We start from the raw sequence: 115,343 nt of genomic DNA, 5'->3' as shown, positions 1-115,343 counted from the left end.
TTTCTTTTGGGAATACCGATACCAAACAGGTAATGTGTCCGCGTATTGATGTTTTCGCACTCAACGAAGAAATGAAATTTCCTGATGTCATCCGCGAAATTGTCAAGAACGGATATTCGAGAATTCCTGTTTTCAGGGATAATGTAGATAATGTCACCGGCGTATTGTACGTAAAGGACCTTTTACCTCATATCGACAAAAAAACCCTTAACTGGTCCAAACTGAAAAGGGAAGCTTATTTCGTTCCCGAAAACAAAAAGCTGGACGACCTGCTTAAGGAATTCCAGGAAATGAAAATGCACCTGGCTATCGTAGTCGATGAATACGGAGGGACCTCCGGACTGGTTACCCTGGAAGATATTATCGAAGAAATTGTCGGAGATATAAGTGACGAGTTTGACGACGAAGACCTCATTTTCTCCAAACTGGACGAAAACAACTATGTCTTCGAAGGGAAAACTACCCTGAAAGACTTTTACCGGGTCCTACGACTGAACAATGAGGAAATTTTTGAAGAAAACAAGGGGGAATCCGAAACTGTTGCCGGATTTGTACTGGAAATCGCCGGAAAATTTCCCCGTATCCGGGAAAAAATAAACTTCCATAACTTTACGTTTATCATAGAGGCCCTGGACGAAAAACGTATCAAGCAAATTAAGGTTACCATTGAACCCAGTCCGCAAGGTGCCACAACCTAACGCAGCCGAAAAAACACAAAGTGAAGAAACCCTGTTTTATATATTGCATTTTACTGTTAATATTTCTTACTGCATGTGGTAGGGACCCACTACCCAAACCCAAAGCCGTTTTACGATTGGAATATCCGGAAGCCTCTTACCGGGCTGCCAAAACCGATAACTGTCCTTTTCAATTTGAACAGAATACTCTGGCCACCATAAAAAATAAAGGCAATTGCCGCCTTAATATCGAATATTCCGGTATGAAAGCCACCATATTTCTTACCTACATGCCCGTTCGGGACAACCTTAAATCCCTGCTCCGGGATGCGGAAAAGCTCACTTTCGATCATGTTATCAAAGCAGATGAAATAGGCGTTGGCGGACAATTTGAAAACAAAACGGAGAACGTGTACGGCAGATTGTATGAAATTGCCGGAAACGCGGCATCCCAATCCCAGTTTTATGTAACGGACAGCACCTCACACTTTCTTACCGGATCTCTTTACTTCTACACCAAACCAAATTACGACTCTATCCTACCCGCCGCAGAATACCTTAACAAAGACATACGGAGGCTCATGGAATCCCTGAAATGGGAATAAAAAATGAATACAATCGATTGTTTTTTAAGGAAAATACATATATTTGTTGTGTTCGAGAACACTTAATGTTGCTGTAAGGCCAACTAAGTATCAACTAACCAAAAAGACTATATTTTATGAGATGCACTTTCTTTCTGCTGCTACTGTCAGTAATTGTAGCCGGGTGTTCCGAAAAACCCGTTCAGAAAACATCAGAATCCGTTCTTGACCTTGCCCGGGACCAATACGATTCCCTATGTAAATCCATCGCCCCCTTAAAGGAAAACCAAAAAATGATGCCCCGTACCACAAAAGACGGGAAGTTGATCTCCGTCGGCATATACGACTGGACCAGTGGTTTTTTCCCCGGGTCGCTGTGGTATCTCTACGGTCTTACGAAAGACGACAAATGGAAGGACCGTGGCATAGCGTATACCGAAAAACTGGACACTATACAATACTGGGAAGGGAACCACGATGTAGGTTTCATTATGGAATGTTCTTATGGCAATGCCCTCAAATACATAGACTCTCCGGCTTATGACTCAGTTATAGTACAAACAGCCAGGTCCCTTTCAACAAGATTTCGTCCCAAGGCAGGAGTTATTCAGTCCTGGGACTGGTCCAAAAAATGGGAATGTCCGGTTATCATCGACAATATGATGAACCTGGAACTTCTTTTTCACGCCACGAGCATATCCGGTGACTCCACCTATTACAATATTGCAGTATCCCACGCTGACCAGACTATGAAAAACCATTACAGGGAAGATTACAGTTCGTATCATGTGCTGGATTATGATACTATAACCGGGCAGGTGATACAAAAAAACACACATCAGGGCTTCCGGGACGATTCGGCATGGGCAAGGGGACAGGCCTGGGGATTGTACGGCTTTACCATGTGCTACCGGCAGACGGGGGATCTCAAATATCTCGAACAGGCACAGAAAATTGCCGCCTTTATCCAGAATAACCCTAATCTTCCCGAAGATAAAGTCCCCTACTGGGATTACGACGCCCCGGCTTCCGAAAATACTCCGAAGGACGCATCGGCAGCGGCAATAGCAGCCTCTGCACTTTATGAACTAAGTACATTTACCGAAAATAAAAATGCGGAAAATCATCTTGTTTTTGCAGACAAGATCATGGAAAGCCTGGGCTCATCCGTCTATTTCGCCAAACCCGGGAGCAACGGAGACTTTCTACTCATGCATTCCGTAGGCAGTAAACCTCATGAGGTGGAGGTCAATGTTCCTTTAAATTATGCCGACTATTATTTCCTTGAAGCCATGCTCCGGAAAAAAGAAATACAGGACAAATAATCATATATATGTTAAACGGCAAATTCCCTGAAAAAGAAGAACAATTAAAAATAGTTCCTCCTCCAATTCGTAGATGATAGTATATTTACATTACCGATTTCAGAAAATTCACATCTATGAAAAAAGGGAAGCCAACCATTCATGAAATTGCCAGGGTCCTGAATATTAACAGTTCAACCGTATCCAGGGCCCTCAATGACAGTAATAGGGTAACGCAGAAAACAAAGGAAAAAGTCTGGGCCAAAGCCAAGGAGCTCGGTTACCAGCGTAACCTTTTGGCTTCCAACCTTCGTCGTAACCAGACCAATACCATAGGTGTGATTATCCCCAGAATTTCCAGGCACTTTTTCTCCTCGGCTATCGCCGGGATAGAAGAAGCAGCCTTTATCTCCGGATTCAACGTCATTATATGTCAATCCCTTGAGAAACTGGATCGCGAACAACGGATTGTCAAAAACCTTGTTGCCAACCGCGTTGACGGCATTCTTATCTCTGTGTCCATGGAAACCACCGAAAGCAGCCACCTGCAATATTTACAGGACAATGGTACGCCCCTGGTTTTCTTCGACCGCCATTGCAAAAACATGCCCAATGCAAGCAAAGTCCTCATAAACGATTTCCAGGCTGCTTATGATGCCGTAGCGCACCTCATCTCCAAAGGATGCAAAAAAATTGCGCACTTTAGCGGACCCCAGGAACTGGAAATCTACAAAAATCGCCTTAAAGGTTATGAAAAAGCTCTGAAAGATCACCACATTTCCTACAATCCGAAAATCGTTTTGACCTCCACCCTGATGGAGGCTGATGGGAGTGCATCCATAAAAAAACTCCTGCAGGATCAACCGGATCTTGACGGTATTTTCTCCGCCAATGACGTAGCTGCCATAGGAGCCGTAAAATATCTCAAGAAAATAGGAAAAAAGATCCCGGAAGATATTGCTATAGTGGGTTTTAGCAATGAGCCCAGTTCCGAAGTCATAGAGCCTTCCCTGACTACGATAGACCAGTCTGCCTTCGAGATAGGAAAAATTGCCTGCGATCTGCTCGTAAGCAACATACAAAACAGCGAAGCAGGCTTGTCCAATAAGACTATAATACTCAATCCCTCCCTTTTGGAACGAGGGTCTTCAGATAAAAAATAACCGGTTTTTTCCGGGAAATTGTCCTTAAAAACCTGTTGCGAAAGAATTTTCTGCCCAACAGGAATTCATGATATTTACTTTTTTAAGCAAAACTTTGTTTAATTTATGTTAAAATATTATTTTCGGGGACATCTTGCTATCCGGAGAAAACAGGATTTTGTAAAACAGCCGATTTTCGGAGTAGTATCCCAATAAGTGTTATCGATAACACTTATGTTTATGTTATACAACATCGCCCTAGTAAAGTACAATTATGCTCAACCCATATTCTTATCTAACAATAATTATTAACCTTAAACTTATGTTCTATGAAACAAATTTTACTTTTGCTACTGGCATCCCTATTGTCAGTTTCCCTTTATCCACAGGTTAATCCGTCCTCAAAAAAGGATTACCGGATACTTCATGTCAACAAAAAGTTCACTCCGGAAAAGGGCTTTGCCACGGATGCAAAAAGCATTCACCGGTCAAACACCGACCCCTCTGCAGTAATTTACGATGAGGACAGGTATTTCATTATTCAATTCGAGGAACTACCTACCCGTGAACAGAAGGATCATTTACAGCAGCTGGGCATAAACTTGCTGGACTACATTCCCAATATGGCTTATTACGCCCGTTTCGATAAAGAGGTCCACACCGGTAATCTTACCGGTTTCAAGTTAAGAACCATTCTTCCGATAGATGAAGACTTTAAACTGTCCGGAGAACTTCATGCCGATAGATTACCATCCCATCTACGCAAGGGAACTAATCTCGAAGTAGAAATCACCCTCTTTGAAGGTATAAACACTCCGGCTATACAAAGAGAGATCGGCAGATACGCTTCTGTAATTTCCAAAAGATCCGATCGGCACTGGCAGGTACTGGTTAGTCCGGATAAACTCCGGGGCCTGGCAACTGTCAACGGGATTCTCTTCATAGAACCTGCCAGCGGCGAACCCCGGGCAGAAGACGACCGGCCTGCTCCGGAAGATAAATTCAGCAATGGGCACAGTCGCAGTAACTTTCTGAATACCGGCTTCGGAGGTATATTATACAACGGGGAAGGCGTAAACGTCATGGTACGGGAAAACAGCATATACCCTTCCATAGACACACACGGACGGCTAATGGATGGTTCTAATCTCGGCGACAGCCCCTCCTCGCATTCCACAGGAGTAGCCTCCTATCTTGCCGGCGCAGGTAACGGCAATCCCCGTGACCGATCCAATGCATGGGGTGCGGATATTCTCTCTGTTTCCGGACAGAACACTTATGAACTGTACGATGACCCGGAAAGAAAAATACGCGTTACCAATATGTCTTATGGCTGGTGGAATACGGATAACCAGACCGTACAGGCCGGTTATAATTCGCTGAGCCAGGAACACGATAATTTCATTCGTACCAGGCCGGAAGCCATGCTAGTGTACTCCTCCGGAAATGTAGGAGGATATACTCCCATCGGAGGACTCTACGACGGCGTAACGGGTTGGGCCAATATCTCCGGACATGCCAAACACGCCAAAAACCTGCTTACCATAAGCGGAACGGACTACGAAGACACCTTCCTGGAATGGACCTGCAAGGGACCGGCATACGATGGCCGTATCAAACCCGACCTTTCCATAGAAGGACAGGGCGGGACTTCATTTGCCGCACCCAAGATATCCGGAATATTTACTATTCTGCATCAGGCGTACAAGGAAGAAACATCCGGTAGCATGGCACCAAGTGCCCTTATCAAAGCCATTCTGTTGAATACGGCAGACGACATACATAATAAAGGTATTGATTTCAAAACCGGTTTCGGGCGTCCCAACGTACGCAGAGCTTATGAGGTTATAAAGGACGGTCAGCATTTTGCAGGATCTGTGGCAAACGAACAGGAACAGACTTTTTCAATCCAGGTCCCTTCCGGCACCACACAGTTACGTGTAATGGTATACTGGCACGATTATGAAGCCACCCCCGGTGCAGCAAGAGCACTGGTAAATGACCTCGATCTTGTGGTAAAAGATCCCGGCAATGCCGAAACATTGCCCTGGGTCCTGGACACTATTCCCAATCCGGCCAATCTCGATGCCTTGCCTGCCAGGAATGAAGATCATATAAACAATGTGGAACAGGTTACTATAGATAATCCGTCAACCGGATCGTATACCGTCTCCGTAAAAGGCTATAACATCCCGGAAGGGCCCCAGGAGTTCTTTGTCGTATATGAATTCCTCCGCGAAGAAGTTATCCTGACCCATCCCATAGGAAATACCCCTATGGTTCCCGGAGATGAAGAGTATATCCGGTGGGATGCTTACGGCGAGACAGGAACATTCGACCTGGATTATTCCACAGATAACGGCACTACCTGGAATTCCATTGCTGTCAATCTCCCCGAAGACCAACGTCAATACCGCTGGACGGTCCCCGAATTGGAAACCGACATTATTGTAAGAGTGAAAAGGGGAGAGCAAATATCCGTATCCGAGCCTTTCAGCATTTTCCCGGTACCTACAGATTTTAAAGTGGACTGGGCTTGTGAAGATGCCGTTCAGCTTTCCTGGGATAAAGTTCCCGAAGCTTCCGAATATGAATTGTTCAGGCTCGGAGAAAAATATATGGAAACCCTAGGGACTACCACAGATTCCCTCTTTATATTTCCGGTTACCGATGCGGAATCAGAGGAGTGGTTTTCCATAAGGGCTATCGGACCGAAAGGCCAGGTAAGCCTTAGAGCAAATGCCGTACGGAAAAGTGAGGGGCAGTTCAAATGCAGTCCCGTCATTACCTCCGCGGCTTTTGAAGTAAGAAAAGATTCCGTTCTCCTTACCGGGGAAATAAATGCGATGGGCAAAACCCTGGCAGATATAAAGTTCGAATACGGCCCCACAGCTTCCTATGGCTCCGAACTTACTGTTCCCGGAACATACACGGGAACCCGGTTTACACAAATTCAACGAACGGCAATGCTCAACCTACAGTCCGGAGAAACCTGGCATTATCGCCTTAAAGGGAAACTGGATGGAAAGGATGTATATGGGGAAAGCCATACTTTTCAGCCGTCACCCGGAAATTCCATGGTATTCAACGGGGAAGAAACCATAATCGTCGGCCCTAATGATGCCGTAAATGGCAATAAGGCCCGAACCATCGAATGCTGGGTTCGTACGGACACCTATAATTCCGATGGCGGCGTGATAAACCTTCCCGGTGGTGCGGGTACTACCAGGGGCGACTTTACCCTGTCTACCAACGGAGGTGAAGGCCGGTGGAAACTATCCCTCTGGAATGTCACCCGAAGCTATACCCTGCCCGAAAACAAAGGAAAGTGGCATCACATGGCCATTACCTACGATCCGGAAAATACCACGGCAGAACTATATTACGACGGTATTTTATGGGATACCTGGGATACCGGCGGGGAATTGAACACCATACCCGGTAATATCCGTCTCGGTGCACGAAATAACGGAGGAGATAAATTCTATAAGGGTGAAATGGATGAAATACGCATATGGAACACTGTGCGCACCGCCTCCCAGATCAGGGAAAACATGCACCATCCGCTTTCCGGTGTAGAAGAAGGGCTCGAATACTATATAAATTTCGATCATATGGGCCCGGAAACGTATGAGGTAAGGAGCAGAGATGGGTTGTCCTATACCGGAAATCCCCTGAAAGCAAAGGCCGAATATCCTTTCGGAGAAGGAAATACATCAGTAAAACCGGAACTTCCGGGCAGTGTAATATTTAGCGAAAATATAGGTGTTACAGCACATTATAATGCGCCGATAGAAACAGAAGCCTCCTTTTCCAGGATAACACTGACTTCCGTAAAATTCGACGGGTTTTCCCCGTCGGCCTCTATTCTCGGCAACGAATTCTGGATAGGTCATCGCTACACGCAAAGTACGGATACTCTTAATATGGATATTTCTTTTAAAAGTTCTGCCGATATTACGGAAAACGACGAACAAAATCCCGGTTATATCCATCTCTTCAGCAGAGCCCCCTATACTTCCGAAGCCTGGATATACGACAGTGCGGCAGATTCTGCACATGCACAACAAAACTCCGTGAACCTGAACAACAGGACATCTTATACCCAATATCTTTTTCTGCGGGATGAAAACCCGTTCGTCTATGCTACCAGGGATTCGCTTTTTCTTTCCGATACCAGGGTAGATGCGGTTACACAAGCTGTGGATTTTGATATTTCGGGAGCTAACCTTGCGGGGAATATTTCCGTAATTCCACCGGAAGGGTTTGAAATATCCGTCAACGACAGTATTTACATTGACAACAGTACTTCACTGGATATAAGTCCGGAAAACAATGAAATAAAAAGCACTAAATTATATGCCAGGTTCGCGCCGAAAGCCGCGGGCACTTACGAGGGACATATTAAAATTCTCTCCGGTACCGCGGTGCTGGACAGTATCCGGGTGATGCAGGAAGCAGTAGAACCCGAAATAACGGCGGGTAAAGCCCTTACTTTTAATGGCAATTCGGATTATCTGGAAATACAGGACTTAAACTGGCAGCCTACCGAATTTACCATAGAATGGTGGCATAAAGCAAATTCATACAGTAATTACAACCAGCAGATAGGCAATGGCTGGGGGTCCTTCCTGATTCATGCCGGAAGTTCCGGAGATCTCAGCATAGGAGTGGCCAACAATGACAATTCCCGGATGACCGTACCCGGAGCGTTTAGTGACACCGGTAACTGGCATCACTTCGCATATACATTTCAGAACGGGGAAGCCAGAATTTATATGGACGGAGAGTTAATGGACAGTAAAACATCATCCGATGCTCCTCCCGTGTGGTCCGCTTTCCGGATCGGAAATCCGGACTCCAATACCATTGACGGTGAAATAGACGAATTCCGTATGTGGGAAACAGCCCGAACGCCGCAGGAGATCCGGGAAAACATGTATCACACACTCCAAGGGGCCGAACCGGGATTAAAACTATACCTGCAATTTCAGGAAACCGGAAAAACGGATCTTATCGCCGATTTGTCCGATAACGGCCTTCCCGTGCGGATCTTTAACACTCCTTCCAGAGTAATATCTTCGGCACCCGTCGCAAAAGGAATAAGTAAAACACTTGTGATAGACAGGGCAGGCACTTATGATTTCGGGGAAACCGGTATAGCACTGATATACGATGACAATGATGTTGATCCGAACGGAGAAACCGTAATAAGCCGATTGGATTCTTCACCTAATCAGGCTCCGGAAATACCTCTTTATAATTCTTCTTACTGGATCGCAAAAAACTATGCTAATGACGAAGAATATACTATACAAACCGTTATCCTGAAAGGAGTGGCAGATTGCACACAACAACTCCAACTCCATAAACGGGCTTCCCAGGCTACAGATGAATGGATAAAAGCCGAATCCGGTATTAACCAGGGAGAAGACCTCTACTTTACTTCTCAGGAATCGGGCATGCAGGACAGTCAGTTGATATTTGCCCGGCATCCGGTAGCCAGCCCGCTATCTGTTACGGTAGAAGATGTGTTTGCCATAAACCCGGGCGGACTTCCCAATACCATTTACCTAGGTTACGGACCGGAAGAGCTTCTTTTCCATGCGGAAGTAAATGGCGGAGTTGCCCCTTATCAGTATGAATGGAGTAACGGAACTACCGGAAACACCCTTCCGGCAGCCCCGGAAGAACCCGGAAAACACCAATACAACCTGATAGTTACCGATGCTATTGGCTGCACAGAATCCGTATCTGTTACCGTTAACGTGGAAGATGTGAGTTGCAAAGGCAAAAAAATCGCCATATGTCATCGCGGAAAACAACTTTGTATAAGTCCGCGCGCCATAGGTGCACTTCTTGGCATAGGCGCCACATTGGGAGACTGTTCAGATCGCAGTGCGTATCCTGGAATGCCATGGAAAGATGCAACGGAAGAAAATAACATCTCCGGAGGAATAATGGCATATCCTAATCCGGCCAGTTCTGAGGTAAGTATAGAAGGAAAACTTTTACACGATGGTCCGGCTGTAATACATCTCTACAACATGTCCGGCAATCCTGTATTAAGACAAAAAATCCAGGTGAAAAACGGATCCTATAACACCAGGCTCAACATTTCCGGTTTATCACCAGGTGTATATATCATAAGCGAAACGGACAATTCCGGTAAAGAACGAAGTGCCAAAATCGTCATTCGCTGATAAATTTATAATCATATCTCCTGCCCGAAAGCGACCAGGCTATAGGCATTGGTCGCTTTCTTATTATTCCGGTTCTCCTGTTTTTGTATAATACAGTACATCAGGTATAAAAGTCCTGTTTTTACACGGAGTAACATCTGCTGTGGGTGATTGGCGTGGTTAAAAAGCAAGAAAGCGGACAAAAATTAGCTAAAAACAATGCATCTTTGTCAACCGGATCTCAACATGCAACATCATGAACCAAAACATAAACAACAAATGGTTACTCCTCTCCGTGTTGGCCCTTATATGGGGAAGTTCCTTCATCCTGATAAAAAGGGGGCTTTCCGGACTTTCCCCCATTGAACTGGGATCCTTCCGTATTTTATTTGCCGCATTGTTTTTATTTATAACAGGATATAAGAGCCTTAAACGTATTCAAAAACCCCAATGGAAGTATATTGTTATCACCTCTATTCTGGGTACTTTTATTCCGGCCTATTTCTTTGCGATTGCACAAACACAAATAGACAGCTCCGTAACTTCCATATTAAACTCGCTGGTTCCGTTAAATGCCCTTATTATAGGGATACTGTTTTTCAGGGCTCCTTTTCAGAGGAAACAGGCCATGGGTGTTTTATTCGGGCTTTCCGGAAGTATTCTGCTCATTATCAACGGGGCGTCCATGAACCCGCAACAAAACTATTTTTTTGCCATATTTATCATTATTGCCACCATATGTTATGCGCTTAATGTAAATATCCTTAAGAAGTATTTGCAGGAACTTCCCCCGCTGAGTATTGTCACCGGGAATTTCCTTGTATTATCGGTTCCGGCACTCATTATCCTGTTATTTTCCGGAATACTCAAACATGTAAATACCCCGGAAACCCTGACTTCCATCGGTTTTATTTTTATTTTGGGTATCGTGGGGACAGGGATTGCCAATATTATTTTCTTCCGGTTGATACAGATCTCTTCCCCGGTATTTTCTACCTCGGTTACTTATCTTATTCCAATAATTGCCTCTATCTGGGGATTTCTGGACAGTGAAAAAATGAATTCCCGGCAATTGCTGGGTGCTGCCATTATATTACTAGGGGTTTACCTTTCCGGAAGGGCAGGTATGAAAACGAATAAAGCTGTTCTCCGAAAGAAGTGCTCCTGATCTCAATATTATATGAGTTTCGCACTACACTTCCGGGAAAACAGCTTTATTTAGATTCGTAAAAAACCTGATCTATTTATTCAAAATCCGCATCGCTAACTCCTTCGTTGAATTTCACTTCGGTAGTGGTAAGGTCCATCTGCATGCCCATTCCCGTGTCCAGGGTGGTTTTAAACGGAATTTTCACACCTTCCACATCGCGGTAATCTTCAAATTTGAAGGTTTGTGTTAACGGCTGTCCCTTAATTTCGGTAGTATTGACCTGGGAAACCTTTAACCCGGAATCAACATCAAAATAGAAGGTTGTTTTTCCATTCTTAACCACGTATGTATCTTCGCCATCCACTTCTTCTATTCCTTCGAGTGTTACCCCTTCTTTGTCACGCAGCCTCAGCTCGGGAAAAGGGTATGCGTTTTCTTTTGCCGAAGTTAACATCTCTCCCTCCATTTCCTGGCGCTGTCCCTGTTGTACCATATATCCCGTTTCTCCATTGAAAACCTGCTTGCTGAGGGTAGTTCCCATCATAAAAGTTTCCGAAACTACTTTTCCATCCGACGTGTTCTTCGCAACAATTTCAAGGTTCATTCCCTGCACTGCTCCCGTGATTTTACTAAACATACTTTTCACCGATTGCAGTTTTTCTTCACCTCCTATGGCTTGTATATACTTGTCCAGCACACTTTTTACAGTTACACCGGCGGCTATGGTTTTTTCTTCCGGTTTTTCAATGGAATTGGCATATTTATCAAAATAAAACACGGGGATCTTTTTCCCTTTAAACTCCAGTTTTTCCAGGTTTTTGGCTATGTCTCCGGCTTTCCCGGTCACTACTATCCTGGCATTATTACCTTTAAAGTATTTCTTTGCCACAGCGAGAACCTGGTCTTCGGTAACGGCATTTATTTTTTCCAGATATGTCTGGTAAAAATCTTCCGGCAATTGCTGGGTTTCGGTCAGCAATGCATATCGGGCTATGGTTTCGGGTTTTTCGAGGGCCATGACAAAGTTGCCCACATAATCCGCTTTGGCAACCACCAATTCCTGTACGGATACTTTTTCGGTAGTTATGCGGTCTATTTCACTCAGGAAAGCGACAACCGCGCTATCGGTCACTTCATTCCTCACGCTGGCCGAAGCTCGGAACCTCGAAGTCGTCTTTAGATCAGCTCCGATCCCGGAATACGCACCATAGGTATACCCTTTATCTTCACGGAGATTCAGGAATAACCTGGCTTCCGCTCCGCCTCCGAGTATTTTATTAGCCAATAAAGAAGGGAAATAATCCGGATCGGACATTTTCAAATCCATCAGGTTTTCCACCGCTATCTCGGACTGCACGGCATTGGGCATATTTACCAGGTTTATCTGGGTATACTGAGCATCGGAAGGTGCCGGGAAATCTACAACCGGAGGGGCGCTTTTTTTCCATGGGCTGAAATACTTCTCAACCTGTTTACGAATATCGCGGAACTTCACATCGCCCACTATAACGAGATAGGCATTTTTCGGAACAAAATAATTTCCGTAGAAATTTTTGACATCCTGTAAGGATACATTATTTACGGTCTCTTCTGTGACAAATTCTCCCTGGGGGCTGTCTTTTCCATAAGCCAGTGCCGATTCCACCCTCTGCGCTGTAGAGGAAACGCTTTTCTCATCGGCTTTCAGGCCTTCGAGCAGCAGGTCTTTTTCCTTCTGAAACTCTTCTTCCTTAAAATCGGGATACAGGGCGGCGTCTGCCATAAGCTCCAGTATTCTTTCCGCATATTTGGACAATCCCCTTGCATAGGCACTGCCCGCCCCAAAATTCATACTGGCTCCCATATAGTCCACTTCCTCATTAAACGTATCCTTGTCCATATGAACCGATCCTTTGCCGAGCATGTTTCCGGTAAGGGAGGAAACCCCTGCCTTTACACCTTCCGTAAAAGGAGGGTTATCAATGGTAAGAGTGTAGGAAACCCTTGGCAGTTTGTGATTTTCAACTACAATAACCTTCAGTCCGTTTTTCAGTTCGAACGTATTGGGCGTACCGAGGTGAATTTCCGGCGCTGGTCCGGGCTGGGGCTGTTTGCTCCGGTCTATCTGGGCCTGTACGGCTATTGCACTTATAAATAATATGGTAAATACTAACTTTTTCATCAGACTTGTCTTTTTATAAAACGCTAAAATTTATTTTTTAGAATACTTCCTCTTATCATTGTATCAGTTTTCTCCTCCTTCTTTGGGAACATATTCCAAAAGCAGTCTCTGGTCGGGGTTCAGGTATTTTTTAGCAACGGCCTTTATTTCTTCACGGGTAATGGAACGGTAAATATCTATTTCCTCATTGATCAGTTTGGTATTACCGTACAACATGTAGTACCTGGCAAGGGAATTGGCTATACCTTCTATGCTGGAGTTTGCATTTACAAACTTGTTCTCGAACTGGTTTTGCAGTTTTTCATAATCCCTTTCGGAGATAAGTTCGTTTTGCAGTTTTGCCACTTCCTCATCGATCTCTGCAACCAGGTCATCCAGTGAAGTCCCTCCGAGTGGCAGCGCATATATAATGTAAGCCCCGTAATCTTCGAGAGAATAGTTAAAAGCTCCTACCTGCATGGCTTTTTTCTTTTCGTCCACCAGTTTTTTATATAACCGGGACGATTTACCGTCACTCAGTATGGAAGAGATCATATCCAGCGCATAAGCTTCCCTGTCTTTCATAGAGGGTGTACGATATGCGGTAAGGATAGCGGGAATCTGAATATTCGGGTCTTCGAAACGTGCCTTTTTTGTTTCTGTTATGGGAGATTCCGTAAAGGATTCCCTGTTTATGTCTTTTCCTCTCGGAATAGCTCCGAAATAATCCTCAATCATTTTTTTGGTCTTGCCAGTATCTAAATCACCCGCAACAACAAGAACCGCGTTGTTAGGCACATAGAACTTGTCGTTAAAAGCGAGAAACTCGTTGAGCGTAGCGGCATCGAGGTGCTCCATAGAACCTATTACCGGCCAGCGGTAGGGATGTTTTTCAAACAAATTGGCAAAAAGGGCCGTGGCAAACTGCCCGTAAGGCTGGTTGTCCATCCGCATACGTTTTTCTTCCTTTACCACTTCATTTTGTGTGTCTACACCTATCTGGTTGATTACAGGGTGCAACATTCTTTCGGATTCCATCCACAATCCGAGTTCCAGGTTATTGGAAGGAAATACTTCGTAATAATAAGTCCTGTCCTGGGTGGTGTTCGCGTTGTTTTGTCCGCCGTTGGCCGTAACAATTGTAAACCATTGTCCGCGGTCAATATTCTCCGTCCCTTCAAAAAGCAAATGCTCAAAGAAATGGGCAAACCCCGTACGTTCCGGATTCTCATCCTTCGAACCGACGTGGTACATTACCGCCGTAGTCACCACCGGAGCCGTATTGTCCCGATGGAGGATAACGTGCAGGCCATTGTCCAGGTCATACTCTTCGAAAGGTACCTGCTGGGCTGTAGCTGTAAAAAGTGAAGTTACCAGTAAAGCAATGGGTAAAAATCTTTTTTTCATAGGTGTTGTGTTTGTGTTATTTTTCTTCTGTGATACTCAAAAAGCCAAAAAACCTTTCAGAATCGCAATATACATCTGTATTACAATATTAGTATACTATAGGCATCAAATGTTACGGAAATCCTCTTTTTTCAGAAAACTACGGTTAAAAATAACAAAGATTTTGGCTTGATCATATATTTTTTTGTAACTTAATACCTCTAATCCAATAATTTAAAAAGATTATGGGAGCAAAACACATTCATCTCAGATATGGTATCGTAACGGCAATAGTTTTAATTGCCTACTTTCTGATCGTAAGGCTGTTCAACCTTCACGAAAATATATGGCTTCGCTTGCTCAACGGGGTTATCGTAGCCTATGGTATATATGCTTCCATCCGCTTCAAACGCCTTGTGCTACGCGAGAAATTCGATTATTATGCCGGAGCGACTACAGGAATATTCACCGGCTTTATTGCCACACTTATCTTCGTTGGGTTTATGGGCATATACATGTTTCACCTGGACCCTACTTTCCCGGAAAAGATAATGAATACCTGGATCAAAAGCTATAACCAGCGTCCGGGCATACTGCTCTTTATCCTTGCTGTGGAGGGCTTCGCTTCGTCCGTAGTACTTACCCTTGCTTTTATGCAAAAATTCAAACCCAGTTGGAACCTCTCCCGAAAGGTGCCTGAAAAAGTATAAAAAATTGTCGTAACCCATTTGCCTTTTAAGTATTTAGGCGTATATTTGCACCCGCCTTTGCCATAGGCATGGGCTTTTTTGGATAATTAAATTATATTTAAACGCTATGTACGCAATTGTAGAGATAGCAGGGCAGCAATTTAAAGTTGCGAAAGACCAGAAGGTATTCGTACACCGCCTGGCAGAAGATGAAGGAGCAAAAGTTTCTTTTGACAATGTTCTTCTGTTGGACAATTCAGGTGACATTACCATCGGCGCCCCGGCTATAGATGGTGCTTCCGTAGAAGCCAAAGTAGTAAAGCACCTTAAAGGTGACAAAGTAATCGTTTTCAAGAAAAAAAGACGTAAGGGTTACAAAGTGAAAAACGGTCACAGACAAGCCCTGACTGAAATCGTTGTTGAAAGCATCGTTGCTTCCGGAGCAAAAAAACAGGCTTCTAAAGCCAGTGCGGAAAAACCCGCAAAAAAAGCACCTGCAAAAAAAGCAGCCAAAAAAGGAGATGACCTGAAAAAAGTTGAAGGAATCGGTCCTAAAATAGCCGAGTTGTTCAACAGTGCAGGAATCCTTACTTATGCAGACCTCGCTGCCACTTCCGTAGATAAGTTGAAAGACATTCTTACCGAAGCCGGTCCGAACTATGCAAACAAAATTCCCGATACATGGCCGCAACAAGCTCAGCTTGCTGCCGATGGTAAATGGGATGAACTAAAAGAATTACAGGAAAAACTGGACGGCGGTATTGAAAAATAACCCCCGGAAGTAATAACTAAAGTATAACCCACCCTTGTTTTCCACAGGGTAACAAGGCAAAAAACCGAACAAAATGGCTCACAAGAAAGGTGTAGGTAGTTCCAAGAACGGTAGGGAATCAGAATCTAAACGTCTTGGTGTAAAGATATACGGCGGGCAGGCTGCCATTGCCGGAAATATCATTATTCGTCAGCGCGGCACAGCCCACAATCCGGGTGAAAATGTGTACATGGGTAAAGATCATACCCTTCACGCGAAAATTGACGGTATCGTAAAATTCGAAAAGAAAAAGAACAATAAATCTTATGTTTCTATTGTGCCTTTTGAGGCATAAGCAAAACATGTCTTTTCGTAAAGAATAAAAAAGCCTTCGTTCTGTGAACGAAGGCTTTTTCTTTTCCTAATCTTTAAACCTGCGAAGTTCGTAAGATTTTGTTTTATCCGAATATCCTCCTAAGATGAAATAATCCTTGTAGCGGAATAACGTTTCTCCCTTTATATTGGCGTCCTCGTTTTCTTCTTTATATTGTTTTATCATATCAAAGACATTTAAGTCCATCACCCCATTGATATGTTCGAAAGCATTATCGAAAAGACCGTTAATATACACAGATTTAGTACTGTTGTATTGATGAAAGGCAAAAAATCCGGGATTATAAAACACATTGGCCGTTGCAAAATTCGCTACACCCCCTACAGCCCCGAACATAGGAAACATACCCATACCTCCCGCGGCTACTTTCTGCTTGCCTCCTAAGGCTATATGGTAACGATCTCCCCGCTCGTACACGGCAATTCCTATGGTAGAAGACGTAGCTTTACGCAGAAACTTTTTTGTCTTCTCCATCTCCCGGTACGAATCATATATTCCGCCTTCCTGTACGATAGGGGTATTTTTAAAATAGATCGTATCGTCTTCCTTTGCCGTAAACTCTTTGATCAATTCCCCGGTTTTATAGTCATTAACGGTAAATATCATTCTATCGGAAGTCGTAACAAAAGCGAACAGCTTATCCCGGAACTTAAACGTATTCGTTTTTTTACGGTTAAAAAGGGTATAGTTGCTCAACGGTTTATAAAATGATCTCAAATCATACTCCAGGGATAGGAGGTTGAGGGTTAGTATCTGCGTGTAATCGTCATATTCATCAAAAGTGACTATAATATTGTCACCTTCCCGGTATATCTTAGTCAGCGCGGAAACGGATTCAATGGAATGAGGCGTATTTTCGTCTATCTTTTCAATATCCACATTGTTGGCCAGTCCCTGGGCCGTAGTTAACATGGAATACAGGTTCGATTTTTTTCCCGTATTGCTTAAAAAATTGAGTTTTTCCATATCAACTTTTTTAACGGTAAACTGAAAACCGTCAAAATAATACAGATTCAGTACAGAAGAGAATTTAGTAACTGTCAATACAATAAGATGATTATCTATCTTAAAGGTCTGTACAAATTTTTCGTCCTTTAATTTCAAATCCAGTTCTTTGGTTTCAAAACCACCATCGCCGAAAGAAAAATTAATGATTCCGAACTTCTTCTTTCTGTTGTTGGTAAGGTATAAGTAATAATTTTTATCCTCTTCCACAGAACTCCCGATTATCGTATTATACTTTGCGGGGAGGTTGAACGAACTCATAGAAGCCTTAACCCGGAACAAACTATCCAAAAGATAACCCAACACATTTTGTTTACTCTTGAGAAACATGGCTATATCGTCATTTTCGGAGTTAATCACCTGAAAAGACTCGGCAATGTGCACATCCGGACCGGCCTTAGCCAAACTCTTCCTCCAGAGTATCTCCTGTCCGAATCCCCAACAGCAACAAAATATCAAAGCTAAAAAAGTAGTAGTTTTTTGTCTCATATATTTCCTGTTTTGATTTATGCTATAAAAATATCTGTTTTCAACAATGTAACCGGGTTTTGTACGGTTTTTTTAAACATATTCCGTGTGTCCATAATGAAACTCCACATATCCTTTCAACCAGAGAGAGAAAATGTACACAAAAACATTTTACGAATTGATATACAACATATTAAAGAAGTAGAAATAAAACATAAAAAACTTTGTTCTTAAAAGTCCGTTAAATACTTTTGCACTGTTTAAAATAAATCTAAATAAAAACAAGTCCTATGAGAAGGTTACTATTTTTTATTGCCTTTCTGAGTTTTTCCGCCACAACGCTGGCACAAACCGGAACCATAAAAGGTACCATTGTTTCCCTAAATAACTCCCCTATAGAATACGTAACCATTACCGTAGGCAAAAACGGTACTGCAAAAGGTACGCTTACCGATAATAAGGGAAATTATGAGATTTCCGGTGTGCAAGCCGGAGCATATATCCTTAAAGCTTCCTCGGTTGGTTTTAAAACCAGCGAAACCAGGATCGTAGTCCGAAGTAATGAAGTAACCACAATTCCGGAAATCATCCTAAAGGAACAACAGGAAGAACTGGAAGAAGTGATCGTGGAAGGTAATAAAACCAACAAATATGCCCAGAAGGAGAGTGCATATGTTTCCAAAATGCCTTTAAAGGATATTGAGAACCCTCAAGTGTCTAACAGCATCGGAAGCCAACTCCTGGAAGACCAGGTTGTCACTAACTTTAACGATGCCTTACGAAACGCTCCGGGGGTAACCATGCTATGGGAACCCACCGGAAGGGGGACCGACGGGGCCGGGTACTTTGCCGTACGTGGATTTGCCGTACAGCCCACCATGCTCAACGGACTTCCCGCCCTTACCAACGGTAGCCCGGATCTAGCAAATACCGAACGCATAGAAGTTATAAAAGGCCCTTCTGCAACACTTTACGGCAGCAGCCTTATATCTTACGGCGGACTGATTAATATCGTCACCAAAAAACCGTTCAACGCTTTCAGAGGTAATATTTCCTATACTGCGGGCAGCTATGGACAAAACCGTGTTACCGTAGATGTAAATACTCCGCTGAGTACTGAAAAAAACATTTACCTGAGGGTAAACAGTGCATACCACACGCAGAACAGCTTCCAGGATGCCGGATTCCGCAGGTCTTTTTACGTCGCTCCTTCCCTCTCTTATGAAGTAAATGACAAATTATCTTTCTTTGTTAATACGGAAATATATAACGGAAGAACGACTAACCAGACCATGCTGTTCCTGGACCGGGCAAACCCGTTACGGGTTCATAATATGGACGAACTGGGCTACGATCATAAAAGATCATACACCAGCAACGACCTGTATATGGACAACCCTACTTTCAGCTTACAGGCCCAGATGAATTATAAAATTAACGATCAATGGACTTCCCAGACTTCCATCTCCTCCTCATCGGCTAAATCGGACGGGTACTATTCCTATCTCTATGAAGGGACAACAACGGCAGAAGCCGCTGCTTCCGTGACTTTAGATAATGGAATCATACTCTCCAGGTATCTAAGCAAACAAAACTCGGAAACAATAGGAACGGATATACAGCAAAACTTTATCGGCGACTTCAAAATTGGGTCTATGCGAAACAGGCTGGTCGTAGGGCTGGATTACCTGAAAACCAACACTACCGATAACAGCAGCCCTTATGTAGTGAACGGGCTTGTATACATAGGTTCTGACCTGGAAACATTCAACCGGGGAATATTACAGATTTCTGACCCTGCACAGTACACCGATGACAGCGGAGTACTTACCCAGGCCGGGACTGATGCCTTGCTTTCCGGCTCCAAAATAAACCCTTCGAGAGCAGTTCAGGAAATATTCAGTGCATATGCTTCTGATGTGATTAACTTTTTTCCCCAACTATCTGCCATGGCCAGTTTGCGTGTAGACCGTTTCTGGAACAATACGTACAACCAAACTGCATTCTCTCCCAAATTCGGATTGGTTTATCAGCCCATTCTGGACCAGGTTTCCCTATTTGCCAATTATATGGATGGTTTTACCAATGTGGCCCCGCAGACGGAAGTCAGGGACGGATTGCAAACCGTACGCTCCTTTAACCCGGAACATGCCACTCAACTGGAATTCGGGACCAAGTTAAACCTGTTTAATGACAAGCTACAGGCTACCCTGAGCTATTATGACATAAAAGTCTCTGACAAGACTCTTCGAATTGACGAAGATGCCCAAAATTATTACTATACCCAGGACGGAGAACAACGAAACAAAGGTTTCGAGGCTTCTGTAAATGCCAATCCCGTACACGGGTTAACCCTTATCGCAGGGTATAGCTACATAGACAGTGAACTGGAAGAAGGAGATGCCGATTTCAAAGGGAAAAGACCTGAATCCGCCGGCCCAGTAAACACGGCTAACCTATGGGCGGATTATCAGTTTACTTCTGGTAAACTAAAAGGTTTCGGGCTAGGCTTCGGCGGTAATTATGCCGGTGAGAACAAGATCATGAACAGGAACGTTGCAGGAACTTTTACTCTTCCGGAATATACCGTTCTCAATGCTTCTGTATTTTATGGCGGCAAGGATTTCCGTGTGACCCTGAAACTCAATAACATTACGGACGAAGAATACTATACGGGATGGTCTACGATAAATCCACAGTGGACAAGGAATATATCGGCTAATTTCTCCTATACGTTCTAAAACCAATAATTTTATCCGAAAAAGACAAACCCTGTCGATGTTTTCCACAAAAGGAAGACCGGCAGGGTTTTACACACCAACTAACTAATTCAATCTGTTAACTCACTACTATTTTCTTCTGAAAATACCTGCTGAATACTAAAAACAACACCCCGCAACAGATCCATGTGGGAAGGGTTACAAAAGACAGGAATATATCAAATTGCAGAGAAATAAAGTAAAACACCGCAAAACTGACGATCCATGCCAGAAACACCGCAGTATTAAACCGGCTCCCGGTCTTTTCTGCATAGAACTTCCGCACACCGCAACGGTCGGCAAAAAAATGTTCGAAAACAATAATTGCCCCGAAAGGTGCCAGGATAAATCCGTACAACGCTACAAAATCCAGTAACTTCATGGCTATTGCAGGGAAAAGTCCTGCCAGAGTAGCTATTCCCCCTGCCAGCAGGGTGACCTTAAATGTAGATGCTTTGGGCATCACGGCCTGAAATGCCAGCCCTGCCCTGTAAATAGTAGGATTGGCCGTAGTCCATCCGGCAAGGATTACCGCTATGATACCGAATATCCCTATAGTATTATATGCAAGTGGTCCCGGAGCTACAGAAGGTGCCTGCCCTTCAGCCAGAATAGATTGTACCTCGGGAGAGCGCAGGTATACCGCATAGATCAATGCCGCTGCAATCCATGCCATGTAATGCCCTACATACATTCCTGCCGCACTGGTCCATCCTACCGAAGCTTTTTTGGCATATCGGAATACGCTTAGGTCTGACATTCCTATATGCATGGCCGCGTTGGCAAACCAGGACCATAACATTACATGCCAGAAGGTATATTTTACCTGCCCGGGAAAAGGCTCGGAACCTTCACCCCATACATTCCAGAAATCCGAAAAACTCGAAACACCAAGCTGATTTAATGCTACGATTCCGCACAAAAGAAATGCTAGCACGATAATCGGCGACATCCAGTTTGCCGCTTTGGATACCATGTCATAGCCCCGTGCTGCAATGACGGAGATCACCAGGCCTATGGCTATAACTATAACAATCCAGGTTATACCGTTTGGCATCGTATCCGTTAGCCGGGGCATTTCCATATTAAATGGAATCCCTACTGCAGTCGCAGATATGGTAATCATAGATCCGGCGAGGAAGCAGAACAATATACCATTGGCAAGGTTATATCCGGTAACCAGGCGTTTTCCGCAAATTTTTTCCAGTTGATAGTATAGCGTCCATCGGTATTTAACTGCAATTTCCGCCGTGAGGAACCGCCAGCTCAGCACAGCCAGGAAATTTCCCAACAACAATCCGATAATCAGATCAAAGGCACTTACCCCCGTGGTGAGGAACAGGGGGCCGATAACAAATTCGGTCCCTGCTGCGTGTTCGCCGGCATACATACCAAGAAAACTCTTCCAGCCTTTCCACCGCGATTCCGGGACCGCTTCCCTTTCGTATTCTCCCCCGGTGGAAGAGGTCAGTTCGAGTATTTGTTCTTCTGTATGCGTTTGTTCCATATTGTAAAAATTAAGGGTTGGTTGGAGCACCGTTTTAAACTACATCTCTTTTGGAAGAAAGAAGCAGGGGCGCTAGTTTTTCCATTTTATAGGTTTTCTTTAAAAATTTGGGGCCTGGCTTTTCTTCGGAGATCACCATAGCCGCACCCAGGGCAGACCCAAGTGAATTCCGTGTTGTCCTCACCTTGAATTCCCGGAAATGATGGGACATTAACTTCACGAAGACATCGTTATCCGTAAAGCCACCATCTATAAATATTTTATTTATTTCAGTGTTCCCTATAGCCCTCCGAGAAGTTTCCACCTGCAATTCCATAAGTTCAATCATCAGCTGATGAAAAGCTTCTTCGAAAGTGGAAAAGGGAGCCAGGTCGGTTTCATTCAGTTTTTTCCTTCGGAGTCTTATCCCTTCAAACTTAAAATGCATGGACGGGTTGGAAATAAGTTTAAGATATAATCTCTTGTTGAACTTCACTTTCCGGTGGTATCCATAAGCTTTGCCGTAATATTCTCCCAGTTTTTTTACCTGTATACGATATTCGTTTCCCATAAAAAAACGGGTGGCTTTGACTCTTTTCCCATTGGTACGCATGTAGTTCAGACAATTGTTCTCCACATCTTCCCCGGAGAGCCCTTCTTCATTAAACGGGTTCAGGGAAATACTCCAGGTTCCGGTGGACACCAGCAAAAACGGTTTCTTTTCACTCAGAATATAGGGTAAAAGCGCAGCCGAACTGTCGTGTATCCCCACCCCGATCTTGATTTTCTTCCGCTTATAAGTCATGCTCAAACTGGTCCCGGAAGGTACAATGGGAGGAAGTTTTTTATCTATTTCTTCTTTGTATACCCAACGGTGATAATCGTTGGCCTCATAATTCCACAGCCCGGTATGGCAGCCTATACTGGTATAATCACTAAGCGGAATACCGGTGAACAAATAAGACAGGTATTGCGGAAAATGAAGAGCGTATTTAATCTTTTCGAATATTTCCGGCTTGGTCTTCTTTATCCAATACAATTGCATTCCGGAATTCAGCATTCCCGCCTGTGGAGAAGCGGTTTCAGTCGCAAAGGACAGTTCGTCGCCATAGGTCTCATAAAATTCCTTTGTAATTTCTTCCGGTACAGGTTTGGTGTAATTGTACAGTGGTGTGAGTACATTTCCCTTTTCATCCACATGTACAAAGCTGGCCCCGTAACTGGAAAAATTGATGGCTGTTACTTTGTATTCTTCCGCATGAAGGATACGATCGAGAAGTCCTTTCAGCCATTGTTGCAACTGTTCCAGGTTTTCCGCGGCATAGCCGTCTTCATCTTCTGTTTCATCCAGCATGGTATATTCCCTGTACACTTCTTTGAAATTAGTGTCGAACAGGAAAAACTTCTTATTTGTCTTTCCGATATCAAAAACAGCGGTTACCTCGGTTTTGGCGGTCATCGGTCCAGGTTGTTTAATTTGGTTGGCATGGGGAGATCTCCCCATTATCTGTTTATTTATAGTCCTGTTGCTCTTACTCTCATTCCTCTTTCTTCAATCAGTCGTTTTCTCACTTTCAGTTCGCGGTAGGCCTGTATGGGACACATAGCACCTCCCGAGCGAAGCCGGGCTTCCCGGAGTAAAGGCCTTACATCCGTACGGTAGGCATCCTGTAAAATTTCCTGGCATTGCACCACATCACTGTCCTGTTGTGCATTCGTAATAGCTTTTCGGTCTACCAACAGAGCCTGGGCATAGGCAATTAATATGGCTTCAAGTGATTGTATGAGGTCTTCCAGCGGATCCTTTATGTTATGACTGGCATCGATCATCCAGGCCAGGGAAGGATTCTGCGGATTATTCTCCATACCATAAACCAGTTCGTTAAAAATAAGGAAAAGGTTATATGGCTTTACGGAACCTACAGTAAGATCGTCATCTCCGTATTTGCTGTCATTAAAATGGAATCCTCCGAGTTTGCCCTGCATCATCAATGTAGCAACAATCTGTTCTATATTGGTGTTGGGAAGGTGATGCCCCAGATCTACAAGAGTAAACGCCTTTTCTCCACAAGCGTTTGCCAGCATGAACGACGTACCCCAGTCCTGGATTACAGTACTGTAGAAATTAGGCTCGTAAGGCTTGTATTCGATTAATAATTTCCAGTCTTCCGGTAACTCCCTGTAAATAGTCTTTAAACTGTCTTCAGTATGTCTAAGTGTAGTCTGAAAATTGTATTGCCCCGGAAAATTAGCTCCGTCTGCCAACCATACGGTCAGGCTTTTGGACCCGAGCTGTTCCCCGATGCGTATCACTTCAATATTATGCTCAACGGCCTGTTCCCTGGCTGCCTGGTGCACACTGCTCAGAGAACCGTGCCTGTAACTTTGGGCCGCGCCTTCCTGGTCCTGGAAGGTGTTAGAATTCATGGCATCAAAAGTAATTCCCAGGGAATCCGCCAGTTCTTTTACGGCCTGTACGTCCTTCGGAATATCCCAGGGAATATGCAAAGACACCGCACCTGCGGTTTTAGTAAGCTGATGTATTATACCGATATCTTCTATCTTTTGTTCCAGGGAACCGGGTTCTCCACCATAGGAGAAACGCCCGAATCGCGTTCCACCGGCCCCCAATGCCCAACTCGGTAGTGCTACCTGGAAGTCCGAAAGCTTATTTACTACCGTCTCTATAAGAGATTCGGAATAGGCTGCTTTCAATCCTTCCAGGTTACGTTTATGTGTGTCCGTACCGGTTTTGTTCAAATCGGTTATTTCCTGCTGGTCAATTCTCATACTCTATTGTATTCCAGGTATATCTTGTCAAATTTAATGTCATCTTTTTTTATCGTACAAAAGCGTTGGCCATACCACCATCCACATTAATGGTATTCCCGGTGCTTTTATCCAGTATTCCCAACAGGGCATACACGCCTCCGGCAATATCTTCCGGACGGATGATCTCATTCAGGAGATTCCTTTTGGCATAGTGAGCGGGAAGTTCCTCTACAGTTATACCGTAAGCCCTGGCTCTTCCTTCGGCCCATTCGCCTTCCCATATTTTACTCCCTACGATTACACCGTCCGGATTTACGGTATTCACCCGTATCTTGTCCGCTCCCAGTTCGGCTGCGAGAAGACGCGACATATGTTGCTGGGCTGCTTTGGCCGTACCATAGCCCACGTTGTTTGGCCCGGCTACAAGGCCATTCTTGCTGGCTATACTTATAATATCTCCTCCAAGATTTTGTTTTTTCATAACATCTACCCCGGCCTTTGCCAACAGAAACTGTCCTTTTACCAGTACGTTTTGCAACAGCTCCCAGTCCTCTTCCGAAGTATCCGGAAGGGATTTGGAAATGGCCAGTCCCGCAGAATGAACTATGATATCCACACCTCCGAAATCCATACATGCTTTCCGGAATGCCGCTTCAACAGACACTGCTTTGGTAACATCACAGACCGTTGAGGAAACTTCATCTTTTTTATAGGTCTCTTCGGCTTCCTTCAAAAGATTTTCGTCCAGGTCCGTAAGTACTACATTAGCTCCCTCCGCTACCAGCTTATCTGCTATGGCCTTACCTATACCTCCGGTGGCCCCTGTAACAACAGCAACTTTTCTGGAAAGGGTCTTTTCTGCGGGCATACGTTGTAATTTTGCCTCCTCCAGTAACCAATATTCTATATCAAAAGCCTCCTGCCGTGGCAGGGACGTATATTCGCTTATGGCCTCAGCCCCGCGCATGACGTTAATGGCATTAATATAAAATTCCGATGCCACACGTGCGGTTTGTTTGTTTTTGGCAAAAGTGAACATGCCCACCCCGGGCCATAGGATCACTACCGGATTGGCATCGCGAATGGCCGGGCTGTTTTCCCGCTTACAACTTTCGTAATATTCCTCGTATTCTTCACGGTACTGCTCAAATGCCGGTTTCAGTTTTTCAAGTATCTCTGCCGGATTGGCCAGGTCCGTATCCGCATCCAGGCGCAACAACAGGGGTTGTATCTTTGTGCGCAGAAAATGATCAGGACAGGAAGTTCCCAAAGGAGCCAGTCTTTCCAGGTCGTTACTGTTTATAAACTGCAAAACCCTGTCAGCATCTGTAAAGTGTCCTATCATTCTTTTTTCGGAAGAACAAAGACCTCTTAACAACGGTGCTATTGTCGCCGCCTGATCTTTCCTTTTCTGCGGATCGAGGCTTTTTATCTTTTCCCCGCCAAAAACACTGCCATTGGATTTTACACGATCTTCTATATATGCGGATGCCTGTTCAATTACCTCAAGGCTGTTTATATAACACTCATAAGCAGTATCTCCCCAGGTGAACAATCCGTGGCTACCCAGTATAATTCCCCGTATTCCCGGATTATCCGCAAGGCACTTTTCTATCTGCAGCCCCAGGTCGAATCCCGGACGCTGCCACGGTACCCAGCCCATAGTGCCTCCCCAGATCTCCCGAGTTATTTGCTCACTGTCCTTTGCCGCTGCAACTGCTATCAGGGCATCGGGGTGCAGGTGATCTATATGTTTAAAAGGCAAAAGCCCGTGCAGTGGTGTATCTATAGAAGGTGCCTTACTGTTCAGATCATATATACAATGATTGAATAAGGCCACCATCTCATCTTCATGTTCCAGCCCCCGGTATACCTTTTTCAGGGACCGTAGTTTATCCACGTACAGTCCGGCCAGTCCGTTTCTGGTCAGGCTGCCTATATCTCCCCCGGAACCTTTGATCCACATGATCTCCGTATCCTCACCGGTGAGAGGATCTTTTTCTATGGTACGGCAACTCGTATTTCCTCCTCCGTAATTCGTTATCCGGAGGTCCGATCCAAGTAGGTTGGACCGGTAAAGCAGCAGATCCACTTCATTGCCCTCCATAGCGGCGGCCTTTTCCTCCTCCCATAGGTAGTCCACATATTTGAAATTTTTCTTTTCCAGTATTTTCATCGATTTACATTTTTAGTTCCCAAGAACATCCCCTGGCCTGTCTCTGAGGCCGGCCGGTTATGTCTCGTTTCATGGATTAAGATTCTCTATTCAAGCATGGACGAAAATATAAGTTATACGCAAAACAACTATCCTGTGGTGTGCTGCTCACAAGTAGTTAATTATTAGATATTCAAGATATAGTGTAGAATATACACCAAAATTATTTAATTTTACCTTTTAGAAAAAATTTATGCACTAATTTACCAAAACCTCCATATATTAACACTAAAAATACCAACTATGAATATTGCACCAGCTATTGCAGACATAAGGATAAACGAAGATTCGAGAGTACCGAAGTACAAACAGATCGTAGATTCTATTATAGAGGGCATTGCAAGGGGGAATCTTAAAATAGGAGAGAAGATACCTTCTATTAACGAACTGAGTGAAGAATGCTACCTTTCCAGGGATACCGTAGAAAAAGCCTACCGGTTGTTAAAAGAAAAAAAGATTATTGTTTCCGTTAAAGGCAAGGGATATTATACGGCACGTACGGACCTTATTTCCAAGATCAACATTTTCTTTATGGTAAACAAACTGAGCTCCTATAAAATGCGGATATACAATTCCTTTGTAGACCGTGTGGGGGTTAACGGCCATGTCAATCTTTTTATTTATCACTGCGAAGAGTCCCTCTTTGTAAAAACCCTGGAAAAGAATATAGGGGCCTATGATTATTATGTCATCATGCCGCATTTTAAAAATGAAAAAATGATGCATATCAGCAATACGGACGAAGTGTTGAAAGCCATAGAAAAGATCCCAAAAGACAAATTACTGCTGATGGACAACTGCAAACCATCCGTGTCCGGAAAATATGCTTCCATCTACCAGGATTTTGAGAACGACATCTACCAGGCATTAACCGAAGGACTGGAAAAACTGAGTCGTTACGATAAACTCATTCTGGTATATCCCCAAAAATCCATCTATCCCTATCCGCTTCGCATACTACACGGCTTCCGTAAATTCTGTGTGGAACACTCTTTTGATTTTGAGATACTGAATGAAATTTACGACGATATGGGATTACAATCGCGTGACGCCTATGTTATCATTGAAGAAAACGACCTGGTCAATCTGGTAAAACAGGTACGGGAACAACACCTCGTATTGGGAGAGGACGTCGGCATTATTTCCTATAACGATACTCCTCTTAAAGAACTTTTGGGCATCACCGTGATCAGCACCGATTTCAAAGTAATGGGAGAAACCGCTGCAGATATGCTACTCAATAATAGCAAAGACCAGGTAAAAAATGTGTTTCGTTTTCTCGACAGAAATTCGGTATAATACAATATCGGCGTATCTTTAAGGAATCGAAACCATTGCCCATGTCAAATTCAAAAAGCGTCTGTGCGTATTTCCTGCTTTTCCTTTTTTGTTTAGGCAGCTACGCACAGCAACTGCATTTTAAAGAAGAAAGCGATAAAATAACCCTTTATGAGGGAGATTCTCCATGTTTTTCGTATCAAAAGGAAACCAGATCGGAAAACGGAAAATTCCCCAGGGCCAATTATATTCACCCGCTCTATGGCCCCGAAGGAGATATTATCACCGAAGATTTCCCGGAGGATCACCTGCATCACCGTGGCATTTTCTGGACCTGGCACCAACTATTTGTCCGGGGAAAAAGAGTAAGTGACCCCTGGTTATGTGAAGGGATCCGGTGGAAAGTAGATTCGACCCGAACCGACGTTCGTAAAAATTCCGGAATATTAAATACTGTTGTTTACTGGGTTACCGATTCAGAAGAATCCGTTATCCGCGAAGAGGCCAGTATTTCCTATACACGGAAAGAAGGTTATTATCTTATGGATTTTGACATTTCCCTGACCGCCCTGACGGATGGTGTAGAAATAGGAGGTTCGGAAGACGATAAGGGATACGGAGGATTTTCGGCCAGGATCAAATCGTCTGACGGAATAACATTTTTCTCCGGGCAAGGCGAGGTTGTTCCCCAAAACACCCCGGTAAAGACCGGTGGATGGGTACAGGCTATTCCGGATTATAACACAGGTAAAAAAGAACAAACCGGGATCGTTCTTTTCTGCGATCCCGGTAACTTGCCTTCATTTCAGGGCTGGATACTCAGAAAAAACAAAAGCATGCAGAATGCCGCTTTTCCGGGAAGAAAACCGATTCCCATACCCAAAGAAAAACCCTTGAAATTCCGGAACCGGCTTATTGTTCATCCGGGAAACCTGACCACTGCGGAAATTCAGGATATTTATCGCGACTTTATCCGGTAGTTCTTCGGAATAACGCTTTTTGCTATGGCATTTTTGCCAGGCCCTCCCAGTGAACATTCCATGCCCCATTTTTCGGAAAACCGGGATTTTCACCTTCGCTACCATCCCAACCGGCACACATCATAGCCACCGCGATTAGTATTCCTCCGTTACCGGGAAGATACAACCGCAGGCGTTTATCCTGGTAATTATGTCCGTTAGGCAGGTAAGTATTGGTAGGTATATCCATAAACAAGGCATCCACCGCCTTTTCCGGCAGGCCAAGTCTTGCTGCTGTCATGGCTGTCATCGGAAAATCCCAGCCCCAGGTATCTTCCCACACCCAGTCTTTCCAGATAAGATCAAATGTATTACGCATGATTTCTTTATCCAGCCCGGATGTTTCAGGCAACATACCATAAGTTCCGAATACGGACGGATGATCCGTTTTATATTTCGGATTGGTATAAGAATCCGTGGCGCTTTCGGTGGCAAGATAAACACCGTCCTGCACCGGAAGCGGGGAAAGTCCGTTAAGCACATCATCCCATTTGGTGCTTTGTTCTTCACCGAGGCGTTCTTTCCATTGTTGCGCCGTTTCCAGCCCCCAACGCCAGTACGCCAGTTCGTAGGTGGGATTAAATGTTTCTTCCGCTTTAAAACGTTCCTGCGCCGGAATCACCACGGGCCCCAGCATATATCGCTTTTTGTCCTTATCATAATGTGCGAACGACGCCATAAAATCTGCCGTAGCATAAACCAGTTCCTTATATTTCTCCAGCGTTTTCTTGTCCGGGTCAGCGCGGTAGAGCAATTCGGCAAAGGTAATATAATGTGGTTGCTGCCAAATAAGTACCGATCCTATGGAAGACGGGCATTCATTACCGTATATATCGGTCATTTTCTGCCATCGGACTCCTTCAAATCCTTGTCTTTCGGCAATTTTCCCTGCTTTCCGGGATACTTTGGCATACCAGTCCATACTCTTCTCCAGCAATTCCGGCCGACCCCATAACGGGAAATGTACACCGTGCCACCAGTGCATTTCCAGATGCGGCTTCCCGAACCAACTGTTATGGGTAAGCCCGGTTTCCTGTGGCGGGGCGTTTCCTGCACATTGTATCCTGGTAAGGTACTGGGAAAGTACTACCCGCCTTTCCAATTCCGCCGCCCTCGGGTCCGTACATTCCGAAAAATCTATTGCTCCCCCGGAATTCCAGAAAGACTCCCATCCATCGGTACTCGCGGATTGTACCTCTGCGAAAGAAGGCAGGGAAACTTCTTTATTCCCTTGGGAAGCAAACAAACAGGTCATACTGAAAGTGTCTGAGCCTTTATCGGGAATCACCACAAAATAGTGCGGTTCTTTCTGCTCTGCCATTCCCTTTTCCTTCCATTGCATCTTAACGGCATAGGACATCGTATCCAGCGTATGGATAATTTCCGCCTTGTCCGCTTCCGAAACAGTCAGTTCCGTTTTGTGCTTCCCGGCATTTTCCCGGTTTACACCAACATCTGTCCATTCTCCCGTAGGATAGGGAAAACGAAGCCTGATTTTGAGGCGGCCTTCTTTTATAAGCGCGGATTTTACTTTTAACCCTATAATATCTTCTTCCGGGTGTGCATCGGTCCGGACTTCAACCTTTTCTCCTTCCACAGTAAATGAACTTCGTATTTCCCCGGCCCATAAATCGAGCTCCTGGCGGATGTCTTTTACATCTTCCACGGCGATCATGCTTCCGTCCTCTTTGTATATCTCAAAGCCCAGGTTGCCGAGTTGCAGACGGTGCGGGTTTTTGCGGAACCAGTCGGCAGCATCCCTGTTTCTCCCTGGTTCGGAGGACCTTTGTACGGCATATGTGATTTTACGCCCATACTGGTCATAAGATTTAAGGCTTTCCTCAAAATTGTATCCTATCGTGTCTTTAAAACTGTCCCATCCCCATTCGGATTGTGTTCCGAGCGGAATGCCTTTCTGATAAGTTTCCGGAAAGGTTTGTAAGCCCGTAATATCTGTGGTAAAGGCGAATTTTCCATTTCCAACAGAGAGCGAAGCCAGTGTATCCGCCTCTTCTACTACTACATTATGTCTTTGTACCAGTGCTTTCCTGTCTATATGTTCCCCTGTCTCCTGTTTTTCTTTCTTGACGCCGGAACAACTTATCCCTGCCAGTATCCATAGGCCAAGAACGATCTTTTTAGATATGCCTTCCGGGTTTAATATTCTATATTTCATGTCTTATTATGATTGGGTTTTGCGGTTATTTTTAGTACTCATTTGTGCAGTATTTGGTTGGGCATATCCCCCTGGACAATTATGACTACGAAAATCTCTTTTTCTACACTATTTTAAACACAAAAGATGTTGAAGTTCCGTATTTTCCTCCTTGTCCCGCCGTAAAAAGATAGGAAGGTTTACCATCTGTAAACAATACCTGCGGCCTTTCCAGACGTCCATACCGTTTTAGATAGCCGGGAGGCGGGGGTTCGTTTGCGTAATCTTTGAGAGGATGATATCCGATGGAAGGTTCTCCCCAATGTATTCCATCCGTCGATTCCAGATAAAGCCCTACATCATCACTAAAAACTCCCATATCCCTGGCCAGCATCCGGAACCGGTCTTTTTCGAGCCAGATAAAAGCATCCTCGAACTGGGCGTTTCTTCCCCTGCCGGAAAAATCCACTATCGGGTTTCCTTCGTATTTCACATAAGGCCCCTGCAGATCTTTTGCTACGGCCAACCCATATTTCCGGTTACCCCTCACGCTTTTCCCGGCTGCCTGCTCATACTCCAGGGTATTCCACGATTTATAAAACAGCCAGTATTCCCCGTTGGGGTGTTTTACAAAAGAGGGGTTCGTTGTACAATGATCGTCCCACGCTCCCTCTTTACCTGTTTCCAACAAGGGGCTGTCCGGGCGTTGCCAGAGGCCGTACAATGAAGAAGAGGTAGCAAGGCCTATACGTTTGGTATTGGTTTTCCCATTGGAATTTCCCATGAAAAACAGGCAGTATTTCCCATCTACATACCGGATATGCGGATTGTGACAGGTAGTCGCATCCCAATAGTCTCCGTCACGCGGAGCCAGTACCACACTAACAAAACGGAACGGCGCTTCCGGATGATCGGCTACGGCATGACATATTTCCGATCCCCTTATCCATCCGCTCATCGATTTTTCTGCGGCCCACCTGGAGAAAAACACGTGAATTTTACCATCCGGTCCCTCTATAGGACTATTACACCAAACATAATATCCTTCCATCTGCAGTCTCCTGCCTACAGGTACCAGTCTTTCCGCAAATCCGAAGTTTTCCTCTTTTTCCGGATTACCTGTGGAAAATCCCGTTCCCGGGATCAGGAGGCCGGCAGAAAAAAGGGATATACTTTGTAAAAAATCTTTTCGGTCCACACTTTAAAGTTTTATGTGAATGTATAAAGGCTTTATTGCCAATAAACATTCCCGGTATTCATAATTTATCATTTCAGATCACGGAGAAGTGTTACGCTCATCAGGCCGATAACCACATCATTGGCTACAGATCTCAACTTTATGGTTTTTAACTCCTTTTCCGGGTTAAGCGGTAAATCCAGAATAGTAGCCGCCCCTCCTTCCACACCAAACTCAGTAAATCCTTTTATCGGAGTATATGCCTTGAATTCCTGGGAAATATTCCCGCTTTTCAGATAAACACGGGGTGGTTTTGTTTCTCCCGTAGTAAAGGCATATCCATCGATAAAATAGTCCTGTTCTATCGGCCACCAGTTTTCCGGATTTTTAAGCGCCAGTTCTTCTTTGGTCCCGTCTTCATATTCCACGGTGACCATTCCGTTAATAATCCTGCTCTGCATGGGATTGGTAGACCCGGCCATGACCAGGTACAAATGTGAAGCTTTACCATGCAAAGGAATTGCTGTTTCCTCCGGATAATTGTCCCACATAGAGGTAAAGATTATATTATCTTTTTCCTTCTCCCCGGGAGTCATGAAAGGAATTCCCTGTGGTGTCTCCACATGGTTGTCTTTCCCTGCTTTTTTACGCCAGCCGGAATCGTCAATATCTGTTTCCACTTTCGGATAGCACCAGTTCCCTATACCGTGAACGGGCAATTGCAAGGTAGGTGACACCGGCCGGGGAGACAGGTATTCATTTCTGAAAATGTCAGTGACACTGCTGTTAAAAAAAGACGAGAGGTCCAGGGTTTCCCATTGTGAACCGGTCGGGGCCTGTACATCCCAATCCCGGAAATTCGTATTTAAAACCTCTTCTTCATCCGACCTCAACACCAATACATTGCTCCCCGGAATAAGATTTCCGGCAGGGACCTCTACGGACGTTTCGGAGTTAGCGGCTAAAGTAATATCTGTTACGTATTCTTTTACCCCGGGATTAACTACCAGTTTACCCGTGAGCTCTCCCGGGGTATTATTGCGCAAGACAATCTCTTTTCTTTCTTTTTTTACAGTATCCTTCTTAACCAAACGGACAACCTCTACTTTAGGCCGTATCGAAAGATCCAAAGGCTCCCACCAACTGAATTGACCTTGTTTCAATTGTAAAAAAACCGATTTTTCTCCCGGGGTATCCTTTACCTGTGCAATTAATTTGCCCCCCGGGAATGACGGGTTTTTCAATATCTTTTGAGGATCGTGAATTTTTTGTATTTCGGCAGGACGGAAATCCATCTGGATTTGCTCTCCTATGGAGACGTACGGCCGTACGTCTCTATCCGGGTAGGTTTTTTTCAGGTCATTGCCTTGCCATTCCACTACAACATCGTATCCGGATTGTTCCGGAGCGGTTATTTCCAGGACCGGGCTGTCTACGGCCTGTTTATCTGCCTTCCATCCGACTTCTTTTCCGTTCACGGTTACGGACTTTATTGCGTCTTTGGCTGCCCTTAATATTAACTTCAGGTGCATTTCCGTCTTAAACCTTGGAATAATGGTATATTCTTCCCTGTTTCCGTTTTCTTTATAGTTAAAGACAATATCCGGAACTTCAAGGGATGCATGGTCCCAATCCGCCGGGAACCCCGGGGTAATGGTCAATGTATCGTTTATGGCATCGGGCTGTATTCCGAAAAGTCCTTGTACCAGGGTTCGTCCGGCCATTCCGACAGGGTCAGCAAAATCGCGATACAGCTCCCCTCTCATGGCATCATAAAAAGACAATTGGTGAAATCCGCCGGGACTGGCCCCGAGGTACATGCTTTCTACGAGTGCACTCTGCCACAGACGAAAAGCTTCTTCCTGCCTGTTTCCCTGCCAATAGGCCAGGGCGGTATGTAATACTTCCGCCAGGGCCACATTGTTTACCGACCATGTATAAGGCTGCCAATTGGTAGTGGACAACGTATACAATCCCTGTTTGCCCAGTCCTTTTGCCTGTACGGGAATGTGTGGTATTTCCGTATCTGCATACCGCAGCAGCTGCCAGGCCCGGAAGGGATCGGGTATGCCGGCCTCCATAGCGTGGTAAACCGTCCATAATCCCGGATAAGGATGCAGCAATTTATTGCCCATCCGGTCTTTATATTCTGCATATCGTCCGTTTTCCGGCATCCATAATTGTCCATTGACCGCATGATAGATATGCTGCGCTTCCCTTTTGTATGGAGCAGTATCTTCCCCGATCTTTTCGGCCAGTTGTGCCATTATCTTATTGGCACGGTAGTTATATGCGGAAGAATGGGTAACCCCTCCGCTGTTATACTGAAGGGCATCACTGGCCCATATAGAGGCATAGGCATCGTAAATTCCGTCCCCGTCCGGATCGAAATTGCGTTTTTCCCAGGCGAGATGCCTCTCCAGGACCGGCCACATTTTCCGGAGGAAATCCATATCACCCGTCCACCGGAAATGGTCGAGCAACTGATCGATAAAAACCAGGTTCATATCGTAATGATGTGCTTTGGTATTATTATCGGGATTCCGGCTTATATATCCGCTGCTGAACAGGGACGTACCTATTTCTTCTTTTTGTCTTGCCAGGTTGAGCAGCGTATCTGCCACCACCGGCCCTGTGGCCGGTTCGGTAACCTGGGAATTCGCATAACTGCCGAAATGTAATCCGGCCCTGTCATGCCAGCCCAGTGGGTCGGCCACATATGCTCCCCGCCAGCCGTTGAGCGGCATCCGCCATGCTACTGCTCCATGGCGATAGGCGGGAGCCTCCCAGATAGCATCGGCGGCAAAGGCCAGGGCCCCTCCCAACGTATTGATATAAGGATCGGGAGTACGGACCTTAACCCGGTTTGCGAGTTGTTTCCGTGCTTCTTCAGCATACAGAAATTGTTCCGAAGGGTCGTCCTGAAGTGAAAAATCATCTTTTCCCCCTCTTTTGAGCAGCCAGAACAGACTTTCCGAAGTTTGTGCCTCCAGTTTTCCTGTAATTACGGGAAGGGAGTCCCCTTCGGAGGCATTTATGGACAGGGGAGAGGATTGTTGTCCGGCATCTGCAATATGCACCACGGATTTTTCCGGAAAAACCCCGAACACAGACTTATCGTTTTCCCGTTTTTTCTTATTATGGACAGAACCGTAACGGAGCATAAACGATTTTTCCCTGATGTCATAGGTGTTTCCTGTACAATATTCCGGTTTCAGATAAAATACCGATTCCGGATCGGCTCCTATGTCACCGTTACGGGAAAATTTCTTTCCGCTCGCTCCGCCATATACCCAAAGAAGTTCGGTCCCTTCCGGGATCGCTTCCATATCTGCCTTGAGAACAAAACCTTCTTCATCTGCAAGCGCCAATATCCGGAGATGCAGGGCTCCTTTACCCAATAGTTTATCCTTTATCGTATATAACATACTTCCGGGACGATAACGGGTGGCAACAGAATCGCAGTCAATGATCCACTTGCTATCTTCTCCCCGGATAATTCCAAGCTTAAAATTTCCTCCCATGCCCGGCATATACATGGCAAATTCCGGAAGGTCCCCGGCCTCTACCCGGAAGCCGGTATTGGTGCCGTACAGGGCCCTGTTGAACCTTCGCCTTCCCTTATGTAAAACAAAATCATTTCCCTCGGGCAGATAGTGGACTTCCCGCTCCTTATCGTGCCACCATGCAGCACTCTGTGCTTCCTCTGCCTGCGGTTCGGGACCGCCACAGGAGAGAAGGCTTAAAGCAAAAAGCATAACCAATAACCGGAAGGTATACATAAGGGCCTGTTTTTTGTTCGTTACGCAATTTCTTTCTTTTATTTAAATACCGTATCCTGTACAGTCCTGTCCGGCAGGCAAAAAAGTATCAAACAGGGTAGAGGACAGTGCTTTTTTATCCTGGTTTACAAAGAGAACCCATTAAAACTATTCCCATTTAGTTGAAAAATATCCTTTTTCAACATGTCCAACAGACTTTCCTTCTGCAGCTATTGGCTACGCAACTCAAAAATTTGATCGGGCAAAAAATGCCTGATTATTAGTTGCAATCGATATTTATTCCAGGTCAAACGTTAAATAAATTGTGTTTCAGCATAGTACAGGATGGTTTTCTATATCGTTGAAAATAGTTTTGATGTGTTAATAAAACCAAAACTATTTATGAAAAACCATATTCTAAAGCTCTTCTTTTCAGCTTTATTTCTGGCAGGTATATCTTTTGTCAGTGCCCAGGAGGTAAAGCATATAGAGGGTAATGTTATCGATGAAAACGGTGTGCCCTTACCTGGCGTAAACGTGCTGATAAAAGGAACTACAACAGGAACACAAACTGACTTTGACGGACATTACAGTCTTGAAGTTTCAGAAAACAACGTCATTGTTTTTTCTTATATAGGAACGAAAACGATTGAGTTGGTCGTTGGAGAAGCAGCAGATTTTAATATCCGGATGCAAGCAGACCATTCCGAACTCGATGAGGTAGTGGTCGTGGGCTATGGAGCGGTAAAAAAGTCTGATTTGACCGGGGCAATATCTTCTGTCTCCGCCGATGAATTAGCTTCTGTTCCGGCAATGAATGCCGTACAGGCACTTCAGGGGAGAGCAGCAGGATTAAATATTGTAACCTCAGGTGGTGCTCCCGGGGCCGAAGCGAATATTACCATCCGGGGAGGGGCATCGATTACTCAGGATACCGAACCGCTTTATATCGTAGACGGTTTTCAGATGAGTAACGCACTTAATGTAATTAATCCGAATGATATTGAAAGTATCGAAATATTAAAGGACGCCTCATCCACAGCCATTTACGGAGCCCGGGGGTCTAACGGTATTATTGTGATTACCACTAAATCCGGAGAAACAGGAAAAACAAAGGTTTCTTTTAATTCCTTTGCTTCGTTCGACAGGCTTTCCAAAGAGCTGGACATGATATCCGATACCGAAAATTTTGTAAGGTATCAGTATGAAATGGCCCAGCTGCAAGGTAAAACGACCCAATGGAGTAATGTTTTTGATAACAGTCTGGGGACAGATACTCCCGAATTTTATACAGGTACCTTTGGTCGTATTAACAATAGATATGCTTCTGCCAATGCCATAGACTGGCAGGACAGGATGCTGGGTGGATCGGCCTTAACTCAAAATCATAACGTTACTGTTACCACCGGTACTGAGAAAACGCAGGCTTTTCTGAGTTATAATTACAACGGGCAGGACGGTCTCCTGGCAAATCACAACGAGAAGAGAAATTCTTTTCGTGCCAAAATCAATTCGGAACTTTATAAGGGGATCCGACTGGATGTTAATACCATGTTTTCAAACATATCAACCGATGGAGGTGGTGCCTATTCCGGTATGAAAAAAATACTTCTCCAACCGATAAACGGAGGTACTTTATTTACAGAAGATCAATTGCTAAATACGCAGACTTATCCGGACTTTTCGGCACTGGATTCTACTTACGATACGGAAAACCCGCTTATAGAGAATAATGCTTCTACCTCGAACAAGCGTTCCCGTACCTTTATAGTAAATGCAGGTGTAGAGTTTGATTTTCTCAAACATTTCACATGGCGTACATCCGGCCAATATACCTGGTCAAACAGTAAATCCACTTCCTTTTCGGATGAGAATTCCAGAGCATACCTAACAGACCCTGTAAATACGGGGATTAACGGAAGTATTGGTAATTCCGAATCGTACCGGTACCAGATAACCAATACATTGAACTACAATCAAACCTTTGCTCAAAAGCATTATGTGAATGTGTTGTTAGGGCATGAGGTAAACTACAGTGAATCGGAAAATAACGAGATCGAGCTCAGGCAATTTCCGTATCCCAATTTCGGATTGGATGACATATCCAATGCAACGGTATCCGATAAAGAAACAGGGCATTCACGCAACGGCCTGCTTTCTGTTTTCGGACGTGTAAACTACACGTATGACAATCGTTACCTGTTAACCGCAACCATAAGAGGAGATGGCTCTTCCAAATTTGCCAGAGGCAACAGATGGGGAATATTCCCTTCCGTATCGGGAGCATGGCGTATTTCGGAAGAAAATTTCTGGAAAAACGGCAATATAATGAACACGGTAAACAACTTAAAGTTACGTGTGGGATACGGTATTACCGGTAATAACGGAATAGATGATAATCTATACCTTACCAATGTGTCTCAAACAGATTACCCTATAAATAACACCATTGGTAATCCGGCTTACGTTACCAGCAATACCTTAGGCAATGAAAACCTGAAATGGGAAACACTAAAAGCTACTAACATCGGTATGGACATAAGTATGTTCAGGAGTCGTATAAAATTAACAACCGAGTGGTATAACAACAATGTCAGTGATATGCTTATGTCCAGCTTGGTTCCCGTTTCCACAGGGTATACCAGACAATATCAGAATGTAGGGACCATGCGTAACCGCGGATGGGAATTTACACTGGGTACCGTAAATATAGAATCTAAAGATTTTCGGTGGACAACCGATATGAACTTGTCATTAAACAGGTCCAGGGTAATTTCCCTGGAGAAGGGCCTGGATCAACGCACATTCAGTGTCGGTGGTAACAGAACAGGTTCTGTCACCTATTATGCAGTAATTGACGAACAACTGGGAAATATGTATGGTTATGCGTATGACGGACTGTACACCACAGATGATTTCTCAGAGAATGCCGACGGTACACTCACCTTAAGGGAAGGCGTCGTTAAACCCTATGGCGACGCTACCCCGAGCCCCGGTGATATTAAATTCGCTGCGGATAATGAAGAAGGGGATCAATTTACCCGCGAATTGGTTAAAATAGGGAACGGTACTCCTGACTATACAGGGGGTATCAGCAATACATTTACATACAAAGGCTTCGACCTGAGCGTATTTATGAAATTCAGCGTAGGTAATGATATTTATAATGCAACCAAACATAGTTTGAGCCCGTATGCGCTTTACCAGAATGTCCCCGAAGAATTCGGGAATAATTATTACCGGGTTATAGACCCTTTAACAGGCAGGCAGGCATCGAGTCTGTCAAGATTGAGAGAGTTAAACCCCGATGAAGCTTCGCGTACCTGGAGTTTAAATACGACCAACTCAAGCTATATTACCTATCCATCATCGTATTATGTAGAAGATGGGTCTTATCTGCGTATTGCACAGTTAACACTGGGGTACACCCTACCTGCAAAGTGGGCGGAGAAAGCCTATATGTCTAACGCCCGTTTCTATGTTACGGTCAATAACCTGGCTACAATAACGGGTTATTCCGGTTATGACCCGGAAGTTGCGGCCGCAGAGGGTGTTACTGTTACCCCCGGATATGACAGTTCTACGTATCCGCGTTCCAGAAGTTTTGTTCTCGGTATTAATCTAACATTTTAATGTAAACTATTACAGACGATGAAAAAGATATTCAACATAAAAAAGAGGTTACCCGTATTATCGCTAATAATAGTTGCCTTCGGCATCAGTTCTTGCGAAAAGGATTTTCTGGATATGCCTCCCTATAACTCTTCCGATACCGAATCGGTATTTTCTGACATAGAAACAGCAGATATGTTTGTACAAGGTTGCTATCGGGGTCTGGTGCCTACCGAAATGTTTTATCAGCTGGGAGCAGGAGAAACGGTCATGCATTCCTGCGAGGACGGATCTACCAATAATTCCAAGTACAACATCTGTAATTATTATTATGACGCCACTTCTCCTTTTACCGTGACCACTATTTATGCGGAAATGTACTCCGCCATAGAATCTGCCAACATCGCCATCAGCAGGCTAAATGCCATGGAAGAGAGTGATAAACGCAACGCTTTGCTGGGAGAAGCAAAAGCGATCCGTGCTTTCTGTTATTACAACCTCATCCGCGTGTATGGTGATGTCCCCGCAGTGTGGATTCCGCTGGAGGAGATGAACCCTGATGATGAAAATACCTTTTACCCTTCACGCTCACCGCGGGATGAAATATACGATCATATTATCACCGATATACAGGAATCCATAGACGATATCCCCTGGTTATCGGAAAGTGGGTTTCCTACAAACGAACGTCTGACTAAACAAGGAGTCTATGCCCTGCTGGCCCGTATAGCACTTTATGCCGGGGGCTATTCCCTGCGTTGGGACCTCAATAACCCCTCCGCAGCTTCAATGGCACGTCGCAATGATAATGACCGCGTCCGGGAACTATACCAGATCGCCAGTGATGCCTGTGAAGAGATAATAGGCCGGGGCGCCAATCATTTGATACAGGACCAGGGCGGAATGAGCGGTTTTCAGTATTTATGGTATAACTTCTGTCAGCGCAATTTTACGAGTGTTGATACCGAAATACTCTGGCACACGGCACAATATGGGCCAAATACCAACTCGAGTTTCGGGGTATACGCCCACCCCGGTTCCAGAGGTGGTACATTTGGTTCGCGTAAGGCCATGCAATTTATGCTCCCTACCTACTACTTGTCTTTTGATGAAAACGATACCCGACGGGATGTCTCTTGTACTGCCTACAGTATTTATTTTTTAGATAACGGAAGTTCAAGTGATACCTGGGTAGACGTGGGGACCACGTATTCCTCTATAATGCCCGGTAAATTCCGCATTTCGTGGTGTGTAGAGCCACAAGCGGCGAGCAGCCGGAATCTCAACATTCCCGTTTTACGTTATTCCGATGTGTTGCTGATGTACGCAGAAGCACAGAATTACCTGAATGGAGGCCCCACAGGAGCTGCTATGGATGCCCTGAGAGCAGTAAGAGATCGTGCCGGTATAGGTGCCATGCCCATACCTTCCGGGCAACAGGAGTTTGAAAAGGCTATAGTACAGGAACGCAAATGGGAATTTGCAGGCGAATTTAATCTACGTACCGACTTAATCCGGATGAATCGTTTGACCGAAGAATTGACCGAGGCCCAGCAGGCCATAAAGAACCTTTCTGACCGTACCGGTGAATATGCTGATGTTCCTGCATATCGTTTGTATAAATATCATGAGGACGCACAAAGCTATGGCGATGAATTTCTGGCGGTAGATTATATAGATTTAACTAATACAACTGAAATTGCAGCAGTTCAGGACTTACCTGCCGATGCGTCCGGTTATGATGATTTTCAGCAGACCCTGGCCGATATAGCAGCTGCTCACGGCATTTCTGTCGAAAGCGGGGATAAATGGTATCCTGTAAATATGTTCGAAGCCTATACCAGTACTTTTAACGGTAATGCCCGTAAAGCAGTAGGGTTCCGAGGCGGCTTTAATACATTGCAAATCGGGGCCATTATTTACACGCAACCTACAGGTTCCGATGAAAACGGAGGTCAGTACCCCAACTGGATCGAGGCCCCGGGAGGTGGTGATGGCCTCTATTACGGTTTCCGGGAAAATCGCACCGAATTGCTCCCTTTTGCCGCCCAGTCTGCCGGTCACCCCATGATCGATAACCCTAATCTGACACAGCTCCCGGGTTATTAATAAAAAATATAATGTTTAAATTTATCCATGTGAAATATTATATCTTCTTAGTTGCATTAATAATTAGCCTTAATACCAGGGCTCAGGAATTATTTCCGGACGGAACACCCATTCCCGAATGGTTTTATGAAAATGAACCAACCGATATCCAAACTTTAGGCAGGCTATTCCGTATAACCGATTACGACATAAAAAATGACAGTACGATTTTGCAGACGGAGAAAATTCAAGCCGTGATTAATAAGGCGTATCATGCAGGTGGTGGTGTAATAATTATCCCTGAAGGAACTTTTCTCAGCGGCTCTCTTTTTTTTAAACAGGGAACCCATTTGCATATTGAGCCCGGGGGAGTATTGAAAGGAAGCGATGATATCAGTAATTTCCCTTTACTAATGACACGTATGGAAGGGCAAAGCTTAAAATATTTTGCCGCCCTGGTAAATGCCGATGGCCTGGACGGGTTTACTATTTCAGGGGAGGGGACTATTGACGGGAACGGTTTGCGTTACTGGAAAGCCTTTTGGTTGAGGCGGGAGTTCAATCCGCAATGTACCAATATGGACGAAATGCGACCACGCCTGGTTTATATTTCAAACAGCAAAAATATCCGGTTATCCGATGTAACACTTAAAAATTCACCTTTCTGGACTTCTCATTTCTATAAATGTGAAAAAATTAAGCTATTGAACTTAACCATTTTATCTCCTAAAGAACCGGTAAAGGCCCCCAGTACCGATGCCGTGGATATCGATGCCTGTTCCGAAGTTCTCATCAAAGGATGTTATATGTCTGTAAATGACGATGCCGTAGCTCTGAAAGGGGGGAAAGGCCCTACGGCAGATAAAGATGAAAATAACGGAGAAAACAGGAACATAATCATAGAAGATTGTACCTATGGGTTTTGCCACAGTGCCCTTACCTGTGGAAGCGAATCTATCCATAACCGCAATATTATATTCCGGCGAAGTACCGTGAACGACGCCAAACGGCTCTTATGGTTGAAAATGCGGCCGGACACTCCTCAGAATTACGAATACATACGGGTAGAAGAAATTTCGGGAAAGGTAGATAATTTCATTTATATCAAACCCTGGACACAATTTTTTGACCTGAAAGGGCAACAGGATATGCTGATGTCTTATGCCGGGCATATAACCATGAGGGATATAAAGGTGGATTGCAATACGTTTTTCAATGTCCGAAAATCCGACCAGTATAAACTTTCGGACTTTACATTTGAAAACTTAGATATTAAAGTTGCCGAGCACCCGGCGTTTAATAAGAATCATGTGAATAATTTTACCATCAGGAATGTAAAAATTAACACCGGAGAATAAATTCGTCCAAACGAGTCCGGAATTATAATAAATCACTCCGTAAAACCCGAACTATGAAATCGCCTATACTTTCTCTTGTCTTCTTTTTATCACTGAGTTTTCCTGCCAACGCAAAAATCAGGCTTCCTGCACTGGTGGGAGATCATATGGTATTGCAACAACAGGCAGAAATAAACATCTGGGGGTGGGCAAACCCCGGCGAGGAAGTTACTATTGCCCCGGGATGGCAAAAAGAATTAATACGCACTACGGCCGATGCGCAGGGGAACTGGAAAATACCGGTTTCCACTCCAAAAGCCGGAGGGCCCTATACTATTCTTTTACAGGGAGAAAATAAAATAACACTATCCGATGTACTTATCGGAGAAGTCTGGATATGCTCCGGGCAATCCAACATGCATATGCCTGTCGGGAAATACGAAAAAACATGGAAAACCGGGGTGTTAAACTATCAAAAAGAGGTAAAAGAAGCCAATTATCCCCTGATCCGGCTTTTTACTGTGGCCCTCAAAACATCCGATTCCCTCCGGACCGATGTGGAAGGAAAGTGGCAGGCATGCAGTCCGGAAAGTATTTACGATTTTTCCGCAGTCGGATACTTTTTCGGCAGGGAAATCTACAAAACCCAAAATGTCCCTGTAGGACTGATCACATCCGCATGGGGAGGGACACCGGCAGAAGCCTGGACAAAAAGGGAAGTCCTGGAAAAAGATCCCGATTTTGTCCCCATACTGGACCGTTATCGAGAAACTTATAACAACTACAAAGCGGCATTAAAGGAATACGAGTCACAAAAACACAAGGCCGGTAACGATGTGTCGGAAACACTGAAAAAACCAAAAAGTCCACAATACAGCAAATCTCCTTCACTGATCTATAACGCCATGGTGTATCCGTTACTGAACTATACCATACAAGGCGTTATCTGGTACCAGGGAGAAAGTAATGCCGAAAGGGCATACCAATACCGCAAACTGTTTCCTGCCATGATAAAAAACTGGCGAAACGATTGGAAACAGAATGATTTTCCCTTCTATTTTGTACAGATAGCTCCGCACCGCGGACAAAACCCGGAAATAAGGGAAGCCCAGCTGCTGAGCATGAAATCCGTACCTAATACCGGAATGGTAGTCCTTACCGATGCAGGAAATGCAACGAATATCCATCCACTTAACAAACAGGTAGTGGGCGAAAGATTAGGACTTTGGGCCAGGTCCAAAACCTATGGGGAAAAGGGACTTGTATACTCCGGTCCCATCTATACTCATATGGAAAAGGAGCCGGGGAAAATTCGACTGCATCTTGACCACACGGGTTCCGGGCTGATATGTAAGGGGGATTCTCTTACATATTTCACCATTGCCGGAAAAAACAAAGAATTTTTGACTGCCGAAGCAAAAATAGAGGGCTCTACCATTGTAGTTTCAAATCCGAAAATAAAAGATCCAGTAGCCGTACGCTTCGGTTGGGAAAATATCCCCGAGCACAACTTATTCAACGAAGAGGGTTTACCCGCTTCCCCTTTCCGAACAGACGACTGGCCGGAAAGCACTTACGGTAAAAACTGATATTACAGCCACCCGTTCATCCGCAACCAGTGTTTTAGGGCTTCAGGCCATGCGGACTCAGTATTTTCCGTTCTTCCCATACCATAGCCATGCCCCCCTTGTGTATAAATGTGCATTTCTGCGGGTACCCCGTGCCCCTTCAGTCCGAGATAATAACGAATACTGTTTTCCACCGGAACGGTTCTGTCATCTGAAGAATGCACGAGAAACGCAGGCGGAGTATCTTTGTTTATCTGAAGTTCGTTAGAGAACCGTTCCGTGAGACCGGCATCCGGGTTCTCTCCGATGAGATTGTCACGCGAACCTTTATGGGTAATTTCCGTGTCCATGGAAATCACCGGGTAAATAAGCATGGAAAAATCGGGTCTTGCACTGGTTTCGTCATCTATCGTATACACTTCATCCGTAAAATGAGTAGACACAGTAGATGCCAGGTGTCCCCCGGCCGAAAACCCCATAATACCAATCCTGTCCGGCTTAATATTCCATTTTTCCGCATTTCTGCGCAGTATACGAATCGCTTCCTGCCCATCCTGCAAGGGGCCTATACTTTTATCTTTCATTATAACATCACTGGGCAGGCGGTATTGCAGGACGAAAGCTGCAATTCCCATCTCGTTAAACCAGGCAGCGACGTCCCTGCCTTCGTGATCTATGGCGAGACGGGCATACCCTCCACCGGGACAGATCAGTACGGCAGTCCCGTTAGCTTTTTCCTTCCCGGGAAGGAAGACTTCCATAACCGGATCTGTTACTTTACTTATCCGGGGCGATTTTCCGTTGTTATCATATAGGGTCTCTGTTTTGTAGTCCGGGTTGTCAACGGCCCCGGGAATGGTTTCGGGCCATATCCTGACCGTAGTGTTCTGGCCGTAGGATATGAGAACAGAAAATAAGGTAAAAACTGTAAGTATGAACTGTATCTTCATGTTTTTGGTTTTTCCATATAAATATACATGAAACTATATAATGTACTCACTTATTTTTCCAGTTTATAAACCTCACTCCCCGCCAGCAAAAAGCTTCCCAGTCCGTAATCTTCAAAATCGGGAACTTTAGTATAGCTGAGCGGCTGTCCTTCTTTAGGTTCTTTCCCGGTAGATTGTACATACCCCAGGAAACCATTGTCGTGCAGGCTCTCATTTACCATCGCATTCCATCCTTTGAGAATTGCCGGCAGATAGGTATCCTTGTCCAGAATACCTTTATTAACACCGTATGCCATGCCATAGACGAACATAGCGGTACCTGTTAATTCCTTTCCTCCGTAATTGGTAGGGTCATGCAGACTTACATTCCAGAAACCGTCTTTGCTTTGTATGGGTAAAAGGGCTTTGGCCATCTGTTTCAGATCTTTGACATACTGCTCCCGGTGCGGGGCGTTTTCCGGAATAATATCCAATACTCTGGCGAGGGCAACAATAACCCACCCGTTACCCCGGCTCCAGTAACAATCTTCTCCGTTCGGTTCTTTATAAGGAGGTGTAAAATCGGCATCGCGCCACCATAGACCGTCTTTTTCATTAAAAAGCCCGTTTTTACCATGTTTGTTCCTGGTGAACATATACATGCTGTACATTTTCTCAAAATACCTGTCATCATTTTCCAATACTCCCATTTTTGCCAGGACGGGCATCCCCATTTGTATGGCATCTATCCAGGACCAATCATCATTTTGTGGCGTATGCAGCAGCATTGCTGTTTGTGCCCTGGTGTTCTTCAGTTTTTCCGGTGAGGGAGAAAGGTTGTAAAGGTCTATATAGGTCTGTGCCGCACAATAATTATCGGCATTCCGGGTGGTGTTTCCTCCCCGGAAGCCCCATTGGTGAAAATCGGCCCAGTCTTTTGCATAGTTATAGTATTCTTCCCTCGGATATATTTCATGCAGAGCCATAAGCCCTTCGTAATACACTGCCCTTGTCCAGATGTGGCTCGGGCGCTCTTTATTGGTAATAATGGTTTTCCCCACATCGGGCCACTTCTCCATAAAATACTTGTTGGCCAGCTCCATTTTTCCCAGGACTTCAGCCCTGTCCGGCAACGTTTGTGCTTGTGTAATACCGGATATTCCTACGAGTAAAACAAATAAGGTTTTTTTCATTATCAATGTTTTTCGGATATGTGTTATGCTTAATTTTTCACTATTTTTTGTGTTATTTCACAGCTATAGTTCTTCACTTTCAGCACGTAAACTCCCTGCGGGAATGACTTTACAGGTATCTGATGGTTTTCTCCTTTGAAGTTCTGTCTGTAAAGCAACCTTCCCCAAAAAGGATACAGAAATACTTCGCTACAGGCCTTGGGCACTTCAGAAAAATGTGTCGCCTTTATACAGGATCAGTATTCCTGTTCCTCTTTTTATCCACTGCATCGAGCCGGACAATGAGCCCGTTCCTGTAAACCGATAATCCTCAGGAGTATTTACGGTAACCCCGGAAGGAAATATTTTTCCTGCGATCTCAACACTACTGTCATTATTTCCGGAAACATCAAACAATACGTCATCTCCCCGGCTAAATATAGATGTCGTATTCCGCCATGCCCAGCTGGCAGTAGTTCCTGCATCCCATATGTCTCCTCCGTTCCGGCGGAGCACGTTATTAGCTATGGGGGAAGGAGGCGGGGTTTCCATACCTGTACCTATATAAAAAGAAGGATGCGGTGGCTGGTTATATCCTGTATTCTGCCAGGCAATGGCTACGCGGTATTGCGGATCGTGCATCAGGGTATACATCTTCCGGTACGATTCTTCGGTATTCATATAAATACGCAAAGCGGTATTGTCGGAGGTACGAAAAATCACTTCTTCCCTCCAGTCTCCGAACAGGTCGGCCTGCAGGCCGGGATTTGCTTTTGTACCATTATTTGAACTACAGCCTTCTGCCGTAAAAACTGTCCCTACTCCGTATTTGGAAATACTTGTTCCGTCGAGCAGTTCTCTCTGGAGGTCATCATCCCACCAAATCGCGTGATTGATGGACGGGATACCGGTATGTACCTGTTCTCCCCTGGTGTTATACACGCCCAAACCACTGGAAGCCCAGAATTCGGCGCCGATACGGGTGGAATCTATATCAGCCGCAAGGCCCCTGCCTACATCGGTATCTTTTTTATGTTGCCAGATAATTTCTCCGGTACGGGCATCGCGAAACGTGATACCGTCCTTTTTGTTTTCGTGGGGCATAAAGACTTCCAGCCCGGGCCGCAGCGGATCCAGATCGGAAACATGCAGGGCATCTCCGTGCCCCAGTCCCGTCGTATAAAGCCCTGTTCCGTCATCGTCTACAGTCATCGCCCCATACACGATCTCATCCTTTCCGTCACCATCCACATCGGCAATACTTAGGCTATGGGCTCCCTGACCTGCGTATCCTTCATTCCCCGGATCATCGGAATCAAATACCCAACGCTGTGTGAGCTGTCCGTTTCTCCAGTCCCAGGCCGCCAGTACAGAACGTGTGTAATATCCCCGGCACATGACCAGGCTGGGCCGTTGCCCGTCGAGATAGGCCACTCCGGCCAGGAAACGGTCTACGCGGTTACCATTGGTATCGCCCCAGTCGCCTACATTTCCCCTTGCCGGTACGTAATCCGTGGTAGCCATTGCCGCTCCCGTCTCCCCGTTAAACACGGTGAGGAATTCGGGGCCGTCCAGGATATACCCGGAGCTGTTCCTGTAATCCGCGTTCGGATCTCCGATTACGGTACCCTGACCGTCCACAGTCGCATCTGCCGTTTTACAGGCAACTTCGGCCTTACCGTCGCTGTCCAGATCATATACCATAAACTGGGTGTAATGCGCTCCCGCCCTGATATTGCGTCCAAGATCTATTCTCCATAGCTGCTCTCCGTCCATCGTATAGGCATCCAGGAATACATTCCCGGTATAACCACTGTGTGAATTATCCTTGGAATTGGTGGGGTCCCATTTGATTATTACTTCATAACGGCCATCCCCGTTAAGATCTCCGACGCTGCAATCATTAGCAGTATAAGTATATGCCACGCCATCCGGGGTAGTACCTCCGGGGGGCTGTTGCAGGGGGATCTGCAGATAGTTTTGCTGCCAGATCCCTATGGTTTTCGAAGGGTCTTGTTCTTCTCCACCGACAACGGGGCGAATGTAGTACGCTCCGTCTACAGCAGTGCTGTCTATATAGTTGGTACTTTGTGTTATGGGATCGCCATTTTGTAAGACCCCGTCACGATATACGTTAAAAGCCAGTGAATCCGGATCATTTCCCAGCAAACGCCAGGCTACATATACTGCATCCGGACCTGTCCTGACGGCAACGAGCCCCCGATCGAGATCTTCCATCCGGTGCTGGGCATACACACTGAAGGCTCCGGCAAAAAGCAGGATAACAGGTAAAAAGTAATTGTTTTTCATGGTCTTTAAGATTTTGGCTGTGCTATGGTCACTCCGATATTTATTTCCGTATAATTTTATGTGTTGTTGTTTTCCCGTCGTTTTTCACCTGAAGAATATAAACTCCTACGGGAAAATGTCTGATATCCATCTTCGATATATCTTGTTTTATCTCCCGGTTCAGAAGTCGTTGCCCGGTCGCGTCAAATAATGTCATGCTCCCGTTACGGAGATCGTCTACCTGTACATTTACATGATCCCGGGTGGGATTGGGATATGTATAGACCCCTACATCTTTCTGCGGACCATCTTCTTCCGTTACGGATAAACCGCGTAAGATTGCCGTATCACGGGGTTCTGTTCCGTAAACCAGTTCTCCTTTATGGTAAATGGTGATATGCATATTTTCCGAATAGGGCCCTGCCGGCAGAAAAGAATGATCGTCGGTTTCGTCAAAAGCACTCCAGTCGGTTTTGGCTATACGGTATTGTATATCTCCGGAACCACTGAGCGGATATAACTGTCCGGCCGACGGATTAAAAGTCAGTTTAAAAAAGATGTCGGCACCAGCAAAAGCGGTAGCTGATTTAACGAAAGCGCCTTGTATCCCACCATTGTCAATCTCCGCATAGTCTATCCAGTAATTCAGGCCCGGATTTCCTTCGGTAGTAAACCAGTATCGCACCTCCAGATCATTATATTCCAACGGTACGTTGCCATCATTTCGGATATCTACATAAGTGCGTATGGTATTGGTTCCCGTATTTACATTCAGGTTCCGGTAATTTACTTTTAATGCCGTAACCGGGGCCTGCCGAGTCGGTTCTACGCCCCATATCAATTGCCCGTTGCGGTAAAGCGTTATCTGTTTATTTTCTCCATAGGCTTCTCCGGATTGATAGGAATAGTCATCAGATTCGTCGAAATCCGTCCAGTTTTCCTTGGCTATCCTCGATTCTATAACCCCGGTTTCTTCCCCGGCTTTAAGTTTCTCCGCGCCTTTAAAATCGTATTCTATATAGCCGTAAGCCCCTTCATGCGGTATTTCCAGGGGATGATAAGCTGCAGAAATATTATTTGTCCCGGATGCGGCGTAATCTATATAGGCATTTATTTCCGAAAAATCTTCAGCAGTAAACCAATAACGAGCAGACAATTCTCCGTACGGAATATCTATATCGTCATTATTGACAATGCGCAGGAACGGACCGATTGTATTATTTCCGGGTTTGCCTCTTTCACCATCCTGATAAAGCACCTTTACCGGGTGACCATCCGCAAGCTGTACTATTTCTTCTTCCGTAAGGGCATAATTGTATAGTTTTACCTCATCCATAAGATCCCGGAAAGGTTTATTCTCTTCGGAATTCCCCAGTTTCAAAGGGTCTGTTTTCCCTATGGAAGCGGTGGCGTCTGTCTTTTCGGCTATTTTTATACCATCCATATACAAGCGTATCTGATCTGCTCCCCTGTCTCTTACAGCTACTATATTTTTCCATTCGCCGGTAAATAACGGGGAAGATGAGGAATTGCTAACGGAAGCGGATACATCGGTCTTTGTTCTTCCGTCATCTATCGCAAAGGTTAACCGGCCGTCGCGTAATTGTATCCCGTGCCATTTTCCGGTTCCGGGCTCAAAAGTTCCTTTATGTATGAGGTAGCAGTCTGTTCCGTAAGCATAAGTATCTTCGGGAATTTTAACCCAAAGAGAGATGGTGAATGAGGTTTCGTCAAAAATAAGATGATCGGCATGTGGTACATGAATAGCTGCCGTATCGGAAGGCTGTTCAAACCGGAAGGCATTGCCTGACATGCCATTTTCCCGGACCACTCCGGGAAATCCGGCGATCATGCCCGTGTGCCCATAAAACGAATAATCGGCTACCTGTATACCTTCGGTTTCGTCCATCTTCCAATACCCGACAAGGCCTTTCGGGGCGGTTGTCCGGAACGTCCAGGTCTTTCCGGTGGTGACACCTTCAGGCCCCACAGCATCCACACGCCAGAAATAATCGGTATCTCTTTGGAGGTCCTTAAATGAGAAACCGGGACTCTCTACATCCGTTTCTCCTGCCAGGGACATATTCTCCGCATCGGTGCCGATATAGATTTTATAAGATGAGGTATTAATTCCTCCTGTCCAGTTAGCTTCCGTATTTTCTCCGAACCCTTCGAGCACAGCCGCATCGGAAGGGTGAGGAGCACGTGTTTGCAGCGGGGTGGGTTCCGTTTGGTACAGTTCCAGTATTTCCTGCTGGCTCAACCCGTAATTAAACATCCTGAATTCATCGAGATCGCCCCGGAAGGGAGTATTCAGGTCACTGCTGTTTCCTATGATAACCGGATCTGTCTGCCCGATGGTTTCCAGGGTATTATCTGTTACTTCATTTAAGAGTTCTCCATCCCTGTAAAGTTTCAGCTTTTGCCCATCCGTATCTCTCACTACTACGAGGTGTACCCATTCGCCCGTAAAAAAAGGCGCTGCATCTGCAGATACCTGGGTTTTGGTAATATCGTCATCAACGGCAAAGCGTATATCTCCCTCCTTTATTTCTATACCATACCATTTTCCGGTGGCTCCTGTAGTTTCGTCTTTCGCAAAAGTTCCTTTATGGACCAGATAGGCCGATTCGGTCGGTGCCGTAGCTTTCATCCAAAGCGATATACTGAAGGACTGCCGCGCGGGATAGAGGTGATCTTCGTGAGGTATGCGGATATGCGAAGTGGTTTCCCCTGAGACAAGGTTTACTGCTTTGTTCACTTTACCTTCCACGCGTATATAATTGTCCGTATTCCTGATCTCCCCTTGATTTCCGTAGTCTGAACTATCTATAATTGCCGGGCCGTCCTGTTCATCCATCAGCCAGGTACCGACAGGCCCTTCGGGAAAATGAGAAATCGTGTTAAAAGACCATACTTCACCGATAGTAGTGCCAAGTTCGTTCACGGCATCCACCCTCCAGTAATAGGTTGTACCAGCCTCCAGGGTATCCGCTTCATAAAAAGCATCTGTTGTTGTCGCAACCTCGGCAAGACTGTCCGGGTCGGCGGAAAAATACAGTGTATATTCTTCGGTATTCTCACTGCCCGCCCAACGCATTTGTAAGCCCGAAGTTTCTATGTACCCGGACCCGTCTTCCGGTGACGGGGAAGCGGGAATATCCGGAGCAGAGGGTACCGGAAGGGTTTCAACCGGTAAATGAGCAGTGTGAACGGAGGAAAAATTATCATTGTACCCCTTAAGGCGATAAAAGTATTCCGTATCGGGTTCGAGGTCCTCATCCGTAAAAGTGATCATGTCACCTGCCAGTGTATCCAGCACCTCGAAGTTTGTGCTGTCTGCGGAGCGTTCTATTACGATCCCCGTAGTCCTGTTATCATTATTTTTCCATTTCAGGTTTATGGTTGAGGTGGAAACCGAGTCTGTCTCTAACCGGGAAGGCGGGCGCAGAAAATCAGGGGCCGGCGTATCGATCAGGTTGTTGATGTAGACTTCTATATTGGCATACCCGGATGCTTGTATCTGCATGGCATCCGAGGGATTGGCCGGGTCAAGGCCGTTGGCTGTTTCCCAATCATCCGGAATACCATCGCGATCGGTATCCGGGAGTGGGGGCGCTCCGAAAATCTCTCCGGGACCTTCGGTAGGCAAATTCATTTCATCTGCGATCAGCGCCCCGGAAATTCCGAGCGAGGTCAGTTCTTCGGCAAGAAATTCATCTACAGGGTCGCGTCGCGGGTAATTTGCGCCGGCATTGTCCATGACGTGACTAAATGTCTCCGCTGCCGATAATAATTGTTCCGGCATGGGATAATCATAAGGAGTTTCCCGAAAAACGGTAATCCCTTCGTATGCCGAAAGCGGTACTTCATCACCATCCAGCGTACCGTTGAGATTATCGTCGTAATAATTACCTTCCACATAGGGAATAAAGGTGGGCGTTCCCCGTGTAAAAGGTTCTATGGTCGTACTGGGCCCTTTAATCATATAATTGTTGATGATATTTACAAAGGATTCCCCGGCGGAACCGCCCATAATATACCCTCCGCCGCGTCCCCAGTTATAAACGATATTGTTTACAAACTGGTTCAGTCCTTTTACTTTAGGGTTGCGGGTATTGTTATCGATGTAAAGGTTCCTGTAAAGGCTTATTTTACCGGAAGGTTCTATCAAACCCCCTGCGGAATGGGTTTCCAGGCCCTGGGCTATAATACTGTTCTGGATAGTAATACTATCGGCATAACGGGTAACGGAAAAAGTTTCGTCCCTTCCCCATGAGGCGGATATATGGTCGAAAATAAGGTGTTTGGCATCATCTGTTATTCCCACCGCATCAGCCCCGCTCGTTCCTACTTTTCCCATCCGCATGCGCAGGTAACGGATAATGGAATTGCTTGCCTGTGTATAGGAAAATCCGTCACCGTAAATCACGATGCCGTCACCCGGCGCCGTTTGGCCGGCTATGGTAATATTACCGGACACGACAACCCTGCTTTTCAAGCGGATAATACCACCCACTTCAAAAACCACAATACGGTTTGGCTGGCTCACCGCATCCCGGAATGACCCGGGGCCGGAGTCGTTCAGGTTCGTGACAATATACACTTCTCCATGCCTTCCTCCGGAGGCATATCTTCCGAAACCTTCCGCTCCGGGAAAAGCCGGTATCTGCGAAAAAACATTTCCGGAAAGAAAAAAGAATAAAATCCATACAGGCCATCTGCCGATCCTTGTTACGGCAATACAAAAGTTTTCAAGAGTAATCATTGGGTCATGGTTTGGTTGATTTGATTCTGCAATTTTTACCGGCATTGTTTTTATGCCGGGAAATTATTATATGGAACACCGGTATTTTCAACCGGGTGTAATATATACGGTTTAGCAAATTAATATTCTACTTCTGTACGGCAAAGAGGGGTACGAGAGATACCGGCCCCAACAGTCCGGAAGGCATGGGCTCCCAGCGGGAAGCATCGAACTTTTTATAGTTCCGGTTTACAATATTGGCATCATAAAAGATCTTCCATTCCTTCTCTTTCAATTCCATATCGCGGATACGATTGGCTGCGAGATTCGTGACTTCTATTTCCAGGATGTTTTTCTTTTTCTTCAATTCTCCTGTTTCGAGAATAAACGGAACAGACCACGCGCAACCTATGTACTTCCCGTTGAGCCACACCCGGGCGCTTTCCCTGACATCGCCAAGGTCCAGTTTCCAGTTTTCTGCCTTCTCCCCGGGGCTGTCAAATTCCAGTACATATTTTGCCGTACCGGAAAAGGCCTCATATTCGGGCCCGTATGTTGTCCACGACCCGGGATCGCCCGCAGATATGTCTCCCGGAAGTCCAGGGCCTCCGTTCAGAAAAGAGAGCTTCCAATTCCCCTTCAGCGCATATCCCTTTCCCTCTTTGTAATACATCCAGGGTTCTCCACCCTCATCTGTTTCCGAAGTATGCAGGAAAAGGCTTTCTCCGGGTTTTATCCGTACTCTCACCCCGGTATAATCTCCCTGTCCGGATATCTCTGCCACCCCGGACCTGCCGGAAAGCGGGTCCATGATCCGAACCTGTTTTGCCTTTACCCCTAAGGGGATCATTTCATTTACTTCTTTGCTACTGTGATTGGCAAGAAAATAAAATTTCCCGCCCTTATATTCTCTTCTGATAAACTTAAGGCCGAAATCAGACAATTTTTCCGGATTGATCCCTATGCCCTTTAGTGAAGAAATCACATGATTTCCTGTTTCTTCACCGATGCGGTTTTCGGACAGAAGCTGTTGCAATTCCGTATTTTGTTGACTGTAATTATACAATCCCGGAACCGATTCGGGGGTTCCCAGAAAAACGACCTTAACCCCCTGTTTTTTAAGTTGTAAAAGCTTTTTTAATGTCGTGAGCGGCATTTTTTCACAATCAGGGATTATAATAGCCTTATAGTTGCCTCCCGGTAGTTGCAAATGCCCTGCTGCCGCTTCTGTCTGTGCAATAAACCGATCGGAGATAAAATCTACAGCATATCCGCTATCCATGAGTTTGTTCGCTGTTTCATAAAAAGAAGTGCCGTGCAACCATTCACCGAGAGCATGGATCTTAAACTGAAAGAAACGTGATCCCCCCAGGTTTTTTCCCCAGGTATCGTATACCGGCCAGTAAAGCAATACGTCCCGGCCGGGTTCTCCTCCCTGTAGGATGGCCTGGCAACGAGCTACGTATGAGAAAAGGCCCGGGGCATCTTCCCATATGGTATTGTTCGGGTGAAAGTTTACGGACGCGTAAAACTTCCACCCCGGCCATGCTGCTCTGTCCGGGGCGTAGGTAGTGCCGTGCAGAAACACATGGTTGATCCCGGAGAGAAAAAGTTCTTCCACTTCCGGTTTAGATTGGGACAACGCTGTCTTGAAATGCTCGCGAAGCCAGGTAAATGTTTCGGATGAAACGAGGGGTTTCCCGGCAATATGGGCTGCGGACGAAGCAAACTTCAGCATTATCCTGTCGGCATCTCCTTCGCGTATGTCGGATGTTTCCCTCCGAAAACCCGGTATATCAAAAGGCATGGAGCCAAAAGTTTCGCATTCGGGAATATCGGCGGCGGCATAGAGGTCTATCAGGTTACCCGGGGAACCATGTGCCTGGAGCTTACTTTTAAATCCTTTGGTATGCGCCCATTCCGTCCAGTTATCGACAAAGTTTGCAAGCAGAAGATCGGATATGGTTTCCCGGTAGTCACTTTTCACCCGGTTAGCTGTTTCTCCCGGCATGGTATCGAGTAAAAAAGGAAAATAAGGCGCCAGATCATAACCACGTCGTTTTTCGAACTCCTCGAAAAAACGGGGGGTATAATCTGTACCATACACTTCATAGCTATCGTTAAATACGGCCCGCAGTTTGCTTTTTATGCCTTTAAGGACCGTATCATAAGGCCTGGCATAATCTTCGAATGCTTCTTTGGAGTAATGATCCAGGGTAAACCCTTCTCCTCCCGGAGCAGCCCGTTTTACCTTTTGTCCCGTATTGTCATCAAAAACGGCATATAGCATATGGTTATTATTATTTGCTTTCCAACGCAGATGGTTTCCGTTTAGATGTCCGGTAAGGTCCAGGAAATCTCCATGCTCATCATAGGCAAATACGTATTGCAGCCTGGCATAAGGATGATGTTCGGGGTTTTCGGGTTCTATTTCACTATCAAAGGTTTTCCCGGCTTTTACTTCATACTTGCGGGATGTCAGTTTACCTGCGGCATATTCCGGCTCTACCTGGGGTCCGCCATAGGGCCACCCGGTGCCCATAACCATATCCACTTTCATTCCCAGGCTGTCCGCCACTTGAATGGTATGCTGCAACATCTCCGTCCACCGGGGAGACAAATGGCTGATGAAGTTTTCTTCTTCTCCTTTAACCCCGTAAATAGGTGTGATCTCCACGCCTCCGATCCCTGCTTTATGTAAAGCCGAAAGATTTCCGGTAATATTTTTTTTATCTACGGCGCTTCCCATCCACCACCATCGTGTCCATGGTTTTGCATACGTTTTTCCTGCCGGCCATTCTTCGTTCTCGCGGGGTTCCTCCTGGGCCCGGGACATATGGCATATACATAAAAGGAAGATCAGGAAGTAATGTTTTATCATGGCCGTTTGAACAATTTGATTCCGGTTGGTCAGAAATAAAAGACCTGTTGTTAGATTCTTTTCACCAAAAAAGCAAAAATAAAAACCTTCCGCTTTTTCGGATAATGAAGTTAAAATTAGGACGAAATGGAAAAAGTGGCATCCTGTACTATCCTGTGAAAAAACACACATTTAAGCACCAGTAAAACAGCACAGTACAGGATGCTCACACACATAGTTCTAAATACATTTGACTTAATTCCTCTCTCTTTCTCCCGGGAGCAATAAGAGGGAAATATGGTTTTACCAAGCCATTTCAATCAATAAAACACCAAACCAGATGAAAAACCAATGCAAAACTTTATGGGGCTTTCTTTTGTGCATTTTTACCTGCACCTTAGGCTTTGCCCAACAGACATTTGTAACAGGTACGGTTACCGATGCCCAGGACAATCCTTTACCTGGAGTGAATGTTATTATAAAAGGAACGAGGACCGGTACGGTCACCGATTTTGACGGAAACTACGAAATAGAGGCCGCTGAGGGCGACGTGCTAACTTTTTCTTATGTAGGAATGGAACCGGTAGAGAGAAGCGTAGGCGCATCTTCCTCTATAAACGTCTCCCTCCGGGAAAGTAATTCGGAACTGGAAGAAGTTGTGGTTATCGGTTATGGAACCCAGAAAAAGGTGGCTACCACCGGGTCTATCGCCACCCTGAAAACCGACAATTTTGTGGAACGCCCCATCTCGCGGGTTGACCAGGGCCTTATAGGACAGATCGCCGGGGTACGGGTAAAACAGACCACCGGTCTTCCGGGAAGGCCTTTCAGCATAAATATAAGAGGCACGGGCTCTATTTCTGCAGGAAATGAACCCTTATATGTTATAGACGGGTTTCCCCTTCATACGGAAGGTGTGAATCAGAACGGGAGCTTTTCCAACGGAAGCCCGCTGGACAATATCAATCCCAACGATATAGAATCTATCGAGATCCTTAAAGATGCGGCGGCAGCGGCAATATACGGATCACGAGCATCCAACGGGGTGGTCCTGATAACCACCAAAAAGGGAAAAACAGGGAAAGCCAAATTTACTTTTAACGCATACACCGGGATTTCCAAGGAATCCAAAAGGGTAGACATGCTAAGTCCGGACGAATGGATCGAAAGGTCCAAGGTTATGATTGATAATCAATGGATAAACTCCGGGGTTCCGGGAGCCTCTGCAGATCAGTCCGTAGACCGGCGCAGAAGTATTTATAATCAGTTCCTCATAGATAATGACCGCGAATCCGAGGTGTTGGCTGCCGACCAGTTTAACGTTTCCTACATGTATGACCCCAGGTGGGATATGGAAGGTCATCCGGGTCTGGACTACATCGACTGGCAGGACCGCATCTTCCGGACCGGGATTTTCAATAACTTCCAGCTCTCTGCATCCGGTGCTACGGAAGCCATTAATTATTACATTTCCGGAAACTATCAAAAGAACGAAGGATATATTATAGGGACGGACTACGAAGCCTTCAGTGCAAGGGCTAATATAGATATCAAATTTTCGGACAGGCTTAAAATGGGCATCAACCTGGCCCCGACGTATTCCGTACGAAATGATCCCGGGGTAGAAGGTAAAGACAATACGCTCCACAAAGCCATATCCACTGCCCCGATACAGGAAAGCACAACCAACGACAGCGGGGAAAAATACACCATCCGCTACGATTGGGGAAGCAGTAATACCGACCCTCTTCCGAGATTGTCCCGGAAAGGAAAATACGCCATGTTCCGTAACCTCATCTCTTCATATGTGAGTTATGATATTATGGATGGGCTCACCATAAGAAGTTCCGTTAATTTTGACAACGCGGACAATACTTCGGAAACCTATCTGCCCAACGACGTTCTGGAAAGTATCCGCGGGGGTTACGGGACCTACCGGAGACAGAATATTGTGAATGAAAATACGCTGACCTATACCAATACTTTTAAGAACGACCACAACCTTTCCGTAATACTGGGGCACTCTTATAACAGGTATCAGATCACATCTTCGGGGCTTTCTTCCGGAAACCGGTATAACAATTCTACCATAGAAACACTTCCTTCGGGATCTACGGGAAGTACCAGTTCTTCAAGGAATGTTCTTATCTCCTATTTCGGAAGGGCACAATATGATTTTAAAGAAAAATACATGCTTTCTGCCAGTATTCGCTGGGATGGTTCTTCAAAATTCGGACCGGATTCCCGCTGGGGTGTATTCCCTTCCGTATCCGGAGGATGGAGGATCTCACAGGAAGAATTTATGCAGAATCTCTCCTGGCTCAGTGAACTGAAATTACGTGCCAGTTATGGTATAAACGGCAGTAATAATATTGGTAACTATGCCTGGTATTCTACCCTGGGTGCCTACAATTATCTCCTCGGACAAAACACGGCACTGGGACAGGGGGTAGCGTCCATTCCCAACCCGTCACTTCACTGGGAAGAGTCAAGAAGCAGCAACTTCGGACTGGATTATAGTGTATTGAACAACAGGATTTCCGGTTCATTTGATGTTTATCGCAAAGAGAACAGCGACCTCTTATTACAGGTTCCGGCTCCGGCAGCATCCGGATTCACCAGTTACCTGGAAAATGTAGGGAAAGTGCTGAACAAAGGATGGGAAGCGGAAATAACCAGTTACAACCTGACGGGGGATTTCAGCTGGAATACCTCTTTCAATATAAGCCATAATGCCAACGAAGTACTGGCCCTCGGTCCCGATCAGGATCGTATAGAGATCTCATCCGGCTACAGTCCCATTCCCTTTATCATCCTTGAGGTAGGTAAACCCATGTATACTATTCATACCATCGTTCAGGACGGGGTGCTGAGCGAACAGGATGTGACCGAAGGGGCAGCCGTGTACGGCGGGGGTACGCCCGTGGCCGGAGATCCCAAATACGTGGACCAGAACGATGACGGCGTAATAGATGAAAAAGATCGTGTGGATGCAGGCAACCCTTTCCCGAAGTATATCTGGGGGATCACCAACAACTTCCGGTATAAGAATTTTGACCTGAATGTCCTGTTACAAGGGCAAAACGGCGGATACGTTTACGGGCTGCTCGGAAGAGCTATCAATCGTACGGGAATGTCCTCCGGGGAAAATAACCTGGATGTAGACCCGGCAAAGCGGGGTAACTGGAAAACCAACTTCGGATATGTAACCAATACGGACTGGCTCTACAAATCGGACTACCTGAGTATACGTAACATCACACTCGGATACAATCTTACCAACGCCTTGAAAAGTGAAAAAATAGACAATGCCCGTGTCTACGTAACCGCAGAAAACTGGTTCTACTGGGATAAATACGACGGTGGTTATAATCCGGAAGCTACCAATGCCCCGGCAAGCAGTGATTCCAGGTATCCTGTTCCGGCTGATTACGGTGGAGCGCCGCTGGCCAAATCACTTATCCTGGGCCTTAACGTAACTTTTAATTAAAAAATCCTGACAACATGAAACGATATATATTTATTGCCATCCTGTTCTTTGTTCTCGCCCTTTTCACCTCCTGTGAAAAGGACCTGGACCAGGTACCTCTGTCTTCGGGGACCACGGAGAACTTCTACGCTACCGAAAATGATTTTCTGCAGGCGCGAAACGCCACCTATTCGATGACCTTCCACGGATCGAATGCTTATGGTTATGCCAACAGGATACTAAATCTAAGTGAAACACGATCGGACAACCTTTATGCCACGACCATAGCTTCCCGTACCTGGGAAGGTATCAACAATTTTTTTACCTCCATAACTTCCAATTCTTATGTTCAGGAAGCCTACACCACCAATTACAACGCTATTTACAAGGCTAACCAATTACTGGAAAAACTGGATGAAAACGGCACGGTGATAACAGACGAAGCGGAAAGGAACACCATGCGTGCGGAAGCCCGGTTTCTACGGGCCTTCTGTTATTTTGACCTCATTCGCTGGTTCGGTAAAGTACCCCTGTTGGACCGGACGCTGACCCCCCAGGAAGTTGCCCAGGTAGAGAGATCACCGGTAAGTGACATCTATGATCTTATACTTTCCGACCTGGAATTTGCAGTGGAAAACCTACCTCCTTCCTATGACGGTTCTGACTATGGCAGGGTGACACGTTTCGGTGCCAAGGGGATTCTGGCACTGGCATATATGACGCGTTCCAGCCCGGATTACGGTATAGAAGGTCCCGGAATGGGCCTCGACGAATGGACCCAGGCTTACCAACAACTAAGCGATATCAAAGACAGCGGACTCTATGCCTTCGGATCCTCCTACGACAGTATTTTTAAAGTAGAAGGAAGTGTAAACAAGGAAAACGTACTGGTTATTCCCTACGGAAGCAATACCGGAGACGGCGTGGGAGGAAACTTTCCCATAGAAGTTTCCAGCGACGAATATTTTGCCTTCCTCGGTTTGTCAGACCAGGGCGCCCTGGAGCGCAGGCCCGTTTCCCCGGAATTCCGGCAAAAATTCGCCCCGGAAGACGAAAGAGCACAATTCGGTATCATCGATACATTCACCGTAGATTCCGGACGATATGCCGGCTTTTACAACGAGCCCCTGTTCATCAAATATGCCGATGACTCCCGCTATGGCGATGGTCGTACCGACTGGGGCGTAGACTTTATAGTATTGCGGTACACGGATGTATTGTTCCTTATGGCCGAATGTACCCTGCACGGTGGTGGTGGCTCCCAGGCGGATGTAGACAATATTGTAAATGACGTAAGGGAAAGAGCCGGTCTTGACAGAGATGCCTCCGGTGTGTCTCTTCAGGAGCTTTTCGAGGAGCGAAGAAAAGAGTTCTTTTCCGAAGGCTCCCGCTGGTTCGATCTCTTCCGCTCGGGTAATGCCGTGGATATAATGAACGACTGGAAGGCCCGGGTAGATAATTCCGATAACATCAATGCCATAGATGAAAATTCGTTGTTATATCCCATTCCGTTACAGGAATTATTGTCTGTTCCGGGACTGTACGAACAAAATCCAGGGTATTAAAATTACCTTTGTTAAGAGCGGTCGCAAAGAGAAAGCACGGGATATGGACCTTTGTCATAAGCAATATATGCTCTTCGCGGCCGCCTTTTATTCGAAAACCGAAATTATTTAAGTTATAACCCCAGAAAATACACAACAACTACAATGAACAAAGCAATAACATTTTCTTTTTGTTTTCTCTTTTGTACTGTAATACAAACCTTTTGTTCCGCTCAGACCGGCATAGGGAAGGTGCGCTCCGTAAGGCAGGAAGACAATAAAATATTTTTCTCCGGAGCTAATGCCGACGTACAACTGGAATTTTGCACAGAAGGCATTATAAGAATTCGCACCAGCTGGGAGGGAGAGTTCGAAGAAAACGAACCCTGGATGGTTTCGAGATATGAATGGCCCGGGACAATAACAGAAACCCGGGAACAAAATGATGAATATGTGATAAAGACACCTCTTCTTAGCATACATATACAAAAAAATCCTTTTCAACTCGACATCTATGATAAAGAAGGGAATATACTGTCTTCTGAAAACATACCTTCCGGCGGAGGTTTTGCCGAAGGAAAATCCGTGGGTTCTGCCAAAAAGCTATTTCCCGGAGAAAGTTTTTTCGGTTTTGGCGAACGCATGGACTTCCTGGACCGGAGAGGTAAAAAAGTAAGGCTTAACGTAGGCCGTGGGCTTGGGAGACCCCATATTATAGGTGCATACAACGTACTTGAGGCCAATTATTCGCCGGTGCCCTTTTTTATGAGTACCAGGGGATACGGAATTTTCTTCCACAATGCCTGGCCGACAACATGGGATATGGGGTCCGGGTCTGATGAGATGTACAGTTTTCAGGCAGAAGGCGGGGAACTGGATTATTATTTTATGTACGGACCGGACTTTCCTTCCATACTGGACAGCTATACTTCCATTACGGGGAAATCTCCTTTACTGCCTTATTTCGGACTGGGATTACAGGTAGGCACCTACAGCGGCGGGACCTGGGGGCATGAAGAACAGACATCCGACCAATATCCGGTAGAACTGGTAAAAAAATTCCGCGATATGGGAATTCCCATTGATGTACTCCACCTGGACTCTACCTGGAGAATTTTCGGAAAAAACGGCGGTAGCGGCGCTACCACTTTCGAATGGCGTGAAACCTTTAAAAATCCCGAAGCCATGTTTGACAGCCTGTATGCCCAAAACCTGCATATGGTAGGGCTGCACGTCAGGCCACGGTTCGATAACGGGAACGAGCTTGACCTTCTGGACCAGGCCCGTAAAAAAGGTTTTACCTATCCGGAAAACGGTAAGCCCGGAGAGTTTGTAAATTTCTTCGACAAGAAATCAGTAGACTGGTGGTGGGAGAACGGAGCCATGCGGGTTGCCGGTATCGGCGCCATGTTTTTTAAAACCGACGAAGGAAGCGCTTTTGGCCGTAAAGCTAACGAAAGCAATAAAACAGGGCCGCAGGGAGAAAGCGTTAAAATGCTTCACAATATATTTCCTGTTGCTTATGCAAAAGCCCCTTACAAAAAATTTGCAGAACAGAACAACATGCGGGGTATGGACCATACCCGCGAAGGTTATGCGGGAATACAACGCTATCCTTTTATCTTCGCAGGTGACTGGCCAAGCGAATGGCAATACTTTGAACCCGTTATAAAAGCCGGCCTTAACATCGGGCTTTCCGGTGTGGGATACTGGGCACACTGCTCGGGAGGTTTCGAACATGAGGCAGACCCGGAACTCTATATCCGATGGACCCAGTTCGGCCTGCTCAGCCCGGTAGCTCACCTGTTTGGCATGGATCATCCTACCTATAAAGAACCCTGGAGTTATGGTGAAGAGGCGCTGGAAATCTTCCGCAAATACACGAAGCTCCGCTATAGCCTGCTCCCCTACCTGTACAGCTATTCTTATGAAATGTACACCAGGGGCACTCCGCTTATGCGTGCATTGGTCCTTCATTACCAGGACGATACTAATGTGTATAATATCACGGACCAGTACCTGTTGGGCCGGGACCTGATGATATGCCCTGTGACGACCAAAGGTGCCCGGACCCGTGTTGTTTACCTTCCCGAAGGCAACTGGACCAACTATTGGACAGGAGAAACTCACAATGGGAAACAATACCTGAACGTAGTATGCCCGCTGGACCAGATGCCTGTATTTGTTAGGGAAGGAGCCATTATTCCTTCTCAAAAACCGGTAAATTATGTCGGTGAGGAAACCATAGATACGATAACGCTGGATATCTATCCGGGTGAAAAATCCTCATTCGATCTGTATGACGATGACGGCATAAGTACGGACTATCAAAAAGGGAACTATGCCATTACACGTATTTCCGCCGAAAAAAACCCGGAAGGATTTGCTATAGACATCAAAACACCGGAAGGCAAATACAAAGTTGCTGACCGATCTTATCGAATAAAAGTGCCTACGGACAAAAAACCGGCCTCTGTTGCAATAAACGGAAAAAAGGCTGCCGTAGAGTATAGTGAAAAGGAAAAAACGCTTACCATTTCACCCGAGACAAAGAGTAAAAAGGATATCCGGATCATCATTAAATAACAGGCAACCCGTGAAAACCATAGCGTTTAAAATGTACCTGAAAAAAGGTCAACAACACGAATACAGGAAAAGACACGATGAAATATGGCCGGAATTGCAGTCTCTGCTTACGGATTCCGGTATACGGGAATACCACATTTTTCTCGATGAAGAGAATGATATTTTATTTGCATTGATGAAAATTGCGGATAACCATACCGTGGATTCCCTTCCCGATCATCCTGTAATGCGGAAATGGTGGAAATTCATGGCAGATATTATGAAAACCCATGAAGATAACGCTCCGGTTACCAAAGACCTGAAACTGATGTTCGTAATGCCATAGGGAAGACGTCGTCCAGTATGATAGCAAAGAGAATGTTTACCAGGGCAAACGCATCATAAAATTATAAATAGTTCAAGGTTGCAGGTTGTACTAATAACAGCCGAAGGGCAATCTTCATCAATAACAACAAATCACTATAAATCACCAACGCCCCTCGTCTCCTTGTCACTTTGTCTCCCGCTGTTTCATCCCCCTCATCTGTCTTCCCTTATATGATCCGTTTGCCCTGGAATGTTTACGGCTCAACCCTGCGCCATTATTTTATGGGTATTTTGTTCGGGAAAATTTCCGGGATCTTACCGGTAGCAGGGATTTAGGTTAAGAAATACCCTATCGCTATGAAAGGGGATATACTACAATATGTCCAGCAACACTACCCTTCAATAGCATTTAAACGTTTTAATTCGCTTTTTGTCGAAATAATTATACCCGGAGAAATGTTTGCTTTACATTTGATTCACCATAGCATAAGTAGGTTAAGTTCATGGTAAGATTTGGGGCAAAAAGGTGGAGTGAAACTCCACCTTTTTTTATGCTTTTTGTTTGCGGAAAACACCCTGCTTTCCGTTACCTGCCTTTTATTGATTAAGATGCATTTTTCTTCTCATGCAATGCTGTAGGAGCATGACCAAAATGTTTTTTAAAAGCATAAGAGAAATGCGACAAATCTTCAAAGCCCAGATCGAGATAAATATCGGTAGATCTTTTACGTTGGTCCCTGAGAAGAAAATAGGCCTCTTCCAATCGCTTCTTTCGTATCCATTTTCCAGGAGCTTCACCAAAAGTTTTCTGAAAATCTCTCTTAAAGGAAGATAGGCTCCTCCCGGTAAGATAGGCAAAACGTTCCAGGCTGATATTAAACCTGAAATTGCGGTTCATGAATTGCAGCAGATCTATTTTCTGCGGCATCCCGAACTGGAAAAATATACCGGCAAGATCAGGCCTGATTTTAAGGAGAACGAGTAATAACTCTTCTCTTTTTACATCGGCAAAAGTTTCCTCGATTTCCTGTCCCCCGGTATAGTAAGGTTCCAGTGATCGTATAAAACTCTCTATTAACCCGGTATTTTTCAAAAACAGAAAGGAATCCGTATTGGATGTCATTTGTGCCTCCACGGAATGCCTTTCCTGAAAATTTTTCAGAAAAGGTTCATCCATGGCAATGATCACTTTTTCAAACATTCCGTCTACTTTTTTCTTTGTGTATCTCACGAGGTGATTTTTCCGGGCAATGCAATAGTCCCCTTCTTTCATCTCATAATGTTTATGGCCGTCATATGCTATCATTGACCCTTTGAGCAGATAAAGAAAAAAATGTTCGGGAATAAACTGTTCCGGAGAAATTTCCGGTCCCAGGTGGCAGGATTGTATATTGTTGAATTTCATAGTATGTACGTACTATCAAATATACTGATTTTTTTACACTATGCTGTCCACACTGGCCATTATAGCCTCTTCTTTACTCCTGGGGTCCCAGTTGAGAATATCCTTTGCTTTTGCATTGGACAGGCGGATGTAAAAGGCTTTATCCGTAGGTTTCATAGCTGCCATCTCCGAAGATCGTCCGGGACGTTCTTTACGGATCAGTTCCGCCACATCATAAAAGCTCATAACACCTTCCGATGTTGCAAGAAAGCGTTGCCCTGCCGCCCCTGGATGAAGCATTGCCCTGATGTGAATATCCGCCACATCGCGCACATCCACAACTCCCATCGTAAAAGACGGGCTTTCTTTGGTAGCTCCATCAAGAATTCCCCTTATCACGACATCCAGGGAAGCCGATGAAATACCTCCGAGGACAGGCCCGAAAATCGCAACGGGGTTAATGACCGTAAGTTCCATATTACCTCCTTCTTTTTCCATAAAATCCCAAGCGGCCCTTTCGGCTATGGCCTTCGATTTGATATAAGGTGCCAGGGGAATATCCGGATCCGTCCAGTCTTCCTCGGTAAAAACGTGATTTTCAATATTTGTGCTATAGCCGATGGCAGCAAAAGAAGAGGTCAGCACTACCCGGTTTACCCCTGCATTCCGAGCTGCACGAAGTACGCGCAAAGCCCCGTCCCGTGCCGGGATGATCAGCTCGTTCTCATCTTCCGGGTCCGATACCGGAAACGGTGATGCCACATGCAATACATAATCGCATCCTTCCACGGCTTCGTCCCAACCTTCATCGTGCTCCAGATCGGCTTTTGTAAACGACAGTCGTTCCGCAGAAACTGCCCCGCCTTTCTCCAGGGCATTTATGAGCACATTTTTTTTGTCCGGTGTTCTTAAGGTGGTTTTTACCTCATACCCGTCCTGTAGCAGTCTGAGAATGGTATGCATTCCTACAAATCCGGTACCTCCGGTAACCAATACTGTTTTGTTCCTGTTATCCATTTTTTATATCAATTTTAATTTGGGTATTGAACTCCGATAGCCTTTTGGGCATATTCCCAGAGTTTTCCTGCGAGGGCTTTGTCCTGCATTGCCGGGGTACTATACCGGGAAAGTGCAGGATAGCCGCTGTATTCGTTTTCTCCGTCAGGCCCGTAAAATTCGCCTCCTTTTACCGACGGGTCCGTAGTAGCGAATAATGTGGGTAATGCTCCCTGCCCGGGCTCCATTACATTCTCGAACTGCAGTAAAAGTGTATCCAGTTCTTCGGAAGGTATGTGCCTTTGTAAATCGGTACGGGTAACACCCGGATGAGAAGCTGCGGAGATCATTGTACGCTCTAAAGCTTTGAGCCGTCTGTCCAGTTCGTATGCAAACAGTACATCTGCCAGTTTACTGGTATCGTACTCCCGCCAGGCGCTATAGGGTTTTTCCAGTTTAAGATTTTCAAAATCAATCCCTTCCGATCTGGTTGCTGCTCCGCTACTCAGCGTAACCACCCGGGCTCCGGGTGTTTGTTTCAATAGGGGAAACAGGAACCCGGTAAGGGCAAAATGTCCTATAAAATTCACGCCGAACTGTAACTCAAAACCATCATCGGTCTTGGATGGTGGCGGTATCATAACACCGGCATTATTCACGAGAATATCCAGTTTTCCGTGACCGGTCTTAAAACTGTCGGCAAATTTCTTCACTTCAACGAGATTGGCAAGGTTAAGTAATCCCGTTTTTACCGTTCCGTATCCCCCGAATGCCTGTATCTTCTCCCGGGCCTCCTCCGCCCTCGAAAGATTCCGGCATGCCAGGGTTACATCGGCCCCTTTTTCATACAATGCCAGGGCCGTTTCAAAGCCTATCCCGGTATTTGCTCCGGTAACTATTACTGTTTTTCCTTTCTGATCGGGAATATTATCTTTTGTCCACATCGCTGATATTTTTAAATGAACTACAGGGCAAATTTCGGGGAAAAGCAACCGGTCTACTTTGTAAAAAAGTCCATATTTACTTTGTTATCAGGTTCAGGAAGGTAAATAAGAAGCACAGCAATCCCTTTACAGCTAAAACAGACATTTATTGTGGAAACTTTTCTAAATTTGGGTTCACATAAACATCATGCGATGAAAACCAAGCACATTACGCTTTTGTCCGTTCTTTTAATTGCGCTCTTCAGCTGTAAGGAGAAAAATGAGGCAACTGTGTCAGAAAAAATTACTGCTGAAAATATGAAGAACAATCCACTTGTACAGGAAAGCAGCCTGCCATATGCTGCTCCTGATTTTTCAAAGATTAAAAATGAAGATTTTAAACCGGCCTTGGAGTATGCCTTACAAGTAGAAACGGAAGCCATCCGGAAAATTGCCGATAACGAAGAGGCCCCGACTTTTGAGAATACCCTGGTGGCCATGGAGAGAGCACACCAATTGCTCGATCGCGTCAGCAACGTATTTCATTCACTGACCGGTGCGCATACCAACGATGTCCTGAAAAAACTGGATGCCGAAATGTCCCCGAAATTTGCAGAACACAGGGATAATATATTATTAAACACTAAGCTTTTTCAGCGTATAAAAGCCTTATACGATCAGCGTAATAACCTGGAATTAAAAGAAGAAGACGTCAAATTAATAGAAGTAAGATACCAGAAATTCATAAAAGCAGGGGCAAATCTGTCCGATGCCGATAAAACAAAACTAAAGGAAATCAACACAAAACTGGCCTCCCTCGAAAACAAATTCAGCCAGATTCTCCAGGAAGCCAACAATAAAGCGGCATTAATCCTTAAAGATTCTACCAAACTGGCCGGACTATCGGCCGGGGAAGTCAGTTCACTGAAAGTGGAAGGGAAAGAAGAGTGGAAAATCCCCATTCTCAATACTACCCAGCAACCGCTCACCCAGGCGCTCACCGACCGGGAAACCCGTGAGAAACTCTTTAATAAAAGCTGGAACCGGACCGATGGCGGCGCGTATTCTACCCTTGAAATTATCCGGGAAATCGTAGCCCTTCGCATCCGGAAAGCCAAACTTCTGGGCTTCTCCGATTACGCATCGTGGAACCTACAGGATACCATGGTAAAAAACACACAAACGGTTGAAGATTTCTTTGCAAAACTCGTCCCACCCACTGTGATTAAAGCGAATGAGGAAGCGGGAGAAATCCAAAAAATGATCGATTCGGAAGGAAAGTCGTTTTCATTACAGCCCTGGGACTGGAATTTTTATTCGGAAAAAGTACGTAAAGCGAAATACGACCTGGATGAAAACCAGATAAAACCTTATTTCGAATTAAAAACGGTTTTGGAAAACGGCGTATTTTTTGCCGCTACCGGGCTATACGGTATTACTTTTAAACAAAGGACTGACATTCCCGTATATCACCCGGATGTCCTGGTTTATGAACTATTTGAAGAAGACGGTTCTCCTCTCGGACTGTTTTACGGGGATTTCTTTGCCCGTGAAAGCAAAAGAGGTGGCGCCTGGATGAGTAATTTTGTAAGCCAATCGCATTTACTGGACAAAAAACCGGTAATTTATAATGTATGTAACTTCACCAAGCCTGCTGCCGGGGAACCCGCTCTTTTAACTTATGATGAAGTTACTACCGTATTTCACGAATTCGGACATGCTTTGCACGGCTTTTTCGCCAACCAGCAATATCCTTCGATTTCGGGAACATCCGTTGCCAGGGATTTTGTGGAGTATCCTTCGCAGGCCAATGAGCACTGGGCCCTGTTCCCCGAGGTGCTTAAAAATTATGCCGTACACTATAAAACAGGAGAGCAGATCCCGGAAAACCTGATCGAGAAGATCAAAAAGGCATCTACGTTTAACCAGGGATTTGCGTTCGGGGAAGTACTCGCAGCCGCCGATATGGACTTTAATTTCCATACACTCAAAGAAACGGAAGACGACCTGGATGTGAACGTCTTTGAGAAAAATTCCCTGGAAAAAGACAACCTGTGGATGCAAAATATTCCTCCAAGGTACCGCGCAACTTATTTTAACCATGTATTCGGCGGGGGTTATGCAGCGAGTTATTATGCTTATTTATGGACGGAAATGCTGGCGCTGGATACCGGAAAATGGTTTGATGAAAATGGCGGGTTAACCCGTGAAAACGGACAACGTTACCGCGACATGATCCTTTCCAGGGGGAATACGCTGGAATATAAAAACGCTTATAAGTCCTTCCGCGGTAAAGATCCGGGGGTAGATGCTATTCTCGAAGAACGGGGACTGAATTAAAAAATATTACAGGATGTAACGGGATTGACCCCGATCCCGTTACCTCTCCGATATCTCATCATCAGTTATTCAACAAATCCTTTCCGTTATGGCAAATCTGTTTAAACCTCTCATTATAAAGAATATCCGTTTAAAAAACCGCATTATCGTCTCTCCGATGTGCCAGTATTCGGCCGAAAACGGTTTTGCTAACGACTGGCACCTGGTGCACCTGGGTAGCAGGGCGGTAGGCGGGGCTTCCCTGATTATTGCAGAAGCGACAGCTGTTTCGCCGGAGGGCCGGATATCTCCCCATGACCTGGGCATATGGAAAGACGAACATATAGAAAAGCTCCGGCAGATCACTTCTTTTATCAAGGCGCAGGAAGTCATCCCGGGAATACAATTATCCCATGCAGGCAGAAAAGCCAGTACAGCGGAACCCTGGAACGGCAGGGGTGAAATAACACCCGGAAAAGGCGGCTGGCAAACGTTTGCCCCTTCTGCCATAGCCTATTCCGACACCTATCCGATGCCGTTGGCTCTTGATGAAGATGGTATACGGAAAATCGTTACAGATTTTGTAAAAGCGGCGGAAAGGGTTTACCGTGCCGGATTTGAGGTCCTGGAAATTCACGCTGCCCACGGCTATTTATTGCATCAATTTCTTTCTCCGCTGAGCAACCAAAGAACTGATGCTTACGGCGGAAGCTTTGAAAACCGCATACGCCTGCTTCTCGAAATAGTAGAGGAAATAAAAACCGTATGGCCGGATACCCTACCGGTATTCGTAAGGATCTCGGCAACCGATTGGGCCGAAGGAGGATGGAGCCCGGAAGAATCTGTTAAACTCGTAAATATTCTGAAAGACAAAGGCATTGATCTTATCGATGTATCTACAGGAGGTCTGGTCCCGCATCAAAAAATTCCGGTCGGGCCCGGTTACCAGTTACCATTTGCATCGAAAATAAAAAAAGAAACCGGAATGCTGACTTCCACAGTGGGTATGATCACCGATGCCGCACAAGCCGAAACCATCCTCACCAATGGGGATGCCGACCTGGTGATGATGGCCAGGGAATTGCTTCGGGACCCTTATTTTCCCACGCGTGCCGCCCGCGAACTGAACACGGACGTTTCCTTGCCCGTACAATACGAAAGGGCCTGGTCTTAACCCCCGGCCCTTTACTGTAAGAGACTGTCCAAATGATTTTCGTTCCGATTGTTTTACACTTCCACAATCTCCGTTGAAGTACCCAGCTCTTCATAGGCTTTCATAGTGTCCTGTATAAGGGAAATTTTTTCTTTGGCAAGTGCATACGCGTCTTTCCCCAGGAATAAATGAACCGGTGGTTTCGGAAGTTTACTGACTTCTATAAAAATCCCGGCAGCTCTTTCCGGATCGTTTGGCTGATTGCCGTCTATGTCTCGAAGGTGTGCCTGCTCTGCGGTTCTTACACCGGTATATTCCGCAATCGGTAAAGCTGCCGTTTTAATGGACCCTCCGGAAAGAAAATCCGTCCGGAAATATCCGGGATATACTATAGTAGCGTTAACTCCGAGCTCTTTAACTTCTTCTGCCAATGCCTCCGTAAATCCGGCCACGGCAAATTTTGTGGAGCAATAGATCCCGAATCCCGGAAATCCTCCCGTATAACCGCCTACGGAAGCAATATTAAATATATGCCCGGATCTCTGTTTGCGCAAATACGGCATCGCATTTCGGATAACGTTAAGGGACCCGAAAACATTAACATCAAAATTATTGCGGATTTCCGCATCCGAAAGTTCTTCCAGAGAACCAATAAGACCGAAGCCGGCATTATTGACTACTACGTCCAGTCTACCGAAATGTGCAACACATTTTGCAATGGCCTCTTTAACATCGGTATTGTTTGTTACATCCGTTTCCAGGGGAAGAAATTCCTCCGATACCCGGCCGATCTCATGTTCCAATGCAGCGACGGTACGTGAAGTGGCAGCAACACGATAGCCTTCGTCTAAAAGTTTTTTTACCAGGGAAAGTCCCAGTCCTCTGGAAGCCCCGGTAACCAACCATACGTTGTTTGTATCCATAATCTTATGTTTTTTTGATTTATGGTACAAAGGTAGATTGTCCTGGGAGCGCCGGTTAACAGCAAACAAACAATAACTTACTAAATTCAAACATTACGGAATTTAGTAGGACTGAGTTGGGTATGCTTTTTGAAAAAGTTGTTGAAATGGGTAACCTCGGTAAAGCCCAGGGCATAGGCTATCTCCGAAACATTCCACGGACTGTGTTTCAGTAAGATCTTCGATTCCTGCAAAATCCGCTCCGAAATAATCTGTGTAGTGGTTTTGCGCATGGTCGCTTTTAAAGCCCGGTTCAGGTGGTTGACGTGTACGGAAAGCTGGCCGGCGAAATCGGAAGCCGATCGTGCACTCAGGCGCTGGCGGATATCTTCCACGGGGAACTGTCTCTCCAGTAATTCGAGGAACAACAGGGAAATTCTGCGGGAAGCGTTTATTTCACGTTGATCCATACCGGCAACAGGCTGTAACCTCATGGCCGAATGCACTATTTCAAAAACCAGGTTGCGAAGGACGTCATATTTATGAATATAGTCCGACCTCAGTTCCCCGAACATTCGTTCGAATACCCGGCTTATCTGTTCGGTCTGTTCGTCGGTAAGTTCAAAAACAGGTGTGCCTCCCGGTTGAAAAACAGCATATTCCTTCAGGTTTCCGAAACGGTGAAAAAAGGCCTCGGTGAAAATGCAAAAAAAACCGCCGTGTATATTGTCTATCCCTTCCCAGTTATACGGCACCTGTGGATTGGCAAATAACAAAGCCTGTTTTTTAATTTCGATTGTCTTATCGGCATAATGCACTATACTATTGCCCTTTATCAGGCTTATCTTAAAATAATCCCTTCTGCTGTAAGGCACCGGTTTTGCTCCTTCACCCACAAAAGGTTCCAGGCCGAATACATTGAAATGCCCGATCTCCTTGCGCAGATTATCGGGTAACCATTGCAGCTTGCACTGGTAAAAATCTTCTATGGATTCCACGTTACTCATGGTACAAAGTTACGAATTTCAAACAAAACTAATCAAATTTACAAACTGTTCAACATTTGTTTTTAGAGTACTTTAAAACAGTGTGCTTTATTTGAATCCGGGTTCCGGATACATTTTTTATACGCCTTCGGGAATTGCCAGGTCCATGGCCATCTGAATGTTACAACGTTTATAAGGGGTGAAATGTCCGGCCACCTTCCGGAATCCGAGTTTTCGGTACAGGCCTATGGCTGGCTTAAGGATAGTATTGCTTTCCAGGTATATATTTTTTCCGCCGAGTTGTTCCGCCGCCCGTACAACGGCCTGTCCCAGCAGAAAACCGATGTTTTTCCCCCGGACCTTTGAAGATACTGCCATTTTTGCCAGTTCATAATCATAGAAGGGATCATCCATTTTAATCAGTGCACATACGCCTACGGGTTCGTCATCGTATAATGCGACAAAAATCTTCCCGCCTTTGTCCAGTATATACCCCTGCGGATCATCGAGGGCATTGTAATCCGCTTCCTCCATTTCAAAATATGTGGAGATCCACGCTTCATTGAGCGCTTTAAAGGCAGATTGATATTCCGGTTTATACTCCACGATCCGCACTTTTTTGCTTTCCCGGATCTTTCTCTGTTCTTCCACCCTTTGGAGAAGGGATTTCCGGTCCAGCAGATATTCCCATTCTTCTATGGCTTCCCAGAGATTATGTCTTGCAGCAGCTATCATTGTCTCCACCGCGGCATCTACATCGGCATATTGTTCTTTTATTTTGACGGTAATTTTCTGTCCTTCCGGCGTAAGCGCCACGACATTTCGCCTTTTGTCCCCGGTGTCCAGGTTTTCCCGTACCAGCCCGGCAGCAGTCATTTCCCGCACGATCTTGCTTACCGAGGGTTGCGAATGCCCGATCGCCCCGGCTATTTCGGTAATCGTTTTTTCTCCCTCTTCGGAAAGTACAAAGAAGACCGGAAACCATTTGGGTACCAGCCCTATCTGGTATAATTCATAGATTTTGGCAGCATCGTCGGTCACTTTTGCCGTTAATAACCTCAAGCGGCTACCCAGTGCCATTTTTCCCGTTTTAGCGAACAAACTCATGTGTATAACTAATTACATAATTGGTTATGCAAATATATACATTAATCGTTTATACATCATTTTTATACTTATAATTTCAAGAATAATGCTTTTTCCTTATCCTATCATCCATAAAAAAGTAAAAGAATTACTTTTGTCCCTTTCCTTCTTTGGTCATATTTTCGATTGCAGCCAGTCGATAAAATCCTCTACATTATAAAAAAGTTCTTCGGGTTTCAGGAGTTTAAGTTTTTCCGGCTCTGCGGTCTCTGCCCAGGCTGCCGCTACGATCGGCACACCCGCCACCCGGCATGACTCTATGTCGCTCGGTGCATCGCCAACATATATTACTTCGCTTTTATCCAGGTCGCCGAAGAAATCCATGCAGGCGCGGATACCTTCCACCTTTCTCGGTCCGCCGGGATGCCCGGTCTCTATCTTTTCAAAATAAGAGGTAATGCCAAACTTATCCATGGAGATATCCGCACTGTTTTTGCCTTTACCAGTGACCATCGCCACTCTTACCTCATTATCCTTCAAAGTTTCCAGCAGCTCGACAATGCCGTCAAAAGGCCGGGGACACATGTGGTGAAGCTCTTCGTAGCATCTCAAATAAGCCGACACGCCTTCGTCGTAGTGATCCGGGGCCAGGGCCAGGATAGTACCTTCTTCGGAGGGACCGAAAGTAGCAACGATCTCTTCGTCGGAAACTGTCTTGCCCGTGAGGGGTTCAATGGATTTCCGGAATGCGGCGATACACATGGGCAATGTATTTGCTATAGTTCCGTCCAGATCAAAAATAACTCCTTTGATATTTTGCATAAGCTGTTGTTTTTTCTTTGATTTTCTCTTCTCTCGTACCTGGGATTAAAATTACGAATATTCAAAAAGCCCCCGATATACCGGAGGCTTTTTCTCAGCAAATACCGTATAGGCAGCGTCGCTGTTATTTATCCAGTTTCAGGGAATCAACTGCATGATAGAAAAAATCCCTCTCGTCATTCATGGAAACAAACAGACCATTGGGAAACTTACTGCCCAGTGATTCCAGGGTTATTTCACAGCCGTCGGTACTCATGGTGCCCAGATTCAGGGCTTTTACAAAAGTGTTATCGCTTCGCCGGAAAAAATTAAAGGCATGGGCTCCCTGGTCAGATACGATAATGTAACCTTCTCCATCCGGATAGGCGGCAATGGCAATTCCTTCATTATCGTCCGTAAAATACTCCCCGCCGAAAAGTGCCAGTTCTTCATTTCCCTTTGAAGGGTCGGCATAATATTTTCGTATCCCTTCCTGTTCATCACAATAATATATGTACCCGAGGGCATCGTCTACAGCTATGGCTTCGATCTCTTTTTTCCCGCTGAACTTGCCGAATTTTCTAACCAGATCGGCCCGGACTCCGGTCGAATCAGAAACCAGTTCGTACTGGTACAGATAATCTTCGGCAGGACCGTTTTTCCTCCCTACAATAACATAAACCCTCCCGGTTTCCGGACTTCTGTATATGGAAATCCCCATAGGTTGTCTGAATTCCGGGTTACTGTCATCCGCATCTTCAAATACTTTAAAACCTCCGTTGTCCAGGGGTTTCATATCCGGAACGGAAAAAACCCTGATCTGCCGGCGTCCGCGTTCGGTAAATGCCAGGATATCGGTATGAACGGAGTCATTGAGTTTAAAGTCGTATTCCACATCGGCATTGTTGGTACGGATAAGCCCGGTGATACTCTTTTCCGGGATAAGTTTTCCCTCCAGGTCAAAGGCATAAACACCACTGTCCGGTTGGTCCTGCTCTCCTTTGTCCGTCCCGAAAACGATACTCTTTTCCGGGTTGTCCCGGTTTACCCAAATAGCGGGATCATCGGTATCGTTAGGCGTTTTTTCGGTAATAACAGCCGGTTTTATTACAGGTAATTGTTCTTTGCAGGACAATAGGGCCAATATGCAGCCCAGACATACTAATTTCTTCATCTTATTTTTGTCTTTTACTTTTTGTTGCGTCTATTTCGCTTTATCAAAACAGGTCGTACTTCACCCCGAAGGTAATCCTTCTCCCATAGTATTCCATTTGCATGGTCCGGTTTTTCATCCCCTGGTAAAAACGTAGTGGCTGGTTGGTAATATTGTTTACATCGGCATAAATACGCAGGTTTTTATTAATGGTGAACGAGGCGTTGAAATCCAGGAAAAACTGTTTGTCATAATACCGGTCTTCAAAGCTTTCACTCCCCAGTTCGTTCAGGTATGCTGCCGAGTAATTGGCCGAAAGCCGGGCCCCGAATTTTTTACCGGAATAGGACAACGATCCGTTGAACATATGAGGAGCAGAACCGGGCAGGTCCAGGTCTCCGCGCTCATCGCCGTCTTCGTTGGTTATTCCTTTTGCGGTAGCGTTTAAATAGGTATAATTCAAATAGATGCCGAAATTTTTGGCAAAACCGGGTAAAAAATCCAACTGTCTCTGAAGAGCAGCTTCAAAACCCAGTATATTGGCATTGTCCCCGTTCAACGGTTGAAAACGTTTATATCCTGAGGTCTCGTCTTCGGTGACAAATGTATAGATAAAGTCTTTCAGGTCTTTATAGAACACTCCCCCGGACAATATTCCTACCGACCGAAAGTAATGCTCTGCCATCAGGTCAAAGTTCATAGAAGTGGTAGGGTCGAGATCGGGGTTTCCGATATAGATCTCCTGGTCTTCCCTAACAATCTGTTCGTAGGGAGCCAGGTCTATATAATTGGGACGCGAAAGTGTATTCGTCCAGGCCAGTCGCAGTACGGTATTATCGCTTATATTATATTTAAAATGCAGGCCCGGAAGAACATTGATATAATTATTTTTGTCTGTTAGTTTATTGCTTCCTGCAAATTCACCTTCTTCATCCAGGATCACTTCATTTCCTTCACTCTCCACCCAGGTGTTCTCAACGCGTATACCTGCAAGAAGGCTCAACCTGTCCGACAGTTTTTGATTGGCCATGATATACCCTGCCGCTACATTCTCCTTTACATTAAAATTTTCCCCGAGATAATCACCGGCAAGGTCTTCTTTGTCGAACCGGCTTTCATCGGAAAAACTCAAAGATCCCAGGTAGGCCGCAGAGGTAAAACTACCGGGAATGTACTGGCTTCCCGCCAGGAAATCATTGTCGTTATAGCTTACCAGGTCGGTATCAGCCATGGTTTCCAGGTTGTATAAAGGGGCGTATTCCGCTGCTTCCAACTCATTGGATTTATTCTTAAAACGTCCCCTGGCACCAAATTTCACAAAACCGCTGCCATACCCGAAGAAATCGGCAGGTACCTCAACGTTAACAAAGGCATTGATATCTTCTTCTTTGGCCAGGGAAGTCTCTTCCTGAAAAGAATCGAACTCATAATCTTCGGGCGAAAGTGACGTCATGGCCCGGTGAATAGGTTTCCGGGAATTCAACCCGTTTTCCACGGCATAAGCCTCGCTTACAAAGGCATACCCCCGCTCCTGCGGTTTTCTTTCCCTGGCTTCAGCATAGGCGCCCATCCAGTCTATTTTCAGTTTGCCCAATAAGTGTTTTCCGCCAAGGGTATAGTTTTGCATCCGCTGTTCTTCAAGACGCCGGTTTTTGGCCCGCCTGGAGTCTACTCCGCCTTTCAGTGATCTCTCGCCCTCTACGGGAAAACTGACCAGGTTGCCATTGGCATCCACCTCAAAATCTCCGGGGCCAATGTCTTCGCCGTCCAGGATTTCTGTAGCTGCGGTATAACGGTTTTCCCTGTCGTCCCGCCAGTTATACATCGATTTGAAATACAAGGTGTTGTTGGCATCAAAATTATATTCGAAATTGGCAGATAAACTGCGACGGATACGCTGCACCAGGTATTTCCGGATCTCCACTTTAGAGGCATACGGATTAGCGTCCACCGATTGTAAATTATCTTCATCACCATTGTTAAATTCGAAATCATTACTCCATTCGGCTTCTACGTTATCGCTGCCGAAATCGTTGTCATTGATGGAGGCGGATAGCATCCAGCCGAATTTTTTGTTCTTACTGCGGTCGCCCAACAGGAAGGACCCGTTAAGAATCCTTTTATTGGTTATCGTATTTATTCCCGAACCAACAGTGGCCGACAGTCTGAAATCACTGGGTGCCGAACGGGTTATCAGGTTAATCGACCCTCCCAGGGCATCGGCGTCCATGTCGGGAGTAACCGCTTTGTTCACTTCAATGGTCTGTATCATATCCGAAGGGATCAGGTCCATCTGAACATTGCGGTTATCGCCTTCGGCGGAGGGGATACGGCTACCGTTCAGGGTTACCGAGTTGAGTTGTGGCGCCAGACCGCGTACTACTATATTCCTGGCCTCTCCCTGATCTACCTGCATGGTTATACCGGGAATCCGCTTCATAGCATCGCCAATATTGGCATCGGGGAATTTGCCCACCTGATCTGCCGATACGATGTTGGTAATATTTTGTTTGTTCTTTTGCGTGTTCAGGGCCTTGACCTGGTTCCCGAAACCATACCCTGTAAGTACCACTTCATTGAGCTCGGTGTTTTGTGAGGTCAGCGATATCTCCAGGGTGACGGTATTTCCGGCTGTGACATCCACTTCCCGGGTGAGCGTGGCATAGCCCAGGTACCGTACCGAAACGGTATGAATGCCCGGATTAACATCGACAAAAGTAAATTCCCCGTCAAAATTGGATACGGTGCCTTTGTTCAGGTCTTCGATCAAAACCGTGGCACCGGGTACATACAACCCGGTATCGTCGGTGATAATTCCCTGTATGTTTCCCGTCTGTTGAGCCTGTGCCTGTGACGGGAACATGGCAACAAGGAGTGTTACAAAAAATAAATTCAGGTAAATTTCCGGCTTCATTTCTTTAGGTTTAGAATTCGATCCAAAAGTATGTTTATCAATGTTTTGTAAGTGAAAATTAAAAGCAACAAATAGTGAACAACAACAGTACACCGGGGAAACTTCAAGGCAACATTCACGGTTTGTTTACATGGGGGTAACATTTACTAAAGAGAGGGGCTTTTTGGGCGGTGATATCTCTACAATTCCATTAAAAAACTGACGAGTTCCTGTTTGGCGGGAATGGGTATTTTTTTTCTCAACCGGTATCTTGCCACCCTTACGCTGTCCGGCGTAACCCGGAGTATGGGCGCTATTTCTTTGGATGACAGGTTAAGGCGAAGCAGCATGGCCAGCCGCAATTCGGCCGATGAGAGTTTTTCTGTGGTAACGGCTGCCAGTTTTTTGAAGTATTCGGGATGAATGTCTTTAAAAAATCCCATGAATTCGTCCCATTCTTCTTCCATTTGCAGGTTGGTATCCAATTCCCTGGCCAGGGACCTTATCTTGGTATGGGCATCCATCTGTTTCCGGGATGCAATGTTTTTGAGCGCTGACGCTATATCGGCAATAAGTTTGTTTTTCTGCGCCATGTTCAGGCTATACCTGGACAGGGAAGCGGTTTTGAGACTTATTTCGTCCTGTAGCCTTTTTTCTTCTATCTCCCTTTTTTCCAGTTCGGCCTGCAGCAAACGCTGTTTGTACCGCTGTAATTTTACTTTTTCCCTGCGCTTGCGCGAAAAATATACATACGACAGCCCGCTCAACAACAACAGAGCAAGGGTAGTTACCAGGATCAGGTTGCGATTGGCCGTAATGGCTTCGTTCTGGTGTTCCAGCAATTCTATCTGTGCTTCTTTCTGGTTAATTTCATAGGCCGTTTGTAAGGTATTGAAATTATTAATGTCCCTGTTTTTGTTCATTTCCTTGTACATCTCTTCATAAACCGTAAGATGTTCATAGGCTTTTTGATACTCTTTTATTCCGGCATAAGCTTCCGAAAGATCCTGATGAGCGCTCTTCTGCTGGTGAAGGTCGTTGTTATCCATCGCCAGTCGGAGGGCTTTTGAGGTATATTCGAGCGCTTTGGTATGATTGCCCGTTTTGCGGAACATATCCCCCATATTGTTCAATACGCTTATCTGTGCATCATCATCCCTGCCTTCGAAATAGGCCAGGGATCTGCTGAAGTGTTTATGGGCAATTTCGTATTGTTTCAGATCTTCATAAATACTTCCTATATTTTCGTTGACAAAGGCTATCCCCCGCTGATCGTTGATATGTTCAAAAAGTTCCAGGCTCTTTTGTTGGTGTTCCAGGGCTTTCAGGTAATTTCCTTCTTTTTCGGCACAGGTGCCCAGAAGGCCTTCCGCATTGGCCTGCCCGCGTTTATATTTACTGGTCAGAGCAATAGCTTTGCTTGTTTCGAAGTATTGTCTTGCTTTGGAAAAAATCTTGAGTGAAAGGTATATTTCCCCTATTTTGCGGTTAAGTATACTATTGATACTGTCTTTCGGAGTCCCGGCGAGTGTTTCCATGGCCTTGTTGTACTGGCCGATCGCTTCTGTAAAAACCTCGTTTTTCCGGTAAAAATCACCTAGCTGCATATGCTTTCGGGCGGCAATACCGGGCATCCCGCTCTTAAGGGCTTCCCTGAGTTCGGCCTTATAGGTGTAAAACAACGAATCCTGAAGTGAATCGTTCCCGTATTTTTCATTCGGCCCCTGACCGAAACAGAAAAAAGGAACCGACAATAAAAGGAGAATTCTTTTTATAATGTGCAAACCGGACAATGGATTAGTTTAACTATGCAAAGTATTACTGCAATGTTAAACTAAGGTTAGCCCTTTTTCATCTTATGATTAATAAGAGCTTGTTTAAAAAGAATTCATCTCGATACTTATCGGGAGGCTAAAAAAATGCCCTTTTTAAACAAGCTCTAAATTATACCTCACAAAAAACGGCTTCTTATATTTTCAGAGGCCGTTAATGTTAAACCTGTTTTGCAAGGCCTGTTTTTTCAGAACATCAGTTTAAACCCGCCATTGATGACAAAACCGTCTACCGGGGCATAGATATCCCGGAACTGCGGGTTGTCTATATTCCCGGTATAAATGGTATCGAAACGGGTCTGGCGGGTATCGAGCATGTTTTCGAAATTCAGGAACAGGGAAAAATGCTCTCCCAGTTTCTTTTCGGACATAATTCCCATAATCCAGTAGGACTTTCCGGTAGCGCCGTCATTTAATTTCTGCGGGCTGAAATAATAGGCTTCCAGTCCCACCCAGAAGTTCTCGTGTTTTTCATACATCAAAACATTGTTCAGCCGATGCCTGGCCACCAGGGGATATTCGGTCGTTCCCTCCTGGTAGTGCTGTTTTACATCCGCAAAAGTATACCCGATAAAGAGTTTGAAATCGTGATAGCTCCATTTCATATTGGCTTCGACTCCCTGTGTGTCTATATATCCGTCAGGTTGTACGAATTCGTAGTAGGAATCGGTGGTCGCCGTAAGCAACAACGGGTCATTGATCCGTGTATAGAATAACAGGGCGTTGGTAGACAGTGATAGCGATCCGGAAATCGGCCATTTGTAATTCACGTCCAGGTTGATCCCTACGGAACGTTCTGCCTTACTGTCGTCTACGGACAAGGGTAGAACATTCCGGAACTGAAGTCGTTCTACGTCTTCGGTAAATATGGTCGGGGTCTTATAGCCCATTCCTCCTCCCGTACGGAATGTGAGCCGGTCATTCGGCTCGAACATCAGGGAAAAGCGTGGCAGTGCGTAAAAACCGTAATCACTTTGATAATCTCCCCGTAAGCCGGTTTCCAGTGTCCATTTTTCAGCCATATTCCAGGTATTCTGTACAAATGCCCCTACTGTACTGTTGGAAAAACCCAGATCCTGACCGGGACTTCCTTCGGACTGGCTAAAATTTTCAGTCCATAAGTTAAGCCCGGCAATCCATTCCATTTTTTTGCCTATCGTGGAAATATTTGCTTCTGAAAAGGAAGAAACCTGGTTTCCGGCAAAGGTATACCCGGGTATGGCGATACTGCGTTCGAAAATACTGACACTGTTTTTCAATTGTATCTGGGTGTGTTCCGACGGCTTATGCGTAGCCTCGAACTGGGTAGAGAACCGGTCGGTATTATTCTTTTCGTAATAGCCGGTATCACTGTCGTTTTCTATGTAATCCATATTTCCTCCCAGCCGGTTTTCGGTAACATAATTAAAGCCCACATTTATTTCCGTTTTTTCGTTAAGGTATAGAAACAGCCTTGGATTGACCGTAAAGCGCTCAAATTCCGGGATAGCGGTAAGCCCTATATCGGCCGGGTCATAAGCGGTTCCCTTGTTGTAGGATGCAAAAACCGTGGTTCCGACCTTCCCGTGTTTTTCAGAGTAAAAACCGCTGACGTCCAGGCCCAGCGCCGAAGTACCGTTGATCATAAAACTCAGTTCCCGTTCTTCTTCCGGGGTTTTGGAAATGAGATTGACCAGGCCGGCAATGGCGCCTCCCCCGTATAAAGTGGATGAAGCCCCTTTAATGACCTCTACCTGTTTCAGGTCCAACGGGGCTATCTGCATAAGGCTTAATCCGCCGGAATACCCGGAGTACAACGGAAGCCCGTCCCTTAAAAGCTGGGTGTATTTTCCGTCCAGTCCCTGAATGCGAATACTGGAATTATAACTCGTAGCCGACGTTTGCTGCGTTTGTATCCCCGTGCTTTCGTTGAGGAGCATACGAATGTCCCCGGGTTTCATATTCCCTTTTTCTGCCAGTTCTTCGCCGGCGATAAACTCTACCCTGGTGGGGATATCTTCTATGGTCCTGCTGCTCCGGGTGGAGGTTATGATCACCTCTTCCATTTCTTCGTGAGCCTGGTGGAGGTAATAGGTGGTACGTTGCTGACCTTCTTTCCGGGGAAAAGTTTGTTCGAGTTTCAAAGGTTCATAACCCATATATTGTATGCGTATGGTATAAGTTCCGTCGGGAATATCTTCGATGACGGCATTTCCTTCTGCATTGGTGGCTGCTCCTTTTTCGAGCTCGTCAATATATACGGAAACCCCGAACAAGGGTTCTTCGGATGCTTCGTCTTTAACCGTTGCCTCAAAGACATGCTGTGCATAGGTCGTACAGCAAAAGAGTAGTATCCCCGCGGTGATAAAATGTTTCACGATAGGAAATAAATTAAAGGTTTGTGAATAGTGTGATTATATCTCTCTTATAAGAGTTTGAAAAGTACACTATACACGGGGAGGCTTTAATAAAGACGTATAAAAAACATAAGATATTAAATTCGGGGTAAATAAGATAAGGTCTGTTCCGCCCTTTTCCACAAACGGACACGGGTACTCCTGTAATGGAAAAACAAAACCGGAGCAACTGCCACAGGTAAAAAACGGCGAACAGGCGGCGCAGGGATCATGATCACTTTCTTCCGGGGCATCATCACAAATAGAATGCGTCTCCTCCCTGCAGTCATCCGTCACTACACAACAGGGTATAGCTGACAGCGACAGCGTAAGAAAGGCCAAAAAAGTAACCACGATCTTCATAACTGCTAAAATATGAATTTTATGAATGCCAGATACCTTACCGGCGATGCTTCATTCAAAGACTTTCAAAGAGGTGGTTATCCATACATCCGCTTGCTTTCGAACCCGTTGTTTGTCTCCCCATTATACTTTTTAAAACAGCCGTTTTCGATTCTTAGGTTCTTAAATCACCCGGATAATAAACCATTCCGGACAGCAAGTCTGTTTAGCCACCGATACACGAATAATTGTAAAAAGCCAGGAGTATATATCCGTGCATTCGTGGCTGAAATGTATAGAAACTAAAGTCGCTGCAATAAATTGCAGGCCTGCCGGAGGCAGGCAGGGTTTTAAACCACAAACCGGGACCAATAAAAAACGGGGCAAAAGGAATAACCCTTTTACCCCGTTAAATTAAATATAATTATACTATTTCATGTGATTGTCCACATACAACGTTGTGCTGATCCTGGTTAATCCCTCGAAAAAATCCGGAGTACATACCAGAACAACAGCATCAGGGATGCAAATAATCCGATCGCTGCAGGGATATAATCTTCCTTGGCATAGGTGTTCACCAGGTTTGAAGTTTGGTAAAGTATGGCTCCCCCGGCCAACAGGCACATTCCTACGGAAAACCATAGACCGAGATTAAATCCGAAGAGCGTCCCTGCAACCACTAATCCGATCGCAATAAAAAAGCCAATGGTCAATCCGGTTTTCAAAAACGAAAAATCCTTTTTGGTCAAAAAAACGATGGCGGATATCCCGGTAAACAGGGAAAGCGTTACTATAGCCGCCTGATTAAGTATTTCCGGTCCGGAATCCAGATAATACGCAGCGATGTAAATTAAAGGCACGAAGATAAAGGCCTCAGCCAGTATATAAACGCCATAAGCCAGGTATTGCTTGTTTTTATCGGCTGTTCTTAACGCAGTACTCTCTGCATAATTGGTAATAAACATAAAGCCCCCGAGCATTAAAAGCCAGCGGTACCCTTGTGTCATGGACAGGGCGAACTCCACAATGGTCTCGCTCTGTAAAAGTAAATATTCAAAAAGGATAAATGCCAATACCCCTCCCGCCACATGGGCATAGGTTTTTTTATAAAATGCGGCCCTGTCGGCCTGGGTTAAATCACTTAACATGATTTTTCCCTGAATCTGATTTTCCATAGGTTGATCTGTTTGAAACCGGAAATCTAAGAAAAAATAGGATGTATTCCCAAAAATATTATTTACGATTGTACTTTTTATTTAAAGACTAAGAAACTGTTTTAAAATTATCCTTAAATAGTTATGTCTAGGCTAAAGACCCCCTATACAACCTCCCTAATGATACTGATACCCCTTTGAAAAAGCCAGGAAAAAAATAATCATTTTCTATCTGATCTTTTCATCTTCATATTTATATGATGTCTTGGGTTTCCTTCGGAATTTATATTCCTCCTTTTAGTTCATGACAAAATTCAATCCAGATATATTTTCCTCGATTTTTCACCCCTCCCGATATTTATCGGGACTAAAGGAAGATCCCGATAAATATCGGGAGAGGAAAATGGGGTTCCCTTTAGGGCTAGGGTAAAACTGATTTTCCGACAAATAATACCAAAATCTAAAATCCCCTCCTACTGCTTTACCAGTTCTACCCTGCGATTCCTGGCTTTTCCATCTTCCGTACTGTTATCTGCAACGGGGTTTTGGGAGCCAAAACCTTTTGCGGACAGTCGTGTTTTGTCTATCCCCAATGCCACCAGTTCGGTCAGTACGGATTGTGCCCGGTCTTCGGAAAGCTTTTGATTATGGGTATCACCCCCGGAGTTGTCCGTATATCCATGGATGCCAACTTTTAATTCTTTATTGGTCTCCAGGGCTTCGGCTATCTCGGCTATGGCTTCTTTTCCCCCGGGTTTAAGCGTGGCTTTATCCAGGTCAAAATTAATATACAACACGGATTTCCCTTTTTCCTCAAGGTCTTTCCGGATCTTGTCCGACTTCAAAATGGATATGGTTTGCTTAAAAGGTTCTTTTTGAAGAATATTCAGATTTCCGGAAGCCGTATCACCTGCCATCTGTATATAAATATCACCTCCATCGGCACGACGAATAACGTATACTTTTATCTTTTGACCGACATAGCCGATAGAACCGTCTTCTCCGAGATATTGGGCATCATCATGATATCTTTCATATTCTTCGTTACTTATTTTCCCGTCAAAGATCTTAACGCCTCCTACGGATGTGATAGCATCATCATAACTTTTAAAAAAATAGGCCAGGGACCAGTCGTCATAGCTCCCGCTCGCTGCGGAGACATAGGTTTTCCATACTTTTCCCTCCAAAGGGGTCATTATTCCGTCTATCGGAAAATACAAAACATCATATTTTCTCTGGATGGGGCGATTGGTCGCTTCAAGCCCTTCCGGAAAACTAAAAAACGGGAAATCTCCCAGATCAGTGTCGGAAACCGGGATTTTAGCAATGTCAAACCTGTTGCTGTTTTCTTCGATCCCGGATTTTGTTTCTTTTTCATCTTCCGTATTCCGGGGCTTCGTTATGGCCGGCTCCGTGTTTTCCACAGGTTCGGCAGTTGTTTTTTTGTTTTCCTTGTTGCCGCAAGACCACAGGGCAAACAAAGCCATAATGCTGATAAATAACTTTTTCATGTTTTGTTAGATTACTTAAGCTAAATTTATATAAAAATCAGTTATACTCTTCAAACAATGCTTTTATCTTTCGGTGATATTTCTTGTCGCTTACTTTTAAAAACTCATGAATAAGATCGGTGGACACCGGGGCTTGTTGCGGATACCGGTATTTCTGAAGGAATTCTTTCAATGCTTTATTTACGTTCTGTTCTCCGATAAGTTCACTGAGTTGTACCATAACTACTGCCCCTTTTGAATAGGAAATATGAATATTCTCCCCGGTTACCTTATACAAAGGCTGAGGAGGAGCAAAACCTTTTCCGGCATTATAGATCTGTTGGTGCATCTTCACACGTTCCATCATTTTTTCCTTGCCGTACATTTTTTTGTACAGCATCATTTCAGTGTACATAGCCAGGGCTTCGGTAAGCATCGGGGCGCCCTCGCGATCGTCCGGGGCTATACGGTTATTGCCCCACCAAAGGTGCGACAGTTCGTGCCCGGCCAATTCGTTGATCACATCCTGTTGCCTATCGGCTTTAATATTAGCATGAAAAACCAGATTCTCTGTCATAAAAATCACTGCCGGGTAAGCCGTTGCCGCAAAGCCTTTTGTAAATGAAGACACTTCGGCAAAGGTTATGGATTGAAACGGAAACGCACCAAAATTCGCGATGCAATACTCTAATGCGTTTTTGATATTATCAATCAAGTGCTCTGCATTTTCGTAATGACGAGGGTGGTAAAACACCCTGATACTGATTCCGTTGTACTCGGCCGTTTTGGCGGCATACATTCCTGATGATACGGCAAAGCGAAACGGTATGGTTTCTTCGGTTTTGTAGTGAAAATGGTTTCGATCCCCCTCCTGCCATTGTCCTATCAATTCCCCCGTACCAATGGCAACCTGGTCTGCGGTTGTAGAGATGGTCATGTCCAGATGAATAAAATTGTTGTGTGCTTTTGGGGCATCAAGTTTTTTAACAACCGTAGCTTCACCAAGCCCGTATTGTTTGCGTTTGTTCTTATCCGTTATTTCATAATCCGGTTGATATCCTATTCGCGGGTAATATCGACTGATCCGCATAAATGAACCGTTTCCTATAATGGCATTAAATGCCTGATGCCCGTTTACCGGATACCACTTATAGGCCAGTTCGAAATGCAGTGTAGCCGTATCGTCCGGACTCAAAGGTTTTTGCAATACAAGTTCGGTTACTTTTTCGGAGATCACATTATCCCGGCCCGATACACGGAAAACAGCTTTTTCAACTTTTAAATCGGGATGAAAATTCAGCAGTATTTTATGAATGGTCTTATCCGTTTTATTTTTCAGTATGTATTGTCCGGTAACGGTATAAGTATTTTGGGACGGATATAGTCCGATCCGGGTTTTTATACCGGTAATAACAGGCTGTGGCATAAATTGATATTTGCGATATTCCTGTTCATAACGGGCGGCTGTTTCCAGAATATCTGTTTTATTTACAGGCAAATATCCTTCCGTAAATCTTTTGCCGGAAAGAAATGCTGTGCCCGCCAAAACAATGCAGCAAAGGATGATCGGCATGTTAATTTTCCGGTATTTAATACTGTTATTTATCAACCACAACAAACCGATGGTACATAAACCAAACAGTAATCTCAATAAGAAAGAAGACAGGTAAACTCCGTAGCCGTTAAAATCGCTGTATGGCAATGTATGGCCTGCAAAGAACCGTAGCAGTGGTTCTTTTATCAACAGTTGCGATACGGGTCCGGTGATGAGTGTGATCAATAGCAGTGATACACCCAAGGCCAGGTATTTGTTCCTGATACGATCGTTTATAAGCAAAATGGCTCCGGCAAAGAGTATTAAAGGGAATGTATTGAAGACAAAAATGCCTGTATAAGCAGGCCAGTCCAGGTGAAAATATCCGTAGAAATATTGAAAGATCAACCCTTGTAACAGCAGTAATAAAGAAAAGAACAGCAACAAAATGCCGCATGACAGCCAATGTCCCCCCATTTTTGTCCGGGCAAAAAAGGTGCTGTTTTCAATATAAGAAAAACCGGACATATGGCTTCTCCAAAACAGATCGTTGACAAAGTACACTACAATCAGCAATCCTAAAAAATGAAAATTTTCAGATATGACAGAAGCCATCAACCCGGAGCTGGCATATTTTTGTGGTAGCCGGATCCCTTCTTCTATTTCGGCATACATTTCCATTCCCACATAAAAAAGCAACAATACGGAAACCGTAACCAGGGTTATGCTTTTAAAAAGATAGGTCAGGTCTTTTTTCATAAACGATACAGCCGATTTAAACAGGCCCATGTTTCCGAAAGCAGGTGGTGCAATAACAAACAAAATATTTTCCGTACTCCGGTTCTCCTTCGTACTTTTCAAATGGCGTTGTTTTGATGCTCTATTTCTTTTTGCCGAAAATGAAAAATACTTGTATCCAATAAGTATGAATAAGGATGAAATACCTGTAAACAACACCCTATTGATCAGAAAGTACCCGGTTAACGGTACAAGCTTCGTATTTCGCCGGATAACGGTAAAATCCCGGGCTTCATAGAAATAAGCCGATAGACCAAAAGGATCTGTAAGAGCAGATAACCGTTGCGCAAATAACGACTGCGGCATACTGCCCGCCATAAAAGGAGAATTGGAAAAAAGTAATATAACCAGATAAAAAATGTACAGCATCAGCCCTCCCGATACGACCAATAGTTTTCGACGCGTAGTCCATGCAATACCATATAATACGGAACAGGTAAACAATGCGTTTACCAGTCCGAAGACCATAAACGGATACAGATAAAATCCTATTTCGGTATGATTTTGCATTTCAATACCAGTACGAAGACTTTGTCCCAATGTGAAGCCCAGAACCAGGAATGCAAAACAGAGGAGCGTCAGTGTAAAAAAGGAAAAGAAACGTCCCAAAGCAAAACTTTTTTTGCTAAGGGGTGTGGCAAACAGTACAGCATCAAACCGGGAGTCCCATTCCTTAAACAGTAACTGAAGGGAGAGAACGGTGGCTATGAAAATAACCGAAATGCTAAGTATAGCTACCATAAAACCGATGGTGTAAGGCGAATTCAGGTATACTTCTTCTCCTACGGAGAGGTTAAACCGGCTTCCGGCAAAAAACCCCATACACGTCAATGCGATCACTACCACATAAGTAATGTAGCGTTTGATGTAGCTTTTTATATCGAAGAAAAAAACGTTTTTCATAGCTACTCAACATTTTTAAGGGTCTGAAAATAAACGTGTTCTAATGTAGGGATCGCTGGGAGAAACCCTTCGGGAGGCTCCGTTCCGAACACTGTAATGTGAAGGGATTTTTCTATCAACTGCTTACAGATAACCGGATAAGTGTCCTCGTATTTCGGCAATAATCTTTTATCTATCTGTTTACTCCATATGTTGCCGTTTAAGGCAGAGATCATCTCAGAAGGTTTTCCGGTAGCTACCAGTTTACCTTTATTGATGATAGCCATTTGTGAACAGAGATTCCGTACATCTTCCACCAAATGCGTGGAAAGGATAACGATGACATCTTCACTGATCTCACTCAACAAAGTGTTGAAACGATTGCGCTCTTCCGGGTCCAGACCTGCAGTGGGTTCGTCTACTATAATAATGGCTGGTTTGCCTAATAACGCCTGCGCTATACCAAACCTTTGTTTCATACCTCCGGAAAATGTGTGTACTTCTTTATTTTTAAAAGCAGTAAGGTTTACCTTTTCCAGCAAACCGAGTATTTGCTGTTTACGTTCATCTGCATGAATTACTCCCTTTAAGATCGCCAGGTGTTGTAGCAGATTATATGCTGAAATTTTTGGGTATACCCCGAAATCCTGTGGGAGAAACCCGAGTTGTTTCTTGATAAAACCGGGATGCTTTACCACATTGGTGTTATTAAAGGTAATATCACCCTTTGTAGGTTTTTGAAGTCCTGCTATGGCTTTCATCAGAGACGATTTGCCTGCACCGTTCGGTCCCAATAAGCCGAACATGCCATTATCAATACGCAAAGAAATATCATCCAGGGCCTTAACGTTGTTCTTATAAACCAGTGAAAGTTGATTGATGGAAAGTGTATTCATTGCGGTTGGGTTTAGACAATACAAATCCTGCAATGTCTTTGCATTGATTGTTAAATTATTGTTTGTGAATTGGTTAACTAATTATTCCTGTTCCCTGTATTCTAACAAATCACCTGGTTGGCAATCTAAAACTTGGCATATTGCTTCCAGTGTATCAAAACGTACACCTTTGGCTTTTCCGGTTTTAAGTATGGATAGATTGGCAGGGGTAATTCCCAGTTTTTCCGCCAATTCTTTGCTTTGCATTTTACGTTTGGCCAGCATTACATCTATATTTACAATTATTGGCATGGTTATATGAATAAGTCCTGTTCATTTTGTAAATCCAATCCCTGTCTGAATATTGCCGTAAAAAAATAGGTGAAAGTCCCGAGAATAATGTGAACGGCAATCAATTCCCAGATAATCCCGTCAATAGGAACAAAAAAACTACTGATTATGGTTGCCAACACGGGAGCAATAAGATTGAAGGTGTAAAACCGGTTCAGGTGAACGATGTTTTGAGTCGTAAATAACCTGGATTGAAAAAAAACTTTGAATACGTTAGAAACCCACCAGAAAAAAATACTGTACAGCCCCAGCGGTAACAAAAATGAAAAGATAATGTAGGAGACATTATTGTCCACAATAAGGAACGGCTTTGTCGTAAACGGGTAAAAAATGTGTAAATACTTTTCTTCGTAGGGACTTGCCCATATCCCGGTAATAATGCAGAAAGCGGCATATAAAGTAGTTACTGAATACCCTAAAGCCAGTATCCGGCTGATAATATACAGGGTTTTGGCTATGATTTTAGCACGTTTCATTTCGTATCATTTAAATTTATTTGTCAAATATAATAATTAATTATTGTAAAACGATAATTAATTTTAAATAAAGGTTAGGCTCGTATAAACGTATCCGGAAAAACTTATACCGTATTTGAGATTTATAGGATGGAAAAATTAATTAGTAGCCGGGAAAGTTTCTTGTCATACATTTTATTTTTCCATTTATCCGGAAACATTAAGACAGAATATGCTTGACAGTCTCAATAAATTTGTCCATTTCCACATCGTTCAGCGAAGCAAATCCAATCCTGACCCCATTGAACCTTTCGATAAAAATATTGTCGGTTTCAAGCAAATAACCTTGTTTTAAAAGTTTATCAGGCAAGCTTTTTAATACCTCTGTTTTTTTGAAAGTCACCCAGACCGACATACCTCCCTCGGGTTTTACGAAGCTCAGGTATTCTGACAGATTATTTTGCAGTAAAGAACAAAAATAATCCCTGCGATGCTTATATATCCTGACCGTTTTTTTTAAATGCCGGTTCAAATCACCGGACTTTATAAATTCGCTTACCGCTCTTTCCAATAAGGGGTCGCCCTGCCTGTCAATGACCCTTCTCAGTTTATTAGCGGCTTCCATGATCTCTTTCGGAGCAACAAAATACCCCACACGTACAGACGGGGAGAGGCATTTACTGAAAGAACCGATGTAGATTACACGTCCGTCCTTATTTAAGCTTGCCAGGGGCAATAGCGGGCTATTGTCGTAATGCAAATCATAGTCATAATCATCTTCCAATACGTAAAAATTGTGCTTTACGGCCAGTTGTAACAATTCAATACGGCGTTTGGGAGAAAGCCTTACCGTTGTCGGATAATGATGATGGGGGGTAATGTACAGCAATCTGACTTTCTTTTTTTTACAAATCTCATCCACTTCGCCCACATCGATACCTTCGTTATCTACCGCTACATGGGCTACTTTACCTCCCGAATGATTAATAATATTGTCAACTATCTGATAGCCGGGCAAACTTGTTATACAATAATCGCCTTTCTTTAACAAGGCAGAAACAGTAATATAAATGGCCATCTGACTGCCCCTCGTTATAAAAATATTCTGATGATTGGTTACAATTCCCCGGGTTGTATGCAGGTAAGATTTCAGGGTCATTCTCAAATCAAGATCTCCCTCAATATGATTGTATTTCAACAAAGCACTAAAAGCAGTTTTGGAAAGAATGGAACGATGATATCCATACAGCGTATTCAACGGCGATAACCTTACATCGGGAACGCCATCATCGATCAGTCGAACACTATTATAATCAAGGTAAAAGGATTCGAGAAAGCGGAATTTATTGACTTTATGGCCTGTTCCCTCTGCCGCTTCTCCGAAACCCGTATCCTGCAATGGCTTATACTTTAATTTGGGCAAATTATCGGATACAAAAGTGCCTTTGTGTTCATAACTTTCCACCCATCCCTGACTCGATAGTTCTTCCAGGGCAGCAGTAACCGTTTTACGGTTTAAAATTAGTAAATCCCCAAGCACCCTGGCTCCGGGTAATTTTTGTCCGGGAAAAAGATGTCCGTCATGAATCGATTTAATTATGGCATCTGCTAACTGCAAGTAGATCGGTTTGGTTGATTCCCTATTGATCTTTAATATCGATTTCCATGGAAACATATACAGCCATTTTCAGGTCCTTGATCTGGCCCAGTTACAATGTAAAAAGTGTACCACTAAGATAGTCGAATATAATTATATTTTTATTACGAAAAACAAGATGTATATCGACTAAGGCACGTTTATTAAAACAGGCGGAGGCCGGAAATCCCCATGACAAAGGTCTCGAAATCATAAAACCATACACGTAATATCAGATATGTGACCTCTCTGATTTTAGATTGTAAAACAGTTCTTTTGAATCGATATAACCCTTCAAAATAAAAATAAATGACGCACTATAGTACACATATCGCAGTCCTATTTTTACTAATTCTACCAGGTATTTTTACACATGGTTCCGCACAATCCATAATAACGAAGGAGGACCTGGTTAATGCCACTATTGAGGCAGATGGCAAATTAAGAATCACACCATCCGAAACTTCTTCTCAACATGATTTTGACTTTTTTGAAGGCCATTGGAAAATCCGTAACAAAAAACTCAAAACACGATTGAACAACAGCGCGGAATGGATTGAATACAACGGTACCAACAAAGACAAAAAGATATTGAACGGGATCGGCCATACCAATAACAATCGCTCCGTTATTGATGGTAATCCCTATGAAGGTGTTGGCCTTACCCTCTTTAATCCGAAAACAAGACTCTGGAGTATTTACTGGGCAAGCAGCAAAAACGGGGTCCTTGATAAGGATAATCCCGTGGTAGGGTCCTTTGAAGGTAACATCGGTACTTTTTATGCCCGGGAAACTTTTAATGGCAAACCTGTTATCGTCATGGCAAGGTGGGATAAAACTGATCCGGATAAAGCCATCTGGAGCCAGGCCTTTTCCGAAGACAACGGGAAAACATGGGAATGGAACTGGTATATGTACGAAAACCGGGTCATTGAAAATGAAAAAGAGCTCCGGGAAAAACTGCTGACATTTGACACAAAAATCCCCATTCCTGATCTTTCTTTTGATAAAAACGAAGAACTGATCATTAAAGCATCCGAAACATCTTCCCGCGACGACTTCGATGTGCTCACGGGCAAGTGGAAGATGTACCACAAAAAACTTAAGTCCAGGTTAAGCAACAATAACGAATGGATTTACCTCGAATCTGCTGATATCAACTATGGGGCCATATTACAGGGTATTGGCAATACAGATTTATACCGGGCCTCTATTGATGGTGAACCTTTTGAAGGGTTTACATTACGGTTATTCAATCCGGAAACAAAACTGTGGAGTTTGTATTGGGTAGCAAGCAATTCCGGTGTTCTTGACCCACCGGTTGTCGGTTCGTTTGACAATGATATCGGACATTTTTTCGGAAAAGATACTTTCAACGGAAGAGATATCGTTATGGTATTCCGCTGGGATATGCGCGACAGGCAGCACCCTGTATGGAGCCAGGCCTTTTCCGAAGACAACGGGAAAACATGGGAATGGAACTGGATTAATGTTTCGTATAAAACGGAGTGAAACTGCACCTTCTGGGATGAATGAATATAAGGCACAAACAATCCGGTGTATGGGCAAGAATTCCTAGGCAGGATTTTTAGCAAAATAGCCCCGGAAAACAATACCGAAAATGATAACCCGTCGAAAAAAGGAATACCTCCCACTAAAGCTTTTACGGTTAAAGAAAAAGATGGTGATGTAGAACAACAGGAGAAAATATGGGCTGGCTTTGCTTCAGCCTACGAACACTATAATAGCCCTGATTTTCCATTACTTCGGCTTACTGTATGATAGAATCCTTTGAAGCATATATCCGTAGAAGAGCTCAAATATTGTGGGTCAACTATTGATTTTTATAACCGAGACGTGTTTTCCATTGCAGGGGTCCATACACCACAATATTCAAACTTAAAAAAAGGTTAAGAGTGATTTTTTCATGTTTGTAATGATTTGGTTGATCAAAAATTAATCTTTATTCAGCGTCTTTGATCCTATGCAATTTATTGCCACCCCCTTCTATACATGTCAAATAGCTCGGTACAAGAATCACCATATCACATTCAAAATCAATTGTTCCCAATTTCCAATTATAGAATTCCCTTGTGTAACAGGTTTATCATCAATGCTACAAGAATAAAACAAAGAAATACAGAAAATTAAAGATTTTTATGGTTTTTGTTTTTGAGTTTTATAAAAAAGAAAACGGACATTGGACGTTTATTATATAATTCTTTGTCACATGTTTATTCCACATTATAAACCATTTATACGTTAAAAATTAATTTATTACGGATCCTTTAAATCCCCAATTTCATCAATTTGAACAGACGTTATCTTAAAATCTTGCGGATTGACAGCATCTTTCCGTTTATACGGACTCAGCCCAATAATATGGAGACCATTATAATCTGTGGTAAATACGAAATTAATGGTGGTGTTATTACTGCTAACGGTAGAAATTTGATTGTCTATGACGATGGTTCCGTTGCCCATGACATCTTTAAGTTCAACCTTAACCCTGTATTCTTTATTCGCCCCCGCATTAAAGGAAATAAAACTACTGTACGAGTAATATGTATTCGGGGAATGGACATTGTTTGTTTCTCCGCTAAGCCTTGGACTTACGGTAAAAACTTCAGTGGAATAATTGCCAAAAAAACTAAAGCTCAATTCATTATCGTAAGGCTTTTTGGGGGTTATACGCCAATTTTTTCTGCTGGGGCGCATTAAAAGTTCCTTGTCAATATTTAATGGTTTGAGATTTGTTAAATTGGTCTTGGTGGCCTGCACCTTTTTCAGGCCTACTTTTTTCAGGGTTGGTATGTTGCTTTTTATGTTGACTTTGGTTGAAAGCTTTACCGGTTTTTTAACCGTCGCAGGCGTTGTTTTTTTGGGTACAAACTGAGCCTGACCCAAAAACGGGCTAAAGCACAGTACCAGGATTAAAAAATTATACGGCGTTTTCATAATTATAGTGTTTATAGATGGTATTTTTATTTTGAAAAAGATGTAAGTACGGTACTGCTTTGCAGCTTGCCCTTGGCGTTGTAATCTTCGGTTTTTACCATGCCTATGCCTTCGGCCAGCCATGTTTTTTGGGTACTGTTGAATTTGGCCATCATCATTTTCCCACTGCTCGATTGGGTTACAACCATACAATCAAAGGTGCCTGCGGACGTGGTTATGGTTTCGGTGCCAACCACTTTTCGGTCGGTTATGTCAGTAGTCATGTTCAGGTTCATGCCACCCATGTTTACGACGATGTTCATACCGGCATCGGGCAGGGTTTGCCCTGCTGAAAGCGTATTGGGAAGCTCAACATTGGTGCCCGTAATATTCACCTCGCTATTTTGGAACTGTTTCATCATATCGGCATTCATCAGTGATTTAAAATCCATCGTTACCGTAGTGCCGTTACAATTCATATCGAACGCACTCAGCATAACGGATTTTCCTTTTTTATCGAACAGTTCTGAATTGATTGTGGCCGTGATACTCACTCCGGAATTGTTCACGTTGCTTACGGTGTATTTCATCGTACCCTCCGTTTTCCCCTTTTTATTGAGCATTTCATATTCGGAAACATGTCCTTCCCCAAAGGGATAGTACTTGCTACAGTTGCTTTGCCCCATAACGGCTGTGGAAAACAAGGCAATGATTGTTGTAATGATTATTGTTTTCATTGTTTTAAGGATTACTTGTATATAATTCTTTAGGTTACTCCCTTTTTTAAGGAGGGGATAACTTTAATTCAGGACTAATTAGGCAATACTAAAAGTTCTACCCTACGGTTTAAAGCCCTACCCGTTTCGGTGTTGTTATTGGCCACAGGTTTGGTTTCGCCGTAACCCTTGCTACTTAAAAGGCTTGTATTTGCTTTGTTTTCCTTCAGCCAATTCAATACGGCCAGGGCTCTTTGTTCTGAGAGGTTCAGATTGTAGGCTTCATCACCTTGAGAATCGGTATGACCTCCTATTTCGAGTTTTAATTTGGGGTTGTGTTCGATTAGTGTTAGTACCTCTTGTAATGTCTTTTCAGATTCTTGCTTGAGTACGGCTTTATCGGTATCAAAATAAATTCCGTAGAGTTCTACTCTCCCTTCTTCTTCTAATTGCTCTTGCAGGCTGTTGTCTGTTTCAGGTTCCAGTTCTATTTTAACTTCGCCTGTTTTGCCCTGTGTTAGCGTTTCGACCGCATCATTGTTTTTATACCCTCCCTTAGAGGCCTTGACTACTACCATGCCGGCCGGCACTTTGGTGGCGTGAAACGTACCATCGGCCTCGGTTTGTATTTCGTCGGCGCCTGAAATTTTTATCAATGCTTTTTCAAGGGGTTCTTTTGTTTGGGCATCAACCACCAGTCCGTCTATTTGGGCGGTTGGAATATTCTTAGGGTTGATAAGTAATTGTACAAAATCAATGGCAAAACCGTCGCCGGTATCAGTTTCAGGGTCATCAATTAAAATTTCGAGTTGCCCGTTTTCTATCTCCGGGATAAATTCGGGCAATATTTGAATGGAGAGCAATTTTCCTATAGGGCCGGTTTGTTCCAATTCATTAATAAACCCCCCAAACCACGGAGCTTCTTCACCATTCAACCACACCTTAAATTGGGTGTTAAATACTTTAGGTTGAAAGTCATCGACAAAAATCTGTAACAGGGCATGGTTTACAGTTGTGTTTTTAAGGTCGTATTGCAGCGTTAACTTTTCCGGACGGTTGTCAGGGCGCGTTGTAGTTCTGGTGTACCCATCTCCAGAACTACTGTTTTTGTAGCCTGATACCACCATGATTTTATCAGTTCCCGTCGGGTCGCTGTCATCGGGATAAAAGGGATACCGATGTCTGGGTGTTTCTTCGCCCGAAAACGGGTCAAAGCCTTTTGGCCAGCCAAACCCAAAATTGTCCACATCGCCGTATCTGTATTCCACATCGGCAAGCGTGGTATTATAGGCAATGTTGGTTGGATTTTCCCATTCGGATAAAACGTTACCGGGCTTTATTGTTTTGGATAATGTGGACGTGATTTGATTCAGTTCTTCTTCATTTAATTCGTTTAGGTGCTCTGTCAACTTCGGAAAGTTCACATCAATGGTTTCCTCATGGATTGCGAGGCCGCCGCTTTTTTCCAGTTCGGGGTATTTTTTCAGCACTTGTTTCAGGGAATCGAGTTCGCTTTCGGTCAGGGTGTTTTTCTGTACCGAATGCTTGCCCAGCATCTGATCAACCATGGCTTTCCGGTCGCTTCCGCCCGATAGGATTTGCTGTAAGGCTTCGTTGTTTTCTATGTCATCGGCAGAGACACCGAGTATCTCCTCCAAGCCGGATGTCGATTCGTTATCGGTCAAGGTATCACGATTGCCTTCCGCATTGACATTTACAGGCGAATAATTGTCAGTATTAGAGACCTCGGTTTCAACGCCGGGATCACCGGATGCTACGTTTTTGTCTGATTTACAGGCCAGGGCAAAAACCGATAATAAGATTGACATACATAAAATGTGTTTCATAACGGTACGTTCTATTTCTTTTTACCCAAATCTTCGGTTACTTCCACCAGCCACGGGCTTTTGTTGTTTACCGATTCCAGTTTTTTGCAGTGGGTGGCCAACACACAGCCCTGGTGCAGCATCATGCGGCTGTCTTCCAGCCAACCCATTTCGCCCAGGCCAAAACCCCCTTCTATTTTATGCAACTTGCCGTCCTTTACGTTGTACACCCACGCCTCGCCACCGTCGCCAAGAGGAGCGGTAAGGAGTACAAATCTTTTGTTGGGCGAGAGTTCTGCCGTTTCAAAAATGCCATCGGCGTTGTTGGGCGCGACAATGGTATGAAGCGTGCTGTCCTGCTTTTTTATCCATACTTCACCCTGATGCGATCCTGCCAATCCAACCGCTATTGCGTGGGTTGATGGATCGGTTTCCTTTTTTTCGGCGCAACCATAAACCAATACAATACCGTATAGTAGGCATATTGTCTTTTTAATGGTATTGTGGGTAAGGGCTTCCATTATGCTAATCCTTTCGTTTGTATTTGTCTTTTACAAATTCAAAGTACATATAACCAAAACGATCGTACCAGTCTTCCACTCCATATTTGGCTTCACATATATTGAGTTCCATCATGGCTTCGGCCAGGTCTTGTAAAAATTCGCCATATTTTTTATCATAGGCCTGTTCTAATTCTGTAACCGACTTTTCAATGTTCCTGCGTTGGGTCTGCCATGCCAGTCCGCCAACGCCACCTGGTGTAAAACCGGAAACATTATCGCCAAAGGAAATGGCTGCATTAGAAAAGTCTTTAGTGCATTTATAGATGGTGGCCAGTTTTTCAAATCGGTAGCGCATGTTGTTGAACTTTTTTCGGGCTTCCAGGAAGCAGCCGGCACATCCCGAATCTTGTTCCTCTGATATTTCGCCATTGTCGTCAAAATATAAGTCGGTACAAATGGAGGGAATGGTGGGGCTGCCAGCCGGTGGGGTTGAGTTGAAGCAGTCACCAAGCCCGTTTTTATAAACATCGATTAATTTTTTTGCATCTTCCCATGTTTTTCTAATGGTGGATATGGCTTTGTCCAAATTTTTTACGGCTTTATCTACAGCTTTTCGTTCGCTTTCCAGTATGGAAAGTTTGGTCATTAAGTTTTGATGTGTCCCCTCTATTCCCGTTTTGTATTGTTCAAATTCTTCCATAGTGAGGTATCCGCCTCCTCTTGAATTATCTGAAGGTGAACTTTGATTGGTTTGAGCATAGGCACCGAGCGGTATTGTCAGGATAATTATGAAAATGGTCATGGTGTTTTTTCCTTTTTTGCCCAAGAGTTTTCCGGCTAACACACCAATAACCAGCAAGGCCACACCTAAAAGAATATAAAGAATGGTGTTGCCTTGCTGGTTATTGCTGTTGTTTCTTTTGTCCGAACCTCGGGCTGTGGCATTAGCACCGGATTTCATTTCACTTTTCTCGATTTTCCTGAACACACTACCCAGATAGGTCTTTTGGGGTGGACTGGCCAATACGGTAATGTTATAGAGCGAGTTGTTGGGGTTATCTGTTTCTACCTTGATGCCAAAACTGCCCCAGGTGCGTATTTTAAAATCAACAACACCATCTTTGGCAGCAACGATTTTTTGTTTTTCCCGATTTTCACTCCAGTTGTTTTTGGCCAGGCTAACCTGCAACGGACTGCTATCTAAGCTGGTCACCAGGACATCGACAAACTCGTACATATCGTGCCCGGTAACATAGTGGTACAAGATGGAATCGGTAAGGCGGTTAAAGTACACAATACCCTTTTCACCCTCATGTCCTTTTCTGGTGTCTTCCTGCAGTTCCAGTTTAACGGGTTTGATCTTGTCGTCTAATGTAAAAGGCTGTGCATAGTTACCTGTAATAACCGCAAAGAGGAAACCTGACAGTAGTATGGTTTTTAACGGTTTCATGCCGGTTATTTTTTGTATGTGTTAATGAGGTAATTGGCAATTTTATAGGTGTTCTGCTTCCGCTCTTCTTTTTGGGAATCGGTCAGAGGGTTGCCGGTGTTCAAGTAATTGCAACTGATTTTTATGGGATTTGCATAGTCTGTATTTAACAATAACAGGAAGCCTTGGGCAGGATGTCTTGTAATATATGTGTCGCCGGATTCACTTACTTGAATATCTATCATTTCACTTTTTAGCCCTCTTTTAATTTCATCCCTTACGATATCTTTAGGCCATTTTTCCACGCTAACCCCATAATTGACGGTAATACCGCCGGGCCGGGTAACGTTGTATCTGCAATTCCCTCTATAATTACTTTGTTCTTCTACCTGGTTTTCTTCATAACTCAAGGCTTCGGCCAGTTGAGCAGTGGTTAATTTGCATTGGTCACCCGGCGAATAGAGTAGGGTATAATCTCCGTTCTGTTTCAGGTTGATCTCTTTTTCTTCGGTAGTCTTAGCGGCTTCTGTTTTTGCTTCTTCAGAAGTGGTTTTGTCATCTTTCTTTTCTGCATTGAGACAGGCCGTGAACAGTAACAGGATTAAAGTAATGGATGGTATGGTTGTTTTCATGTGCACTGTTTTATTCTTTTTTTCGCGTTAAGGTCACCACAGCACCCGACATATTATCGCGGATAACCAGCTTGGTTTCGGTATGTTCCAAAATGGTTTGGGTGGTGGTTATTTTAGTGGTGCTTACTTCGTCCTGTGCCTGAGCTTTTACCGTCATTATGTTGCCTCCTATTTCGTAGGTGCCTCCGCTATTCGTAAGCAGGTTGCAGTCGTTGTCGTAAAACAGAGTACGGTAGGTATTATCCGAATAGGTAATGTTGGACTTTTTACCGCAATCGTTCAGGTTTTCGTAGCCGGGTATGCCTTCCAGCGATTCGTAATACCAGGTCCCTTCAAGACTGTTGTTTTTTAAACTGTTTTCATCTTTATCCATTACTTTTTCTGGAATACCAAAAACGCTTTCTATAGCCTCGTCGGTCTTTTCTCCTGCTTTTTGTTCGGTCTTGCTTTCTACAGTTTTTTCCACACCGCGTTCGGCTGCTTCCCTGGCTTTTTTGCCCAGTTTTTTAAGAAACTGGGCTTCGGTCTGCTGTGCGGGTGCCAAAAAGGCGAATGCCAGTAAGAGGCCTGTTAAAAATGGATAAGGTTTCATTGTTTTTATTGTTTACGGTTGTCAACTGTTGATTGAGAACTGGGACTACCCACTGAGAAGACTACTCTTCCCCGGGAATTTTGTCAAAATTCATTTCCGAAGTTTCACCAGAAACCCCGCTTTTCCAGGTTGTGTTCATTTCAGTTTCGGTAATCGAATGGATGGTGTGTTCGTAGGGATAGTCGTCATCGAGCACTTTAAATTGTGTGTCGCTTACCCACTCTATATTGTTGGTCTCTGAAAATCCGGCTAAGCATTCGCCGCTGGTATCGTCGGTATAAAACCAAACTTCAGTAACGATGTCCCCATCAAATTCATAGTAGGTTGTTTTATAGCAATCGTCCATGACTTCGTTTTCGATGTATTGCACATACCATCTGCCTGTTTCGGTAACCAGTTCTTGTGCCGTGGGTTCGGGCTCGGGCGTTGGGCCGTCATCATCATTGCTGCATGAAAGGCTGTATATTGAAATTACAGAAAGAACAGATGTTATTTTAAGTGTTTTCATTATGGTTCTTTATATGATAATACTTGCAAGATGGTTTATTTTGTTATGGGGCCTTTGTAAAAAAGCGTCTTTTATTTATTGTGCCATAGGGTGTAAAAATGAAATCCCCGCACTTTTTATGTGAAAAATTAACAATCCACTTTTAAACTCAGGTTTGTAAGAAAGGAAATAAAAGCTTATTTAGTGTGTGGCTAGCGACAGGAAAGCATTTGTCCATACTGCTTGTTCGATAGAGGTCAGCTTGACAAAAGGATATTCATCGCGTTTAAATTCTGAAGGGGACATTCCTAAATACTCTTTAAAGCTCTTGGAATAATGAGGGCTATCATAAAAATTAAACAATGAAGCTACCGATTTACAATCACCGCTTTCTATCTCTTTGAAAGAAGAAAATATGAAATTGTACCGAATAATTTTTGCATATGTTGAAGGCTGAATACCTACAATTTCTTTAAATTTTTTTTGAAAGTAACGCTTACTCACATTCAGCTTAGCGATAATTTCTTCAACAGTTATTACACCCTTGTTCTTTAGTATAAGATTAATTGCAATATCAATGAAGTTGAAGCCTGGTTTTACTGTATTCAATTGTTCGATAAAAGTGGTGTCCAACAAGCGAATTTTATCTTCTATGGTGTGCCTTTTCAAAAGTTCCTCCGGGAAATTATCAAGCTGGTTGTAAAACAGATTTTTAGGGTTTATACCGGTATTTACAATTTGGGAAATATCTATTTGAAATAAATGGTACAAAGCAGTAGGTTTAAGACACACAACAAGTACATTTAAATGATCATCGGAAGAAAACATATAATAAGGAACCGTGGTCTGGGCATTTACATAAAATTCTTCTGTATGATAGACGTAATCGTCAATTTGCACTTTCATCCTTCCTTTTGTCTGAAATCCCATAAAACTACAACCTGTAGGGATGCTCAAATATTTAATCGCATCACTTTGAGATTTTTTCTTCCAGTTTAATTCAAAATAAAACAAGATAAAATCTCTTAACTTCGGGTGAGGTTGGAATTTTCTAAAGATCATTTCATCTGATTCGATTAATAAATTTAACCATAAAACATTATGTATGAAAATATTAACGGTATTTAATCTCCATTTTATAATGTCAATTAATCAGATTGCTTTGAATATGGTGCATTCAATACAGCATATTGTTGAGGCATGTTATCCAAAAACTATACAAGTAACCGATAGATTCCATGTGCAGAAACCGGCTATATAAGCCCTGCAAGAACTTCGTATGGAAGCTATGGAGCAGGAAAATCGACAGATCGGGCAAGCTTTAAGATGCTCTGATGACAGTGAAAGCAACCTGTAACCTACAACGTATAATAGCTTTTTATTTTTACTTAGTCCTAACTTTTAGGCTTGATCCAACTTGTATGCAACCAGTGCCACACTATAAACAAGTAAAAAGCCTCTCCGCAAAATCCCTGACTTTTGGGGAGTTAGTCAGGGTTTTTGCTGGTGCCGAAAGTGTTAAGCTCCCTTATGGTTGCATACGACCACAGTAGCGTTACCAGCCGAAACGAACATGTCACCATTAGAAGCGGGCACGTTTCTGGCCCAAACGATATCGTGGCTAATGGGGACGATACCGCGGGCCGTCCAAACGGATGCGCGACCATTAGAAACGAACACGTTCCCAGTCAAAACGATATCGTGGCTAACGGAAACCATACCGTGACCACCCCAAACGAATGTGTGCCCATTAGAAACAAACACGTTTCCAGTCAGAACGATACCATGGCTAACGGAAACCGTACCGTGACCGGCCGAGATGAATGTACGATTACTGGCAACGGACAGGTTTCCGGCCACCGTGATATCCTTTCGGCCAACAACAAAACCCCGGCGCATAGACAGGGTTTCCCGATGCCCCGGAACGATACCGCCCCGATAAGGGACGATGCCGTGCAGATCCATTTTTTGTTATGTACTCATCAACAAGATCCCCCACCATGGGCTTAGTATCGAACAACCAATTTTTTGAAATGATTTTATGGGCATTTTCTGAAGTAAAGCTCTCCAAAGTATAAGTCCATAAGACTAATGAATCTTTACATGAGATTGACTCATTTTTGGGAAAAGCGGCAGTATGTCCCAAAAACATCAATATAAGTGGCATAATTTTCATAACCAAAGTGGATATTTATAGTTATAATTTCTCGTCCAAGAAAAATTCAAAAAACCTAACTTATTAAACCATGGGTTTTTCATAAAGCCCACGATTTCACTTCTTGAAAATGAACTTCGAAGAGTCCCTGCACCAATAAAACTTTGATAACTATACGCTTGATATTCCATCATATCTCTCAAACTATTTATAAATGAGTATGTCGTACTGGAACAGCTAAACATTCTGTTGCTACCGCTGGTCAGCGCTCCTAGCTGGACATTAAAGTCATATCCCAACGTAGCCAGGGGTTAACATCAGCTTCCGCTTAAAAAGAAGCGCAACAAGGAAGTCAAAAATTCGAAAAAAGCTCTTTTCCCCTTGTCCTTCTTCTCCTTTTCACATTCTTCTTTTATGGCCTCATCCTTTTTTTCATTATTCATGACTTTCTTTTTTTAATATTCTAAAAATAAGAACAATAGTATTGTATAAAAAGGTGGGTAAGAGAATCCAGGAGATCAGGAGGCACCAAAACCTCTCTCAACAGGATTTGGCAGCTAAATGTAACTTTGAAAAATCTAATATGTCCAGGTTAGAAGCTGGGCGTGTTAATGCTACGTTATCTACACTTAATAAGGTTTCTGCTGCCTTAAAGGTGGATATTGTTAAGTTTTTTAATAAGAAAAAATAGCAAAATATAGACTTGTACAACAATTATCGATGTTGTGTATTGGCTCTTTATTCTTCACCTTTTATTTGATTTTTGAAAGCTCCTGATAGCTTTTCTGTCAGTTCAATAAACTCTTGATTGGTCTGCCCATTCTCGTCAATAACTCGTCTTATTTCATGATCTCTAACACCATATTGATTCATTTCATGAGCAGTACGATTCCTAAGTGTAATGAGAGTAAGTTTCCCAATCTCAAAATTTCCAAATTTGTCGAGTGGGTAAGGCTACAGGGATTATTGCTGAATGAGCAGTTTTAATTTTCAATTTATATTTAGAATAGATTGTGTCAGATTTTATTTTTTGTTTGATTAATTCAATACGTCTAGTTTTGGATTTCGCTTTTTCATATTCGGATTTCCAAAGTTTATTTTCCGTTTGAAGTTTACAATCAGAAAATTTTACTTCTTGTGAATAACTAATTACAAAAATTAAAATTGACATTATGCATAAGATTTTTCTTATATGTGATAACGGGAGCCACTGTAGCAGTTCGTTATTTTTATTCTACTTCAGATATTTTATATCCGTATTCATTCAACAATTCGTTGAAATCGTCAATGTATATTTATGTCTTTAAAAACTCCAGGATGCTCTTCAAGTGTGATGTTCAACCTTTTTATTCCGTCATTTTCCGTTATGTCAATTTCAATTCGACCTTGTTCGGTATCAATTACTTTATTTATCATTTTGTTTAATTTTTAGTTTTGTCAATATTTTTTTGTGCTTGGAAGATTCTTAAATCTTATTCCTTAGTATTGTGCTTATGTAATTCCCTTTGTTTCGACTTATACACGCAGTAACTAAGGTGTGTGGTGCTATGGGAGAACTTATTTTAGGGCTATCGGTTAAAATGGGCAATTGAAAATAGGCACTTTTTTCATTTTCAATATCCAATTCCCATTTTCCTCCAATATTTTTTCTGAAAGTCTCTCCCACATATACGGCAAGCATATTTAGAACAGGTTTATTTACTTGCTTTAATAACTCTTCTTTAGTATCGTAATTTTTTAATATCCATTGTTCAACAGTATCCAGTGACGCTGGTGAAAAATCCAGCTCTACATTTTCTTCCTTTTTGAAAATATTTTTGAATTCATCAAGAGTATCATCCATAACAAAAAGCCACTCTTGGAAATTTTCCTTTTTTTCTTCCTTCTCTTTCGTAGTCATAGGTTGAAATTAATAAATTATTTTTGAATAACGTTTATCCCTGAATTTTTTAGCTCATCTAATAATGGTTGACTTGCACGTCCTTCAATTACCCAGTCAATCTCCCAGCCATCTTGGACCAATTGTTTATCTCTCGCTATTTCTGACATTATATCTTCGGTTCGTGAAAAATATTCGCCGGATTTAACTTCTACCCCTCTCCGGTCTGCAACATCTGCTATATCCAATCTTCTGGCCTGACCGTTAACATCAACTGTGACCTCTCTTTCTCCCCATCCTAATGACTCGTGATAATTGTCTACTGCCTGGTTAGCCTTTCTTGCTCTTTCCATATTGTTATCGTAAGTCTTACTCCATCTATCATAATCCCATTCTCCACCTCTTTCTTGGTATTCTTCCCATCGCTGAGCCTTATGTGCAGGACTGCCAGGCGACATATCCTCAATTTTATTAACCACCGGTCCCAATTCCTCCGGGATAGGTGGCAAACTATTCTCCAAAGCCCTCGCTCCATCGGCTACATCATCTGCATTCTCCAAAGCCCTGGCACCATCTGCCAGATTATCCATCGCATTAACAGCTCTTGCCGCATCCACTCCTTTATCCGCAGCTTTTACAGCAGTTACCGCAGTACCCGTCCCGGCCGTTGCCACCGTTGTTCCTACCTCAAATAATACTTGCCCGGTAAGATCTCCCCATTCCCTGGCATCCATATTGGCCATTTTCTCCTGTAAGGCATCGAATGCCTCTGCATTTTCTACCTGGGCAGCCATAAAATCATCCCGGTCTAAAATAGCATTTACTGTGGAATTCCGATAGACCCATGTCCCTGCTGACTTAGCTGCGCCACCTAATGCCTGAAAGGTTTCCTTATCTTGTTGTAGTTGTTCCTTATAGCCTTCCGGGTTTAGCAACATATAGGGCACACTATGTTTTCCGGACCAAACAGCCAAATCATACACCCCCGTGACTGTTCCTTTTGCTCCTTTCCACAAGCCTTCTCCTACCCCTGCCCCGAAATCCAATGTCTTGTCCCAGAAACTCCTTTCTTCTTCTTCCGGTTCCGGTACGGCTGCCATTGCTGTCTGTAAGGAAAAATATATTTTGATTGTCCCGCCCAGCGCACAAGGAAGCTCACTATCTTCTAACAACAGGCTGTTCCCGTCCAAAGTAATGCCATCGGTAACATTTTCCCAACTGGTGACCTGGGCTGCGCAGGGTTTACCCTGGTTACAGGCACAGGCTCCGAAAGGTTCGAAATTAGCCACAAATATCTTGTCTGCTTCCGTAGCCATGTGTTCTCCGTACACGGTGGTTTCCGCATAGTAGATGATTTTAAACTCGGAAGGTTTGCTTCCTTTATCACACACCAAATAGACGCCTTCCGGCACGTACTTCTTCCCGCTCATAACTCTTTTTTTAAGGGGGTTATACGTGCGATCTGTTCAAAGGTGAACAATCCCTTTATCCGGACCCTAAAAAGCTGCCCGGCGTAGTCTATCCAGTCATAATGGTCCAGGTCATAGGTTTCCAGGTAATCCACATCTACATCTACTTTAAGAGTGATTCTATCGGCCAGTTTGCGGAACATCTTTTGTACACTTTTCTGGTCAAAACGATCTGTATCCAGAGTGCCTTTTCTCAGCAGGTGGGCATTGTTAGCAATAAGTTCTTTCCGCCTTTTTAATGTTGTTGTCAATCGTAGTGGCAGGTCAACAGTTTCAAAGAAACCTTCAAATACCTTATGCTGCGCTGTTTCCTGGACTATTTCAGTATGTTCTTCGTATAAAGGAGGAAATAATAACGTGCCTACTTCGGATTCTTTGAAAACGGAAATAAACCGCTCAGGGTTTTGTAACAGGGCATCCGTTTGTTCCATAATGTCCTCTATGGCAGAAAACCGTTTGTGTTTTTGATAAAACCTGTTCCTGTTAGCCCTCCATATATCTTCTATCTCCCAAAGGTTAAAGATGTGAGTAACTTCTCCCTGGTTGTTAGTTCGCAATTCCAGTTTTTGTTGCAGCCAGGACAGGTCATATTCCAATGCCCATAGCCCTTCTTTGTTGCTTTGTTTCCGTTCCGGGATATGCAACCTATACACAAAGCCTTCTTCATCCCGGCTTAACAGCTTTTTTTCTGCAATGATCTTCACTACATTCTCCTGTGGCATACTACCCATAGCTGCACGCTGCCGGATGTCTATCTGGTAGGTAGCTTTGCTTAGTACAGTTTTGGGCGTTATTTTTTCAATAGCCTGCATCGGTAGGTTATGCTTTGTTGATTTCTACTTCGCCGCCGGATATTTTGCTTTTCGTGCTTCCGTGTATGGCCATTTCGTTACTGGCTTTTATATTGATAATGTCGTCACTGTCAATCGTGGCCAGTGTTTTGGCTTTGAGTGTAACATCGGCCTCGGTACTTTCCAGGCTGACCTTTTGCTTGGCATTAAATTCAATGGTTTCTTCTTCGGCCTGCACCTTAAAGTGTTTTTTCGCCAGGAAATTAATGGTTCCCTCCCCGGCGCCTTCCATTTGCGGTTTGGCTATGATATTAAAACTGTTTCCGGCCAGAACGTTTATATCTGTTGAAATGAGATTTAACGTATTAGGTGCCTTTATCGTCACCTCTCCATTACCGTGCATAATAATGGTATTTCCACTGGGGTCGGCTACAGTAACACTCCCATCCTTATCATTCATAATCATCCGGTTACCACTTACGGTTTGTATAGCTTTCAGGTAGTTCATCGGATCATGGTAGCCGCTCTTGGCCTGGTTGTGATGTATGCTTCCGGTGATGTAGGGCACCTCGGCATTGCCGCTTTGGAAATCCACCATGACACTCTCGCCTTTCTCCGGGATAAAGTGGAAACCTTTACCATTACCCCCATTAGGAGAGGCTAAAGGTATCCAATCCGTGGTCTGGGCATTTTCCTTTTGCCAGGCCATCTGTACTTTGACCCGCCCTAAACCTTTGGGATCATTGTTGTCCATCACTATGCCAGGCTGGCTTTCACATTTGGGATATTCTCCCGGATTGGAAAACGGGGATACCTGTACGGATACAGGAACAGCCCTGAAGTCGTTATTATAATCCCCGGTATCTGTACATTGGTGGGTGACGGTTATCACCTTAAACACGCCCTGGGAGCTTCCGTCCTCGTCTAATATTCTAATGATAATGCCAGGGCGTAATGCCGGATTTTCACTGCTGCCATTAACATAGATCATATTGGCCACCTTTTTCTGGAAATTGAGCTGGGCGAAATCATCCATGTCCGCTTTGCCTGTACCTTCATTCACCAGTTGGTTGTGCTGTACTATGGTCTCTTTGGAAAATATCCTGCCGGAAGACTTGACCAACTCGGCGGCGATACCATTTACCCTGTTCTCGTATTCTGTAGTTTTACTCTGATGGGACTCCCCTTCCGACAGATCATTGCCATGATATTTAAAACGGGTCGGTTGCAGGCTCATTTCAAAATCATAATGGGTCAGGTTGTACCCGTAATGCAGAGGTATTTCCTCTCCTGTATTTTCCTGGCCTATGATAAGTTCTGTTCCATTATAGTAGAACCACTCTCCCTGCCGGGAACACATCCGTCTTAAAAAATTATAATCGCTTTCGTTGTATTGGGTGATATAGGGATAGGGCGTGTTTTTTAAAGGGTTGGATACTATTTTAAGCAATTGGGTATCATATTCCCTGGTGGAGTTATGTACGATATCCGAAAGTGTTTTTTTCAGAAAAGAAGCAGATTCCGGGCCATTGTCCATCAATATCGTGGGACTGTAGGCCCTGAATTGCAGCCGTTTTCCACTGCTGTCATTGATATTCAGGGCCTTGACACGGGTCACTACGCCTTTGAAATACCCTGTATGTGTGGAAAACATACGGTCTATACCCTGCATGGTCACCAAAATGGTTTCCCCTATAAGTTGGTGGTAATTACTTTTAAGCCCCGGGTCCTGGAGATATATTTCTTCTTCCCGGCATTCTATGGTAAGTTCATGGTGACCGTCTATCCGCTGGTTCAGTTCAAAATCGATAAAGGTGCTTATACGAAGCCCTCCTATCTTTACGCTAACATCTGTTTGCAGTGCCATAACTATTACATTTTTCGTTTCCCTGTCTTTTCGCAATTAAAATTCAGAACCTTTTTCCCATTCCAGGGCGTGTATTATAATCCACTTGTTTTGGCTCTCTTTGTACCAGGCCATAATGTTGATTTCCTGATCTTTTTCCCAAACGGTTTCCTTGATAGAAATAGATTCGCTTCGTCGTTCTTCTAAGGTAAAATAATTGTTCAATTCTATTCTGGACTCCGGAAGGGCATCATCCAGTATAAAAGTTTCCACGTGCAGAGGCTGTCCATATTCTTCCATCGCCTCCTCCAAATTTCTTTTTTTTAGTTTTTCTATCGTAACCGGAAGGCTTTTCATTTCTTTTTCCTGTTTTTGTGTGTCCGCTTTATGTGCGTTTTTTTTTGAGGCCAGGTTATTACAGGCCAATAGCAAACTACATGTTATAAGGACAAATACATTTTTCATATTATTGTACTTTAAATATGCTGAAAGAAGTCTCAGGTATCATAGCATTCAGTTCCTGTATGAGATAATCCAAATGCCTTTCTCTAAGTTCATTTCCTACATTCATAATACTGGACCTGTCCATTTGGAATGTGCTGCTGCGTCCATATTCATCTCCATGTGTAGTCGCATAAACAGAATTTCCCGCTGCATGTCCAAATTCGTGGGCCACAGGATACTGAAAATAACTGTTCCCGTTTTTGACCCGCCCTACAAGCACCAGGTCTTCCGTATCCAGCTGTATTTGTCTGGCGTTCCACTTTACCTTGCTGGTATTAAAATCCCCAGGGGAAATCTTTCGCACCACAACCTCCCAATGCGGATTGGACAATACCCATTTGATGTCGAAATTCACGGTAAAATCTCTGTAAGAAGATTGCTTGGCAAAATCGGAGTTCCCTTCTATCCTAATTATAAAATGCCCGCTCCATTGGTTCCATATCAAGGCATCAGCTTTACGATGAAATTCCCTTTTTTCATCATAGGTCCAATTACTCACCGGAATAACAAATTGCCAGTTGTATTTCCATCGTTGTTGTACCAAAATGGTATGCCTATAGGCTTCTATAGTGATATCCATCCGGTCGGTCTTTTTGGTATATTCCATTTTGGAAAACAATAATTAAGCTAATCTATACTGTAGCGGGCCATCGCTTTTTATAGGGGGTATTCCCTATAATGATTTCCTGGGCGGAAATGACAATTTCCGTGCACATAGGATCATCACCTATAGCCCTGAATTTCTCTTTGTACCGGATGCAATAGCCCTTTTTAAAACTTGTGGATTTCATCCGGGCCATCCCATCACGCTTATAAAAGATGAGTTTACCGTCTTTCACCTGGGTAGAGCTAACCACCCAATCCGCAAAATGGTCTTTCATATCTGTTTCTACCACAAGGCGTATTTCACCTCCCTTGGCATTGGTGGAGGGTTTACCATTATGGTCTGTCCCTTTTTCTACTAATATGTCATACTCCAAAATATTGTAGGACATGTCGTCAATCTCAAATTTAGCAAGGAAGCTCATACCGTTATGTGCATTATATTATTTCTATAGATTACTAAAATATATCTTTCCTTTCGTACTACACCTCACTGGAAACCAGTATTTTTTGATTATTACACTCTTCTTATTCCAATGTTAACCTCCCCGATAATAGCTTAAGTTCCTCACGAAGCCCTTCGAAAAAAGAACGATAATTTTGTATAAGCCTGGGAGCATAAACCCCGTACTTTTTGCAGTGATACGGAAAAAATTTAAACATCATCGGTTTAGCCTCAACAGGCACTGCCTGGTATAGTGTTCGTTTTACCAACCGGTCATCATCCAGCAATTGGTTTAAGGATTCAAAATAGGTTACGGAAGGTTCTACTTTCTTCCTGGTAAACTACTTTATTTTAGTACCCAATGCAGACAATTCTTCTTTTATCAATTTGTACTCCCACTCGTAAACCGCTCTTTTCCCTATTTTTATATCTGCCATTACCGAGGTAAATATATACTTCTCCTTAACCAACTTGAAGTAATTGAGTTCGGGAAAACAAAGTATGCGACGCAAGCCTTGTGCCCTGTCTTCGGAAATGAAATCCCTCCCCTGCATTTCCAGGTATTTATCCGGGATTACCTTTCTCCTTTTCCAGATACCTTTTAATCGCAGGAAAGATGCTGTATCTCCATAATTTTCTTCCGCCTTTCGCAGATTTTCTTTTGTGAATTTTGCCAATAAAAACTAAATTTAAATTGTATATCTCCTTTTCTTCATTCAATACACAAAAAACAATTTCTTCCGTATGCACTCATGCGGAAAAATCAGGATTGGCTTGGGAGGGTAGGGTAAATAAGGGGGAGTTACCCCCCCTTATAATTTATTTGATTTGATCGTTTATTACAATAAATCAGGAATGGGAGTTATACCCATTCGTTAATATGCTCTCCGCCACCGCTGGAAAGCATACGGCAGGAAATGGTGAAAGTTTCTGTTAAAGGATTGTCTCCCCTGTGGTCAAAGTTTTCTTTGTACTTCACCAGGTAACCTTCGGTGAAGTTCACTTCACGAAGTTTAGCATCGGTATCACGCTTAATATACGTGATCACCCCGTTTTTACGTTCGAAGTTATTGGTCATCCACTCAAAAAAGAAAGAGTCTCCGGTGGATTCTACTGTAAGGTAAATTCGTCCTCCACGAGTAACCGAAGAGGGACGTCCTGTGGCATCTACTTCTTGTGCCAGGTCATAATTAGCGCTCAGAATATTCACTTTCTTGCCGCCAACAGATAATGTTGCTTTAAATGACATAATACGTAAAATTTAAAAATTAAGGTTAACAAATAAAAAATACCAAATCAAATATTGAGTTATATACAGGTCACAAGATATTACATTTGAGAGTTTTAAGCAAAAAAAATTCATTAAGAAAGTGTTATTTCTCTTTTTTACAATGAAGTATTCATCTCGGAAAGGTAGTAGAAGAGCTCAGTTTACAGTAAAAAAGAATTGTCTTTTTACAAACAGTTGTTGAATTTACTTTATTTACCAGACGAATTATTTTTTATTCATAAAAGGGTGTAATTTCTCGGCATGCATATATTCATGAACGCCTTCTAAAGCAGATATGTCCCTTTAGAATGCATAAACCCTTGATTTTTAATCATAAAAAAAGCCCAAACAATATTTTCATATCATTTGGACTTGTAAGCAGGTGGTCCCATATGTTTTATTCGTTTATACACTTATATACAGTAACTTACACTAATATAGCGTATTTGTACTTTCTATTTTCCAAGTCGAAAAGTAATATATAGCTATGTAGATGTATAAAGGTTTGAGCATCGATTGAAATATATTGTATAACCTTCCCAAGTAGGTATGTTGTAAGTCATAGTTTGGGGAAGGCTACAGTTGTCGGTAATTTTGAAAAAAACTTGAGTAACAATTTCGGTTAATGCTCGTCTATAATGATATATGACCTAAAATTTATTTGGAACTATGACGCGGTTAATTCTACTTCTACCATTATTATTTTCGCCTCTTTTGCACGGACAATCTAAGGAAATACAGAATTTAGATTCGTTAATGAAATCAGCAAACGAAATTGGAATTTTTAATGGAAATATAATTGTTTCTGAAAATGGAAAAATTATTTATCATAATGAACTTGGATATACAGATTATACAAAAAGTAAAAAATTAAATCGAGAATCCACGATGCCAATTGGCTCAATAACTAAAGAATTTAATAGCACAGGAATTTTACTTTTAGTAGAAAACGGAGAATTAAAATCAGAAGATAAAGTTTCAGACTATTTAACGTATTTGCCAAATTGGGCTGAAAAAATCCAAATCAAACATTTACTTCAATACACAAGCGGTTTACCAAGAATATTCAAAAACACAGATTCTGAGTACCTCGCTGAATTGAATAATGTGGAAAAATTAGAGTTTGAACCCGGGTCTGGTTACATTTATAGTAATGCAAATGTTTTTCTTCAACAAGAAATTATTAAAAAAATCACTAACCTTTCTTACGAAGATTTTTTAAAAAATAAGTTATTTAAAAAGCTAAAAATAAAAGGTGGTGAAATCCCAAAGGATTCCGTGCTATCTGCAAATATGGCCGGGTCATTCGACAACGATTACAAGGAAACAACTTTTATTCACGGTGGCGGAGAAATGTATTTTTCAATTGGCGATTTGTATAACTGGGTTAGTGGTTTGCACAGCAAAAAAATTATAAAAAACAGTTCACTAAAATTCCTCGCTAAAAGTTTCGACAAGAATTCCCAATCAAGTTTAGGTAATGTAATTTTTGAAAACAATAAAATTATAAAACATTCTCATCAAGGTTCAGGTAATAATTATGAATCCTTTATTTACCACGAGTCAACGAATAACAGAACTATTGTGATGATGACAAATAGTCAAAATTTTAAACTGGGTGCACTTTCAGAAGCAATAATAAACATTTTAAACAACCAAACTTTTGAAGTTCCTAAAAAATCAATTTACCTTGATATTAGAGGAAAATTATTAGATAATTTTCAGGACGGAATTTCATTTTATCAGCACATTAAGTCAAATCAAAAAGAAAAATATGATTTTTCAGACGAAGTTTCAGATTTGATTTATACCGGAAGATATTTAATGCGAAGAGATAGATTCGAAGACGCAATCAAAATTTTTGAGTTAAGCACAACAATTGATTTAAAAAACGTCATTGGAATTTCATATGCCTATTTATTTATTGGTGAATGTTAT

The 115,343-nt window shown here is 43.9% G+C and carries 81 protein-coding genes (1 of these 81 running past the window's edge); 26 read left to right on the top strand and 55 right to left on the bottom strand.

Annotated features, from left to right (window positions below; translation table 11 throughout):
- From ACVBDY_RS18820 to ACVBDY_RS18800, 5 genes are all read left to right on the top strand, one after another.
- Positions 1-698, top strand: partial view of a gliding motility-associated protein GldE gene (locus ACVBDY_RS18820; protein WP_447177011.1) — the 3' portion only. The gene continues 646 nt to the left of window position 1, outside the view; 698 of the gene's 1,344 nt are visible here — the last part of the coding sequence; the start codon falls outside the window, past its left edge; the stop codon is at positions 696-698.
- A gap of 20 nt (positions 699-718) precedes the next feature.
- Positions 719-1,282 (top strand): gliding motility lipoprotein GldD, encoded by a 564-nt coding sequence (gene gldD / locus ACVBDY_RS18815; protein WP_447177010.1) that lies wholly within the window; start codon positions 719-721, stop codon positions 1,280-1,282.
- Between the two features lie 116 nt (positions 1,283-1,398).
- Positions 1,399-2,586 (top strand): AGE family epimerase/isomerase, encoded by a 1,188-nt coding sequence (locus ACVBDY_RS18810; RefSeq protein ID WP_447177009.1) that lies wholly within the window; start codon positions 1,399-1,401, stop codon positions 2,584-2,586.
- A gap of 116 nt (positions 2,587-2,702) precedes the next feature.
- The gene (locus ACVBDY_RS18805) at positions 2,703-3,728 is read left to right on the top strand and encodes a LacI family DNA-binding transcriptional regulator (protein ID WP_447177008.1); all 1,026 of its coding nucleotides are present in this window, start codon (positions 2,703-2,705) and stop codon (positions 3,726-3,728) included.
- Between the two features lie 308 nt (positions 3,729-4,036).
- Positions 4,037-9,910, top strand: coding sequence for a LamG-like jellyroll fold domain-containing protein (locus ACVBDY_RS18800; RefSeq protein ID WP_447177007.1), 5,874 nt, complete (start codon positions 4,037-4,039; stop codon positions 9,908-9,910).
- An 11-nt stretch (positions 9,911-9,921) separates the two neighbouring features.
- On the opposite strand, the gene ACVBDY_RS18795 is transcribed toward ACVBDY_RS18800, so the two are convergent.
- Positions 9,922-10,047, bottom strand: coding sequence for a hypothetical protein (locus ACVBDY_RS18795; protein ID WP_447177006.1), 126 nt, complete (start codon positions 10,045-10,047; stop codon positions 9,922-9,924).
- Positions 10,048-10,145: 98 nt separating this feature from the next.
- On the opposite strand from ACVBDY_RS18795, the gene ACVBDY_RS18790 reads away from it, so the two are divergent.
- Complete coding sequence (locus ACVBDY_RS18790) at positions 10,146-11,057, top strand: DMT family transporter (protein WP_447177005.1); 912 nt, start codon at positions 10,146-10,148, stop codon at positions 11,055-11,057.
- A gap of 76 nt (positions 11,058-11,133) precedes the next feature.
- Here the strand turns inward: ACVBDY_RS18790 and ACVBDY_RS18785 are convergent, their stop codons facing one another.
- On the bottom strand, positions 11,134-13,200 hold the full coding sequence (locus ACVBDY_RS18785; RefSeq protein WP_447177004.1) for an insulinase family protein: 2,067 nt from the start codon (positions 13,198-13,200) through the stop codon (positions 11,134-11,136).
- Positions 13,201-13,263: 63 nt separating this feature from the next.
- Positions 13,264-14,586 (bottom strand): M16 family metallopeptidase, encoded by a 1,323-nt coding sequence (locus ACVBDY_RS18780; RefSeq protein ID WP_447177003.1) that lies wholly within the window; start codon positions 14,584-14,586, stop codon positions 13,264-13,266.
- A 224-nt stretch (positions 14,587-14,810) separates the two neighbouring features.
- On the opposite strand from ACVBDY_RS18780, the gene ACVBDY_RS18775 reads away from it, so the two are divergent.
- From ACVBDY_RS18775 to rpmA, 3 genes are all read left to right on the top strand, one after another.
- Positions 14,811-15,275: a DUF4199 domain-containing protein gene (locus ACVBDY_RS18775; RefSeq protein ID WP_447177002.1), complete on the top strand. Its 465-nt coding sequence runs from the start codon at positions 14,811-14,813 to the stop codon at positions 15,273-15,275.
- Positions 15,276-15,381: 106 nt separating this feature from the next.
- Positions 15,382-16,026: a 50S ribosomal protein L21 gene (rplU, locus tag ACVBDY_RS18770; RefSeq protein WP_447177001.1), complete on the top strand. Its 645-nt coding sequence runs from the start codon at positions 15,382-15,384 to the stop codon at positions 16,024-16,026.
- Positions 16,027-16,099: 73 nt separating this feature from the next.
- Positions 16,100-16,360, top strand: coding sequence for a 50S ribosomal protein L27 (gene rpmA, locus ACVBDY_RS18765; protein WP_447177000.1), 261 nt, complete (start codon positions 16,100-16,102; stop codon positions 16,358-16,360).
- 66 nt (positions 16,361-16,426) lie between these two features.
- On the opposite strand, the gene ACVBDY_RS18760 is transcribed toward rpmA, so the two are convergent.
- A complete protein-coding gene (locus ACVBDY_RS18760; RefSeq protein ID WP_447176999.1) occupies positions 16,427-17,893 on the bottom strand; it encodes a hypothetical protein in 1,467 nt (488 codons plus the stop codon).
- A gap of 269 nt (positions 17,894-18,162) precedes the next feature.
- Between ACVBDY_RS18760 and ACVBDY_RS18755 the strand changes: the two genes are divergently transcribed.
- On the top strand, positions 18,163-20,613 hold the full coding sequence (locus tag ACVBDY_RS18755) for a TonB-dependent siderophore receptor (protein WP_447176998.1): 2,451 nt from the start codon (positions 18,163-18,165) through the stop codon (positions 20,611-20,613).
- A 97-nt stretch (positions 20,614-20,710) separates the two neighbouring features.
- Here the strand turns inward: ACVBDY_RS18755 and ACVBDY_RS18750 are convergent, their stop codons facing one another.
- Genes ACVBDY_RS18750 through ACVBDY_RS18735 form a run of 4 tightly spaced genes read right to left on the bottom strand, consistent with a single transcriptional unit; the run spans position 20,711 to position 27,065 of the window.
- Entirely contained in the window at positions 20,711-22,138 is a 1,428-nt protein-coding gene (locus ACVBDY_RS18750) for a purine-cytosine permease family protein (RefSeq protein WP_447176997.1), read from the bottom strand.
- A 34-nt stretch (positions 22,139-22,172) separates the two neighbouring features.
- Positions 22,173-23,576 (bottom strand): FGGY-family carbohydrate kinase, encoded by a 1,404-nt coding sequence (locus tag ACVBDY_RS18745; RefSeq protein ID WP_447176996.1) that lies wholly within the window; start codon positions 23,574-23,576, stop codon positions 22,173-22,175.
- A 56-nt stretch (positions 23,577-23,632) separates the two neighbouring features.
- On the bottom strand, positions 23,633-24,907 hold the full coding sequence (locus ACVBDY_RS18740; protein ID WP_447176995.1) for a sugar isomerase: 1,275 nt from the start codon (positions 24,905-24,907) through the stop codon (positions 23,633-23,635).
- A gap of 49 nt (positions 24,908-24,956) precedes the next feature.
- Positions 24,957-27,065 (bottom strand): bifunctional aldolase/short-chain dehydrogenase, encoded by a 2,109-nt coding sequence (locus ACVBDY_RS18735; protein ID WP_447176994.1) that lies wholly within the window; start codon positions 27,063-27,065, stop codon positions 24,957-24,959.
- 282 nt (positions 27,066-27,347) lie between these two features.
- On the opposite strand from ACVBDY_RS18735, the gene ACVBDY_RS18730 reads away from it, so the two are divergent.
- Positions 27,348-28,403, top strand: coding sequence for a GntR family transcriptional regulator (locus ACVBDY_RS18730; protein WP_447176993.1), 1,056 nt, complete (start codon positions 27,348-27,350; stop codon positions 28,401-28,403).
- A 41-nt stretch (positions 28,404-28,444) separates the two neighbouring features.
- On the top strand, positions 28,445-29,362 hold the full coding sequence (locus ACVBDY_RS18725; protein WP_447176992.1) for a DUF6807 family protein: 918 nt from the start codon (positions 28,445-28,447) through the stop codon (positions 29,360-29,362).
- A gap of 22 nt (positions 29,363-29,384) precedes the next feature.
- Here the strand turns inward: ACVBDY_RS18725 and ACVBDY_RS18720 are convergent, their stop codons facing one another.
- The 3 genes from ACVBDY_RS18720 to ACVBDY_RS18710 all read right to left on the bottom strand — a co-directional run bounded on the left by ACVBDY_RS18720 (position 29,385) and on the right by ACVBDY_RS18710 (position 36,515).
- Entirely contained in the window at positions 29,385-31,577 is a 2,193-nt protein-coding gene (locus ACVBDY_RS18720) for an RNA methyltransferase (RefSeq protein WP_447176991.1), read from the bottom strand.
- Between the two features lie 103 nt (positions 31,578-31,680).
- Entirely contained in the window at positions 31,681-32,754 is a 1,074-nt protein-coding gene (locus tag ACVBDY_RS18715) for a glycoside hydrolase family protein (protein WP_447176990.1), read from the bottom strand.
- Between the two features lie 68 nt (positions 32,755-32,822).
- Positions 32,823-36,515: a DUF4450 domain-containing protein gene (locus ACVBDY_RS18710; protein ID WP_447176989.1), complete on the bottom strand. Its 3,693-nt coding sequence runs from the start codon at positions 36,513-36,515 to the stop codon at positions 32,823-32,825.
- A 381-nt stretch (positions 36,516-36,896) separates the two neighbouring features.
- On the opposite strand from ACVBDY_RS18710, the gene ACVBDY_RS18705 reads away from it, so the two are divergent.
- The 4 genes from ACVBDY_RS18705 to ACVBDY_RS18690 are packed head-to-tail and all read left to right on the top strand — an operon-like array spanning position 36,897 to position 45,120.
- Positions 36,897-40,127: a SusC/RagA family TonB-linked outer membrane protein gene (locus ACVBDY_RS18705; RefSeq protein WP_447176988.1), complete on the top strand. Its 3,231-nt coding sequence runs from the start codon at positions 36,897-36,899 to the stop codon at positions 40,125-40,127.
- 18 nt (positions 40,128-40,145) lie between these two features.
- Positions 40,146-42,215, top strand: a complete 2,070-nt coding sequence (locus tag ACVBDY_RS18700) for a RagB/SusD family nutrient uptake outer membrane protein (protein WP_447176987.1) — start codon at positions 40,146-40,148, stop codon at positions 42,213-42,215.
- 29 nt (positions 42,216-42,244) lie between these two features.
- Positions 42,245-43,552 carry a rhamnogalacturonidase gene (locus ACVBDY_RS18695; protein WP_447176986.1) on the top strand — a complete coding sequence of 436 codons (1,308 nt, stop codon included), beginning with the start codon at positions 42,245-42,247 and terminating at the stop codon, positions 43,550-43,552.
- Between the two features lie 53 nt (positions 43,553-43,605).
- Positions 43,606-45,120 (top strand): sialate O-acetylesterase, encoded by a 1,515-nt coding sequence (locus ACVBDY_RS18690; RefSeq protein ID WP_447176985.1) that lies wholly within the window; start codon positions 43,606-43,608, stop codon positions 45,118-45,120.
- A 2-nt stretch (positions 45,121-45,122) separates the two neighbouring features.
- On the opposite strand, the gene ACVBDY_RS18685 is transcribed toward ACVBDY_RS18690, so the two are convergent.
- The 6 genes from ACVBDY_RS18685 to ACVBDY_RS18660 form a co-directional block, all read right to left on the bottom strand.
- A complete protein-coding gene (locus ACVBDY_RS18685) occupies positions 45,123-46,049 on the bottom strand; it encodes an alpha/beta hydrolase (protein ID WP_447176984.1) in 927 nt (308 codons plus the stop codon).
- A gap of 50 nt (positions 46,050-46,099) precedes the next feature.
- Positions 46,100-47,221, bottom strand: a complete 1,122-nt coding sequence (locus ACVBDY_RS18680; RefSeq protein ID WP_447176983.1) for a glycoside hydrolase family 88/105 protein — start codon at positions 47,219-47,221, stop codon at positions 46,100-46,102.
- Between the two features lie 29 nt (positions 47,222-47,250).
- Entirely contained in the window at positions 47,251-47,427 is a 177-nt protein-coding gene (locus ACVBDY_RS18675; RefSeq protein ID WP_447176982.1) for a T9SS type A sorting domain-containing protein, read from the bottom strand.
- Position 47,428: 1 nt separating this feature from the next.
- A complete protein-coding gene (locus ACVBDY_RS18670) occupies positions 47,429-49,510 on the bottom strand; it encodes a rhamnogalacturonan lyase (protein ID WP_447176981.1) in 2,082 nt (693 codons plus the stop codon).
- Positions 49,511-49,550: 40 nt separating this feature from the next.
- Positions 49,551-54,257, bottom strand: coding sequence for a cellulose binding domain-containing protein (locus tag ACVBDY_RS18665; protein ID WP_447176980.1), 4,707 nt, complete (start codon positions 54,255-54,257; stop codon positions 49,551-49,553).
- Positions 54,258-54,384: 127 nt separating this feature from the next.
- Positions 54,385-57,117 carry a glycosyl hydrolase gene (locus ACVBDY_RS18660; RefSeq protein WP_447176979.1) on the bottom strand — a complete coding sequence of 911 codons (2,733 nt, stop codon included), beginning with the start codon at positions 57,115-57,117 and terminating at the stop codon, positions 54,385-54,387.
- Between the two features lie 319 nt (positions 57,118-57,436).
- Here ACVBDY_RS18660 and ACVBDY_RS18655 point away from each other — a divergent pair, with 319 nt between their 5' ends.
- The 4 genes from ACVBDY_RS18655 to rhaM all read left to right on the top strand — a co-directional run bounded on the left by ACVBDY_RS18655 (position 57,437) and on the right by rhaM (position 65,020).
- Entirely contained in the window at positions 57,437-60,586 is a 3,150-nt protein-coding gene (locus tag ACVBDY_RS18655; RefSeq protein ID WP_447176978.1) for a SusC/RagA family TonB-linked outer membrane protein, read from the top strand.
- A 14-nt stretch (positions 60,587-60,600) separates the two neighbouring features.
- Positions 60,601-62,130: a RagB/SusD family nutrient uptake outer membrane protein gene (locus tag ACVBDY_RS18650; RefSeq protein ID WP_447176977.1), complete on the top strand. Its 1,530-nt coding sequence runs from the start codon at positions 60,601-60,603 to the stop codon at positions 62,128-62,130.
- 144 nt (positions 62,131-62,274) lie between these two features.
- Positions 62,275-64,695, top strand: coding sequence for a glycoside hydrolase family 31 protein (locus ACVBDY_RS18645; protein WP_447176976.1), 2,421 nt, complete (start codon positions 62,275-62,277; stop codon positions 64,693-64,695).
- Positions 64,696-64,705: 10 nt separating this feature from the next.
- Positions 64,706-65,020 (top strand): L-rhamnose mutarotase, encoded by a 315-nt coding sequence (rhaM, locus tag ACVBDY_RS18640; protein ID WP_447176975.1) that lies wholly within the window; start codon positions 64,706-64,708, stop codon positions 65,018-65,020.
- A 585-nt stretch (positions 65,021-65,605) separates the two neighbouring features.
- Here the strand turns inward: rhaM and ACVBDY_RS18635 are convergent.
- The 3 genes from ACVBDY_RS18635 to ACVBDY_RS18625 are packed head-to-tail and all read right to left on the bottom strand — an operon-like array spanning position 65,606 to position 68,325.
- Entirely contained in the window at positions 65,606-66,406 is an 801-nt protein-coding gene (locus ACVBDY_RS18635) for an AraC family transcriptional regulator (RefSeq protein WP_447176974.1), read from the bottom strand.
- A 33-nt stretch (positions 66,407-66,439) separates the two neighbouring features.
- On the bottom strand, positions 66,440-67,402 hold the full coding sequence (locus tag ACVBDY_RS18630) for an SDR family oxidoreductase (protein WP_447176973.1): 963 nt from the start codon (positions 67,400-67,402) through the stop codon (positions 66,440-66,442).
- Between the two features lie 14 nt (positions 67,403-67,416).
- Positions 67,417-68,325, bottom strand: coding sequence for an oxidoreductase (locus tag ACVBDY_RS18625; protein WP_447176972.1), 909 nt, complete (start codon positions 68,323-68,325; stop codon positions 67,417-67,419).
- A 192-nt stretch (positions 68,326-68,517) separates the two neighbouring features.
- On the opposite strand from ACVBDY_RS18625, the gene ACVBDY_RS18620 reads away from it, so the two are divergent.
- Entirely contained in the window at positions 68,518-70,644 is a 2,127-nt protein-coding gene (locus ACVBDY_RS18620) for a M3 family metallopeptidase (RefSeq protein ID WP_447176971.1), read from the top strand.
- Positions 70,645-70,732: 88 nt separating this feature from the next.
- Entirely contained in the window at positions 70,733-71,797 is a 1,065-nt protein-coding gene (namA, locus tag ACVBDY_RS18615; protein WP_447176970.1) for an NADPH dehydrogenase NamA, read from the top strand.
- Between the two features lie 53 nt (positions 71,798-71,850).
- Here namA and ACVBDY_RS18610 read toward each other — a convergent pair whose 3' ends face one another.
- From ACVBDY_RS18610 to pdxR, 15 genes are all read right to left on the bottom strand, one after another.
- Positions 71,851-72,699, bottom strand: a complete 849-nt coding sequence (locus tag ACVBDY_RS18610; protein ID WP_447176969.1) for an SDR family NAD(P)-dependent oxidoreductase — start codon at positions 72,697-72,699, stop codon at positions 71,851-71,853.
- Positions 72,700-72,785: 86 nt separating this feature from the next.
- A complete protein-coding gene (locus tag ACVBDY_RS18605; protein WP_447176968.1) occupies positions 72,786-73,685 on the bottom strand; it encodes a helix-turn-helix domain-containing protein in 900 nt (299 codons plus the stop codon).
- 117 nt (positions 73,686-73,802) lie between these two features.
- Positions 73,803-74,744: a bifunctional helix-turn-helix transcriptional regulator/GNAT family N-acetyltransferase gene (locus ACVBDY_RS18600; RefSeq protein ID WP_447176967.1), complete on the bottom strand. Its 942-nt coding sequence runs from the start codon at positions 74,742-74,744 to the stop codon at positions 73,803-73,805.
- A 180-nt stretch (positions 74,745-74,924) separates the two neighbouring features.
- Complete coding sequence (locus tag ACVBDY_RS18595; RefSeq protein ID WP_447176966.1) at positions 74,925-75,572, bottom strand: HAD family hydrolase; 648 nt, start codon at positions 75,570-75,572, stop codon at positions 74,925-74,927.
- A gap of 124 nt (positions 75,573-75,696) precedes the next feature.
- The gene (locus ACVBDY_RS18590; protein WP_447176965.1) at positions 75,697-76,725 is read right to left on the bottom strand and encodes a phytase; all 1,029 of its coding nucleotides are present in this window, start codon (positions 76,723-76,725) and stop codon (positions 75,697-75,699) included.
- A 43-nt stretch (positions 76,726-76,768) separates the two neighbouring features.
- Entirely contained in the window at positions 76,769-79,618 is a 2,850-nt protein-coding gene (locus tag ACVBDY_RS18585; protein ID WP_447176964.1) for a TonB-dependent receptor, read from the bottom strand.
- 179 nt (positions 79,619-79,797) lie between these two features.
- Positions 79,798-81,351 carry a tetratricopeptide repeat protein gene (locus ACVBDY_RS18580; RefSeq protein WP_447176963.1) on the bottom strand — a complete coding sequence of 518 codons (1,554 nt, stop codon included), beginning with the start codon at positions 81,349-81,351 and terminating at the stop codon, positions 79,798-79,800.
- Between the two features lie 266 nt (positions 81,352-81,617).
- On the bottom strand, positions 81,618-83,786 hold the full coding sequence (locus tag ACVBDY_RS18575) for a TonB-dependent receptor (RefSeq protein ID WP_447176962.1): 2,169 nt from the start codon (positions 83,784-83,786) through the stop codon (positions 81,618-81,620).
- Positions 83,787-84,619: 833 nt separating this feature from the next.
- Positions 84,620-85,321, bottom strand: coding sequence for a Bax inhibitor-1/YccA family protein (locus ACVBDY_RS18570; protein WP_447176961.1), 702 nt, complete (start codon positions 85,319-85,321; stop codon positions 84,620-84,622).
- Positions 85,322-85,773: 452 nt separating this feature from the next.
- Entirely contained in the window at positions 85,774-86,811 is a 1,038-nt protein-coding gene (locus ACVBDY_RS18565) for an OmpA family protein (RefSeq protein WP_447176960.1), read from the bottom strand.
- A 37-nt stretch (positions 86,812-86,848) separates the two neighbouring features.
- Positions 86,849-90,025: an ABC transporter permease/M1 family aminopeptidase gene (locus tag ACVBDY_RS18560; RefSeq protein ID WP_447176959.1), complete on the bottom strand. Its 3,177-nt coding sequence runs from the start codon at positions 90,023-90,025 to the stop codon at positions 86,849-86,851.
- A 2-nt stretch (positions 90,026-90,027) separates the two neighbouring features.
- A complete protein-coding gene (locus ACVBDY_RS18555) occupies positions 90,028-90,900 on the bottom strand; it encodes an ABC transporter ATP-binding protein (RefSeq protein WP_447176958.1) in 873 nt (290 codons plus the stop codon).
- 81 nt (positions 90,901-90,981) lie between these two features.
- Complete coding sequence (locus ACVBDY_RS18550; protein WP_447176957.1) at positions 90,982-91,191, bottom strand: helix-turn-helix domain-containing protein; 210 nt, start codon at positions 91,189-91,191, stop codon at positions 90,982-90,984.
- 2 nt (positions 91,192-91,193) lie between these two features.
- A complete protein-coding gene (locus ACVBDY_RS18545) occupies positions 91,194-91,706 on the bottom strand; it encodes a DUF2975 domain-containing protein (RefSeq protein WP_447176956.1) in 513 nt (170 codons plus the stop codon).
- A 199-nt stretch (positions 91,707-91,905) separates the two neighbouring features.
- On the bottom strand, positions 91,906-93,303 hold the full coding sequence (pdxR, locus tag ACVBDY_RS18540) for a MocR-like pyridoxine biosynthesis transcription factor PdxR (RefSeq protein WP_447176955.1): 1,398 nt from the start codon (positions 93,301-93,303) through the stop codon (positions 91,906-91,908).
- A gap of 327 nt (positions 93,304-93,630) precedes the next feature.
- Here pdxR and ACVBDY_RS18535 point away from each other — a divergent pair, with 327 nt between their 5' ends.
- Positions 93,631-94,833 (top strand): hypothetical protein, encoded by a 1,203-nt coding sequence (locus tag ACVBDY_RS18535; RefSeq protein WP_447176954.1) that lies wholly within the window; start codon positions 93,631-93,633, stop codon positions 94,831-94,833.
- Between the two features lie 765 nt (positions 94,834-95,598).
- On the opposite strand, the gene ACVBDY_RS18530 is transcribed toward ACVBDY_RS18535, so the two are convergent.
- The 9 genes from ACVBDY_RS18530 to ACVBDY_RS18490 form a co-directional block, all read right to left on the bottom strand.
- Positions 95,599-96,279, bottom strand: coding sequence for a hypothetical protein (locus ACVBDY_RS18530; RefSeq protein WP_447176953.1), 681 nt, complete (start codon positions 96,277-96,279; stop codon positions 95,599-95,601).
- 26 nt (positions 96,280-96,305) lie between these two features.
- Complete coding sequence (locus ACVBDY_RS18525) at positions 96,306-96,995, bottom strand: TapB family protein (RefSeq protein ID WP_447176952.1); 690 nt, start codon at positions 96,993-96,995, stop codon at positions 96,306-96,308.
- Between the two features lie 74 nt (positions 96,996-97,069).
- A complete protein-coding gene (locus tag ACVBDY_RS18520; protein ID WP_447176951.1) occupies positions 97,070-98,803 on the bottom strand; it encodes an OmpA family protein in 1,734 nt (577 codons plus the stop codon).
- Between the two features lie 29 nt (positions 98,804-98,832).
- On the bottom strand, positions 98,833-99,321 hold the full coding sequence (locus tag ACVBDY_RS18515; RefSeq protein ID WP_447176950.1) for a hypothetical protein: 489 nt from the start codon (positions 99,319-99,321) through the stop codon (positions 98,833-98,835).
- A gap of 4 nt (positions 99,322-99,325) precedes the next feature.
- On the bottom strand, positions 99,326-100,753 hold the full coding sequence (locus ACVBDY_RS18510) for a hypothetical protein (RefSeq protein ID WP_447176949.1): 1,428 nt from the start codon (positions 100,751-100,753) through the stop codon (positions 99,326-99,328).
- 5 nt (positions 100,754-100,758) lie between these two features.
- Positions 100,759-101,364, bottom strand: coding sequence for a hypothetical protein (locus ACVBDY_RS18505; protein WP_447176948.1), 606 nt, complete (start codon positions 101,362-101,364; stop codon positions 100,759-100,761).
- A gap of 10 nt (positions 101,365-101,374) precedes the next feature.
- Entirely contained in the window at positions 101,375-101,956 is a 582-nt protein-coding gene (locus ACVBDY_RS18500) for a lipocalin-like domain-containing protein (protein WP_447176947.1), read from the bottom strand.
- Between the two features lie 61 nt (positions 101,957-102,017).
- On the bottom strand, positions 102,018-102,464 hold the full coding sequence (locus tag ACVBDY_RS18495) for a hypothetical protein (protein ID WP_447176946.1): 447 nt from the start codon (positions 102,462-102,464) through the stop codon (positions 102,018-102,020).
- A gap of 180 nt (positions 102,465-102,644) precedes the next feature.
- The gene (locus ACVBDY_RS18490; RefSeq protein ID WP_447176945.1) at positions 102,645-103,505 is read right to left on the bottom strand and encodes a helix-turn-helix domain-containing protein; all 861 of its coding nucleotides are present in this window, start codon (positions 103,503-103,505) and stop codon (positions 102,645-102,647) included.
- A 468-nt stretch (positions 103,506-103,973) separates the two neighbouring features.
- Here ACVBDY_RS18490 and ACVBDY_RS18485 point away from each other — a divergent pair, with 468 nt between their 5' ends.
- Complete coding sequence (locus ACVBDY_RS18485) at positions 103,974-104,453, top strand: hypothetical protein (RefSeq protein ID WP_447176944.1); 480 nt, start codon at positions 103,974-103,976, stop codon at positions 104,451-104,453.
- Positions 104,454-104,915: 462 nt separating this feature from the next.
- Here the strand turns inward: ACVBDY_RS18485 and ACVBDY_RS18480 are convergent, their stop codons facing one another.
- The gene (locus ACVBDY_RS18480) at positions 104,916-105,041 is read right to left on the bottom strand and encodes a hypothetical protein (RefSeq protein ID WP_447176943.1); all 126 of its coding nucleotides are present in this window, start codon (positions 105,039-105,041) and stop codon (positions 104,916-104,918) included.
- Positions 105,042-105,094: 53 nt separating this feature from the next.
- Here ACVBDY_RS18480 and relB point away from each other — a divergent pair, with 53 nt between their 5' ends.
- A complete protein-coding gene (relB, locus tag ACVBDY_RS18475) occupies positions 105,095-105,289 on the top strand; it encodes a type II toxin-antitoxin system RelB family anti-toxin (protein WP_447176942.1) in 195 nt (64 codons plus the stop codon).
- Positions 105,290-105,882: 593 nt separating this feature from the next.
- On the opposite strand, the gene ACVBDY_RS18470 is transcribed toward relB, so the two are convergent.
- From ACVBDY_RS18470 to tssD (ACVBDY_RS18425), 10 genes are all read right to left on the bottom strand, one after another.
- Positions 105,883-106,014, bottom strand: a complete 132-nt coding sequence (locus tag ACVBDY_RS18470) for a hypothetical protein (RefSeq protein ID WP_447176941.1) — start codon at positions 106,012-106,014, stop codon at positions 105,883-105,885.
- Positions 106,015-106,063: 49 nt separating this feature from the next.
- Complete coding sequence (locus ACVBDY_RS18465) at positions 106,064-106,498, bottom strand: hypothetical protein (protein WP_447176940.1); 435 nt, start codon at positions 106,496-106,498, stop codon at positions 106,064-106,066.
- A 17-nt stretch (positions 106,499-106,515) separates the two neighbouring features.
- Positions 106,516-107,907: a DUF4280 domain-containing protein gene (locus tag ACVBDY_RS18460; RefSeq protein WP_447176939.1), complete on the bottom strand. Its 1,392-nt coding sequence runs from the start codon at positions 107,905-107,907 to the stop codon at positions 106,516-106,518.
- Entirely contained in the window at positions 107,904-108,758 is an 855-nt protein-coding gene (locus ACVBDY_RS18455) for a hypothetical protein (RefSeq protein ID WP_447176938.1), read from the bottom strand. Before ACVBDY_RS18455 ends, ACVBDY_RS18460 begins: the two co-directional genes overlap by 4 nt.
- Before the next feature lie 7 nt (positions 108,759-108,765).
- Positions 108,766-110,604: a type VI secretion system Vgr family protein gene (locus ACVBDY_RS18450; protein ID WP_447176937.1), complete on the bottom strand. Its 1,839-nt coding sequence runs from the start codon at positions 110,602-110,604 to the stop codon at positions 108,766-108,768.
- 36 nt (positions 110,605-110,640) lie between these two features.
- Complete coding sequence (locus ACVBDY_RS18445; protein WP_447176936.1) at positions 110,641-111,048, bottom strand: hypothetical protein; 408 nt, start codon at positions 111,046-111,048, stop codon at positions 110,641-110,643.
- A gap of 1 nt (position 111,049) precedes the next feature.
- Positions 111,050-111,694: a hypothetical protein gene (locus ACVBDY_RS18440; protein ID WP_447176935.1), complete on the bottom strand. Its 645-nt coding sequence runs from the start codon at positions 111,692-111,694 to the stop codon at positions 111,050-111,052.
- Positions 111,695-111,719: 25 nt separating this feature from the next.
- Positions 111,720-112,115: a type VI secretion system tube protein TssD gene (gene tssD / locus ACVBDY_RS18435; RefSeq protein ID WP_447176934.1), complete on the bottom strand. Its 396-nt coding sequence runs from the start codon at positions 112,113-112,115 to the stop codon at positions 111,720-111,722.
- Between the two features lie 361 nt (positions 112,116-112,476).
- Complete coding sequence (locus ACVBDY_RS18430; RefSeq protein WP_447176933.1) at positions 112,477-112,812, bottom strand: hypothetical protein; 336 nt, start codon at positions 112,810-112,812, stop codon at positions 112,477-112,479.
- Between the two features lie 185 nt (positions 112,813-112,997).
- Positions 112,998-113,384, bottom strand: coding sequence for a type VI secretion system tube protein TssD (tssD, locus tag ACVBDY_RS18425; RefSeq protein ID WP_123216913.1), 387 nt, complete (start codon positions 113,382-113,384; stop codon positions 112,998-113,000).
- A 777-nt stretch (positions 113,385-114,161) separates the two neighbouring features.
- Between tssD (ACVBDY_RS18425) and ACVBDY_RS18420 the strand changes: the two genes are divergently transcribed.
- Positions 114,162-115,343: serine hydrolase domain-containing protein (locus tag ACVBDY_RS18420; RefSeq protein WP_447176932.1), on the top strand; the 1,182-nt coding region annotated here is incomplete at its 3' end.

It is taken from the genome of Sinomicrobium halophytocola (assembly GCF_052983395.1).
Note: the sequence above shows the minus strand (reverse complement) of the source record. Positions and strands in the feature narration are given on the sequence as shown.

Coding starts and splice junctions, on each gene's coding strand:
- ACVBDY_RS18810 (WP_447177009.1), top strand. CDS start 1,399: ATGAGATGCACTTTCTTTCTGCTGCTACTGTCAGTAATTGTAGCCGGG.
- ACVBDY_RS18805 (WP_447177008.1), top strand. CDS start 2,703: ATGAAAAAAGGGAAGCCAACCATTCATGAAATTGCCAGGGTCCTGAAT.
- ACVBDY_RS18800 (WP_447177007.1), top strand. CDS start 4,037: ATGAAACAAATTTTACTTTTGCTACTGGCATCCCTATTGTCAGTTTCC.
- ACVBDY_RS18795 (WP_447177006.1), bottom strand. CDS start 10,047: ATGTTACTCCGTGTAAAAACAGGACTTTTATACCTGATGTACTGTATT.
- ACVBDY_RS18790 (WP_447177005.1), top strand. CDS start 10,146: ATGAACCAAAACATAAACAACAAATGGTTACTCCTCTCCGTGTTGGCC.
- ACVBDY_RS18785 (WP_447177004.1), bottom strand. CDS start 13,200: ATGAAAAAGTTAGTATTTACCATATTATTTATAAGTGCAATAGCCGTA.
- ACVBDY_RS18780 (WP_447177003.1), bottom strand. CDS start 14,586: ATGAAAAAAAGATTTTTACCCATTGCTTTACTGGTAACTTCACTTTTT.
- ACVBDY_RS18775 (WP_447177002.1), top strand. CDS start 14,811: ATGGGAGCAAAACACATTCATCTCAGATATGGTATCGTAACGGCAATA.
- rplU (WP_447177001.1), top strand. CDS start 15,382: ATGTACGCAATTGTAGAGATAGCAGGGCAGCAATTTAAAGTTGCGAAA.
- rpmA (WP_447177000.1), top strand. CDS start 16,100: ATGGCTCACAAGAAAGGTGTAGGTAGTTCCAAGAACGGTAGGGAATCA.
- ACVBDY_RS18760 (WP_447176999.1), bottom strand. CDS start 17,893: ATGAGACAAAAAACTACTACTTTTTTAGCTTTGATATTTTGTTGCTGT.
- ACVBDY_RS18755 (WP_447176998.1), top strand. CDS start 18,163: ATGAGAAGGTTACTATTTTTTATTGCCTTTCTGAGTTTTTCCGCCACA.
- ACVBDY_RS18750 (WP_447176997.1), bottom strand. CDS start 22,138: ATGGAACAAACGCATACAGAAGAACAAATACTCGAACTGACCTCTTCC.
- ACVBDY_RS18745 (WP_447176996.1), bottom strand. CDS start 23,576: ATGACCGCCAAAACCGAGGTAACCGCTGTTTTTGATATCGGAAAGACA.
- ACVBDY_RS18740 (WP_447176995.1), bottom strand. CDS start 24,907: ATGAGAATTGACCAGCAGGAAATAACCGATTTGAACAAAACCGGTACG.
- ACVBDY_RS18735 (WP_447176994.1), bottom strand. CDS start 27,065: ATGAAAATACTGGAAAAGAAAAATTTCAAATATGTGGACTACCTATGG.
- ACVBDY_RS18730 (WP_447176993.1), top strand. CDS start 27,348: ATGAATATTGCACCAGCTATTGCAGACATAAGGATAAACGAAGATTCG.
- ACVBDY_RS18725 (WP_447176992.1), top strand. CDS start 28,445: ATGTCAAATTCAAAAAGCGTCTGTGCGTATTTCCTGCTTTTCCTTTTT.
- ACVBDY_RS18720 (WP_447176991.1), bottom strand. CDS start 31,577: ATGAAATATAGAATATTAAACCCGGAAGGCATATCTAAAAAGATCGTT.
- ACVBDY_RS18710 (WP_447176989.1), bottom strand. CDS start 36,515: ATGTATACCTTCCGGTTATTGGTTATGCTTTTTGCTTTAAGCCTTCTC.
- ACVBDY_RS18705 (WP_447176988.1), top strand. CDS start 36,897: ATGAAAAACCATATTCTAAAGCTCTTCTTTTCAGCTTTATTTCTGGCA.
- ACVBDY_RS18700 (WP_447176987.1), top strand. CDS start 40,146: ATGAAAAAGATATTCAACATAAAAAAGAGGTTACCCGTATTATCGCTA.
- ACVBDY_RS18690 (WP_447176985.1), top strand. CDS start 43,606: ATGAAATCGCCTATACTTTCTCTTGTCTTCTTTTTATCACTGAGTTTT.
- ACVBDY_RS18685 (WP_447176984.1), bottom strand. CDS start 46,049: ATGAAGATACAGTTCATACTTACAGTTTTTACCTTATTTTCTGTTCTC.
- ACVBDY_RS18680 (WP_447176983.1), bottom strand. CDS start 47,221: ATGAAAAAAACCTTATTTGTTTTACTCGTAGGAATATCCGGTATTACA.
- ACVBDY_RS18670 (WP_447176981.1), bottom strand. CDS start 49,510: ATGAAAAACAATTACTTTTTACCTGTTATCCTGCTTTTTGCCGGAGCC.
- ACVBDY_RS18665 (WP_447176980.1), bottom strand. CDS start 54,257: ATGATTACTCTTGAAAACTTTTGTATTGCCGTAACAAGGATCGGCAGA.
- ACVBDY_RS18660 (WP_447176979.1), bottom strand. CDS start 57,117: ATGATAAAACATTACTTCCTGATCTTCCTTTTATGTATATGCCATATG.
- ACVBDY_RS18655 (WP_447176978.1), top strand. CDS start 57,437: ATGAAAAACCAATGCAAAACTTTATGGGGCTTTCTTTTGTGCATTTTT.
- ACVBDY_RS18650 (WP_447176977.1), top strand. CDS start 60,601: ATGAAACGATATATATTTATTGCCATCCTGTTCTTTGTTCTCGCCCTT.
- ACVBDY_RS18645 (WP_447176976.1), top strand. CDS start 62,275: ATGAACAAAGCAATAACATTTTCTTTTTGTTTTCTCTTTTGTACTGTA.
- ACVBDY_RS18635 (WP_447176974.1), bottom strand. CDS start 66,406: ATGAAATTCAACAATATACAATCCTGCCACCTGGGACCGGAAATTTCT.
- ACVBDY_RS18630 (WP_447176973.1), bottom strand. CDS start 67,402: ATGGATAACAGGAACAAAACAGTATTGGTTACCGGAGGTACCGGATTT.
- ACVBDY_RS18625 (WP_447176972.1), bottom strand. CDS start 68,325: ATGTGGACAAAAGATAATATTCCCGATCAGAAAGGAAAAACAGTAATA.
- ACVBDY_RS18620 (WP_447176971.1), top strand. CDS start 68,518: ATGAAAACCAAGCACATTACGCTTTTGTCCGTTCTTTTAATTGCGCTC.
- namA (WP_447176970.1), top strand. CDS start 70,733: ATGGCAAATCTGTTTAAACCTCTCATTATAAAGAATATCCGTTTAAAA.
- ACVBDY_RS18610 (WP_447176969.1), bottom strand. CDS start 72,699: ATGGATACAAACAACGTATGGTTGGTTACCGGGGCTTCCAGAGGACTG.
- ACVBDY_RS18605 (WP_447176968.1), bottom strand. CDS start 73,685: ATGAGTAACGTGGAATCCATAGAAGATTTTTACCAGTGCAAGCTGCAA.
- ACVBDY_RS18600 (WP_447176967.1), bottom strand. CDS start 74,744: ATGGCACTGGGTAGCCGCTTGAGGTTATTAACGGCAAAAGTGACCGAC.
- ACVBDY_RS18595 (WP_447176966.1), bottom strand. CDS start 75,572: ATGCAAAATATCAAAGGAGTTATTTTTGATCTGGACGGAACTATAGCA.
- ACVBDY_RS18590 (WP_447176965.1), bottom strand. CDS start 76,725: ATGAAGAAATTAGTATGTCTGGGCTGCATATTGGCCCTATTGTCCTGC.
- ACVBDY_RS18585 (WP_447176964.1), bottom strand. CDS start 79,618: ATGAAGCCGGAAATTTACCTGAATTTATTTTTTGTAACACTCCTTGTT.
- ACVBDY_RS18570 (WP_447176961.1), bottom strand. CDS start 85,321: ATGGAAAATCAGATTCAGGGAAAAATCATGTTAAGTGATTTAACCCAG.
- ACVBDY_RS18565 (WP_447176960.1), bottom strand. CDS start 86,811: ATGAAAAAGTTATTTATCAGCATTATGGCTTTGTTTGCCCTGTGGTCT.
- ACVBDY_RS18560 (WP_447176959.1), bottom strand. CDS start 90,025: ATGAAAAACGTTTTTTTCTTCGATATAAAAAGCTACATCAAACGCTAC.
- ACVBDY_RS18555 (WP_447176958.1), bottom strand. CDS start 90,900: ATGAATACACTTTCCATCAATCAACTTTCACTGGTTTATAAGAACAAC.
- ACVBDY_RS18550 (WP_447176957.1), bottom strand. CDS start 91,191: ATGCCAATAATTGTAAATATAGATGTAATGCTGGCCAAACGTAAAATG.
- ACVBDY_RS18545 (WP_447176956.1), bottom strand. CDS start 91,706: ATGAAACGTGCTAAAATCATAGCCAAAACCCTGTATATTATCAGCCGG.
- ACVBDY_RS18535 (WP_447176954.1), top strand. CDS start 93,631: ATGACGCACTATAGTACACATATCGCAGTCCTATTTTTACTAATTCTA.
- ACVBDY_RS18530 (WP_447176953.1), bottom strand. CDS start 96,279: ATGAAAACGCCGTATAATTTTTTAATCCTGGTACTGTGCTTTAGCCCG.
- ACVBDY_RS18525 (WP_447176952.1), bottom strand. CDS start 96,995: ATGAAAACAATAATCATTACAACAATCATTGCCTTGTTTTCCACAGCC.
- ACVBDY_RS18520 (WP_447176951.1), bottom strand. CDS start 98,803: ATGTCAATCTTATTATCGGTTTTTGCCCTGGCCTGTAAATCAGACAAA.
- ACVBDY_RS18515 (WP_447176950.1), bottom strand. CDS start 99,321: ATGGAAGCCCTTACCCACAATACCATTAAAAAGACAATATGCCTACTA.
- ACVBDY_RS18510 (WP_447176949.1), bottom strand. CDS start 100,753: ATGAAACCGTTAAAAACCATACTACTGTCAGGTTTCCTCTTTGCGGTT.
- ACVBDY_RS18505 (WP_447176948.1), bottom strand. CDS start 101,364: ATGAAAACAACCATACCATCCATTACTTTAATCCTGTTACTGTTCACG.
- ACVBDY_RS18500 (WP_447176947.1), bottom strand. CDS start 101,956: ATGAAACCTTATCCATTTTTAACAGGCCTCTTACTGGCATTCGCCTTT.
- ACVBDY_RS18495 (WP_447176946.1), bottom strand. CDS start 102,464: ATGAAAACACTTAAAATAACATCTGTTCTTTCTGTAATTTCAATATAC.
- ACVBDY_RS18490 (WP_447176945.1), bottom strand. CDS start 103,505: ATGATCTTTAGAAAATTCCAACCTCACCCGAAGTTAAGAGATTTTATC.
- ACVBDY_RS18485 (WP_447176944.1), top strand. CDS start 103,974: ATGGTTGCATACGACCACAGTAGCGTTACCAGCCGAAACGAACATGTC.
- ACVBDY_RS18480 (WP_447176943.1), bottom strand. CDS start 105,041: ATGAATAATGAAAAAAAGGATGAGGCCATAAAAGAAGAATGTGAAAAG.
- ACVBDY_RS18470 (WP_447176941.1), bottom strand. CDS start 106,014: ATGATAAATAAAGTAATTGATACCGAACAAGGTCGAATTGAAATTGAC.
- ACVBDY_RS18465 (WP_447176940.1), bottom strand. CDS start 106,498: ATGACTACGAAAGAGAAGGAAGAAAAAAAGGAAAATTTCCAAGAGTGG.
- ACVBDY_RS18460 (WP_447176939.1), bottom strand. CDS start 107,907: ATGAGCGGGAAGAAGTACGTGCCGGAAGGCGTCTATTTGGTGTGTGAT.
- ACVBDY_RS18455 (WP_447176938.1), bottom strand. CDS start 108,758: ATGCAGGCTATTGAAAAAATAACGCCCAAAACTGTACTAAGCAAAGCT.
- ACVBDY_RS18450 (WP_447176937.1), bottom strand. CDS start 110,604: ATGGCACTGCAAACAGATGTTAGCGTAAAGATAGGAGGGCTTCGTATA.
- ACVBDY_RS18445 (WP_447176936.1), bottom strand. CDS start 111,048: ATGAAAAATGTATTTGTCCTTATAACATGTAGTTTGCTATTGGCCTGT.
- ACVBDY_RS18440 (WP_447176935.1), bottom strand. CDS start 111,694: ATGGAATATACCAAAAAGACCGACCGGATGGATATCACTATAGAAGCC.
- tssD (WP_447176934.1), bottom strand. CDS start 112,115: ATGAGCTTCCTTGCTAAATTTGAGATTGACGACATGTCCTACAATATT.
- tssD (WP_123216913.1), bottom strand. CDS start 113,384: ATGTCATTTAAAGCAACATTATCTGTTGGCGGCAAGAAAGTGAATATT.